The 115,343-nt window shown below is 43.5% G+C and carries 109 protein-coding genes, 1 tRNA gene and 2 pseudogenes (1 of these 112 running past the window's edge); 57 read left to right on the top strand and 55 right to left on the bottom strand.

Translation table 11 applies throughout. The features are described from left to right. Positions 1-306: 306 nt before the first annotated feature. From BDD43_RS21835 to BDD43_RS21810, 6 genes are all read right to left on the bottom strand, one after another. Positions 307-1,107, bottom strand: a complete 801-nt coding sequence (locus BDD43_RS21835) for a universal stress protein (protein ID WP_162847141.1) — start codon at positions 1,105-1,107, stop codon at positions 307-309. Between the two features lie 17 nt (positions 1,108-1,124). After that, complete coding sequence (locus BDD43_RS21830) at positions 1,125-2,549, bottom strand: inorganic phosphate transporter (RefSeq protein ID WP_121199771.1); 1,425 nt, start codon at positions 2,547-2,549, stop codon at positions 1,125-1,127. 332 nt (positions 2,550-2,881) lie between these two features. Continuing rightward, positions 2,882-3,970, bottom strand: a complete 1,089-nt coding sequence (locus tag BDD43_RS21825) for an alkaline phosphatase family protein (RefSeq protein ID WP_121199769.1) — start codon at positions 3,968-3,970, stop codon at positions 2,882-2,884. A gap of 9 nt (positions 3,971-3,979) precedes the next feature. Then, positions 3,980-5,215 (bottom strand): alkaline phosphatase family protein, encoded by a 1,236-nt coding sequence (locus tag BDD43_RS21820; protein WP_121199767.1) that lies wholly within the window; start codon positions 5,213-5,215, stop codon positions 3,980-3,982. 60 nt (positions 5,216-5,275) lie between these two features. Next, positions 5,276-6,856 carry a SusD/RagB family nutrient-binding outer membrane lipoprotein gene (locus BDD43_RS21815; RefSeq protein ID WP_121199766.1) on the bottom strand — a complete coding sequence of 527 codons (1,581 nt, stop codon included), beginning with the start codon at positions 6,854-6,856 and terminating at the stop codon, positions 5,276-5,278. A 20-nt stretch (positions 6,857-6,876) separates the two neighbouring features. Beyond that, entirely contained in the window at positions 6,877-7,125 is a 249-nt protein-coding gene (locus BDD43_RS21810; RefSeq protein ID WP_121199764.1) for a hypothetical protein, read from the bottom strand. A 112-nt stretch (positions 7,126-7,237) separates the two neighbouring features. Between BDD43_RS21810 and BDD43_RS21805 the strand changes: the two genes are divergently transcribed. Further along, positions 7,238-8,119 carry an IS982 family transposase gene (locus tag BDD43_RS21805; protein ID WP_121196630.1) on the top strand — a complete coding sequence of 294 codons (882 nt, stop codon included), beginning with the start codon at positions 7,238-7,240 and terminating at the stop codon, positions 8,117-8,119. Here the strand turns inward: BDD43_RS21805 and BDD43_RS21800 are convergent. After that, entirely contained in the window at positions 8,095-11,175 is a 3,081-nt protein-coding gene (locus BDD43_RS21800) for a carboxypeptidase-like regulatory domain-containing protein (RefSeq protein ID WP_246001713.1), read from the bottom strand. The two genes, BDD43_RS21805 and BDD43_RS21800, sit on opposite strands and share 25 nt — an antisense overlap. A 175-nt stretch (positions 11,176-11,350) precedes the next feature. Further along, entirely contained in the window at positions 11,351-11,929 is a 579-nt protein-coding gene (locus BDD43_RS21795; RefSeq protein WP_121199762.1) for a phosphonate degradation HD-domain oxygenase, read from the bottom strand. 207 nt (positions 11,930-12,136) lie between these two features. Here BDD43_RS21795 and BDD43_RS21790 point away from each other — a divergent pair, with 207 nt between their 5' ends. The 3 genes from BDD43_RS21790 to BDD43_RS30880 all read left to right on the top strand — a co-directional run bounded on the left by BDD43_RS21790 (position 12,137) and on the right by BDD43_RS30880 (position 13,677). Further along, positions 12,137-12,718: a helix-turn-helix domain-containing protein gene (locus BDD43_RS21790; RefSeq protein WP_121199760.1), complete on the top strand. Its 582-nt coding sequence runs from the start codon at positions 12,137-12,139 to the stop codon at positions 12,716-12,718. A gap of 181 nt (positions 12,719-12,899) precedes the next feature. Next, positions 12,900-13,463: a C40 family peptidase gene (locus tag BDD43_RS21785; RefSeq protein WP_121199758.1), complete on the top strand. Its 564-nt coding sequence runs from the start codon at positions 12,900-12,902 to the stop codon at positions 13,461-13,463. Positions 13,464-13,542: 79 nt separating this feature from the next. Beyond that, positions 13,543-13,677, top strand: coding sequence for a hypothetical protein (locus BDD43_RS30880; RefSeq protein ID WP_262707428.1), 135 nt, complete (start codon positions 13,543-13,545; stop codon positions 13,675-13,677). Between the two features lies 1 nt (position 13,678). Here BDD43_RS30880 and BDD43_RS21780 read toward each other — a convergent pair whose 3' ends face one another. Both BDD43_RS21780 and BDD43_RS21775 read right to left on the bottom strand, forming a co-directional pair. Beyond that, positions 13,679-15,580: a DUF3857 domain-containing protein gene (locus BDD43_RS21780; RefSeq protein WP_121199756.1), complete on the bottom strand. Its 1,902-nt coding sequence runs from the start codon at positions 15,578-15,580 to the stop codon at positions 13,679-13,681. After that, on the bottom strand, positions 15,577-17,544 hold the full coding sequence (locus BDD43_RS21775; protein WP_121199754.1) for a DUF3857 domain-containing protein: 1,968 nt from the start codon (positions 17,542-17,544) through the stop codon (positions 15,577-15,579). The genes BDD43_RS21780 and BDD43_RS21775 overlap by 4 nt, the downstream gene beginning before the upstream one ends. 145 nt (positions 17,545-17,689) lie before the next feature. Between BDD43_RS21775 and BDD43_RS21770 the strand changes: the two genes are divergently transcribed. Then, positions 17,690-18,760, top strand: a complete 1,071-nt coding sequence (locus tag BDD43_RS21770; RefSeq protein ID WP_121199752.1) for a 3'-5' exonuclease — start codon at positions 17,690-17,692, stop codon at positions 18,758-18,760. A 199-nt stretch (positions 18,761-18,959) separates the two neighbouring features. Here the strand turns inward: BDD43_RS21770 and queG are convergent, their stop codons facing one another. After that, on the bottom strand, positions 18,960-19,901 hold the full coding sequence (queG, locus tag BDD43_RS21765) for a tRNA epoxyqueuosine(34) reductase QueG (protein WP_121202073.1): 942 nt from the start codon (positions 19,899-19,901) through the stop codon (positions 18,960-18,962). Positions 19,902-19,999: 98 nt separating this feature from the next. Beyond that, positions 20,000-20,686 (bottom strand): hypothetical protein, encoded by a 687-nt coding sequence (locus BDD43_RS21760; RefSeq protein ID WP_121199750.1) that lies wholly within the window; start codon positions 20,684-20,686, stop codon positions 20,000-20,002. A gap of 247 nt (positions 20,687-20,933) precedes the next feature. On the opposite strand from BDD43_RS21760, the gene BDD43_RS21755 reads away from it, so the two are divergent. Continuing rightward, on the top strand, positions 20,934-21,947 hold the full coding sequence (locus BDD43_RS21755) for a threonine aldolase family protein (protein WP_317128810.1): 1,014 nt from the start codon (positions 20,934-20,936) through the stop codon (positions 21,945-21,947). Positions 21,948-22,070: 123 nt separating this feature from the next. Here the strand turns inward: BDD43_RS21755 and BDD43_RS21750 are convergent, their stop codons facing one another. Both BDD43_RS21750 and BDD43_RS21745 read right to left on the bottom strand, forming a co-directional pair. Further along, on the bottom strand, positions 22,071-23,090 hold the full coding sequence (locus BDD43_RS21750) for an aldo/keto reductase (protein ID WP_121199748.1): 1,020 nt from the start codon (positions 23,088-23,090) through the stop codon (positions 22,071-22,073). A 106-nt stretch (positions 23,091-23,196) separates the two neighbouring features. Continuing rightward, a complete protein-coding gene (locus tag BDD43_RS21745) occupies positions 23,197-24,192 on the bottom strand; it encodes an ion channel (RefSeq protein WP_121199746.1) in 996 nt (331 codons plus the stop codon). 211 nt (positions 24,193-24,403) lie between these two features. Between BDD43_RS21745 and trpD the strand changes: the two genes are divergently transcribed. The 5 genes from trpD to BDD43_RS21720 all read left to right on the top strand — a co-directional run bounded on the left by trpD (position 24,404) and on the right by BDD43_RS21720 (position 29,327). Then, the gene (gene trpD, locus BDD43_RS21740; protein ID WP_121199744.1) at positions 24,404-25,393 is read left to right on the top strand and encodes an anthranilate phosphoribosyltransferase; all 990 of its coding nucleotides are present in this window, start codon (positions 24,404-24,406) and stop codon (positions 25,391-25,393) included. A 5-nt stretch (positions 25,394-25,398) separates the two neighbouring features. Continuing rightward, on the top strand, positions 25,399-26,016 hold the full coding sequence (locus tag BDD43_RS21735) for a phosphoribosylanthranilate isomerase (protein WP_121199742.1): 618 nt from the start codon (positions 25,399-25,401) through the stop codon (positions 26,014-26,016). A 2-nt stretch (positions 26,017-26,018) separates the two neighbouring features. Then, a complete protein-coding gene (gene trpB / locus BDD43_RS21730; protein WP_121199740.1) occupies positions 26,019-27,200 on the top strand; it encodes a tryptophan synthase subunit beta in 1,182 nt (393 codons plus the stop codon). A gap of 77 nt (positions 27,201-27,277) precedes the next feature. Then, the gene (trpA, locus tag BDD43_RS21725; RefSeq protein WP_121199738.1) at positions 27,278-28,066 is read left to right on the top strand and encodes a tryptophan synthase subunit alpha; all 789 of its coding nucleotides are present in this window, start codon (positions 27,278-27,280) and stop codon (positions 28,064-28,066) included. 286 nt (positions 28,067-28,352) lie between these two features. Then, positions 28,353-29,327: a hypothetical protein gene (locus tag BDD43_RS21720; RefSeq protein WP_121199736.1), complete on the top strand. Its 975-nt coding sequence runs from the start codon at positions 28,353-28,355 to the stop codon at positions 29,325-29,327. A 63-nt stretch (positions 29,328-29,390) separates the two neighbouring features. Here the strand turns inward: BDD43_RS21720 and BDD43_RS21715 are convergent, their stop codons facing one another. The 3 genes from BDD43_RS21715 to BDD43_RS21705 all read right to left on the bottom strand — a co-directional run bounded on the left by BDD43_RS21715 (position 29,391) and on the right by BDD43_RS21705 (position 33,441). Beyond that, on the bottom strand, positions 29,391-30,782 hold the full coding sequence (locus tag BDD43_RS21715) for an arginine decarboxylase (protein WP_121199734.1): 1,392 nt from the start codon (positions 30,780-30,782) through the stop codon (positions 29,391-29,393). Between the two features lie 200 nt (positions 30,783-30,982). Then, complete coding sequence (gene ctlX / locus BDD43_RS21710; protein WP_121199732.1) at positions 30,983-31,909, bottom strand: citrulline utilization hydrolase CtlX; 927 nt, start codon at positions 31,907-31,909, stop codon at positions 30,983-30,985. Positions 31,910-31,980: 71 nt separating this feature from the next. Further along, a complete protein-coding gene (locus BDD43_RS21705) occupies positions 31,981-33,441 on the bottom strand; it encodes an arginine deiminase family protein (protein ID WP_121199730.1) in 1,461 nt (486 codons plus the stop codon). Positions 33,442-33,771: 330 nt separating this feature from the next. Here BDD43_RS21705 and argS point away from each other — a divergent pair, with 330 nt between their 5' ends. Beyond that, positions 33,772-35,541: an arginine--tRNA ligase gene (gene argS, locus BDD43_RS21700; RefSeq protein ID WP_121199728.1), complete on the top strand. Its 1,770-nt coding sequence runs from the start codon at positions 33,772-33,774 to the stop codon at positions 35,539-35,541. A 20-nt stretch (positions 35,542-35,561) separates the two neighbouring features. On the opposite strand, the gene BDD43_RS21695 is transcribed toward argS, so the two are convergent. The 5 genes from BDD43_RS21695 to BDD43_RS21675 form a co-directional block, all read right to left on the bottom strand. Continuing rightward, the gene (locus tag BDD43_RS21695) at positions 35,562-36,263 is read right to left on the bottom strand and encodes a hypothetical protein (RefSeq protein ID WP_121199726.1); all 702 of its coding nucleotides are present in this window, start codon (positions 36,261-36,263) and stop codon (positions 35,562-35,564) included. Beyond that, positions 36,256-37,050 carry an urease accessory protein UreD gene (locus tag BDD43_RS21690; RefSeq protein ID WP_121199724.1) on the bottom strand — a complete coding sequence of 265 codons (795 nt, stop codon included), beginning with the start codon at positions 37,048-37,050 and terminating at the stop codon, positions 36,256-36,258. Before BDD43_RS21690 ends, BDD43_RS21695 begins: the two co-directional genes overlap by 8 nt. Continuing rightward, a complete protein-coding gene (gene ureG / locus BDD43_RS21685) occupies positions 37,047-37,685 on the bottom strand; it encodes an urease accessory protein UreG (RefSeq protein ID WP_121199722.1) in 639 nt (212 codons plus the stop codon). The genes BDD43_RS21690 and ureG overlap by 4 nt, the downstream gene beginning before the upstream one ends. Positions 37,686-37,787: 102 nt before the next feature. After that, complete coding sequence (locus tag BDD43_RS21680; protein ID WP_121199721.1) at positions 37,788-38,057, bottom strand: hypothetical protein; 270 nt, start codon at positions 38,055-38,057, stop codon at positions 37,788-37,790. Positions 38,058-38,149: 92 nt separating this feature from the next. Next, on the bottom strand, positions 38,150-39,496 hold the full coding sequence (locus BDD43_RS21675; RefSeq protein ID WP_317128809.1) for a DEAD/DEAH box helicase: 1,347 nt from the start codon (positions 39,494-39,496) through the stop codon (positions 38,150-38,152). Positions 39,497-39,675: 179 nt separating this feature from the next. Here BDD43_RS21675 and BDD43_RS21670 point away from each other — a divergent pair, with 179 nt between their 5' ends. Together BDD43_RS21670 and BDD43_RS30200 are read left to right on the top strand one after the other, a co-directional pair. Next, positions 39,676-40,923: a DEAD/DEAH box helicase gene (locus tag BDD43_RS21670; protein WP_121199719.1), complete on the top strand. Its 1,248-nt coding sequence runs from the start codon at positions 39,676-39,678 to the stop codon at positions 40,921-40,923. A gap of 440 nt (positions 40,924-41,363) precedes the next feature. Next, the gene (locus tag BDD43_RS30200; RefSeq protein ID WP_162847140.1) at positions 41,364-41,534 is read left to right on the top strand and encodes a hypothetical protein; all 171 of its coding nucleotides are present in this window, start codon (positions 41,364-41,366) and stop codon (positions 41,532-41,534) included. Between the two features lie 115 nt (positions 41,535-41,649). On the opposite strand, the gene BDD43_RS21665 is transcribed toward BDD43_RS30200, so the two are convergent. The 3 genes from BDD43_RS21665 to BDD43_RS21655 all read right to left on the bottom strand — a co-directional run bounded on the left by BDD43_RS21665 (position 41,650) and on the right by BDD43_RS21655 (position 45,355). Continuing rightward, positions 41,650-41,985 (bottom strand): hypothetical protein, encoded by a 336-nt coding sequence (locus tag BDD43_RS21665; protein ID WP_121199717.1) that lies wholly within the window; start codon positions 41,983-41,985, stop codon positions 41,650-41,652. A gap of 72 nt (positions 41,986-42,057) precedes the next feature. Beyond that, a complete protein-coding gene (locus tag BDD43_RS21660) occupies positions 42,058-44,526 on the bottom strand; it encodes a DUF5686 and carboxypeptidase-like regulatory domain-containing protein (RefSeq protein ID WP_147425712.1) in 2,469 nt (822 codons plus the stop codon). Between the two features lie 565 nt (positions 44,527-45,091). Continuing rightward, positions 45,092-45,355 carry a YtxH domain-containing protein gene (locus BDD43_RS21655; protein ID WP_121199713.1) on the bottom strand — a complete coding sequence of 88 codons (264 nt, stop codon included), beginning with the start codon at positions 45,353-45,355 and terminating at the stop codon, positions 45,092-45,094. A gap of 195 nt (positions 45,356-45,550) precedes the next feature. Between BDD43_RS21655 and BDD43_RS21650 the strand changes: the two genes are divergently transcribed. Beyond that, on the top strand, positions 45,551-46,438 hold the full coding sequence (locus BDD43_RS21650) for a glycosyltransferase family 8 protein (protein ID WP_121199711.1): 888 nt from the start codon (positions 45,551-45,553) through the stop codon (positions 46,436-46,438). Here the strand turns inward: BDD43_RS21650 and BDD43_RS21645 are convergent. Both BDD43_RS21645 and BDD43_RS21640 read right to left on the bottom strand, forming a co-directional pair. Next, a complete protein-coding gene (locus BDD43_RS21645) occupies positions 46,435-47,067 on the bottom strand; it encodes an HAD family hydrolase (protein WP_121199709.1) in 633 nt (210 codons plus the stop codon). The genes BDD43_RS21650 and BDD43_RS21645 overlap by 4 nt on opposite strands. An 18-nt stretch (positions 47,068-47,085) precedes the next feature. After that, complete coding sequence (locus tag BDD43_RS21640) at positions 47,086-48,093, bottom strand: fatty acid desaturase (RefSeq protein WP_121199707.1); 1,008 nt, start codon at positions 48,091-48,093, stop codon at positions 47,086-47,088. A gap of 264 nt (positions 48,094-48,357) precedes the next feature. Between BDD43_RS21640 and BDD43_RS21635 the strand changes: the two genes are divergently transcribed. From BDD43_RS21635 to BDD43_RS31120, 3 genes and pseudogenes are all read left to right on the top strand, one after another. After that, positions 48,358-48,431 (top strand) — tRNA-Ile (locus BDD43_RS21635). A 164-nt stretch (positions 48,432-48,595) separates the two neighbouring features. Continuing rightward, a complete protein-coding gene (locus BDD43_RS21630; protein ID WP_121199705.1) occupies positions 48,596-49,030 on the top strand; it encodes a hypothetical protein in 435 nt (144 codons plus the stop codon). A gap of 150 nt (positions 49,031-49,180) precedes the next feature. Beyond that, positions 49,181-50,274, top strand: a pseudogene (locus tag BDD43_RS31120) (ISAs1 family transposase). 107 nt (positions 50,275-50,381) lie between these two features. Here the strand turns inward: BDD43_RS31120 and BDD43_RS21615 are convergent. The 4 genes from BDD43_RS21615 to BDD43_RS21600 all read right to left on the bottom strand — a co-directional run bounded on the left by BDD43_RS21615 (position 50,382) and on the right by BDD43_RS21600 (position 52,881). Beyond that, positions 50,382-50,621 (bottom strand): hypothetical protein, encoded by a 240-nt coding sequence (locus BDD43_RS21615; protein WP_121199703.1) that lies wholly within the window; start codon positions 50,619-50,621, stop codon positions 50,382-50,384. A 43-nt stretch (positions 50,622-50,664) separates the two neighbouring features. Further along, entirely contained in the window at positions 50,665-51,126 is a 462-nt protein-coding gene (locus tag BDD43_RS21610) for a hypothetical protein (RefSeq protein ID WP_121199701.1), read from the bottom strand. After that, complete coding sequence (locus BDD43_RS21605) at positions 51,123-51,779, bottom strand: recombinase family protein (protein ID WP_121199699.1); 657 nt, start codon at positions 51,777-51,779, stop codon at positions 51,123-51,125. The genes BDD43_RS21610 and BDD43_RS21605 overlap by 4 nt, the downstream gene beginning before the upstream one ends. A gap of 292 nt (positions 51,780-52,071) precedes the next feature. Further along, on the bottom strand, positions 52,072-52,881 hold the full coding sequence (locus tag BDD43_RS21600) for a hypothetical protein (RefSeq protein ID WP_121199697.1): 810 nt from the start codon (positions 52,879-52,881) through the stop codon (positions 52,072-52,074). A gap of 130 nt (positions 52,882-53,011) precedes the next feature. On the opposite strand from BDD43_RS21600, the gene BDD43_RS21595 reads away from it, so the two are divergent. The 4 genes from BDD43_RS21595 (at position 53,012) to BDD43_RS29775 (ending at position 55,265) form a co-directional block, all read left to right on the top strand. Further along, positions 53,012-53,272 (top strand): helix-turn-helix domain-containing protein, encoded by a 261-nt coding sequence (locus BDD43_RS21595; protein WP_121199695.1) that lies wholly within the window; start codon positions 53,012-53,014, stop codon positions 53,270-53,272. A gap of 12 nt (positions 53,273-53,284) precedes the next feature. Beyond that, positions 53,285-53,518: a hypothetical protein gene (locus BDD43_RS21590; RefSeq protein ID WP_121199693.1), complete on the top strand. Its 234-nt coding sequence runs from the start codon at positions 53,285-53,287 to the stop codon at positions 53,516-53,518. 121 nt (positions 53,519-53,639) lie between these two features. Beyond that, positions 53,640-54,812, top strand: a complete 1,173-nt coding sequence (locus BDD43_RS21585) for a Fic family protein (RefSeq protein WP_121199691.1) — start codon at positions 53,640-53,642, stop codon at positions 54,810-54,812. A 243-nt stretch (positions 54,813-55,055) separates the two neighbouring features. After that, positions 55,056-55,265: a hypothetical protein gene (locus BDD43_RS29775; protein ID WP_147425710.1), complete on the top strand. Its 210-nt coding sequence runs from the start codon at positions 55,056-55,058 to the stop codon at positions 55,263-55,265. Positions 55,266-55,281: 16 nt separating this feature from the next. On the opposite strand, the gene BDD43_RS21580 is transcribed toward BDD43_RS29775, so the two are convergent. Beyond that, positions 55,282-56,496: a tyrosine-type recombinase/integrase gene (locus BDD43_RS21580; protein WP_121199689.1), complete on the bottom strand. Its 1,215-nt coding sequence runs from the start codon at positions 56,494-56,496 to the stop codon at positions 55,282-55,284. A gap of 377 nt (positions 56,497-56,873) precedes the next feature. On the opposite strand from BDD43_RS21580, the gene BDD43_RS31115 reads away from it, so the two are divergent. Both BDD43_RS31115 and BDD43_RS21570 read left to right on the top strand, forming a co-directional pair. Continuing rightward, on the top strand, positions 56,874-57,068 hold the full coding sequence (locus tag BDD43_RS31115) for a helix-turn-helix transcriptional regulator (protein WP_121199687.1): 195 nt from the start codon (positions 56,874-56,876) through the stop codon (positions 57,066-57,068). Continuing rightward, positions 57,068-57,256, top strand: coding sequence for a hypothetical protein (locus tag BDD43_RS21570; protein ID WP_121199685.1), 189 nt, complete (start codon positions 57,068-57,070; stop codon positions 57,254-57,256). Before BDD43_RS31115 ends, BDD43_RS21570 begins: the two co-directional genes overlap by 1 nt. 228 nt (positions 57,257-57,484) lie before the next feature. Here the strand turns inward: BDD43_RS21570 and BDD43_RS21565 are convergent, their stop codons facing one another. The 3 genes from BDD43_RS21565 to BDD43_RS30415 all read right to left on the bottom strand — a co-directional run bounded on the left by BDD43_RS21565 (position 57,485) and on the right by BDD43_RS30415 (position 58,772). Then, a complete protein-coding gene (locus BDD43_RS21565; protein WP_121199683.1) occupies positions 57,485-57,976 on the bottom strand; it encodes a J domain-containing protein in 492 nt (163 codons plus the stop codon). Between the two features lie 3 nt (positions 57,977-57,979). Next, positions 57,980-58,108, bottom strand: coding sequence for a hypothetical protein (locus tag BDD43_RS30875; protein ID WP_262707427.1), 129 nt, complete (start codon positions 58,106-58,108; stop codon positions 57,980-57,982). A gap of 64 nt (positions 58,109-58,172) precedes the next feature. Further along, a complete protein-coding gene (locus BDD43_RS30415; protein WP_211339711.1) occupies positions 58,173-58,772 on the bottom strand; it encodes a hypothetical protein in 600 nt (199 codons plus the stop codon). Between the two features lie 73 nt (positions 58,773-58,845). On the opposite strand from BDD43_RS30415, the gene BDD43_RS30870 reads away from it, so the two are divergent. Further along, positions 58,846-58,980, top strand: a complete 135-nt coding sequence (locus tag BDD43_RS30870; protein ID WP_262707426.1) for a hypothetical protein — start codon at positions 58,846-58,848, stop codon at positions 58,978-58,980. Positions 58,981-59,641: 661 nt separating this feature from the next. Here the strand turns inward: BDD43_RS30870 and BDD43_RS21545 are convergent. The 3 genes and pseudogenes from BDD43_RS21545 to BDD43_RS21535 form a co-directional block, all read right to left on the bottom strand. Then, positions 59,642-60,707: pseudogene (locus BDD43_RS21545) on the bottom strand (IS481 family transposase). A 71-nt stretch (positions 60,708-60,778) separates the two neighbouring features. Then, positions 60,779-61,660 (bottom strand): hypothetical protein, encoded by an 882-nt coding sequence (locus BDD43_RS21540; protein WP_121199677.1) that lies wholly within the window; start codon positions 61,658-61,660, stop codon positions 60,779-60,781. 11 nt (positions 61,661-61,671) lie between these two features. After that, positions 61,672-62,136, bottom strand: coding sequence for a hypothetical protein (locus BDD43_RS21535; protein WP_121199675.1), 465 nt, complete (start codon positions 62,134-62,136; stop codon positions 61,672-61,674). Positions 62,137-62,252: 116 nt separating this feature from the next. Here BDD43_RS21535 and BDD43_RS21530 point away from each other — a divergent pair, with 116 nt between their 5' ends. After that, positions 62,253-64,004: a hypothetical protein gene (locus BDD43_RS21530; protein ID WP_147425709.1), complete on the top strand. Its 1,752-nt coding sequence runs from the start codon at positions 62,253-62,255 to the stop codon at positions 64,002-64,004. Between the two features lie 131 nt (positions 64,005-64,135). Here BDD43_RS21530 and BDD43_RS21525 read toward each other — a convergent pair whose 3' ends face one another. Continuing rightward, positions 64,136-65,716, bottom strand: coding sequence for a TIR domain-containing protein (locus BDD43_RS21525; protein WP_121199671.1), 1,581 nt, complete (start codon positions 65,714-65,716; stop codon positions 64,136-64,138). Positions 65,717-65,831: 115 nt separating this feature from the next. Here BDD43_RS21525 and BDD43_RS21520 point away from each other — a divergent pair, with 115 nt between their 5' ends. Continuing rightward, positions 65,832-66,227 (top strand): hypothetical protein, encoded by a 396-nt coding sequence (locus BDD43_RS21520; protein WP_121199669.1) that lies wholly within the window; start codon positions 65,832-65,834, stop codon positions 66,225-66,227. A 176-nt stretch (positions 66,228-66,403) separates the two neighbouring features. On the opposite strand, the gene BDD43_RS21515 is transcribed toward BDD43_RS21520, so the two are convergent. Next, entirely contained in the window at positions 66,404-66,601 is a 198-nt protein-coding gene (locus BDD43_RS21515) for a hypothetical protein (protein ID WP_121199667.1), read from the bottom strand. A 501-nt stretch (positions 66,602-67,102) separates the two neighbouring features. On the opposite strand from BDD43_RS21515, the gene mobF reads away from it, so the two are divergent. Both mobF and BDD43_RS21505 read left to right on the top strand, forming a co-directional pair. Next, positions 67,103-69,877, top strand: coding sequence for a MobF family relaxase (mobF, locus tag BDD43_RS21510; RefSeq protein ID WP_121199665.1), 2,775 nt, complete (start codon positions 67,103-67,105; stop codon positions 69,875-69,877). Beyond that, positions 69,828-70,205: a hypothetical protein gene (locus tag BDD43_RS21505; RefSeq protein ID WP_147425708.1), complete on the top strand. Its 378-nt coding sequence runs from the start codon at positions 69,828-69,830 to the stop codon at positions 70,203-70,205. Before mobF ends, BDD43_RS21505 begins: the two co-directional genes overlap by 50 nt. Here BDD43_RS21505 and BDD43_RS21500 read toward each other — a convergent pair. Both BDD43_RS21500 and BDD43_RS21495 read right to left on the bottom strand, forming a co-directional pair. Continuing rightward, positions 70,188-71,228, bottom strand: coding sequence for a hypothetical protein (locus BDD43_RS21500; protein WP_121199661.1), 1,041 nt, complete (start codon positions 71,226-71,228; stop codon positions 70,188-70,190). The two genes, BDD43_RS21505 and BDD43_RS21500, sit on opposite strands and share 18 nt — an antisense overlap. Beyond that, a complete protein-coding gene (locus BDD43_RS21495; protein ID WP_121199659.1) occupies positions 71,218-72,645 on the bottom strand; it encodes a type IV secretory system conjugative DNA transfer family protein in 1,428 nt (475 codons plus the stop codon). Before BDD43_RS21495 ends, BDD43_RS21500 begins: the two co-directional genes overlap by 11 nt. Before the next feature lie 200 nt (positions 72,646-72,845). Between BDD43_RS21495 and BDD43_RS21490 the strand changes: the two genes are divergently transcribed. Beyond that, positions 72,846-73,103: a hypothetical protein gene (locus BDD43_RS21490; protein WP_121199657.1), complete on the top strand. Its 258-nt coding sequence runs from the start codon at positions 72,846-72,848 to the stop codon at positions 73,101-73,103. An 18-nt stretch (positions 73,104-73,121) separates the two neighbouring features. On the opposite strand, the gene BDD43_RS21485 is transcribed toward BDD43_RS21490, so the two are convergent. Further along, a complete protein-coding gene (locus tag BDD43_RS21485; RefSeq protein ID WP_121199655.1) occupies positions 73,122-73,550 on the bottom strand; it encodes a hypothetical protein in 429 nt (142 codons plus the stop codon). Between the two features lie 114 nt (positions 73,551-73,664). Then, positions 73,665-74,849 carry an ATP-binding protein gene (locus tag BDD43_RS21480; protein WP_121199653.1) on the bottom strand — a complete coding sequence of 395 codons (1,185 nt, stop codon included), beginning with the start codon at positions 74,847-74,849 and terminating at the stop codon, positions 73,665-73,667. An 85-nt stretch (positions 74,850-74,934) separates the two neighbouring features. Between BDD43_RS21480 and BDD43_RS21475 the strand changes: the two genes are divergently transcribed. Continuing rightward, entirely contained in the window at positions 74,935-75,192 is a 258-nt protein-coding gene (locus BDD43_RS21475; RefSeq protein ID WP_147425706.1) for a hypothetical protein, read from the top strand. Between the two features lie 203 nt (positions 75,193-75,395). On the opposite strand, the gene BDD43_RS21470 is transcribed toward BDD43_RS21475, so the two are convergent. The 11 genes from BDD43_RS21470 to BDD43_RS21420 form a co-directional block, all read right to left on the bottom strand. Then, the gene (locus BDD43_RS21470) at positions 75,396-75,656 is read right to left on the bottom strand and encodes a hypothetical protein (RefSeq protein WP_121199650.1); all 261 of its coding nucleotides are present in this window, start codon (positions 75,654-75,656) and stop codon (positions 75,396-75,398) included. A 284-nt stretch (positions 75,657-75,940) separates the two neighbouring features. Then, complete coding sequence (locus BDD43_RS21465) at positions 75,941-76,336, bottom strand: hypothetical protein (protein WP_121199648.1); 396 nt, start codon at positions 76,334-76,336, stop codon at positions 75,941-75,943. A 352-nt stretch (positions 76,337-76,688) separates the two neighbouring features. Next, complete coding sequence (locus tag BDD43_RS21460) at positions 76,689-77,168, bottom strand: pentapeptide repeat-containing protein (protein ID WP_121199646.1); 480 nt, start codon at positions 77,166-77,168, stop codon at positions 76,689-76,691. An 8-nt stretch (positions 77,169-77,176) separates the two neighbouring features. Then, a complete protein-coding gene (locus BDD43_RS21455; protein WP_121199644.1) occupies positions 77,177-78,508 on the bottom strand; it encodes an RHS repeat domain-containing protein in 1,332 nt (443 codons plus the stop codon). A 118-nt stretch (positions 78,509-78,626) separates the two neighbouring features. Further along, positions 78,627-79,187, bottom strand: coding sequence for a hypothetical protein (locus BDD43_RS21450; RefSeq protein ID WP_121199642.1), 561 nt, complete (start codon positions 79,185-79,187; stop codon positions 78,627-78,629). 5 nt (positions 79,188-79,192) lie between these two features. Further along, the gene (locus BDD43_RS21445; protein ID WP_121199640.1) at positions 79,193-82,291 is read right to left on the bottom strand and encodes a DUF6443 domain-containing protein; all 3,099 of its coding nucleotides are present in this window, start codon (positions 82,289-82,291) and stop codon (positions 79,193-79,195) included. A 182-nt stretch (positions 82,292-82,473) separates the two neighbouring features. Beyond that, complete coding sequence (locus tag BDD43_RS21440) at positions 82,474-82,902, bottom strand: DUF4265 domain-containing protein (RefSeq protein ID WP_121199638.1); 429 nt, start codon at positions 82,900-82,902, stop codon at positions 82,474-82,476. 9 nt (positions 82,903-82,911) lie between these two features. Next, entirely contained in the window at positions 82,912-88,155 is a 5,244-nt protein-coding gene (locus tag BDD43_RS21435; RefSeq protein ID WP_121199636.1) for a DUF6443 domain-containing protein, read from the bottom strand. A 36-nt stretch (positions 88,156-88,191) separates the two neighbouring features. Next, positions 88,192-88,563: a hypothetical protein gene (locus BDD43_RS21430; RefSeq protein WP_147425705.1), complete on the bottom strand. Its 372-nt coding sequence runs from the start codon at positions 88,561-88,563 to the stop codon at positions 88,192-88,194. A 79-nt stretch (positions 88,564-88,642) separates the two neighbouring features. After that, positions 88,643-92,650, bottom strand: a complete 4,008-nt coding sequence (locus BDD43_RS21425; RefSeq protein ID WP_147425704.1) for a DUF5977 domain-containing protein — start codon at positions 92,648-92,650, stop codon at positions 88,643-88,645. Positions 92,651-93,283: 633 nt separating this feature from the next. After that, positions 93,284-94,552, bottom strand: coding sequence for a site-specific integrase (locus BDD43_RS21420; RefSeq protein WP_121199631.1), 1,269 nt, complete (start codon positions 94,550-94,552; stop codon positions 93,284-93,286). A gap of 484 nt (positions 94,553-95,036) precedes the next feature. On the opposite strand from BDD43_RS21420, the gene BDD43_RS21415 reads away from it, so the two are divergent. The 26 genes from BDD43_RS21415 to BDD43_RS21290 form a co-directional block, all read left to right on the top strand. Beyond that, entirely contained in the window at positions 95,037-96,290 is a 1,254-nt protein-coding gene (locus BDD43_RS21415; protein WP_121199629.1) for a site-specific integrase, read from the top strand. A 142-nt stretch (positions 96,291-96,432) separates the two neighbouring features. Then, positions 96,433-97,416, top strand: a complete 984-nt coding sequence (gene rhuM, locus BDD43_RS21410) for a virulence protein RhuM/Fic/DOC family protein (protein WP_121199627.1) — start codon at positions 96,433-96,435, stop codon at positions 97,414-97,416. An 83-nt stretch (positions 97,417-97,499) separates the two neighbouring features. Next, positions 97,500-97,865: an ORF6N domain-containing protein gene (locus BDD43_RS21405; protein ID WP_121199625.1), complete on the top strand. Its 366-nt coding sequence runs from the start codon at positions 97,500-97,502 to the stop codon at positions 97,863-97,865. Positions 97,866-97,941: 76 nt separating this feature from the next. After that, the gene (locus BDD43_RS21400) at positions 97,942-98,253 is read left to right on the top strand and encodes a type II toxin-antitoxin system RelE/ParE family toxin (protein WP_246001710.1); all 312 of its coding nucleotides are present in this window, start codon (positions 97,942-97,944) and stop codon (positions 98,251-98,253) included. Continuing rightward, entirely contained in the window at positions 98,222-98,524 is a 303-nt protein-coding gene (locus tag BDD43_RS21395) for a helix-turn-helix domain-containing protein (RefSeq protein WP_121199621.1), read from the top strand. Before BDD43_RS21400 ends, BDD43_RS21395 begins: the two co-directional genes overlap by 32 nt. Before the next feature lie 65 nt (positions 98,525-98,589). Next, entirely contained in the window at positions 98,590-98,979 is a 390-nt protein-coding gene (locus tag BDD43_RS21390; RefSeq protein ID WP_121199619.1) for a helix-turn-helix domain-containing protein, read from the top strand. Positions 98,980-99,204: 225 nt separating this feature from the next. After that, on the top strand, positions 99,205-99,522 hold the full coding sequence (locus BDD43_RS21385; RefSeq protein WP_246001708.1) for a helix-turn-helix domain-containing protein: 318 nt from the start codon (positions 99,205-99,207) through the stop codon (positions 99,520-99,522). A 51-nt stretch (positions 99,523-99,573) separates the two neighbouring features. Next, a complete protein-coding gene (locus tag BDD43_RS21380) occupies positions 99,574-99,891 on the top strand; it encodes a hypothetical protein (protein WP_121199617.1) in 318 nt (105 codons plus the stop codon). A gap of 21 nt (positions 99,892-99,912) precedes the next feature. Next, positions 99,913-100,530, top strand: a complete 618-nt coding sequence (locus BDD43_RS21375) for a ParA family protein (protein WP_121199615.1) — start codon at positions 99,913-99,915, stop codon at positions 100,528-100,530. Between the two features lie 149 nt (positions 100,531-100,679). Continuing rightward, positions 100,680-100,958 carry a hypothetical protein gene (locus BDD43_RS21370; protein ID WP_121199613.1) on the top strand — a complete coding sequence of 93 codons (279 nt, stop codon included), beginning with the start codon at positions 100,680-100,682 and terminating at the stop codon, positions 100,956-100,958. Positions 100,959-101,104: 146 nt separating this feature from the next. Further along, on the top strand, positions 101,105-101,515 hold the full coding sequence (locus tag BDD43_RS21365) for a plasmid mobilization protein (protein ID WP_121199611.1): 411 nt from the start codon (positions 101,105-101,107) through the stop codon (positions 101,513-101,515). After that, complete coding sequence (locus tag BDD43_RS21360; protein ID WP_121199609.1) at positions 101,482-102,702, top strand: relaxase/mobilization nuclease domain-containing protein; 1,221 nt, start codon at positions 101,482-101,484, stop codon at positions 102,700-102,702. The genes BDD43_RS21365 and BDD43_RS21360 overlap by 34 nt, the downstream gene beginning before the upstream one ends. A 4-nt stretch (positions 102,703-102,706) precedes the next feature. Then, the gene (gene mobC / locus BDD43_RS21355; protein WP_121199607.1) at positions 102,707-104,629 is read left to right on the top strand and encodes a conjugal transfer protein MobC; all 1,923 of its coding nucleotides are present in this window, start codon (positions 102,707-102,709) and stop codon (positions 104,627-104,629) included. A 126-nt stretch (positions 104,630-104,755) separates the two neighbouring features. After that, positions 104,756-105,193 carry a hypothetical protein gene (locus tag BDD43_RS21350; protein ID WP_246001706.1) on the top strand — a complete coding sequence of 146 codons (438 nt, stop codon included), beginning with the start codon at positions 104,756-104,758 and terminating at the stop codon, positions 105,191-105,193. A gap of 191 nt (positions 105,194-105,384) precedes the next feature. After that, positions 105,385-106,164, top strand: a complete 780-nt coding sequence (locus BDD43_RS21345; protein ID WP_246001705.1) for an MbnP family protein — start codon at positions 105,385-105,387, stop codon at positions 106,162-106,164. A gap of 5 nt (positions 106,165-106,169) precedes the next feature. After that, the gene (locus tag BDD43_RS21340) at positions 106,170-107,267 is read left to right on the top strand and encodes a cytochrome-c peroxidase (RefSeq protein WP_121199606.1); all 1,098 of its coding nucleotides are present in this window, start codon (positions 106,170-106,172) and stop codon (positions 107,265-107,267) included. Continuing rightward, positions 107,264-108,112 (top strand): MbnP family protein, encoded by an 849-nt coding sequence (locus BDD43_RS21335; protein WP_121199604.1) that lies wholly within the window; start codon positions 107,264-107,266, stop codon positions 108,110-108,112. Before BDD43_RS21340 ends, BDD43_RS21335 begins: the two co-directional genes overlap by 4 nt. A 5-nt stretch (positions 108,113-108,117) precedes the next feature. Then, positions 108,118-109,167: a cytochrome-c peroxidase gene (locus tag BDD43_RS21330; RefSeq protein WP_121199602.1), complete on the top strand. Its 1,050-nt coding sequence runs from the start codon at positions 108,118-108,120 to the stop codon at positions 109,165-109,167. Between the two features lie 5 nt (positions 109,168-109,172). Beyond that, positions 109,173-110,093, top strand: a complete 921-nt coding sequence (locus BDD43_RS21325; RefSeq protein ID WP_121199600.1) for a transporter family protein — start codon at positions 109,173-109,175, stop codon at positions 110,091-110,093. Positions 110,094-110,130: 37 nt separating this feature from the next. Next, positions 110,131-110,619 carry a hypothetical protein gene (locus tag BDD43_RS21320; protein ID WP_121199598.1) on the top strand — a complete coding sequence of 163 codons (489 nt, stop codon included), beginning with the start codon at positions 110,131-110,133 and terminating at the stop codon, positions 110,617-110,619. 4 nt (positions 110,620-110,623) lie between these two features. Beyond that, on the top strand, positions 110,624-111,262 hold the full coding sequence (locus BDD43_RS21315; RefSeq protein WP_121199596.1) for an SCO family protein: 639 nt from the start codon (positions 110,624-110,626) through the stop codon (positions 111,260-111,262). A gap of 17 nt (positions 111,263-111,279) precedes the next feature. Continuing rightward, positions 111,280-111,963: an SCO family protein gene (locus tag BDD43_RS21310; RefSeq protein WP_121199594.1), complete on the top strand. Its 684-nt coding sequence runs from the start codon at positions 111,280-111,282 to the stop codon at positions 111,961-111,963. Between the two features lie 17 nt (positions 111,964-111,980). Continuing rightward, on the top strand, positions 111,981-112,373 hold the full coding sequence (locus BDD43_RS21305) for a hypothetical protein (RefSeq protein ID WP_147425702.1): 393 nt from the start codon (positions 111,981-111,983) through the stop codon (positions 112,371-112,373). Between the two features lie 44 nt (positions 112,374-112,417). Next, the gene (locus tag BDD43_RS21300) at positions 112,418-113,281 is read left to right on the top strand and encodes a helix-turn-helix domain-containing protein (protein WP_121199590.1); all 864 of its coding nucleotides are present in this window, start codon (positions 112,418-112,420) and stop codon (positions 113,279-113,281) included. Positions 113,282-113,773: 492 nt separating this feature from the next. Then, positions 113,774-115,261, top strand: a complete 1,488-nt coding sequence (locus BDD43_RS21295; protein ID WP_121199588.1) for a c-type cytochrome — start codon at positions 113,774-113,776, stop codon at positions 115,259-115,261. Between the two features lie 2 nt (positions 115,262-115,263). Continuing rightward, a protein-coding gene (locus BDD43_RS21290) for a c-type cytochrome (protein WP_121199587.1) crosses the window boundary here: on the top strand, positions 115,264-115,343 show its 5' end (the start). 1,258 nt of this gene lie beyond the right edge of the window; 80 of the gene's 1,338 nt are visible here — the first part of the coding sequence; the start codon lies at positions 115,264-115,266; the stop codon falls past the right edge of the window.

Raw genomic sequence — 115,343 nt, 5'->3', positions numbered from 1 at the left:
TTTTAAGCCTTTGGGCGTGGGGTATCCTACATTGCCACTTAGGCATTGCCGGTGTTTACGGCTCGGATAAAAAGATTATAGGGTACCAAGGTCTTATAAAAAGGGGTTGATATGGTACCGATGACCTGGATAAGCACTTGGATCTATTAGCGCAATACCTGCTGAGCGCTTGCATATTCCCCATATTCTCAGCCGTCGCCGGGAAACCGGCCTTGGCGGAGCGGACCTTTAACCGACTATTCGGCCGTGATATGGCTGTTCCGCAAAATACAAATCATGGCCAGCGTTTATTCGTTAATATTTCTATTATTCATGCAGTACCAAAATAGCTTTAACCGAGCGGTTCATTACCTGGTTAATGGTACTACGATTAAACAACCGGTAAATAATATTATGATGATGTTTAACCAAACAAAGCATATCGGTGTCGTGTTGCTCAATAAATTCGGTAATACCATTAAGCGCGCTACTGTTTTGAATATAATTGAACTCCAGGCTAGGTATACTGATCAATTCCTGCAACTTTTTTTCGCCGGATTCAATATGTTTTGATCCTTCCTTTTCATCAACATATAAAACCTGCATTTTTTTTAATTTAAATGCAAGCACTATCTCGTTCAATGCGCTTACATCTTCGGCAGATAACTCGGTTTGATAATCGGTAGCCAAAGTAATTACGGGCACATCCGGGAAGCTGCTGGTTAAAGGTATAATAAGCGTAGGTATCTTTACTTTCGAAACCATCATACTGGCATTACTTCCAACAATACCGCTGATGCCTGTAGCGCCTGTAATACCCATTACCAATAATTCTACCTCATGGTGCTCTATGTATTTGGTAATTACGTTTTTTAAGAATCCTACATCACACAATGTTTCTATATTTTCTCCGTAAGGGCTTACCCATTCTTTTAATGCCCTTCGTTTATTATTATAGTAATCCTCAATAAAAATGGCATTATAAGTACTGTTATTAATGCCTTCGGTAGGGTGTATGGCATGTATAACACATATTTCCCGACCTAGAATTTTGGACAGCGCAGCTGCATAGGCCAGGGCATTAGCAGCACTTTCAGAAAAATCGGTAGCAACCAGGATCTGTTTCATATGGTATGAATAAAGTACTATATAAATAAATGAAAAAACATGAATAACAATACCGCTAATATAATAGCAACAGGTAAAGTAAGTACCCATGCCAGTGCTATACTTTTTAAGGTTTTATTGTTGAGGTTACCTTTACCGCCAGAGGCAACCATTGCACCGGCAATACCGCTGGATAACACATGGGTTGTACTCACTGGCAGTCCGAATGCTGTACTGAGCCCTATAGTAGAGGCCGCCACAATTTCGGATGTAGCACCCTGAGCGTAATTAAGGTGTTCGTTACCTATTTTTTCGCCTATGGTAACTGCAATTCTTTTCCAGCCTATCATGGTACCCATGCCAAGCGATAACGAAATAATGGCAATTACCCATACCGGCGCAAAGTTTGTTACCTGTTCTAATTCGTTAGCGGCAGTTGTAAAGGTGCTCTTGTCCTTATCGCTTAAAGTTACCTTTTTATCTTTCAGTAAACTCCGCACGTTAGTAATTACACTTTCTACCTGCTTGCGGTAACGATAGGTTTTGGCAACTTCTTTTTCATTTTTTTCGGCTAATGAGCTTTTAGTACGGGCAATATTGGCCTTCAAATCCATCAATACCGATTTGCTATTTGTAGCATAGTTAAGTTTTGCAGTAATAACTTGTTCGCTTTGGTTAAGTGCTTTTAAAACCCTGTCGTTTGAAATAGCATGATTAACAGCAAATCTGGCTGGCATAAAGGCAATTAATATCAGCATAAATAAACCAACGCCCTTTTGCCCGTCGTTACTGCCATGAAAAAAGCTAACCAAAGTACATGTTGTGATGAGCAAAAGGCGGATATGAATAGGAGGCCGGTCGTTTTCACCGGAAGGGATATGAAACAAAGCATGAGATTTAGTTACATGCTTTAAAAATAGCATAAGTAATGCAGCGGCACCGAAGCCTACAATGGGGGACAGGATAAGTGAAGAACCAATTTCGCCTGCTTTGTCCCAATTAACACCCGGGCCGTTATAATACCAGGTAAAAGCTAAGCCGGCGCCAATCATAGCCCCAATCATGGTGTGAGAACTGGAGCAGGGTATGCCCAAGTACCAGGTACCCAAATTCCAGATAATAGAAGCTAATAAAACGGATAAAACCAGGCATGCGCCAACGCTAACGGGCAGGGTCATTAGTTTATCTAAGGGTACTAATTTTAAAATACCCATAGCAACGGTTACGCCTCCTAAAGCTACACCCAAAAAGTTCCAGACCCCAGACCATGGTATAGCATAAACAGGTTTTAGTGCTTTGGTATAGATTACTGTGGCTACTGCATTTGCAGTATCATGAAACCCGTTTACGAATTCAAAACCTATTACCGCCAGGATACAAAAGAAAAAAACGATCAATAAAGATCCGTTCATATCTAAATGGCCCAGAAAAGGCAAAATTATCGTGATACTTGATGGATACATAGCTATCAAATTACAGGTTATTATATTGCTTTAAGGTGTTTTAAATGTTAATATATTGTTACTATGATTTTAAAAAACAGGCATTTACACGTAATTAAGCATTTGTTAGGTATGTTGTTGATAATCAAAATCTAAAATATCGGGGGAGATGAATGTGATTCTTCGGTAATTGTTCAATCTGGAAAAAGGCGGGTAATTTATGGCCGCTAAACCATTAGTAATACTGTGTTAATATGTAGCATCAAGCAAACTGGCCAACGCAACACCAAGGGTAGTGGGTCGGCCAGTTTAAACAACTCCACAATTAAATGGCACCAAAAACTGTCAGACGATTATTTTGTAACAGATGGTATAGCATCTCCAACTTCGTGTCCCGCTTTCACTTTAAAATCAAACCCCAGCAATTTGGATATGGTTTGAGCCAGTTGTTTATGCGAGGTGCTTATGTCTTTCATTTCTCCGGTTGGCGGGGTATCGGGGCCAATTACTGCAAACCAGGTTTGTTCAGAATTAGGAACGTCTTTTCCATGGCTTCGCCATCCGTCAAGCGTATCTCCTCTTCCGTGGTCGCAGGTAATAATTAGGGTGGTTTTATCCTTATAAATAGGGTCTGATTGTATTATTGCCCATAGTTGTTTAATAAAACCATCTTCCTGATGAGCGCGATCAAGATAAAACTTGTAGTTACCGGCATGTGCCATATCATCTGTTTCGTCAAAGGCAATATATAGGGCGCGTGGTTTAAATTGCTTAAAGTACTGCTTTCCAAATTCAAAGGTTAAAAAGTCTATCCGTGTTGAATCGCCCAGATATTGAGGTGCTTCATGTTGCAGTTCGTTTAAATACTTTAACGAGCTGTTCATGCCTGGTACATCCAGGTCGGCGTAGCCTGAGTTAACCAACAGGCCCGACCTTTTAACATTCAATATTTGCGGAAAGCGCTCCCATGACGAAAAAGCAGCTACCTTATTTTCAAACCCTTTTTGCCTGTTTAAAAATTCCAGCAAATTAACGTTAGGGTTAGTAATAGGGTCATTGGTATTCATGCGTTTATCTGGGAAGCCTGTAAATATTTCATTGTAACCAGGATAAGAAAAGTGATACGGGTTTGATACTTCATCTTTGCTGCCCAGGTCCCGATTGCCATAAAGTTGCCCTTGCTGAACAATAGTTGACCAAAAGAAGGGGAACAGCATTTTACGGCGCTGCTGTGGTGTAGCGGCGTTAAAGCTTTTACGCACCAATTCCTGATCGCTGGTGTATTTTGAATTAACCAGAGACGAATCGGCACCACGGTAAAGTTCCTGCCATCTCAGGCCATCAAGCGTAACTATGATTACGTTTTTTGTTTTATTAGTTTGCGCAAAAAGCGATTGCGCTGCCAGGGTAATGGCTGCCATCAATAAGGCTATTTTTTTCATAGGTAGTTTCTATTTAATTGGTTTAATAAACCACCGGTTTAAGGTGTTACTCTTGGTTTGCAATTCAATTTTGTATAAGTCCGAGGGTTTGCTCTTTACATCTACGTCCACATATTGCTGTCCGGCTGGAACCGTAACCTGTGTAGCATAACTATCAAACCCGCCGGTTTTAAAATTATTTGTAGTAGTTATACCAATGGTTACTTTCTGGTTATTATTCCAAGCTTTCCAGCTAATGTGCAGGCTGCCGTTTTTTAATATCACCTGCGCGTTGCTTATCGCAATATTGCCGATAAAGGAAACACCATCCAGTTCGCGTTGGGTTTCACCAGGCAAATTGATATGCATAAAGCCGGCTATAGAAGGCAAAATATCAACAATGGCCAATTGGCCCGAGGTAAAGTAGGCGTTTGGTTTTTGATTGGTTGCTATCCAGGTTGTACGTTCGCGGTCGGATTGACCGCCATGGTTTCTGCCTGTTTTAGCATCGCGCCCATGATCGGTTGTTAACACAATCATCCAGTCTTCTTTATTATGTTCTTTTCGGTAACGCAAAGCTTCCATAATTTGGCCCACCTGCTCATCTACATAAGCTACAGCTTTCATTTGCTGCTCACTATCGCCAAATCGGTGGCCGATGTCATCGGTATGTTCCAGATATACCCACGAAAGATCGGGGCCATTCATTTTAATGCAATTGGCGGCTTCGGCCACAACCTTGTTATCTATCAGATGGGTGTATTTGCTCAGTTTATCATGCGGAAACGCCACCGTATCCAGTTCATAACCATCGTACTTGTAATCAAATTTGATGTTACCTGCCGCTTGTAGCGCCTCGCCGATAAGTTTGGTGCGGTTATCTAGCCAGGTAGAAAAAATAGCTATCTTTTTATCCGGCTGTTGCTCTTTAAGTAACCTGAAAATGTTTTTGTAGTGATAATTTGGCGCGCTGATATCATTATCCCACACATTATGCTTATTGCCCCATGTACCGGTAAGCAAATCATTATACCCTGGTGCAGATATGGTTGGTGTTTGGTTGTAAGCACCTTTATCACCGCCAACATGCGCACGGGAGTAGGCTCCCTCGGCTATCATTTTTTTAATATTGGGGGTATTGGCTTTCTCCAAAACATCAGCAGGAATACCATCGGCAATAATGAACACTACTTTTTTATGCGCTGTTTGGGCAACACATAAGCCAAGGTTTAATAGGCCGGCAAGCATCAATACGTATTTTTTCATCTATTCATCAAAATTAAAAAGAGGCATAACTTTGGGTTATGCCTCTTAACATTCTTTTATTTATTTAAGTATCCACATGGTACCGTTAATATCATCGGTAGTACCGTATTGGCTGCTCACTGCTGCGTTGTAATTAGCGGTGTTGGCAGTACGTTCTGACGATGGATATTGAAAACGTAGTGCAATATGCCCGCTGTTACCCGTGCCTGTTCCGGTAGTAAAGTTAGGTACTGCTGTGCGGCGATAGGTGTAGTAAGATTCTAAACCGTTATGACGAAAGCCTGCAAGGTATTTTTGTTGCAGTATTTGCGTTAAGCCTGTTGTACCGCCAGCATATTTAACCGCCGGCTGGTTGTAAAACGTATCCCAATTTGTAGTGATGGTATAATTATCATAATTGGAAGCAAGTGCCGGATTAGTAGAACCCGGACGGTAAAAAGATGCGGTAAATGTGCCCGTTACCGGTATATTATACCATTGGAATGATGCCTGAATACCTTTAATGTAATAGTCTTCGGCGTTACCGGTAACCCAACCGCGGTTAATGCCTTCGGCTATGTTAAGCATTTGCTCCATGTAACCTACTTGTATGCTTGGCTCACCGGTAAATGTTGAATAATAGCGTTTGCGGCCAATAAATGAGTATTGGCCCTGTATGGCGTTATTATACATAATACCTAAATCCAAACCAGGGTCGGCACCAACAAAAGAGGCAAAATCGGTAGCGCTTTGCCCTTGGTTATCAACCAGGTAACGTGCCGGATCTGCGGTGATAAACACCCTCGGATCTTTTGATGCAGTAAGCAAGCTTACATAAGTGCTGCTCATGTTTTTACGACCTGCGTTTTGCCCAAAGTTGCTTGGTGTTTCAGGATAGTAATTTGTTGGATTAAGAAACACGTATTGTAAGTTATCGCTTAACGAAGTCATCAACGGATACTTGGCTGGGTTGTTAACTATTGACGCAAATTGTGCGGCAACATTTAAATCGGTATCCGATGTTTTTTTGCTCAACTCCAACAGCATTCTTAATCTAAAAGCATTTACTACCTTTCTCCATTGGGTTAAATCTCCGCTTGTGAAAAATATGTCACCATCAACCGTTGTAATACCCGAGTTAATGAGCGTAGTAAGGTCGGTATTTGCATCTTCCAGCCACTTGAAAATTTGTATAAATACTGCTTTCTGGGTGTCATATGCAGGGGTTAAGTTATCAAGTCCCTGTAAAGCCTGTGTCATGGGTATATCACCCATTTGCAAGGTCATTTTCGAAAAAAAGTAGGCCCTAAAAAATTTACCTAATGCACTATAAGGTTTTGTCGACGGGATATTCGCTTTTGCTGCCGCTTGCTCCATTAAAATTACGTTTTTTAACGTGGTGTAATTAAATGTACCTGCACCAAAATCGTAACGGTTATTACCGTAATAATCATAATTGTACAAATGATACTGGCTCCATATTTCGTATTGGCCATCCGGACCGTCGGGTAGGCTGTTAACCACGCCCTGTAAAAGTAACGACGCAGGGACATCGGTAGGTACGTTGTTATTCGTCGTTAGCTTATCAAAGTTTTTTTGGCAGCTTGTTGATGTAATTGTTACAATGCCTAAGGCCAAAAATGTTTTGTATATCGTTTTCATAACTATTTACTGATTATAAATTAAAAGGTAACGTTTACATTAAAGCCATAACTTTTTACCGTTGGCGATTGCAGTACGGTACTTGTTGAATTACCATTGTATTGATCCATGTCCACATCTTTAAACATGCTATTGCCATAAAAATAAAGCAGGTTACGGCCTACTGCCGACACTGATAATTTTTCGATAGCTATTTTTGATAACCATTTTTTAGGCAAATCGTAACCTATGGTTACTTCGCGCAGTTTGGCAAAAGTTTTACTGGCCAAATTGGTTGATGTAATGTTGTAATATTTACTTACACCCGTAGTGCATTATAAAGAAAGTTGTTCATTTCGCCAATAAATGGTATATTGTATTGACTGACAATCAATTACAAACATGAACAACTTGATTCAAAATTACACTTTTATTTTAGAAGAGTTTAGGAAACTGTCAATAAAAGAGGACTTTTATTACAAACCAGTAAGGCCAAGACTGTCTGATTTAGAGTTAATTACGTTAAATTTGACCGCTGAATATTGTGGAATAGATTCTGAATATCAGTTATTTAGAAACCTGAAAGGTACCCCGCTTGATATCTTGATCGAACGAAGTGTTTACAATAAGAGAAAAAGAAAATTGTTCCCGCACATAAATGAGGTGAGAAAAAAGCTTGTTCAGAAACTGAACGCTGTCCAGGACTGTTTCATTGTCGATTCAATGCCTTTAGAGGTATGTAAAAATGCCCGTGCAGCAAGAAGTAAAATCTGCAAAGAACAGGAATACGCTTTTCCAAACCATGGTTTTTGTGCTGCGCAAAGTTCGAGGTATTATGGATACAAACTGCATGCAGTTTGTTCAGTAGATGGTGTTTTTGAGAACTTTGACCTAAGCCCTGCTTCCGTACATGACATACATTACCTGAAAGATATACAACAACAAATGACTGATTGCGTGCTACTTGGAGACAAAGGCTATTTGTCCGCAGAGGTACAGGTCAATCTTTTTGAATCTGTAAACATTAGATTGGAAACCCCGATGAGAAACAATCAAAAGAAATTCAAACCGTATCCATACCTATTCAAAAAATCAAGGAAAAGGATTGAAACGCTATTTTCGCAACTGTGCGATCAGTTTATGATCAGAAGAAATTATGCCAAAACTTTTGAGGGGTTTAAGACAAGGACGTTAAGTAAAATAACTGCCCTGACCACCATTCAATACCTCAACAAATTTATCTTTAAAAGGAACATGAATCACATTAAAATAAATTTAGTCTGATAATGCACTACGGGTTTACTTACATAATCCTGTACCAGCGCAGGTGTGGTGTTAGTAGCAAATTGCAATGCCGAGTAGTTGGTAACGGCACCTGTATTAGGGTCAAACGTTGGTGTTACACCATTTGATATCACTACCCCCTGGCCCACGTAACTTCCTTTATAGCTTGGATTGGCACCAGCAATACCGTTAGGTATATAGTTTTTCCAGTCCTGGTAACGGGCATTTCCCAAAGCACCTTCGGCTGTAATAATGTTACGGCCACCGCGAACGGTTTTGTTAAACATATAGTCGGCAATAACACCACCAACAGAACCATCAAACTGGAAACCTAAGCTTAACGATTTATAGTGGAACTTATTGATTAAACTCCAGGAAAAATCAGCTCCTGCATGGCCCAGTAGTTGAGCATGACGGGTTGGCGTAATCGGTTTACCGGCAGCGTCGAATATTATAGCTCCGGTAGGCGATCTCACAAAGTCTGTTCCATACAAATCATCAATTCTTTCGTTTACAGTGTAATTTGTTAAATAATAAGTTTGGCCCGGTGGCAGTTCTTTATAAATCGTTTTATTGGTTGACCAGTTAACAACAACATCCCAGCCAAAACCTTTCTTAGTTTTTATTGGCGTGCCACTTAGGCTTGCTTCTAAACCTGTTGTTTGCGTTTTTAAAGCGTTAAGGTATAAAGTAGAATAGCCCGAAGCAGATGATATGGCGTTTTGTAATATCTGCGGACCATCAATGTATCTAAATGCTGTACCGCTAAAGCCTAAACGATTATTTAAAAATTTAATATCGAAACCACCCTCGTAGTTTGTACGATCTGACGTTACAATTCCTTGCTGATAAAGCGCATCAGAACCATAACCGGCAGCTTGGTTGTTATAAGGCTTAGATGTTGTGTAGGATGATAATAAGCTGTAACCCGGGCCGTTGTATGGCGAGGCATAAGCCTGCCCATAATCTAAAGGATTAGAGAATAGTGGATTGCTTTTGTTTGCACCACCACCCAAAGCCGTAATATTGCTAAAAGGTGCAGGGCCAATGGTTGCAGGTGAATCGGCACCCCTAACTTCTGCATAAGAACCTCTCAATTTCAAAAATGAAATAGCTTTAGGTATCGATAAATAATCGGTTAATACTGTTGATAATGAGTAGCTTGGGTATGAGTAAGATGTTGTTGTTTGAAATGCCGAACTCTTTTCGTTTCTGATGGTGTATGAAAAGGTAGCATATCGGCCAAAACCGGCATCTAACGATAAATACTCGCTCAAGGTTAATAAACCCGCATTAAAGCTCGACGCCTGTAACGGATTTTTTGAATTACTGAATGAGTATACAGCCGGAACATTCAAATAATCGGTAGAGGTCCAGTTTGACGAATATGAAAAATTACGCAAGTTGGTACCAACTAATCCCGATAGATTTAAAAACTTTTTAATGGTGTAGTTATAGTTCAGAAACAACTCCGTATTGTTATCAAACAAGTTTCTACGGTCTTCCCTGTAGTCACCCTCATTGTTTTCACGACCGTAGGGGTGTGCCGAATACGGCATTTTTTCGGTACGTAACAAATCATAAGTATTAACCTGTGAGCGTAAAGTTGCGTTAAGGTTGTTATTGATTTTGTAATTACCGGATAGGTAACCTGTAGTATTGGTTTTGTAATGGCCTCGAGTCCACTCGTTTACCTGAAACCATGGGTTATGGTAACGTTGGTATTCGGCAAATACCGACTGAATATTGGTTTTACCGGTTTGCCATTCGCCTTTAATATCGGGCGCATTAATATCCCAATCGGCACCTGTCCATATCGCTATGTTGTAAATTAAACTGTTAGGGCCATAATCCACATCCGGAAAATTGTCGGTATACTGCCTGTTAAAATCTAAGTTACCCTCAATTTTTATGCGCGATGTTGGGTTAAAGCTCGCATACATATTAAAGTTAACTATGTTTAAATAGTTATTAGGGATGTAGCTTTGCTGGTGCTGATCAGACAGGGAAAATCTTGTAGTATAATTATCACCATTAGCTGTTAACGATATATTGTTATTAGTTTGATACCCGGTTTGCAAAAAACGATCTAAGTTATTGGCACCGCGCGCAACCCATGGCGTACCCTGCCTAACACCACTAATAACAGGGCTATCGTACTGTGGTATCAATTGGCCGTTAAAGTAGGGCCCCCAAACATCATAATCACCATCTACACCGCCTGGTGCACCACCTTTTCCGTCAACAAATTTGTAATAGGTGCTTTCGCCAGGGCCGTAGCTATCCTGTAATCTGGGGAACGTTAAAAATCCTTTGTTGAGTACAGTGCTGCTGTTTACATTAACCGTGAAACCTTTTTTACTTTTGTCTCCCTTTTTGGTGGTAATTAAAATAGCACCGGCCTGGGCACGGCTACCATACAAAGCAGCTGCGGTTGGGCCTTTTAATACGGTGTAAGTTTCAATATCATCGGGGCTGATATCAAAAGTATCTGTGTTGATAGGGAAACCATCAACTACATAAAGTGATATAGAGCTACCGCGTAATAAAACATTTGGTGAGCGTAATAACTCTGCATTTGGCGCTACAGATAAACCGGCCACTTTACCGGTTAAGCCTGATATTGGATTAGGATCGCGGGCTTTAATTAAATCGTCGCCATTAACCTCCTGAACCGAATATCCAATGGTACGGGCTTCTTTTTTTACGCCCAGAGCGGTTACCACAACCTCATTTAATGTTTTTGAATCTGTTAAAAGTGTTACCTCAATAACTTTTTGATTTGTAACCTCAACCTCTTTTTGTTGTGATCCAATAAATTTAAACACAAGGACGTCGCCAGGATTGGCGCTGATGATGAACTTACCTTCGATGTCGGTAGCTACACCTTTGGTGCTACCTTTAACGAGCACAGAAACACCAGGCAATGGTGCCCTGTCTCCGTCGAGCACGATACCCGATAGTTGTTGCTTACTTTGGGCAAAAAGTAAGTTGGGAAGAACTGCCAGTAACAGTAGTGTTACCAGCAACTTCAGTTTGATGTAGAATTGCTGCATAAAATTGAAATTTAGTTTGATTTAACATTTCGTTTAATTGCAGCAATACTAAACTTTGTTTATAAATATTAAACCAAGTTTAAGTTAAGAATAGTTTAAGGTTGAGGAGTTTTTTTGTTAAAAATCTGTTTTCACTAACACCAATGTCACGGTTTAGTTACAGTAAATTAATTGTTTACTGTCGTTTGATATGAGTTAAGTGGTTGATGGCCTTTTGCTTGATATGATCAATATTATTAACCGGAATTGAGGTTTCTTTAGCCATATCATCCCACTGCCTTAATTTAATAATCAACTCCGCATCAGCATTCAACTCAAATTCGGCGGCTTCTGCTGCCGTCATAACGCCACCCTGAAATTGAAGTGTAGCTTTACTGGCTTCAGAAAGTTGCTGATAATATTGGGGAAACTTGTAGGTTAAGTAACGCTTGGCCACCACATGGCTCTCCACCAAAGCGGCCACTCTTTCCGAAAAACCTTGTTTGCGCAAATAATCGGCGCCTATTTTTTCGTGATCAACATTGCCAAACCCGTCCATACTAAGCGTTTCGCCGCCTGCTGCACAAAGGTGCCCAATGTCGTGAAAAAAAGCAGCTAAGATCACCTCATCTTCAAAACCTTCGGCTTCTGCCAAAGCAGCAGCCTGAGACATGTGCTCCAATTGCGAAACTGGTTCACCGATGTAGTCATCATCACCATGTAATTCATATAATGCAAATACATGGTTAACTATAGCTGTAGCGTGTAAAGTCATAATTATATTGATTTTGTCAAATTAAGGCAAGTATTATTACTTTACCGTTAATATAAAATGTGTTTTATTGTTATTTTAATAAGTTTTAGGCATGTTAAAATGGAAAACGATTATCTAAAAATAACATTTAACAGATTTTAACAAAATGTTTACTTGTGCTGCCATATCAAAAATCATACTTTCACACACCTAATTGCACTCCACAGTATGGAAGAAGATATATTGCTTCAGATCAGTAACAAAATTAAAGAGCGCAGACGCGAAAAGAATATAACCGTACAGGAATTAGCTGTTAAGGCTAACGTGAGTAAAGGATTGATCTCGCAGATAGAGAATAGCCGAACCATACCTTCGTTAATTGTTTTAATTGATATTATACGTTCGTTGGATATCGACCTTAATGAGTTTTTTAAGGATATTCATAGCAGATCGGGGAACACCCCAATCATCATCAGGCGTAAAGAAGAATATGAATATTTTGAGAAAGAAGACGCCTACGGGTTCCATTATCAGCGAATTTTTACTCAATATATTAAACATTCAACTGTTGATTTTGTACTGCTGGAGCTGGACACAGATGCCTCAAGACCATTTGTTGAAACGCAGGCTTTTGAATTTAAATATTTTTTATCGGGCGAAATAGCCTATCATTTTAGCAACGAAACAATAATGTTTAAGGCAGGTGATTCCATGTTATTTGACGGGCGCATTCCGCATACACCACAAAATATTGGAACCGTAAAAGCCATTATGCTGGTTATTTACTTTTTTGAAGAAAACAAAGTTTAATAAACAACCAAACCGGAAACTTACCTTGCACGGCAGTGATAAAATTAGCCACACAAAAAATTGTAAATGGGTTGGGCTTGTTTTTTGTGCCCCGCGTTGATTTTCGCTTCCTTCCTGCACAATGTTGATATGTTAACAAAATCAGTTATTACCGTTTAACTATAACCGCTACTTTTAATGTATGAATATAAAAAGCTGTAGGTATTTTATTATTCTGGGCTTTGCTGCGGTTATTGGCTTAACAGGTTGCCACTCGCGGAAGGCCGTATTAAAGGGTAACCCCGGCGAAATGGTGAAAGCCGATAAATCAATAGCGGCAAAATACTCGGTAATAATGGGTGTTGATAAAGGTAGCATCAGCAATGGCCGTTTATATGCTTTTATCGACGAATGGTTAAATACGCCCTATCGTTTTGGCGGGCAGGATAAAAGTGGTATTGATTGCTCGGGCTTTGTGCAGCTATTGCAAAGGCAAGTTTACGGCCTGGCGTTGCCAAGGGTAACCAGCCAGCAGGTGGGCGTTATTAAACGCAAGTACGAGGATCAGTTGCAAGAAGGCGACCTTGTATTTTGGGATTACGATGGCAAAAAATTTAGCCACGTTGGCGTGTATTTGCAAAACGACTATGTGGTGCATGCAAGTACGAGTAAGGGCGTTATTATTATAAAACTGCACGACCCTTATACTTACAAATATTTTTCGAGATGTGGTTCCGTTATAGCTTCGGCAACAACGCCCCAATAGTTTTGTGCCCAATGTAAATTTTATGGACACTCTTTATAAAAACAATTGAGCCTGCGTGCTAATTGCCTATATTTGCGGTATGGCAGACCAAAAACCCGATTACTCTTTCTGGACCAAGTACAAAAAATTTGCCGGTAACGAAATTTTGCTTTACGTTATCATGGTAGTAGGCATAGTGCTTGGCATTATCATTGTAAGCTATTTTAAAGGTTAAATTACATTTTCTCCATAGTTAGCGTGGCATTATCTGTATCGTAAATAGATTGATAAAAATCAACCATATCCGGGTAAACATCTTTGCTGTAAGTACCATCGTTTAATTGTAACAAACGTTTGTAAATTAGTTTATTGCCCTCAACTTTAGTGCTTACGGTGTATCTGCCAAAGGGCTTGTCAATATTAACGGCCATGTTTATTGTTGATACTTTAAACCCGGCGGGCAGCGTATAAATAATTTCATCTTCATCACGGTAACCGCGGTTTACATATACCGGGTTGGCCCTGTTTAATATATCTTTAACAGGTTTAATATTGCGGCTGGCGGTGTTAGGCGTAATAAAAAACCGCGTTCCGTTTTGCGCCATGTAATCGCGCGCGCTTAGTTTTATGGTTTCGGTAGTAACGGGCTTAATTGCCTTGTCCTGTTTTAGTTCAAGGCCTTTAATATCAAGGTTTTCTATGGGGTAAATCTCTTTAAGTGCTTTCACCTGGTCTGAGTATGATTCATTCACCAGCTCGTCGCGCTCGTCGTACAACGTGCCTTCAAATTTAGTTGTCATTTCGCCGCTTAACTCGCCGCTGGGGCTTAAAATAAATGTGGCTTTGCGGGTTTTTTTATTGTCGTTTGTTTTGTAAACAGGCGTGTGCAGTAGTTTGCCGCCTTCTGGGGTGCAGGCTACAACGTTACGGTCGTCTGTAAAGTCTCCCAGATAACCAAAGGGGATATGTTTTTCTGTACACTCTAACCATGTGGTGTCGTTTTTAAAAGGCAGGCATAGTATTACGTGGTCAAACTGGTTCATGCTTGCAAAATCGGGCAGGGCACTCGCTTTAAAGTTGCCCGACTTTACCAATATATAGTACGATTCAATTCCGGCAACACTAAGCAAACTTTGCGTGTAATTTACAAGCGCCTTGCAATCGCCATAGCTCGATTGGTCAACATCCGTTGCCGAAAATGGCTGATAGCCGCCAATGCCTATCTGCACACTAATATATCGCGTTTTTTGCTGCATATACTCGTAAATAAGCTTTGCCTTCTGTTTGCTATCGGTAACGTTAGCGGTTAAATCCTTAATGTGTTGGATGGTTTCGGGCGGTAGTTGCCTGCGGTCTTTCAAAAGCTTGTCGTAAATCCATTTACCATACTCGTTCCAGTTGGTAAATGAGCCCGACACGCCATCATAAAAAAACTTTTCGGGAGCCATTTTAACCGATGTTATCAGTTTATCTTCATCCGGGCTAAAAGGTTCGTAACGTAAAGCCTTTAGGTTATCAATGGCCCAGGTGTAAGTTTGAAAGCCTTGCGCTTCGGTAGTAACAACCTTTCCGGGATAATTAAACTCTTTGTAACGGATATTAAAATCGGGCTTGCAGGTTAATTTGTAGCTGCTATGCATTACCGAAGTGCCTATGGATTGCCCCGTATGCCAATCGTTTAAAAATAACGATTGTTTTGAATTTCTTTCGCAATCGTATTCAATTGTATAAGGATAGGTGGCTATGGCCGGTTTATAATGCTTTATCATGTCGCCATTAAAAAGCGAAAAACCGTCGGCGGCATTTTGATCCTCAAAATCGCGTTCAGCAATTTTACCTATTAATCTGCCGGCGTCATCATAAACAGTGCCTTTAATGTATTTGATCTGGTCAATTTTATCGTGCTCTACAACCAACCGGGCCTTTTCGTCGCCGTTTTTATTGAGTACAGTAATCGCTTTTTTATAATGGGTTACCACACTTCTAACGTCCCTAACATCAACAATGGTTTCGTCGTTTCGTATTACGGCGCTGGCGTGTGCCAGTAACTCTTTAGGTATAAGGTTCACATCGTAATTACTTTGCTGGCCATAGCATAACATCGGCAAAAAAAATAGTATCGTATAAAAATATCTCATGGTTTTTTGCTTAATACAATGGTTGCCTTTTGGTTTTGTATAATTTTGTTGTACAATTCTTTAATATAAGGATACTCTTCGGGCTGGTAAATGGCCTTGCTAAGTTGGTGTACCTCCGAGTAATTAAAAACCTGATCGCCCGCTTCAACAAGGGTTACAAATTTACCACCCTTATTAGGCAAGCCGATAGAAACAGGTTCGGGCTGCCTGGTGATTACGTAGTTAGCCGGATAATGAAGTGCCACAATTACCCGGTGATCTAACGTCGAACCCAAATCAACAGGGTAGGTGCGCTCCTTTAACTTAAACGGATTTTCGGTAAGTTCGTCCCAAAAAGCGGGGTTAAATACAATATTGTCTCCGTTGGTATTGTTGCTATTGTTAATTACAATATCATATTTCTCGCTCAGAGGCGAATTCAAACTATCCAAATTGGTGATCTCCGATTTGGAGATTTTTAATTTAGGATTGTTCTCTGCCAGGTTCTCTACATACTCATCTACCGAGTTAAAACGTTTTATTGATAGCCGTTTTTTGTAGGCCGCATAACCAACGTAATAGGTGCTTACGGTGCCCTTTATTTTGCCATCGCTTTGAATGGTTAAATCCAGGGATGATGTGCGGGTTGATTTATTGGTTTCAACCATATCTATCCAGTACGATGGCTTGCTTAAACTCATTACCCTTCCCTGGTCGTTAATACAGCGCAGGGGCAGCATCCCAAAGGCAAGTAAGGGGTCGGTAGCATCAAGCATATAAACTTTATTGTGTATAATTAGCCTGGCTACAACATAGTCAAAATCACTGGTTTGCGGGAATAATTTGTTGATAGCGCCATTGTCGCGGGTTGATAATATTACAGCATCGGCACTTATGCCGGCGGCGTTTAAAGCCGAAATTAGCGAAAGGTTAATATCGCCTACATGGCCGGTGTGGCTATCCAGGGCTTTTTTTATACCGTCGTCGCTGTACATCGAAAATATATGGTCCCATTTAAACCATTTTTGTAAATGGGTATAAATAGCCTGGGCCTTTGCCAGCGTATCGGGTATAGCCAAAATTGAAGCCGGGATACGGTCTTTAAGCAACTCTTTGCGCTTCATTTGGGTGCCAAAGTAATCGTTACCCTTCAATTCACGGTCAATATCAGTCCATTCCTGCGTTATTTTATTTTTAACGCCATTTTCGTTGGTCATGGCCGCAAGTTCAAAATACATGGCCGATATGTAATTGGATGGGGCAGTCATATCGCTTTCTTCAACAAAAGCGGGTACGTCGCTCATGATATAATTTATTTTAGAGCAATCGGCCTTGGTGCCATAAAAGTCAAAACATTCGCGTTCAAGTTCGGCGTTGCTTTTGGTTAAACTTAAATAACCTCGTAACACAATGTTATATTCGTAAACTGCCGGAATGTGTACCTCATACTCCGAATATATTTTGGGAATATCCGATTGAAAATCCCAGGAATGGAAATTGTAATGGTATGGCGATTCGGTAGAATACGAATATTCAATTACACAACCTTTACGCAGGTTGGGCAATGCAAACTTAACTAAGTCAATATTTTTGCTCTTTTTTTCTTTGTATATTTTAGCCGGGTCAAGGTCGGCCTCGCGCACCAGGCCATTATCGTCTTTATAAAAGGTGTGGGCTTTAATATCCCTTACTGTTTCGTAATTTTCGCCATGGTTATAAAGGCTGATGGCCACATTACCCTCGTTAAAGCCCTTGTCATCAAATATTTTTATCTTAACGTGATATTCGTGAATAATAGGCAGATGGTCGGCAGTGCTTACCCAGGTTTTGCCAAACTCCTTTAACACAACAGCGTGGGCGGTTGGGTCTTTATCATAGCTTGTCATTTCTATATCTGCGCTATTAAATTTCCCTTCGGGGAAATCCTGTGCGTACATTTTTACCGAAAATAAAATAATTACAACAATAAGTACCGCGTTTTTCATAGATAAGGTTTAGTTGGAAATTCTTCCCGAAAAATAATACTCTTTTATAGATATTTCAATAGTTGTTAAAAACAAATTTTAAAGGTGTTTTTAACTGCAAATAGTTTGCAGATTTTTGACACCTTTGTAGCTTCAATACTTGCACATGAAATTAACCCTGAAACGCCCGCTTGCATTTTTTGACCTGGAAACTACCGGAACAAATATTGGCGTTGACCGAATTGTTGAAATATCTGTTATCAAACTGATGCCGGATGCTACCGAAGAAGTAAAGACCTGGAAAATAAACCCGGAAATGCCTATTTCGATAGAATCGTCAATGATACACGGCATATACGAGGAGCATTTAATAGATGCGCCCGTTTTTAAAAATGCCGCTGCCGAAATAGCCGATTTTATTGCCGACAGCGACCTGGCCGGCTACAACTCTAACCGTTTTGATATACCCATGCTAATGGAGGAGTTTTTGCGCGTGGGCCATCCGTTTGATATTGAAGAACGCCATTTTGTGGATGTACAAAACATTTTTCACCAAATGGAGCAACGCACCCTGCGTGCCGCTTACCAGTTTTATTGCGGTAAAGATATTATTAACGCACACTCGGCCGAAGCCGATACCCGTGCAACAATGGAGGTTTTGCTTGCGCAGATAGCCAAATACGAAGGTGTAGAATACGAAGATAAAAAGGGCGTTAAAACCAAACCCGTAGTAGGCGATGTTGAAGCCCTGCATAAATTTACAAACCTGAACAAACCTGTTGATTTTGCCGGAAGAATGGTTTACAGCGACAATGGCGATGAGCTTTTTAACTTTGGAAAGCACAAAGGCAAAAAGGTTGAGGATGTTTTTAAAGCCGAACCAAGCTACTACTCGTGGATGATGAACGGCGATTTTCCGTTGTATACCAAACGCAAATTAGAGCAAATATACAAGCGTTATATCAGCAAACGCGAACCTGCCGTTAAGCCCGAACCAAAACCGGCCCCGGTACAGCAAACGCAACAACAAGGTTTAATTGCCGATCCGTCGCAACCACAGCCGGAAAAAAAGGCCTTTGTGCCCAATAAAAATACAGAGAAAAAGCCTTTTAACCCACAACACAACAACACAGATAGGAAACCATTTATACCGCGTACCGAACAAAAGCCCAAAGAAGAAGCCAAACCTATTGACAACGATATGTTAGCCGCTCTGAAGCAAAAATTTGGAAAGTAGGCCCCCCGGCCCCCTAAAGGGGGAGTTTTTGATGGGTAAGGCCAATTTTTATAGTGAGTTATAAATAGTGGGTTAAGTATTGCGCCTACGGCGCAAGAAAATAATTGATATTAGATTTTACCAGGCTATCGCACCTAACGGTACAGATAAGCCGGTTTATATAGATGTGAGTGCACAACCGTGCAAACTTGCTCCCCCTTTAGGGGGCCGGGGGGCTCAGGAAGCTGATATTCCTTGTCAATCCGGCAAACTTGGTCCGTTTTACTGCCGAGCCTTTAAATACCTTTTTAAAAACGTCTTCGGTAATTTCGTTCCAGTCCTGTTTGGTCATGCCAAGCAAGTCGGGGTGGGGTTCAAAGGCAGGTTGGTTGTGCAAAACCGAAAAGCGGTTCCAGGGGCAAACATCCTGGCAAATATCGCAGCCAAACATCCAGCCATCCAGCTTATCTTTAAATGACGCCGGTATTTCATTTTTAAGCTCAATAGTAAGGTACGATATGCACTTGCTGCCGTCAACTACGGCAGGGCCAACAATGGCTTCGGTAGGGCAGGCATCTATGCAGCGGGTGCAGGTACCGCAGTGGTCGGCGGTGGGTTCAACATCGTAATCGAGTTCCAAATCAATTATCAGTTCGGCTAAAAAAAAGAACGATCCTGTTTTTTTACCTATCAGGTTAGCGTTTTTTCCTATCCAACCCAGCCCCGCTTTTTTAGCCCACGCCCGGTCAAGTACCGGAGCCGAATCAACAAAGCCGCGGCCGCTTACTTCGCCAATATGCTCGTTAATTAATTGTAATAACTGCTTTAGCTTATCTTTTATCACATCATGATAATCGGCACCGTAGGCGTATTTTGATATAAGCGGGGCACTGGCATCAAGTTGCCGGGCATCGGTATAATAATTGAGCCCCAGGCTAATAACGGATTTTGCCCCGTCAACCAGTAAACGCGGGTCCAGCCGTTTATCAAAATGGTTTTCCATGTATTGCATTTCGCCATGAAAACCTTTTTTTAGCCAGGCTTCCAGCCGTGGAGCCTCCTCTTCTAAAAAATCGGCCTGTGCTATACCACAAAACATAAACCCAAGCTCGTGGGCCCAGGTTTTAATTTGTTTGGTATATAGCGCAGCATTTTGCAACATCATACCGCAAAGATAGCTATAAGGTACAACACCTCAATACTGTTGTAACAACACAAAACCCACTGTTTACAGATACGGCGGCTGCAACGTTTTTAAAGTTATTTGTGCGAGGCAACAATTATTTTATAATACTTCACCAGGCCATCAATGTTATCAATATTAAAAGTGCCATCGCGTATTTTTTCAACAACCTGTGGCTCATCGCCCATTACATCGCCCATGGTTTCAACAAAAGTTTCTTTTTTAAATGGAAGCATGGTGCCGGTAGTTTCGCCGTAATAAAAAACGTTATGTGCAGCACCGCGGCCCGAGCCACCGCCACCGCCCAGGTTAATACCAATGCCGCCGCCCATACCCGCGCCGCCAGTACCAATACCTGTTGATACCATTGGCTGTATGCGGCTGCCGCTTGGGCGGCCGCTATCGCCCCCGCTTCCGCCGGCTATCATGTATAAATTTGTAGGGCCACTAACTACTACCTGCACAAAATCGAGTTCGTTTTTTGTCCATGCACCAAAACGGGGCGCGTGGGCAATGGCAAAACTATCGCGGCCAACTACAAACCCGTGTATCATACTGGCGCTTAGGCGTTGCGGGCGCGCTTTATCATCATCTTTAAATTCAATAAAGCCTTCGTCCTTCATAATGCCTTTTCCGGATGGGTACCTGTTAATCAAGCCCGGTACTTTTTCGCCATTAATATCGTAGTAATAACCTGGTGCAAATTGTGCCCTGGCAGTAATGGCCATTACAGAAACCAAAAGTAATATCAGCAAACTTTTCATACCAAAATATAATATCGAATTCCTTTAACGGAAAAATTGGGGTTTATTGTTTAGCAACACGCATATGCCCTATGTAAACATAGTTTAACATTGCCATTTAACAAAAATTAACCTAACCTATCCAATTTACAAAAACACCCCCCTTAACTATAAATACATTTGTTACGAGAGCTTTTTTTTGAAAGATAAAGCTAATAAAATTGTTAATTTGACCGCAAAATAGAATTGTAATAATTGAATGGTATATATGATGACTGTTGATTTGAGAAGCGATACTGTAACCAGGCCTACGCCCGGTATGGTTGAGGCCATGATGAGTGCCAAAGTTGGCGACGATGTTTTTGGTGAAGATGAAACCGTGAACGCGCTTGAACAAAAGCTTGCTGATATTTTTGGGATGGAAGCAGGCATGTTTTGCCCATCGGGCACCATGACTAACCAAATTGCCATTAAATGTTTTACCCAACCCCTTGATGAACTTATTGCAGACCAAACCGCACACGTTTACCGTTACGAGGGTGGGGGCATAGCCTTTAATTCGGCGGTATCAACACGTTTGCTCAATGGCCCTCGCGGCATCATAACCGCCGAAATGATTGAACCCGAAATAAACGCCGAAAACATACATTACCCGCATACCAGCTTGGTTGTTTTAGAAAACACGGTTAATAAAGGCGGCGGCAGTTGTTATAAATTGGATGATATTGCACCCATAGCGGCACTGTGCCAAACACGCGGCCTAAAACTTCACCTTGATGGTGCCCGCATTTTTAATGCCTTAACCTATACAGGCGATAGTGCTAAAGGCTATGGCGAATTATTTGACGGTATTTCGGTTTGCTTATCCAAGGGCCTTGGTGCCCCGGTTGGGTCGGTTTTACTGGCCGATAAGCAAACCCTTAAATATGCAAGGCGGATACGCAAGGTTATGGGCGGCGGTATGCGCCAGGCTGGGTTTTTAGCAGCAGCTGGTATTTACGCGCTCGACCATCATATAGAACGGCTAAAGATAGACCACTCGCATGCACAAATTTTAGCAACCGAATTGGCCACTCTGCCCTGGGTGAGCCAAGTGTTGCCTGTTGAAACTAATATAGTACTGTTTGATACCCTTGAACCTGCCGATATTATCCTCCAAAAACTGGAAGCAAAAGGCATAAAAGCAAACAACACCGATAAGCACCGCATACGTTTTGTGCTGCATTTGGATGTTCATGCCGAGCAGGTAGAATATACCGTGGGAGTTTTGAAGGCATTATAGACGGTTGGAGTTGATAGAACGTTGGTAAAGGGTTCATAGTTGATAGTTGATAGTTCATGAAACAAGATGTTTGTTTTTTTTTCTTACTATGAACCATCAACTATGAACCATTAACCATGCCCCCTACAACTGCCTGTCTGCCGATTGCCTTTCTACCATCCAGCCAGGGTATTCGCGCGGAAGGGCACTTACTTCGTCAATCTTTTTAAGGTCTTCGGGGGTTAAATTAATCTCGGTGGATTTGATGTTATCCTGTAACTGACCTGCATTTTTTGCGCCGATAATTGTACTGGTAACGGCTTTTTGCTGGCGCACCCATGCCAAAGCTATCTGCGCTGCCGATACATTGTATTGGGTGCCAATTTCGGCAATAACATCAATAATATCATAAGCCTTTGCTTTGTTGATGGGTGGAAAATCAAAGGAAGCGCGGCGCGAACCTTCAGCTTTTTCGTTATTGCGGGTAAACTTTCCCGAAAGGAAACCGCCGGCCAGCGGGCTCCAGGGCATAACGGCCAGGTTTTGGTCTTCGGCCATCGGAAGCACTTCGCGTTCAATATCACGGCCCGATAACGAATAGAAATATTGCAGACCTTCAAATTTGCTCCAGCCGTTTAAAGCCGCTATGCCTTGTGCCTTCATTACCATCCAGGCGGGCCAGTTGCAAACGGCTATGTAACGCACTTTTCCGCTTTGCACAATATCATTTAAGGCGCGCATGGTTTCTTCAACCGGTGTTTTGGGGTCAACGCCGTGTACGTATAGCACATCAATATGATCTAACTGTAAACGCTTTAAACTTTCGTTTACCGATTGAAAGATATGATAGCGCGAAAGGCCAACATTGTTTTTGCCCTCGCCCATACGGCCGCGTACTTTGGTAGCTATCACCAGTTCGTCGCGGTTTAAACCAAGGTCTAATATTGATTGTCCCAATAATTTTTCCGATTCGCCAAACGAATAAACGTTGGCAGTATCAATAAAATTAATGCCCGAGTCAACAACAACCTTCATCAGGTCGTTTACTTCGGTTTGCTGTATTTTGCCTATAGCCTCCCATATTCCCTTGCCACCAAAGGTCATGGTGCCAAAACATATTTCGGAAACGATTAGGCCTGTATTGCCAAAAAAATTGTATTTCATAACAAGTATAGTTTTTGTAGATGCGAATGTAACCCCGATAAACCGTTTTTGTTTATTTACGGCAGGGGTATTTAATTAACAAATGTGTAAATAGTAGGCTCGCTTATCATACCACTTTTTGGGCTGGCTGTTTATCAATGGTTTGTGTTACCGGGCTGTTCTCCAGTCTTTCATGGTCGCTTATCTTAGCCAAATCAAGCACCATACGGCCATCGTAGTCACGGTCAAATGCAGGTTTAAATTTAGCGTTCCAAATCACTTCGTCATACTGGTAAGATGTGCGCGAATGTACCGTTTGCGAAAATGTATCGTCAAACGCTTTTAAAAGCACGGCAATGTTTGCTTCTGTTTTTTCTAAATCCTCATTCGTAATATCCCGCAACGGGCTATCATCGTTAAGCTCATGCACAACGGTCCAGTTTAGGGTTAATATGCTTACATGTTTACGCTCTAATTCGAGCGGAATAAATTTGCGAACCGTTTTGCCGTTCACCTCTTCGTTGTACGAAAATATTACCTCAATTTCCAAATCAATTAACGTACTGCGCCGTTGGTTGGCTAACCTAAACATTAAGGCTTTGCCTTTTTCCAGGTAGGGTGCCACCAGTACATGCCTGCTGTAGGTTATTTTAGCCGATGGCCGCGAAAAACGCCCGTAAAGCAAACCGGTAGCCAATGCAAAAGCCAATAAACCTATCATTGATTCGATTGCCGAAACGCTGCTTGTTGGTATACCGTGCGGGTAAATATGCCCGTAACCAACCGTGGTAATGGTTTGTGCCGAGAAAAAGAAGGCATCAAAAAAGTGTTCGTAAGGTGTACTACCTTGCGCACCTACCAGGTTATCAATACCCAGCGCGAGATAAAGAAACGAGAAAATAAGATTTACAATTAAATAGCCACTCAATATTAACAGCCAGAAATGGTGCCATTTCATGGTGATAAGCCGGTGGTAATTGTTGGCTGTATTAAAGTACGAAAGCCCTTTGCGCTTAACATTAATAGAGCCATCCTGGTTAAATATGCGTTGGTTTTTGGCTATTGCCTGGGTACCCAAACCCATGTCACTCTCCGGATTAGCTTTTACCTTCCTGATACCCATGTTTAAATATAGATAAATTATAAGCGTAAATTTATACTTATGCTTGCTTTTAGAAAAAACAATTTACATATTTGCCCACGAAATGATAAAAACCGGATTAAATAACAATTGGTGGTGGCTTAACGAGTAATCGTAAGGCTTCCCTGTGTTTAACCGTAAATATATAGTAAAGGGGTGCCAATGGCAGCCCTTTTTTATTTTATAGCAAATAATGAAAACTATTTTAAACCATCTTTTTGAACATAAAACCTTTAGCAAGCAAGAGTCGAAAGTTATTTTGACCAATATTGCACAAGGCAAATATAATAACTCGCAAATGGCAGCCTTCATGACGGCCTATTGTATGCGTAACATTACTGTTGACGAGTTAGAGGGCTTTCGCGATGCCATGCTGGAGCTTTGCTTGCCCGTTAACCTGGAAGCCGATAACCTGATTGACCTTTGCGGCACCGGTGGCGATGGTAAGGATACCTTTAATATATCAACCCTGGCATCGTTTGTAGTGGCCGGGGCGGGGTATAAGGTGGCCAAACATGGCAATTATGGGGTGTCGTCGGGCTGTGGGTCGTCAAACGTAATGGAGTACCTGGGTTACAAGTTTACCAACAACATGAGCACCTTACAAAAGGATGTTGATGAAGCAGGTATTTGCTTTTTACATGCCCCCATGTTTCACCCCGCCATGAAAACCGTTGCGCCTATCCGTAAAGAGCTTGGCGTAAAAACTTTTTTCAATATGTTGGGCCCGTTGGTAAATCCGGCAAGGCCAAAAAACCAAATAGTTGGTGTTTTTAGCTTAGAGCTGGCTCGTTTGTACGCTTATCTGTATCAAAAGTCTAATAAAAATTACACCATTTTGCACGCTTTGGAAGGTTATGACGAGGTATCATTAACCTGCGATTTTAAAACCTTTAGCAAAGCGGGCGAGAAGATAAATACCCTGGAGCAGCTTGGGTTTGATAAGGTGAAACCCGAAGAGATTGCCGGAGGCAATACCGTGCCCGAATCGGCAGATATATTTATTAGTGTTTTGGTAGGCGAGGCAACAGCAGCGCAAAATAACGTAGTATTGGTAAACGCGGCGTTGGCCATACAAACACTGAACCCTGAAAAAAGCTTTGCCGATTGTTTTTATGAAGCCGAAGAATCGCTGTTGAGCAAAAAGGCGTTAATCAGTTTTAAAAAATTAAATAGCAACTAATAGCCATGAAGATAAAGGTTTGTGGTTTAAAAAAACCCGAAAATATTAAAGCGGTTGCTGCTTTGGCGCCCGACTATATGGGTTTTATTTGCTACGGCCTATCGCCGCGCTTTATTGCTCAATTGCCGCCCGATGTTTTAGAAGCATTGCCCGAAGCTATTTATAAAACAGCCGTTTTTGTAAACGAAAGCGATGAAACCATTACGAACCTTATCAATCAGTTTGATTTTAACGCTGTACAATTACATGGCAATGAAAGCCCCGATTTTTGCCAGGCATTGCGCGGTAAGGTAAAAGTATTTAAAGCGTTTGGTTTAGATGATAATTTTGACTTTGAGCAGTTAAAACCTTATCGGGATAAGGTAGACCATTTTATGTTTGACACCAAAACAGAAAAACACGGCGGCTCGGGCCAAACATTTAATTGGACCATATTGGATAATTATAAACTTGATGTTCCCTTTTTTTTATGCGGCGGAATTAGCCTTGATAATTTGGAGAATATTAAAGATATTAAACATCCCGCATTTTATGGTGTCGACCTCAATAGCAGGTTTGAAATTGAGCCTGGTGTAAAGGATGCAGAAAAATTAGAACAAGCGTTTAAAATATTAAGATCATAAAGATGAATTACGGAGTTAACGAGCTGGGCTATTACGGAGATTTTGGCGGGGCATACATTCCCGAAATGCTATATCCTAACATTGAGGAGTTGCGACAGCAATACCTTAATATAACAGCAGATGCCGCATTTATTGCCGAGTATAACCAGTTACTTAAAGATTATGTAGGCCGCCCTTCGCCCTTATACTTTGCCAAGCGGTTTTCGGAAAAATACGGGGCCAACATCTTTTTTAAACGTGAAGATTTGAACCATACCGGTTCGCACAAAATAAATAATGCCATAGGCCAAATATTACTAGCCATCCGTTTAGGCAAAAAACGCATTATTGCCGAAACCGGGGCTGGCCAGCATGGCGTGGCAACCGCCACCGTTTGCGCCTTAAAAGGTATTGAATGCATAGTATACATGGGCGAAATTGATATGGAACGCCAGGCACCAAACGTTGCCCGTATGAAAATGCTTGGCGCAACCGTGGTACCTGCAACATCGGGCAGTAAAACCCTAAAAGATGCCACCAACGAGGCCATGCGCGATTGGATAAACAATCCCGTTGATACACATTATATTATAGGCTCGGTAGTTGGGCCTTATCCATATCCTGATATGGTGGCGCGGTTTCAATCCATCATATCCCAGGAAACTAAAAAACAATTGCTTGAACAAACCGGAAGCGAATTGCCAGACTATGTTATGGCCTGCGTGGGCGGCGGTAGCAATGCCATGGGCATGTTTTATCATTTTTTGGATGATGAGGCCGTTAAGCTGGTTGCCGTTGAAGCAGCAGGCAAGGGTGTTGATAGCGGGCACTCGGCAGCTACCACATTTTTGGGCAAGGAGGGCGTTTTACACGGCAGCCGTACCATTTTAATGCAAACCGACGACGGACAGGTTGTGGAGCCTTATTCCATTTCGGCAGGGTTAGATTATCCCGGTATAGGCCCGCAACACGCGCACTTGTATAAAATAAACCGCGCCCAATATGTTAGCATTACCGATGACGAAGCCTTGCAGGCCGGGTTGTTATGCTCGCAACTGGAGGGTATTATTCCGGCTATAGAAACTGCGCACGCCCTGGCTTATCTGGAGAAAATGACATTTAAACCTACCGATAACGTTGTGATCTGTTTATCCGGAAGGGGAGATAAGGATTTAACAACTTATATTAATTATTTTAACTTCTAAATATTTTGTTGATGGTTCATGGTTCATGGATCATAATAAATAAGTACGAGAATACAGCACCACTTAAATCATGAACTATGATCTATGAACCATCAACCAATAGATTAAATAAGCTTTTTTCGGAAGGAAAAAAGAACCTGCTATCTATTTATTTTACAGCCGGGCATCCTGCTTTAAATACCACAATTGATATTGCCGAAGCCCTGGAAAAAGCCGGCGCAGATTTTTTAGAAATAGGTTTCCCATATTCCGACCCGCTGGCCGATGGCCCCACCATTCAGGAGAGTTCGTTAACGGCACTCAACAACGGCATGAACCTTAATGTGCTGTTTGATGAATTAGCCAATCTGCGTAAGCGTGTAAGCATACCTGTTTTGTTAATGGGTTATGCCAACCCAATGGTACAATATGGTGTAGAAAATTTTTGCAAAAAAGCTGCTGAAGTTGGTGTAGATGGCGTGATAGTTCCGGATTTACCAATGTATGAATACGAAAAGCTTTATAGCAACTATTTTAAAGATAACAACCTGAGTAATATATTTTTGGTTACCCCACAAACAGCCGAGCAACGTATCCGCAAAATTGATGAATTGAGTAACTCGTTCATTTACCTGTTGTCATCGGCGTCCATCACCGGCAAGGCTTTGGATTTAAACGATACTGTTGATACTTATTTTAAGCGGATTGAAGATATGCAGCTTAACAACCCAACCATAGTAGGCTTTGGCATAGCCGGTAAAGCTGCGTTTGATAAGGCCTGCCAGTACAATAGCGGCGCAATTGTAGGTAGCGCCTTTGTAAAGTATTTGAATAACACAAAAAATTACCTGCCGGGCATTGCTGAGTTTATTGGGCTATTTAAATAGAGATATATCTGAAAATATTATTGTATACAGCCGCAGAACGCAATTATAAATCTAAACTAATATATACACATTTATTAAAATAACTTCTTTTTAACAAGCACTCATCTTTAATTGTCTCTTTTTCTAATATTTACGCACGGGTATAATACTTAACGACGTGTAAGTTTTCTATTTATTTTTTTTATTTCAATATATTATTAATAATATTAATATATTTACTTAGGTATTTGATTTAAAGTCATTTATAATATTAATTGTTATTTATCAACCCTAAACATATTGAATCATGAAAAAGTATTTTTTTACCTGTCTTTTACTTATTAGTTATTGTGCTGTATTTGGGCAAACCAGTAGTCAATCCAATAATTTAATTGGCCAATCTTTTATCACCAAAACCGGTATAGTTGTTTTTCCTTACGACCCTGTTTCAGGTTCTTACGATAAAAGCATTCATTTTTTAATTAATGACGATACCAAATTTTATGTTTATAAAGTACATAAAGAAGGCTATATAATATCGGTATGGGATTTTAGCTATACCTATAAAAAGACTATAAGAACCGACAGTTCCAAAGTAGTTAAATATATAAACAAAAATGACTTTTATCAAAGATTGAAACCTGATACTGATTTAAATAAACATCTTCCGGACATGGATGAATATTATAAAATGACAAAAGTTCAAGTAGCATTATTACCTGACACCCCTAAAATTGGTAACAGTCCATTAATTAAATATGATAAATTAGCTTATGTGGATTCCTGGGCGAACAATATGCAATTTTTTATTCCTCTTGAAGATTTTAATGACAATTGTGAATCCATTTATCCTAAAAATAATAGCTTTACTTGGGGTTTTTTATCGCTGCCAATTAAAGTACGCTTTGGTAATGCCAGTGGACCATTCACGGTTGAAGAGAAAGTTAACTTTGGTATATCACTTGGTTATAAACATCAATATGTTTCTAAAATATATCGTGCAAGTAACATTCTTGGTGGAGTATCTATAGGGAGTGTGAAAGTGAATAACCAATCAGATCCAACCATTACTTCCGCTTCTGCCTTATCCTTTTCCGGTGGATATATGTTTCAATATGATAAATTTCAGGCCGGCATATTTACAGGGCTGGATTATGCTTATTCGGCACCTGGCTGGGCATACCAAGGGAAACCCTGGATAGGTTTTGCAATTGGGGTTAGCTTATTTGGCGAGAGTAAAACGTCAGCATCAAACGATCAGTCTCAAGCCGCACAAAAATAAATTATAACCCATAGAAAGGTCATCTCATATAACGAAATGACCTTTTTATAGATTTTATAGTTTTTAACTATATCCCAAAAGTTTTAATACTTGTTTACTGTTTTGTTCCTCGCCAAAAACTTCAAAGTTAAAGGTTTCGTCGCGGTTGCGGCGGATGAGTACGTGTTTGGGCGATGGCAACAGGCAGTGGTGAATGCCGCCATAACCACTTAAAACCTCCTGGTACGCCCCGGTGTGGAAGAAACCGATGTACTGTACTTTACGCGTTTTGGGCATAAATACACTGTTCATGTGGGCTTCCTGGTTGTAATAATCCTGTCCGTCGCAGGTAATGCCGCCCAGGTTTACACGCTCGTATTCCGAATCCCAATTGTTTATCGGTAACAATACGTATTTTTGGTTCAAGGCCCAAACATCGGGCAGGTTGGTAATAAAAGAGCCATCAAGCATTAACCAGCGTTCGCGGTCGTTTTGTTGTTTGCGGCCCAATACCTTATATAAAATACCCGACGCTTCGGCAACGGTATACTTACCAAATTCGGTAATAATATCCGGCTCAATTACGTCGTGCTCGGCGCATATCTCTTTAATCCGACTAACAATCTCGTTAATCATGTATTCGTAATCAAAATCAAACACCAACGAATCTTTAAATGGCATACCGCCACCAATATCCAAAGTATCTAAATCGGGGTTTATTTTTTTGAGCTTGCAATATAAGGTTACGTACTTTTCTAACTCGTTCCAGTAATATGGCGTGTCGGAAATACCCGAGTTGATAAAGAAGTGCAATAGTTTTAACCTAAAATTTGGGTTCTTTTCTATCTTGTTATAATAAAAATCTATCACGTCCTCAATACGTACACCCAAACGCGAGGTGTAAAACTGCGAATCCGGTTGCTCTTCCGCAGCTATGCGGATGCCCAGGTTGCAGGGAGTGTCCATCTCAACCTCGTCGTCGTAAATGTTAAACTCCTCTTTATTATCCAATACCGGGATGATGTTTTTAAAACCATCATGCAGCATATCAATAATATAAGTTTTGTATTGGAAGGTTTTAAAACCGTTACAAATAACGGTCATCTCTTTATTTAAAAGCCCTTTTTTCTCCAGCGCATCAATCATAGGCATATCAAAAGCCGATGATGTTTCAAGGTGAATGTCGTTTTTTAACGCTTCTTCAACAATATGCTTAAAGTGCGAACTTTTGGTACAATAGCAATATTTATAGCTTCCGCGATAGTTGTTTTTAACTATGGCCTGCTGAAACAATAGTTTAGCTTGCTGTATTTTTTTTGAAACGATAGGCAGGTAAGTAAACCTAAGCGGCGTACCATACGTTTCTATCATCTCCATTAAATTAAGGTCGTGAAAATATAATTCATCATCATAAACCTCAAAACCCTCTTGCGGGAAACCCACGCTCAGGTCAATAAATTCCTCGTAACTCTGCATTTATCGAATTAAAATAATTTGCGCAAAAATGTAATTTTTTAATTGAAATAAACCTAATAATTAAGAGTTTTTTATTGTACGCAATGTAATTTAATTGATGCCTTGTAAAGGTTCATGGTTGATGGTTCATAGTTCATGGTTTTGGCAGATGATGGATAATGGTATTTTTTCTATGAACTATGAACCATCAACTACGAATCTTATGAACTCAAAGGCGGCAAATGTACCTCTGCTATCATACAACGGGCACTTCCGCCGCCAATGGTTTCTATGGTTTGCAGGTTTGCGCTAATAATTTTACAATATTTTTCAAGTTTTTGAACCTGTTGGGGATGAAGCGAAGCAAGCGCCCTGGCCGACATAACCAATAACCGTTCGTTTTTTTCGTTTCTTAATTCCAGCATATTGCCCGCAAATTCGTTGAGTTGCTGTTGCGAAATTTCGATAACCTGCTTGTTTGTTTGCTCAAAAGATGCCATTAATAAGTTTTTTTCGGCAGTATCGGTTACGGCATCAAGGCATATTACTACAAATTCGTCGCCCATGCACATCATTACGTTGGTGTGGTAAATTGCTTTACCGTTTTGGTCCGTAGCGTGGAATAGGATGGAGGTGTAGCCGCTTTCTGCACGAAAAGCCCCAATAACATCGGGATGAGTACGTGGCGACAAACAAGCGTAAGCAATTTTGTTTCCGCGATCTAAAACCATACTACCCGTACCTTCTAAATATTGCTCATTATTTTCGTAAGCACTCAGGTCTTTAATATCGCTCACAAAAAAGCTATTCAGGGTTATCTTTTTTAGCATCTTCAAATCCCGCTCCAATCGCCTGTTTTCGGCCTGCATCGGATACATAAATATTTTGCCATCCTCGTGAAACGATACCCAGTTATTTGGGAAAATGGAATCGGGCGTATGCGGCTCTGGCTTGTCGTTAACTATAATAACATCCAAACCATTGGCTTTTAATTTGTCAGCAAAAGCGTCAAATTCGGCCAATGCCTTTTGCTGTATATCCTGCTCATTTTGGCTGCGGTGCTGAAATGCATTACTTTCTGCCGTCTGCTCGTTAAAGCCGAAGCTAACGGGGCGTATCATTAATATGTGGGATGTTAACTGGTTCATTAGTTCAATGGTTCATTGGTCATTAGTGCAAAGTTCAGTCAATTAATGTGCAAATAGTTCATCAGCCTAGACTAATGAACCAATGGCAAATGAACTATTGAACTCCTTAACAACGGCATACTCATACAATGGAAGCCGCCACGTGCACGCGATAACTCGGCGGATGGCATGAGTATTACGGTATCTGTTATGGTTTCGGTCGATGTTTCGCCGCTTTCCAGTTTTTTGAGCAGATCGGCAACCTTAACAATGGCAAAACCGTGTTGTTCAAAAGCTTCAATGGTTTTATCGTTACGGTCGTATGCCAAAACCACACCCTCTTTTAGTGCGAGGAGATTACACGAATCCGTCCATTGCTCGCGCGAATCGTAAGGGAACTGGTTATTGCCCGAGTAGATGAATTGTGTTGGCTCGGCACTGTGCAAATCGTTACGGCTAATATCATCAAGCAAGGCTTCCAGGTTAGCAAAATGCTTTGGCTCGTTTGTTTTGCCTTTGGCAAACTGTATTATTTGAGGGCTATCTTTAGCCATAGTGTCGCCAAAGTGACTAATAGGTTCGTTCAAGTTAACCGCTTCCTCATCAAATAACGATTTTAGCAGCACCCAAACGTTGCGTTTAACCTGTGTAAAAACAGTATCCAGGTGCATAAAGTTACGCTTTTGCGGAATTTTGATGATGGTTACCTTTTCGACAACGCCTTTTTCAAACAGTAATTTAATGGCCGCGTTTGCGCCGCGTGTTGATGTGCGCTCGCTGCAACCAATTAAAATATGGTTCGGGCTAACCACCATTACGTCGCCGCACTCTAAAGTGGTTGGCTCGTGGCTTTCGCCGATGGGTTCTAAAAACGCTTCCATACTTTCGGGTATCTCGATGATATTGTTGCGGTAAGCGGCAAACAACGGATGGTTGAAAAAGATGTAACGCACCAGCAAACTTTCGCGCAGGCGGGCAGCTTTCGCGGGTTTACTAATGAGCAGGTAATTATTAATGGCTACACCAACATCGCGCGAAAAAATAAAATTGGGTATGGGCGCAAATATAAGTTTATGGTTTAAAAAGCCCGATAAAAGTGTTTTTGCCAGTTCTGTTGCGCCGGTATCTACTAAGGTTTGCTGCAAACCATAGGTGAGGTTTTCCATGCCGCAAATGGCGGCAACCAATTTTTCCTTAACGGTTTGTTCGGCCAATATATCGGCCAGCAGCGTTTGAAACTCTATTACTTTGGTTGAGTTATGAAACCCGGCATTGCCCGGTTTAAAAAAGTCGCGGTTGCTTTCGGGGCTGTCTATTGCACTTAATTTCCCTGCTATTTTTTCAGGGTCTAAAAAATAAAGCAGCACTTTAACATAATGGTCGTACTCTTTACGGCGGATGGTATCCAGGTGAACTATATCTTCAAAAAGCCAATCCTGAGCCTTATTGGGCACAACCTTACCCAATCCGGCATCCGGACTGTGGATGAGCAAGCATAACAGGTCGCCAATTTCGGACGTGTTATTGATGTTGAAATTTGTAGTAGTGAGCATGTTTTTAATTCATAATCAAGAAGATAGAAGCAAGATGTAAGAATCAGGAAGCAGGAAAAAAATAAAACAAGTGTCTTGGTTCCTTGCATCTAACGTCTTGCTTCCTGATTCTCAATTCTTGTCTCTTTTCTTCACAAAGCTATCAGAATTTAGCCATATAATCAGTGTCAAGAGGCAAGAATCAAGAGACAAGAACCAGGAGAGAAAAATAAATATGGCATTTTAAATCTTGGTTCCTGATTCTTACATCTTGCTCCTATCTTCTAACTCTTAATTCCTGCTTCTCGCTTCTTGACTCTTATTTTAAATAGATTTGATTAATTTTGCCGGATGGATTTCATAGTTGATGCAACCCTTAAAGCCGTTAAGGCCTTATACCAAACCGATATTACCGCTGCCGATGTTACCTTACAGCAAACCCGTAAGGAATTTGAAGGGCAGGTTACCATAGTTATCTTTCCGTTTGTTAAATTTTCGCGTAAATCACCGGAGCAAACCGGGAACGAGATTGGCGGGTTTATTGAAAACGAGATAGCCCATGTTTCGGGCTTTAACGTGATAAAGGGTTTTTTAAATATCAGCATTAACGACGAGTACTGGATAAAACAACTCTATACCGAAATCGCCGCTCCCACATTCGGCACCTTCCCCGCAAAGGGCGAGCGGGTAATGGTTGAATATTCGTCGCCCAATACCAATAAGCCTTTGCATTTGGGGCATATCCGTAATAATTTATTGGGTTATTCGGTAGCCGAGATATTGAAGGCCAATGGCTACGATGTTATTAAAGCCAATTTAGTTAACGACAGGGGTATCCACATCTGTAAATCGATGCTTGCCTGGCAACTGTTCGGCAATGGCGAAACGCCCGAAAGTAGCGGATTAAAAGGCGACCATTTGGTTGGCAAGTATTATGTTGTTTTTGATAAAGAATATAAAAAGCAAATTGAACAACTGATAGCCGAGGGCCAAACGGAAGACGAGGCCAAAAAGAATGCTCCCTTAATTGTACAGGCCCAACAAATGCTACAGCTATGGGAAGCCGGCGACCCGGATGTTATGAGCCTTTGGGAAACCATGAACAGTTGGGTTTATGCTGGTTTTGATGCCACCTACAAAAAACTTGGTGTTGATTTTGACCAATATTATTACGAATCGAAAACTTACCTGTTGGGTAAGGATATTGTTGAGGAAGGTTTAGCCAAAGGTGTTTTTGTAAAAAAGGAAGACGGTTCGGTTTGGATTGACCTGACTGCCGACGGGTTGGACGAGAAATTGGTGCTACGGTCAAACGGAACATCGGTTTACATTACACAGGATGTTGGCACAGCACAATTGAAATACGACGACTTCCACATGGATAAATCAATTTATGTGGTGGGTAACGAGCAGGATTATCACTTTAAAGTATTGTTTTTAATACTACAAAAGCTGGGTAAGCCCTGGGCAAAGGGGTTGTTCCATTTATCATACGGTATGGTTGACCTGCCATCGGGCAAGATGAAAAGCCGTGAAGGAACCGTTGTTGATGCCGACGATTTAATGGCCGAAATGGAGCAAACCGCTAAAGTACAAACAGAAGCTCTCGGCAAGATTAATGATTTTGACGAAGCCGAAAAACAGCAACTATACTACAACATAGGTATGGGAGCTTTAAAGTACTTTTTACTAAAGGTTGAACCCAAAAAGCGTTTGCTGTTTGATCCTAATGAATCGATTGATTTTCAGGGGCATACCGGGCCATTTATACAATATACCCATGCGCGTATTAAATCGGTATTGAAACGGGCAGGCTTTGTGCCGGGCGATGCAAGTACTCTTATTAACGTATTGGATTCCGTTGAGCGCGATTTAATATTGGCCTTAAACCAGTTCCCCGAAGCAATTATGCAGGGTGCGCGCGATTATAGTCCGGCTGTTATTGCCAACTACGTTTACGAACTGGCCAAAACCTACAATAAATTTTACCAGGAAAAACCAATTTTAAAAGCCGAAGACGAAAATGTGATGCAGTTTAGGTTACAACTGTCATCCGCAACGGCGCAAATTATTAACAGGGCCATGAAATTGCTGGGCATTAATGTTCCCGAAAGGATGTAAGGGTTTGGTGATGAAAAAAATCACCAGCCTAAAAAAACCATCCCGCAACCGCAAATTAGTATGGTTAGGCCGCCCAGGGCATGCACGTAACGCTCTATTTTTCCGGTTTTAAAATACGATATGCCGTATAAGCTTAAAACTACCATAACCACCATGGTTAATACAGTGGCTATAATATATACAATAACCAGTGCGGTAATGGCAAAAACCGAGTTTTTAGCAGCCGGATAAGATAAAAGCGGAATCATGGGCTCGCTTGGGCCCATTGCAAAAATGAAAAACATTACCCAGGGTGTAACCGGGTAGCGGTTATTGGGGGCCACGGTTTGGCCGTGCTTGTGCTCAAAAACGTAAATTGAGCCATCATCGTTAATATCAAAATGTTTGTGCGGCTTGTTTAACCGGGCATGGTAAAAGCCCCAAATGGTATAAGCCAAGCCAAACAGAAGCAGGGCCCAGGCTGCATAACCGCCACGAATATTTTCTAGCCAGCTTAACCGCGATAACGACCAGCCCACGGCAATACCTATCAATCCCAAAATTACCGAACTGCCAACATGCCCAATACCGCAAACTATAGTCCACACCACAGTGCGGCTAACCGACCAGCCCCTTGATCGCGACAAGGCAACAAAAGGCAAATAATGATCGGGCCCGCTAAAGGTGTGAATACAACTGATGGTGATGGCTGTTAATACCAATAAGCCTAATTCGCTATGCATAGGCAGCGTTTTTTGTTGTGTTAATTAAACCTGCTATTTTGTTTAAGCAATCATGTAGCTGCTCGCCTTTGTAGCCTAAAATGCGTATTAACAGTCCGTTTTTTTGTGTTTCGGTAATGCCGTAGTCAATACCGGTTTGTGTTGCTAAAAACGTACTGATGTATGTTTTTAAGTTTTTTACATCAGCATTTTCGTTTAAAAATATCAAACTGGCCTGGTGGGTGTAATTTTCTAACTGCCCAATGGCATTCACATCAATTTGCAAAGGTTTAATTAGCAGGTTTTCTTTAATAACGAGCTTTCCATTCATGTAAATTTGAGTAAGATTATGATATTTTGAAAATAGAAAAATCTCACCGTTCATTTTACGGCCGCAGGTTAAAATTTCGCCCCAAATGAGGCTGCAATTGGCCGATAGGTAAATATTGCTTTTTGATGTAAAATCCGAGTTTTGGTGCGGAACAGTTGGGTGGGGCAGGTAACAAAACGTGGCTCCCGCAGCCATATTAACTTGCAACTGTTGCCCTGCGCTGCCCTGCATGCTGAATAAGCGCTGGTACGATTGCGTTAACAAGGTAAGTGCGCAACCCTCGTCCAGTTCAATTTTAATATCGTATTCGTCCCCATCCAATATTCCCGGTGACGAGCTCATGAGCATCAGGCGCAGGGTTTTGTCTCTTTTATCCTCGCGCACATCGGCAAGTTTAAACGGCGGCGTAAAATATGATTTTTTAAGATACGTTATCCCATCGCGCAATTTGGTTTGTATATGCAAATGTGCTATCATCTGCGCAAAGCAGGTTCGGGGTTCTCTTCCAGTAAGCCGTATTTTTTTATCCAGCCTATAACACTGTCCAGGCCCTGTAAACTCATCAGGTTGGTAAACACAAAGGGCGCTCCCTTGCGCATTAAACGGGCGTCGCGCTCCATCACATTAAGGTCGGCATTCACGTATGGTGCAAGGTCAATTTTATTGATAACCAGTAAATCGCTCCGGGTTATACCGGGGCCGCCCTTGCGGGGAATTTTGTCACCTTCGGCAACATCAATAACAAAGATGGTAATATCGGCCAGATCGGGACTAAAGGTGGCCGAAAGGTTATCGCCACCGCTCTCAATAAAAATAATCTGCACATCGGGTATGCGTGCCGCCATCTCGTCAACAGCTTCCAGGTTCATGCTCGCATCTTCGCGGATGGCCGTATGGGGGCAACCGCCAGTTTCCACACCAATAATACGCTCGGGTGCGAGCAAACTATTTTGGGTTAAAAACTCGGCATCCTCTTTAGTGTAAATATCGTTGGTGATAACGCCCAAACTATATTCACCTGCCATGTGTCGCGATAAACGCTCAATTAAAGCCGTTTTACCCGAGCCAACCGGCCCGGCTACGCCTATTTTGATGTAATTTCTATCGAACATGTTACTTTTTATTTCATTATTGCGAGCGACTCGATGGGTTGATGATTTTATTATTTAATAACTATTTGTGAATGAAATTTAAACAGGCTCATTAAGCTAAGTCTATTCAAACTCCTCCTCGTCTTCATCCTCTTCATCGCCGCCGCCGTTTTCCTGGTAAAGTATAATGGCTTTACCAATATTATTAATTTCCTCGTCGCTGCCAAAGGTTGGCATTTCGGTTTCGGGGTCAAGCTTTAGCCAAATGCCTTCCGTGTCTTTTTGTATTTTTACGTATTCAATACCATCCTTAAAAATGGTATAAATCTCATCCTCTTCCGGAAATACGGCGTAAACTGTTTCGCCTATTTCAATATCAAAAGGTTCTATCATCTGTGGGTAGTTATTGGTTATTAAGTTATTGACTTATAAGTTGGGCGAACAGCATAATGGCATCAAGGTGAATGTCTACCTTTTTTCCAGCCTTACCCGTGCTTCTTCTTTTTGTTCATTTTAGCTTTGGTGCCTGCGCTAAAGTTGTAATCCTTTTTATTGCTATCCTTTTTTTCGTGAAAGGCTTCGCCACGCACTTCGGTAGCGGCGGCTTTGGCTGCTGGTTTTTTCTTTGTCTCTTCCTTATTTTCTTCTTTCGCAACTATCAAGTCTTCGGGCAATTCTGCCGTTGGTATTTTGTGGCCCGTTGCCTGTTCTATTTTTTTAACCATGCTTAACTCAATATCCGTTGCAAAGGTTATGGCAAAAGTTTCCTGGTCGGCGTCGCGTTTTATAATACGGTCAATAAAAGTTTCTTTTTCATCCGGCAACTCCAGGTGAATAATGAAGGGCACGCCCTCCACATCAATAAAGCCCTGTAACTCGTTAGCTACAATCAATATCCGTTTTTCAGTTTGTTCCTTAAAATCATCAATGCGCTCAAAACCGGCGGTTTCAAAAAATAAGGGGTTTAATATGGCAGCCTCTTTTTTAATAACGTGGGTAAGGCTGTTTAATATTTTTTCGGCAGTTAAGCGGGTATTTACAAATATTACGGCCTTGGTAAATACCTCGGTATCGTGCATCAGCAAATTAAGCAGGTTTAACTTGGTACGAAAGTTTGGTACATGGTACAGCAGTTGGTCCAGTATTTCGGCCTCGGCTTCGGCAAGTTCATCAACCTCAATAATGGCAGGTTGGTTCATAAACGGCGCTATCATGTGTTCAAGTTTACCGTGCAATACTTCGGTAAATATTAAGTGCTGGCATTTTAAAATACTGTTTGCCAGTTCGTTAACCGGTAATTGCAGGCCTTGTTTCACAATGGCATCGGCATCGTCTACCACAAACATCATTATTTTGTTGAGGTTTAGGCCAAGTTTAAGATAAATGGAACGGGCACGGTCGGGCGTGGCCACAACAATATCGGCACCATCGGCAAGGGCGTTCATCTGGGCCTCGGTGCCGGGTGCGGCGTACAGGCTTACTATGCGTATGGTATCGTTTTTATTTAAAAGTTCAAATTGCTCGGTAACCGCTATTACGCGTTCCTTATCAGGTACCAATATCAACGCGCGCGGAGCTTCTTCAACACCATATTTAAGGCGCATTAACACGCCCAGTACATAAGTGGTAGTTTTACCGCAGCCTTCGGGGCCAACGCCTATCATGTCCTGGCCGCCAATAATCCGCGACAGCGAGCGCGTTTGCATCTCCTTGGGGGTTAAATATCCCGCATCGGTAAGGGAGCGTACCAATTGTTTGTTTAGCTTTAATTTATCTGACCACATTGCCGCAAAGGTACGGTTTTTTGGCAATGTGGTGAGTTTCGGGTTCATAGTTCATAAATAAGGGCTATGGTTCATAGTTCATGGATGATAGTTCATAGCAAATACACATTTTATAAACGTCAATATGACTATAAACCATCATCTATGATCCATTGACTATGAACTATCATCCATCAACAATCAACTATCATCCATGAACCAAAACCAAACACTACCTTTGCCGCATTATGATTAAACAATCCCTTCAAAATCTAAATATAGCGGCCCTTAACCAAATGCAGCACGCAGCGTTAAACGTGCCGAACCAAAGTGATATGGTTTTACTATCGCCAACAGGCTCGGGCAAAACACTTGGTTTTTTGCTACCGGTATTAAACCTGCTGCAAAAAGATAGGGCAGGGGTACAGGCAATGGTGCTGGTACCATCGCGCGAGTTAGCTTTGCAGATTGAGAAGGTTTTTAAAAGCATGGGCACAGGCTTTAAGGTAAACTGCTGCTACGGAGGCCACCCCACACGCATCGAAAAAAATAGTCTTTCGCAACCGCCCGCGGTTTTAATAGGCACACCGGGCCGCATAGCCTACCATGTGCGCCACGAAAGTTTTGATACCTCAACCGTGCAAACCTTAGTTTTGGACGAGTTTGATAAAGCACTCGAATTTGGTTTTCAGGAAGATATGGCTTATATCATCCGCAGTTTGGGCGCGCTAACCAAGCGGATATTAACATCGGCCACCAAAATGGACGATATACCGGCCTTTACCGGAGTAAAAAATGCGGTTGAACTGGATTTTTTAAAGGATGCCGTTGTAATGCCCGATTTAAAGATTAAAGCCGTAATGGCCGATGCCGAAGATAAGCTTAGTACTTTGTTTGCCCTGATATGTAAAATAGGCAACAAAGCTACCCTTGTATTTTGTAACCACCGCGAAGCGGTAGACCGGATAAGCGAACTGTTGAGTTACATGGGATTGATACATGGTGTTTTTCATGGTGGGATGGAGCAGGAAGACCGCGAACATGCCCTGCTAAAATTTAGGAACGGAAGCAACCGTTTGCTCATTACTACAGACCTGGCTTCGCGCGGACTGGATATACCGGAGATTGAGGCCGTGCTACACTACCAGCTACCGCATAACGAAGAAGCGTTTACCCATCGCAATGGCCGTACGGCACGTATGCACGCCAAGGGCACAGCCTATTTAATACTCTCGCCGGATGAAAGCCTGCCGTATGTTAAAAAACCTGAAATTGAAACATTGCCCGAGAAAAACGTAACCCCGCCCTTAACCGAATGGGATACCATTTATATATCTGCCGGGAAAAAGGATAAGGTAAACAAAGTTGATATTGTTGGCTTGTTGTTACAAAAAGGTGGCTTACAAAAAGATGAATTGGGGCTGATAGAGGTTAGAGATCATGAATCGTATGTAGCCGTTAAACGTAACCGAATACAGCAGGCCGTGCAAAAATAAAGAACGAGAAGATTAAGAACAAGAAGGTTAAAATTGAAGTATCAAAATAAACCGTTCTGTTTGTTTTAACACCCGCAGTTTACACTATTGTGACTATTAAAATATACAGTGTTTTTTTCCCTTTACACTGTTGTATGCGTTAAAATGTATATTGGGCGTTGTTTTGGGGCCTTTTTTTAATCGTGCTTCCGGTGGCATAATATTGGTAATATAGCTAACATCATTAATTAACTTAGCCATGGAAAACATAGACCTGATACTCGAAAAATTAACGCTTAACCGCACTAAATTGATGATTACGCGTTTTGACAAGGAGTTAAAAGAATTATAGAGAACGATTTACAATCGTTTAAATCAAATAGCCAGCAATTGGGCAGCAGAAGCCAAAACAGCCAGGTAGCTTAACAAAAATCACGATATTCAAATTAAACACATCGATTATGGAAAATATGGATTTAATACTCGAAAAATTGATGCTTAACCGCACTAAATTGATAATGACCCGTTTTGACAAACAATTAAAAGAAATTTTAGAAGGTGATTTGCAAGCTTTCAAATCAACACAAAAACAACAATTAGGTAGCAGGTCCGTAAGCCGTAAAGTTGCTTAATTTGTAATTACAAAATACACTATCTACCCTATTTAAAACAAAAAGGAGTTTCGTTAAGAAACTCTTTTTTTATGCCTTTTAATTATCCTCAAGTAGTTTAAAAGCGGCTACAAAATCAATTCCCGGTTGAAGGTTCCAGGTTTTCAATGTTTTCTTTTCCAATAAACGCTATCACAATATCCGTTAGCACGTCTTCCATAGCCAGGCTGTTTGCATCATCGGTATAGTGTTCAGATTTGCTGATGTTCACATCACTTCCATCCACATCAATCTTATAGAGATACTGTTCGTAGGGTAGGGGAAGCCAAATTTCGATGCTGTTACCGCTTTCAACAATGTTTAAATTGGTGCCGCCATACATTTTGTTGTTAAATTTAGCAGGCAGCTTTTGTTGCAGTGCTACACATAAGCCACGTACATTGGGATTTATTTTGGTTTGGTAAGTTTTCATAAAAATAATAACCGGCGTTTTATAGGGCCGGTTATTATTGATAACATGTGGTAAGGTAATCAGTTTTAAAAATTACAACCTAAACTGCAAGCTTACGCGTGGCGCAAATCTGTCGGGCAGTTCGCCGCGGCCATTCAGGTGGTCCATGTGGGTAAGGCGGTATAAAAAGTCTACACGTATTATTTTCAAAATATTTTCAACCCCGTAACCAACTTCCACATAAGGGACTGAGCCTAAACTGCGGTCAACAATGGTACGGCCGCGCCTAAAGGCCTCGTTATTGGTAGTAGATAGGCTGCCTTCTAAAATATCGGCAACTAAAACTGTGCGTATGTTAAGGGCCTTTAATAGCGGTATGCTGTTGGTTATCAGGCCATCCATGTGCTGGGTGTAAGTTAACGATGCATATTTATCGCTGGCAAACTCTAAAAAGCGCATAGTATTAAAGTTAAAACGGTGGTTTTCAACCAGCGTATAAGGCACGTTACTTGGTATAAAGCCACCTGTTAACGAGTATTCGCCTTTGCCAAAAATACCCATATGTACCTTTTGCTGGGCATTAATATATAACTTGTTGTAATTAAAGTCGCCGTCAAGCAGGCCTTTAAAACCATGTACATATCTAAAAGTAACCGTAATATTATCTGCTCCGTTACCAACGGTTATCCGCTTGTTTATCTTGCTCGATTGCAGTAAGCGTGTACCCGGGCGCCATTGCAATTCAAAGGTAGCATCGGCGGTTTGGTAGTTATGTATGGTATCGGAGTTATTAGGGTAAACGTATTCGTAAGGCGTAAGCGGGTCAAAAGTGCTGTGGGTAAAGGTAACCTTGGCCCTTAAATCCGATTTTAAATCACGCTGTACATAAGCCTTAATAACGTTTTGATAAAACGGCCCGCGCGTGCTTATTGCGCCGTTGTTAATAGATGCATTAAAAACATTGTTGCCGTTAAGGGTAAAGCTCTCGTACTGGTAGCCGGTTTGCCCAATATCATGCAGGTAGGATGTTCCTATCTGCGTCCAGGGCTTGCGCGATGCAATGTAGTCAACACTACCGCTGTATTTCAGTTTATCATCTTTAAAGGCATATGCGGCGTAACCACCCAAAATCCATTTATCGCTAAAACGGGTGTTGGTAATGCCGCCAACACGTAATACGGTGCCTTCCAAGTCGTTATGGCTAACCGTGTAGGGGTAGGGGCCAAAGCTAAACCAGCCTACTTTGTAATAGCCGTTTATAAGCATACCGGCAAACTTGGCATAGGTTTTAACAAGGGGCAGGTTTTTAACAGTATCTATCATTTGGTAAACCCGCTTATCAGCCAGTGTAACCGAATCATGACGGTTTTTTTGCCAGTAGCTTTCGTCAACCTTGGCTACATCGGGGCTCATCACAACGGGCTCTTTAAACAAACTTTCGGGATAATCCTGGTTTACTTTGATATTGCTGTTTGATAAGTAAAACTTGCAAATAAAGCCCGACAAATTTTTAGTTATGTTATTGATGTTAAGTGTTATACGTGTTTTTCCCGGTAGCCAGGCCGTTGTACCCTCGGGCTGCACCATCTCTTGCTGAATGCGAACCTTGCTTAAAAAATTAAGGTTAGCATCCGGCGGCACCGAAGCATCAACACGGTAAAGGGCGTAATCGTCTTTAGTAATCCACATTACGCCGTTAAAGGCTAAATCGTGGCCGCGTTTTGGTTTAAATTCTATTTTATAATATTCTTTGCCGTTAATTTTATCGTGCTCGTCAATCAGTTCGTAGTTGTAAAACGTTTTCCAGCTATCTGTTAGGGGCGATATAAAATCTTTCCCGGCAAGGCGCAAAAAGTTTTTATAAAAGTTGTATTGCAAAAAGGTAGAACCAATTAATTGCGAAACCAGTGTTTCGTCTTCAATACCCACGCCTGCGGATTTGGTACGCTTAACGTATTCTGCTTTGCGAAGCGGGTTGTTTTGATAATAATAATCGGATATGGTTTCGGATGCAAATATGGGTAGCACCGGAGTACCTTCTTCGCCGGCAATTTTCTTTAAGCTATCCATCAGCGGCAATATTTGTTTAAAAACTTTGCGCTGTTTTAGTTTCTCGCTAAGGTTAGTGAGCGATAGTTCTATCCGGTTATAGCTTTGATACTCGTAACTTTTTAATTTTTGGGGGTCGTTATCGGGTTTATGTTTAACCATTTTAGCCATAATTTCCCAGGCCGGGTTAACATAGGTTTTAGGCGTAACGGTAACAGCTTTCAGCATTTTTGAATCTATAGCAAGCTGAAAGTTAATTTCTATTTCGATGCCTTTAGGTATCAGCTTGCGCGATGGGGTATAACTTACGTAGCTGGTGTAAATACTATCGGTTGCAATATTGCCCGGTACGGCTAAATGGTAAATACCGTCGAAATTAGTGGCAACGCCTTTGCGGGTGCCGTTTGTTAATTTTACCGATACCGTTACGTAGGGTAGGGGTTCGCCGGTTTGTGCGTCGGTTATTTTACCTGTAACGTTTTTTAATTGCTGGGCGCAGACGTTTTGGGGCATATCAATACAGCCAAATAAACAAAATGCGGTAACCCAAAATTTAAAACTGTGTAAATGTTTTCCTGAAAAAAGTAAAATTTTGCTCAACTTATATCTGTATTTTAATATCAACCATGTACCAATCCTTTTAATTGGGTATTCATAATGCCATAATTTAGTTAATTAATAAGCAAACATGCTTTTTAATTATAACCAAACGGCAACTACATTACTTATGTGGCAATTACTATACCTTTTATTTGCCGGATGGCAGGCTCGCTAAACTTACAGTAGTTTTTGGGCGGGGCATAAATTATCCATAGCAAAAATTAATAAGGGTAATTTGTTATTTGCAACAAATTTATTACAAATATAAACTAATAGATAACAAATGCAATTGGCTAAAACGCCATTAATAGGTGTTAAAACACTTATTTGATGGAAATTGGTTGATACCCTAAAAAATGTTTGGCCAGTATGTGGGGGCGTAAACGGGAGCAACCACGCTTACCTGTAACCAGGTATAAAAAAGGCTTCCAGTAAACCTGAAAGCCCTTTTTATTGATTTTAAATATCAAAAATTAAATTAATTGCCTACAATATCGGCTGCATCATTAATTTTGCTTTTAATTGCCGATCGTGCGTTTTTAACAGCGTCGTTTTTAATGCTATTGAGGTTGTCGGCAGTTTCTTGAGCCTTGCTTTTTACCGAATTAACCAGATCAGCTAAGTAATCGGTTATTTCTTCTCTAACTTCGGTTCCTTTATCTGTAGAAAATAATAAGCCAACAGCAGCAATTGCTGCGGCACCGGCAAGTAAGCCTACTACTAATTTTGTTTGATTGTTCATGATGGTATCTGTTTACTGTGAAATAAATCTATTCAATAACTATATAACGCAAAAAGCTATCTTGTGTTTAAAATAAATGCAAAAATTAAAAGCTGCACCGTTTTAGATGTTTTGAGCTGTATTGCTGATTTAGAATTTTAATTTGCACTTTTACTCTAAATAAGTGTCGATTAAATTTGACCTCTACCGTTTAACATGACATCTCCCAACGTGATCCCTATAGTTGTTGTTACCGACGAGCACTATGTAATAATGCTGGCGGCTTTACTTAAATCTATCGAGGTTAATCATAAAACGGGCGAAAAAATTGCGGTTTATGTTATAGCCGATGGGGTTAAGCAAAAAAGCCAGCGCCGGATAAAAGCATCTGTTGATGCCGCTATGTTTACCATTAATTGGATAAAGATGGAAAACACCATACCGGCAGGGGTGAAGCTTCCGCTCGATCATACATCCTATCCGGTAACTATTTATCTGCGTTTGTTTATCCCGTACATTGTGCCCAAAGAAACTACCAAGGCTTTGTTTTTAGATGTGGACATGATTGTTTTAGATGATGTAAGCAAACTTTACAACCAGGATTTGGGCGACAATATTATAGGTGCCGTGCAAGACCCACGCCTGCTTACTTTTGACAATGCCTGGGGCGGAATAATGAATTATAAAGAACTTGGCTTTGCAGCCGATACAAAATATTTTAATACCGGCTTGTTGCTCATCAACACCCAAAAATGGGCCGAGCAAAACCTGGCGCAAAAAGTAATTGATTGCATTAATGCCAATATCAAGCACGCAAACTATCCCGATCAATATGGCTACAACGTGGTTTTAGCTAACCAATGGCTGGAGTTAGACACGCGTTGGAATTATTTTTCGTCGGGCAATTTGGAGACACCTTTCATCATCCATTTTATATCGCGCAAGCCATTTTACACAACGTATGAGTATAATCCAAAATATAAGAGCCTATTTTACCAATACCTTAAGTTAACCGAATGGCGAAACGCCAAACCCATAGGCGAACTTAACCGCTACCTAAAAAAGCTCAAAAACATCTGGATTAAAATTAAAAAGAAGGTTTAAACTAACCTTTCGCGCTCAAAAAATGCCTGTATGGTGTCGGGCGCCTTCATCAGGTAAACCTGTAAGCCTAACTTTTCGGCAGTGGCCAAATGTTGCGGACTATCATCAATAAAAAGCGTTTCGGCAGGATTAAGGTTATTTTCGGCTAAAACCTGCTCAAAAATATCGGCATTGGGTTTACGCTTGCCCATTAAGTGCGAGTAATAAACCTTGTTAAATAAGTGGTCGTTACCATTAAAGCCAAACTCACGCTTCAAGTAATCCATAATAAAATCGTAATGGATTGCATTAATATTACTCAGTAAAAAGGTGTTGTATTTGGCCTTAACTTTTAACAACAAATCGTGGTTGCCATCGGCAATGCCTAATAGCATGGCGTTCCAGGCTTTGTCAATCTGCTCGTCGGTTAAGCTGGCATTGTTGGCTTTAATGCGTATTTGTTTTCTAAACTCTTCGGATGTTATTTCGCCTTTTTCAAAAGCGCTAAATACCTCGTCTTGCTGTCGGTGCCCAAAAAATTGCTCTACATTGTTAACGCCCAACTTGGTCCAGGCTTTCTGCGCAAGCAAAAAATCAATACCGAATATCACGTTACCATAATCAAAAATTATGTTTTTTATATTAGTCATAAAGCAATTGTAAACAGGTTATAAGGGTTGTTTTACTATCGGTTTTTCAATCGGTATACCGGCAACTTTAAGCTTGCCACCCCGGTTTGAACGTTTTGTACGCGAAAATAACGACAGGTCCCGATTAAATAAAAATTGAAACAATAAAGCCGTGTACGATGTGTGGTAGCCCAGGGTTTCGTAATGCTCGTCGGCTATTTTTTTAATCTTGGGTAAGTTGTTCCAGGGCACCGACGGAAAATCGTGATGCTCATTATGGTACCCAACATTCAAATTTACCACGTTTAATATGCCATAATAGCTTTTGGTTTCCTGCTCGTCGCCATGTGTGAGGTAATGCTCCTGCACCCAGCGCGCCCCAAGCGGATGCAAGCCAACCGAAAAGAAAAAGCTGAATATCATATACATTACAGCTTTAACGCCAAAAAAGTAAACAATGGCGGCCATAAAAATTATTTCGACAAGCCAGTTAACCAATGTCCATGCATCCCATAAATCAATCTCTTTTAACCTGAAAGGGCGCAGCAATTGAAATACCGGGAAAAATAATAACCATAACGATTTGCCAAACCACGAATTGTTGATTAACCTCGCCTCCCAGCCAAAAGGCATATCGGCATCCAATTCGGATACTCCCTGAAAGGAGTGGTGTTTTAAATGATACTTTTGAAAAGAAACCGAACTTGGAAAACCTTGCGGCAGATTTGCAAATATGCCCGAAAGCGTATTTAACGTGCGGTTTTTAAATACCAGGTTGTGCGCGCACTCGTGTATGCAGATAAACAACGTGTGGCTTGCAAAAGCACCAATAACATACGACATGAGTACAACAAGCCACCACGACGCATCTTTTAGCCAAACGGATAAGCCAATTTGCACGGCAACACACAGGAAAATTACTACAATTGTGTAGGGATTTCGGCCTATAAGTTCTCTAATATCGGGATGTTCGGCAATTATTCTTTTAGTTCTCTTTTTATGCGGCTCACTTTCATCCGACCAGTTAAAATCTTTTCTCTTCGCCATTATTATAATTGTATAACGCTATCCTAAATACAATGTTAAATTTAAAAAACGTTATAAGCAAACTTATGCAGTCAAAATAGCCAGATAAAACCATAGCCGGTACAGGCTATGGTGCCACAATTTGCCATTTTAACAATGGTCTTAGTAAAATATAAGCCTGATTTGCAGTCTATTTGTTAATAAAAGAAGAAAAAAATAAATGAGTTTTGTATTTCGGCACTATTTTCCGTAAAATTGCACCCGAATTAAAAATAAAACAAACCCGCGCCTATAGCTCAGTTGGTTAGAGTAGAAGACTCATAATCTTTTGGTCCCTGGTTCGAGCCCAGGTGGGCGCACTGATAATCAAGCACTTACGATGAAAATCTAAGTGCTTTTTTATTTTGGTACGAAATAGGTACGGAAATTGGAGTATGTCTTTCTGTGTGATTCGCTCCCAATAATTTTTCAATTATTTGAACTATACTCTTAAAAACGGTACTTTTAAGACAAGTATAATTTCATGAGCAAGCATCTCGAAAAATTGAAACACCAATTGAATGACATCGCAGACGCGATGAATGCCTTTCAGTCAGAGGCGGTACAAATCAAAATAATTGACCGATTACTTCAGCAGTTCGACCACTGGAACGTCACACCCGAACGCAAGGCCGTCGATGTGCCACCCGCAGTAGGCAGCGTGACTAAAAAATTACGCAAACCAGACAGACCATTGGGGGCGACCAGAATAATACAGAAGCTTCTTGTTACAACCGACTATTTCGAAACACCACGAAGTCTTTCCGAAATCACAGCCTATTGCACAGAACACCATGAGGGTATTTATTATACGTACACTGTCTCGGGTGTGCTGCTCAAGTTAGCTAAGCAAAAAAAGCTTATTCGTAGTGTTAGCGAGGCAACAAAACTATATACCTATCGAAAGCCAGCCCCATAGCGAATGATACGAAGATCAGGGTTGCAACTGCCGATATATGCGCCGCAGTTCAGGTACTTATACATTTTAAGCGGCAGCCCAAATTAAAGATTTTGCCCCTATAGGGGGCAGGGCTGTTGCATTCTAAAAAATAAGGAGTTAACTTTAAATATGAATCAAGGCATTATATCTTATTTGGCGGAACTCCCGGACGGTCGTCGTCGTGCAGGACAACGACACGACCAGACCTTTGTACTCTTACTTGTTTTGATGAGTACGATGAGTGGTTATCATGGTTATCGAGCTATTGGAGACTTTATAACCCGCAATGAAGTAGATCTTTTAGCTTCCCTGAAGCCGAAAAAGAACAGATTGCCAAGTTTTTACACGGTTCGGCGAGTAATACAAGACCTGGATTTTGACAAGTTGAGTAAAAGCTTTTATAAATGGGTGCGGCAGCACACCGATATCACTGAACAAGAGTGGCTACACGTGGATGGGAAAGCGATGAAAGGAACCATGAGCGACTATTCGATAGAAAAGCAGCGGTTCATCAACCTGGTGAGTATTTACAGTAGCCGTAAAAAGCTTGTTATCGGCAACGCACTTGTTGACAACTCTAAGGAAAGCGAGATACCTGTTGTACAGAAACTTATAGCAGATCTGGGATTGAGCGGAACAACTTTAACTTTAGATGCACTTCATTGTCAAAAAAAACTGTAAGGGTGATCATAGATACAAAGAATGATTATGTCATTGGCGTAAAAATGAATCAAAGAACGCTATGCCAACACATCCAATCGATGACCGCAGATATGATGACGGTCACCAGCCGGTTCTCTGAATGGGAATATAGCAAGGGGCGTACAGAACGCCGTGAAGTAGTTGTAAGCGATGCGGTTGGTCACATGGATAAACATTGGGCCGGCTTAAAACAGATCATCAAAGTAAAACGTATGGTAAGAGACAAAGGTAAAACGAGGGAGGAAGACGCATACTACATCAGCAGCCGTAAAGTTACTGCTCAGGCGTTCTGTAGCGGGATCCGGAACCATTGGAGTATAGAGAACGGCCTGCATTGGGTAAAAGATATGACTTTCAAAGAAGATGCTTCACGAATAAGAACAGCGAACGCCCCACAAAACACATCTATATTCAGGAATATCGCCATTAACTTATTCAGAACAAATGACTATAAAAATATGGCACAAGCACAAAGGCTCGTCGCCAATGATATAACGAAACTAAATCAACTAATAAATTAGAATGCAACAGCCCTGCTATAGGGGGGGCGTGTGAGTTTCCGTATCAGGCATAAAAAAATCCTTTCGCGGTGACCGGAAAGGATTAGGGGAAATCAATGAAAAGTAATTTAATGGTTTACGTAAGCCCATTTACCGTCAGGCCCGATATAGAATGAAACAAAGCCGCCCTGATGCTGCAATTGACTTTGGTGGCTTGCATTCTGATCTGTGTGAGCAATCTGCTTTTTTTGAAGGTGATTTTTAAGCCAGATGTAGGCATCTGCTCCGGCCGCACCTGCTGCAGCATTGCGCATAAGTATCAGCACTTCTTCGCCATGTTTTTTGGCAACTGTAATGAATCGTTTCATAATGATAAAATTTAAATTGTGAATGAATAAATGAATGCGGTTTTTATTGAATAATTCTGAATGAGCTTCCGGCTGAAATAGTCTTTTGAGTCGCCTGGATAACAGCATTTGCAAACGCTTTCACGCCGCCATGCTCGCGGTAATAGTCAGGTAATAACTGCTCCAACACATCGTAGCGATTGTGCTGCGCGGCGCGTTGAAGAAAAGTAAGAATGGGCGGCGCTTCTTTTTTCATAATCGTTAAATCATCCGGTTCCCATCTTTTATAAGACTTAACCCATACCGTACGCTGGCCGTCCGTGAGATAATCCTGATCTTCACAGTAGTAGGCTTCTTTAATTGAGTTTATCGCCGCTTGAATTTTGGTATTATGCTGCGCCGATACCGTTCTGGCCGATAGCATCGTTATGACGAGTAAAATTGCGCCGGTAAGAGCAAAAGGCTTCGTTTTCAGACGGTTAAAAACATTGGGTAACGATGCATAATTTCGGTTTTTTGTTTTCATATTTTTTTATTTATCTGTGTCATTACTTTGTGAACCGTGCCCACATGCCATTTGCTGCCGTTATTCCGATAGGTCGGAATCTTCAGCCGGTTCAGTTCATCGGTGATCGCGCGCACCGTTTCAAAACCATCCTTCAATAAGCCGGTGATCGTTGGCCGCATCGCCAATGCAAAGCGATGCGACAGTTCACGGTTTTCCTTCGATAAAACATATCTTCCATAGGTTCCAAGCTCGACACCTTTAGCCTTTGCGGCCTGTAATGCGAGTGATGTACGTTTGCTGATCTGGTCGCGCTCATGCTCGGCCACCGCCGCCATGATATGCATGACGAATTTCTCGCCCGTCGGCACATCAATCGCCTTAAAATCGACGCCCAACTCAAGCAGACCGGTAATAAAATTCAGATTCCGGCTCATTCGGTCAAGTTTTGCCACCATCAACGTAGCTTGCCTACGCTTGCATTGAAGCAGCGCGCTTTTTAAGACGGGCCGGTGGTTATTCTTACCGGATTCGATTTCGATATATTCCTTTTCCAGGGAATAATCATTGTTCGTTGCGAAATCCCTTACCGCCTTGACCTGCGCTTCTATTCCTAAGCCGCTTTCCGCCTGCCGCCCGGTTGACACTCGGTAATACGCGATTGCCTTTTTCACATTTCTTGTTTTTCGCAAAGGTTAAAAACACCACTGCGCCAGACAATCCGTTATGAAGTAAACCAACGTTTACCTTTGAACAGAGCTATCGTCCAATTCAGTAATATTGAGAAAATCGCTATCGCGGAAGTTGATGTGTTACAACGGATTATAGCTTTAAGGAAAAAATAAAAACGTCCGCTTATGGTTGGGTTTTGTTCGGAAGCATACGTTGGTTTACATATGAACAAATTTTTCATGAAATATTTTTTGCTTCGTTTAAAGCGCAGGCTTCGAGCATTTTATTCTCTGCTCAACCCAGGTGCTTTGATGCCGGTTTCGGCTTCTGACCAACAGATTGTGAAGCTACATCGTTCATGGTGAGTTTATCATGCGGTGTTTGCGTCTCGTCGTCAAATGCGCTCACGATTTCATTCGTTTTAGCAAAGCCCTTATTGATCGCGGCCAATGCCTTATCCACCGCCTCATGCCGGTCTTCACTTTTCTTCTTCGCATCGTCGAATAACGATTTAGCATCAGGGTGATGAGCAATTTGCGGCTCTGCCTGCAACAACATCGCGTCATCGACCGCATCGAGTTCTTTCTGTTTTGCAATATCACGCGGATGCTTTTGCAGGTATTCCATCAACTCTTTGTGCTTGTTCCACAGGCCGTCATTAAAGTGAATGCCTGCTTTACGCATCTTTACGAAATCGTCGTCGATATCTTTGTTATCCGCCTCGACCTGCTGCCACAACTGATCCGCCTTTTGTTGTGCGCTCATTCCTTTGTCGGCGATACTGCTGAGAGCAGTGTTGGCTTCGGATAGTGCCGCGGCAAGCGCCATTCGAGATACCTTGCCGTTATCCAGTGCGCCACGGAGTTTGGTAAGGGCCGTTGATAATTTGAGTGCCGTGCTGCTATCCACGTTGCCTCCATCGAGCATCTGCTGGATATTTTCGACAACAGATTCGGCTTGCTGCTTCAGGTCTTCAAGGCCAATTTTCTCGGATGGAGTTTTGTGATCGAAGGCCACATGTTTGAGATTTCCCAACGCACCCGAAGCCATGACGGCTGATTTGGCTTCTTCCGTTAATGCATCTTTGTCATCGGAGCCGCTCATAACCTGACCTATTCATCCCTTTTCTATAGATTTTATCGCACAATCGTTAATATTTGATGAATTATTATTTACCATTTTTCATAAGGCAGATAAATTATTATTTTTAAAGGATATTTTAACCATCAATCCAATGGAAGTCATTTGCTTACATGACGAAGCGTTTTACTCGCTCATTGAGCGCGTCGTCGAGCGCATCAAAGAAAAACAGAACAATATGCCGGTAAAATGGATCAGCGGGGAGGAAACGATGAAAATACTACGGATCACCAGCAAGACCACCCTGCAAAAGCTTCGTGATGAAGGGAAAATCAAATTCTCCCAACCGGAGAAAAAGATCATTCTCTATGATATGGAGTCGATCAACGCTTATTTAAATAAACACACCTATTAAAATTCATGCCTCATGGACGAACAGGAACAAAAATATATTGATGGGTTTAATAGCGGCTATTTGCTGGCAAAACATGAGCCCACACTGGCCGCACAAATCACCGCCAGCCCTAACGATCACAATCCTTTTTTCAGCGGATTGGTGAACGGTAAAAGCGAATACGAAAGAGAAGTGCGCGAGTGGGCCAAAAGTTTTTCGCGTGGCGCGCCCGCTCAGGATGACCGGGATATCAACCGGGATCGGTAACAGCGTTGTGGGAAAATGCGGAGAATTGTCCCTTTATTCTCCGCATATTGTACGGAGATATTTATTGACCGTGCGAAGATAAACTCCTATATTTACCGCACTATATGCGGAGATAAAACCAATGTATATCCATCAGCTAAAGAATTGGCCCAAGTTTCAATGGGATGAACCGGCAATTTTGCCGCAGCTTGCGGCTGCGCGTCATCAACAGGGCCGTCTGCTCGGAAAGATGGAAGGCATCGGATTCAGTTTACAGGAAGAAGCGACCCTGCAAACCCTGACGCAGGATGTAGTCAAATCCAGTGAGATCGAAGGAGAAATTCTGGATGCCGCCCAGGTGCGGTCTTCCATTGCAAGACGGCTCGGAATGGAGATTGCGGGTTTGACACCATCCGACAGGAATGTCGATGGGGTGGTCGAGATGATGTTGGATGCAACGCAAAGTTATCAGGATCCGTTGAGCGAAGACCGGCTGTTTGGGTGGCACGCGGCCTTATTTCCAACAGGAAGGAGCGGCATGCATAAGATCGCTGTCGGCCATTGGCGCAACAACAGCAAAGAAGACCCCATGCAAGTAGTTTCCGGGCCGATGGGCCGGGAAATAGTCCATTACCAGGCACCCGACGCGGAATTGCTGGCCTCCGAAATGGGGCGCTTTATCGAATGGTTCAATAGCAACCTCTCACTCGATCCCGTTTTAAAAGCGGGCATCGCGCATTTGTGGTTTGTTACCATCCACCCGTTCGATGATGGCAATGGCCGCATTGCCCGTGCCATTGCCGACATGCAGCTCGCCCGTGCCGACCAGACCGCACAACGCTTTTACAGCATGTCCGCGCAAATCCGGATAGAACGCAACCGGTATTACGACATGCTCGAATACACCCAAAAAGGGACGCTCGACATAACGGAATGGCTCACCTGGTTCCTCGACTGCTACGGGCGGGCATTGCAGAGTACCGACCAGACGCTTGCCAAGGTTATGGCCAAGGCCAGATTCTGGGATAATCCTGCCACGCGGGCAATCAATGAGCGGCAACGACTGATGCTCAATAAATTACTGGAGAGCTTTGAAGGCAAATTGACCTCTTCCAAATGGGCCAAGATTGCCAAATGCTCTCAGGATACCGCTGGCCGCGATATACAACAGCTCATCAAGCTTGGTATTTTAGCCAAAGAAGAAGGCGGCGGGCGAAACACAAGCTACACGCTAAGAGAAGTACGTGAATGGGCAAAAAGTTTTTCGCGTGGCGCGCCCGCTAAGGATGACTGGGATATCAACCGGGATCGGTAAATCGCTTCCAAAATTATCAGCGTGTAAAAATTTCGACACATCGCCAAAATCAACGGCACAATTGTGCTGAAATTCATCGTGCAACTTTGCCGCGCAATCCTAAGCTGTATATCCGCACTCCGAACAACTTAGGAGGGTATTGTGGAATTTTCTAAATCAGTCTGCCAGAGCAGCCAGGCAAATGCAGATCGTGAATGGCTGCCTGAAAACATGGTCGAAGTTGAGCGGGTCTATCTAGGCGCCGTGGTCAAACAAATTTGCGATACCAAAGAATGCCGGTATCCCTTGCTGTCACTGCGCTTACTCATACACATCATGACCAGCATGGATAATGATGGCAGGACGCATATTTCAGCGCGGCACTTATCCAAAGCTTTAGACGTACATTACGACACCGTGACCAAATGCCTGAAATACTTGCGGCAGATCGACGCCATTCAGATAGATAGGTAGAGGCCATGCGTATGATTTACGCCGCTTGTTTCGTGATACTGGTATTGATTTTGTTCTTGCCTGCCGTTTCGAGATAGTCGCTCCACCACTGCATCATCTGGCGACGCTGGCCAAGGAATTTTGCATGGTCATAGGAAGCCCTAACCTTATTGCGTGGAGCGTGGGCAAGCTGCCGTTCAACCACGTCCTGGGTATAGTCGTTCTCGTACAGAATGGTTGAAGCCGTCGCCCGTAAGCCGTGAATAGTGGTGCGCCCGCGATAGCCCATCCGATATAAGGCAAAAAGCATCGTGTTTTCGCTCATGAAACCAAATCCCGGTTTGATGCTGTTCGGAAAGATATATTTCCACTGGCCTGTAAGACGTTGTAACGATTGTAATACAGCAATCGCCTGCTTCGATAGCGGGACGATATGCGGTTCTTTCATTTTCATACGGGCCGCAGGGATGCGCCATTCCGCCTTTTCAAAGTCAATCTCTGTCCACTCCGCACCACGCAATTCCGTCGTCCGCACAAAGGTCATCAAAATAAGCTTTAAGGCCAGCCTGGTTTGCGCATCGCCATCATAATTTTCAAGCCGGGTTATAAAATCAGGCAATTCGTCGGCTTTGAGGTAGGCATGATTTTTTTTCACAACGGGCTTTAAAGCGCCACGCAACTCTGTTGCAGGGCTATGGGTGATTATTCCAGTTTGTACAGCGTAGGTAAATATCTGCCCGCAATATTGGATCGCCCGGTGCGCCAGGTCGTTTGCTCCCCGCCCCTCGATTGCCCGCCCCACGCGTACCAGATCGGGGGTCGTTATATCTGCAATGGGGTAACTGCCGATTTCAGGAAAAACGTCTGCTTCGAGACGGGTGATGATCTGGCGGGCATATTTTGGTGTCCACCTGCTAATCGAGTAGTCATGCCATTTCCGGGCAATGGTTTCAAAAGTGTTCTGATGCTTGGCTGTAATAGTCCTTTTTCCCTCCTGTCGCGCGAAAGAAGGGTCTTTCCCTGCCTGGAGTAGCGCACGGGCCTCCATCAACCTGTTCCTGGCCTCTGCAAGGCTTATCTCGGGATATACCCCTAAGGAGAGTGATTTCTCCTTACCGGCAAAGCGGTATTTGAACCGCCACCATTTACCCCCGGAAGGCTGGACGAGCAGGAAAAGCCCTTTTTCGTCACTCAATTTGTAAGACTTAGCCTGGGGTTTGGCGTTCCTTAGTTTCGCATCTGTGAGTGCCATTGGGGGTAACTTTCAAATAGGGGTTGGTACTTACCCCCATTTCTACCCCTACCTACCCCCGGCTGTCAATAGACGCCCTGAGAGCCCGAAGGCACCCGATCTTTTAAAAAATGGCTCATTTGCTGTGCTTTCGGGGATCTTTTGGGCCATCTCTGGAAGAGAAAATGGCGGGAGTGACGGGACCCAAACTGTAGACACAACATGCTGCAATCAAACAATTAATTGTTTGATAAATTCGCGGAAACCCCCAAACCTGCCCCCAAATGCTGTGAGATACTATAAGACAATGTACCGCACTGTTGTGCAACTTTTACGGTTGCCTGTTCCATTGCGCCGCGCGCGTCTTATTTTTTGTGCGTCAGCAAGAAGGGAATAACATGTACAAAATTATCCGTCTCAGCGAAGTTAAAGCACTCACTGGTTTACCCAGGAGCACACTCTATAAAAAAATATCCGAAAAGACCTTTCCCGGTCAAATCTCTATTGGCGTCAGGTCGGTCGGCTGGTTAGAGAGCGATGTTCAAAACTGGATACATGAACAAATTTCACAAACGCAATCGAGAGCAAAATAATGACAACCGAAAAAGGCATTGAACAAGAGAGTAACACGGTCAACTATTACGGTAAGAAAGTTTACCGCATCAATCCTATGCTCGCCCGTGTAAAACTTCCACAGGCAAAAATGCCGGATTTCCGGGATGACAATATTTCTGAGAAAAAAGTAAATTCAGCTATGGGCCACCTCGCTAAACGCTCCTGATAGTCAATCCGAACCATTTTTGGCCCCGTCAGCAGGTCCCCCAACAGGGGATTTGACAAAATCGCGGGTTTCAAACCAATGGGCCACCCTAAAAAAAGCAGTGGACAGGCGTTTTCTTTTGCTACTTTTCTTTGCAGCCGGAGCAAAGAAAAGTAGTCCGCCCATGCAAAAGCACGGACTTTTCCGTCCATGCTTAAAAAACCAATAAAGCTTTTAGTGTCTTCCGTTTCAGCGGTCGAGTTGATTACCGCTTTTACGTTTCAGGTTTTCATCGCCTATGGTTTCGCTGCCGTACTTGTTTCGGATGGCGTCGAGGGATTTGCCGCTCGACCGCGCGGTTTTGTATTCGGCGGTGCGGAAATACCAAGCCTGTTTTTTAGCAGCAAAAAAGAATCCCGCCTTTTTTAAACTATCCCGTACCGGGTAGGTATTACCGGTCACCCATATCCAGTGGCCGACAATTTCAATGGTGAGGCCGATCAGGTGGGCAATGCTTTCGATGGCTTGCCTGTACGCTTCCGAAGATAGAATCTCGTGTTCGGTTTCCTCATCGGTAAGCCCTGCGCCGCTCATGATCTTGGCGGTGGCGAGCGCATATTCCCGGTTTATTTCCTGCATAGTCGCGGTATCGCCGCCCAAATCGGGATGATGTTGGCGTGCCAGTTTCTTGTAAGTTGCTTTGACCTCCTGGAGGGTCCGGCAGTCCTGAAACCATTGCATCGGTCAGGCATTATAATTGTCGTAAAAATCCTTGTAGGCGTTCTGGAACTCTTGCGGGTTTTCAGCCGCTAACTGGCTGGCATATCCCTCCCAAAAAATCTGATCGAGGAACTCTATAAATATTTCGTACATGGTGGTGCTGTTTTGTGGTGAAGAAAAAGCAAGCCCCGCCGTATAGCAGGGCTTGCATCGATTTTTAGGCTACAGGTAAAACAATATGCGCCTCAATCTCGGCCAGCTTTTCATGGCAGGCATTAAAAATAAATTGCGATACCAACCGAATGAGGCCGGGGGTGGTGGTGATAAAACGCCTGCCTTTATCATCCTCAATAATCAGTTTGCAGCCCTGATAAGGGTTGTCTTCCAGCTCGTCGCGCTCGGCAGCCAAGTCTACTTCAAAAGTTTCGAGTTGCTTAATCCGGGCTATCAGGTTCATGCGCTGGATGCTCCGGCGGTGTAAATCTTCCACCACCTTTAACGTGCCTTCAAGGTTCAGCACCATTTTTAGGGGTTTCACCTCTTCTTTCAACGGTGGTGCTTTTTCCGGTGCGGGTTGCGCAGACTCGGCTTTTTCCGCTTCTTGCTTGGCTGGTTCAACCTTGCCGTTGCCTCCTAAATCTGCGCCGCTGGCAACCGCCTTGTCTTTGTTAATGTCGGCCTTGCCGTTCGTCTTGACACCATTGGCCGTCAATGACGTTTCCTTTTTGGCATCATTGGTTTTTGCCACGCCGTTACCTGCCTCTTTGGCGCTCATGCTTCCCTGAAACTCCGCGCCATTTTGATTTTTTAAATCCATTTTCTGATGGTTTTTAGTGATTAAAAAAAATGTTAATTCTCAAAGTCATTTCGGCATACGCCTCAATTGGCCTTTGATAGAGGCAGAATATTTGCGCGGGGGGCTGGCAGACAAGGCTGCCGCAAAAAAATACTACCCGGAGAGTAGCGCAGGGATGGAGATTTTTTTAAGCGGCACTTGCATGGCCTTGTCTGCCGAAGAGGTATAAATTTGCCTCGTCAAAGGTCAAATGAAACCCAACCAACAAAAAATGCCATATAAAATGCAGCTACTGGCAACGCCATAAAACAAAAATTAAATGCCGATTTCGGTTAAAGAGGAACTGCCTTCACGGTTACAGTTACCGTGCATAGCACCCGAAGGGCTTGGTTCACCCTTTAAACCGCCTTCTTCAAATGGGGTGGGGAGTGCATGTGCCTTGCTGCCGGTAAGCGGGAAATTTGTGGGTTAAGCGAAGCGTACGATCAAATTTGGGATCGCGGGGTTGGCACCGGCAGCAAGGCTCTTGCAGCGCGGCCGGAAAAATTGCTGAACGAATGAGCGGAGTAAACGCAGCGATGGAGTTAAGCGGTTTTGACGGCGAGGGAAATGCATTAGCGGATTGGAGTGTCATCCTTCGAAGAAGATACAGCGGAAAGCCCGACCCGGATTGCGATTTTCTCGCGGATCGGGTAATGCCCGGAATTAAAAAAAATCTAAATCGCGAAATGTTCTTGCTCTCCAAAAATCTTATGAGTCTATAAGGTATAATTTTCAGCATGCCAACATTTCCTGCTGAGAGTATAGGATTTAAAAATTAACAAAATATTCAAATCATAGCCTTTCCTATATTGTAAAACACGCGACTTGATCTGACGGAAAATTATTTATCAGGCAGCGATATTACTGTCAGATAAATCTGGTTGGGAGAGCTTCTTCTCCTTTGCTATTTTCAACGACTCACGGAAGGTCTGCATGGGTGTTTTGCCGTAGCAGTATTTCCCGCTGTGAGGACGCTGGTTGTTATATTTGTACAAGTAAGCGTCCAAGTCAACCTGTAGCTCTTCCATCGTCATGTAGAGCTTCTTGCGGAAGGTGATGTCGTAGAACTCCTCCTTGAGGGTACGGTGGAAGCGTTTGCAGATGCCATTGGTTTGCGGGCTGGATGCCTTCGTTGGCGTATGGTTTATGTTCTCCACGGCGAGATAGAGCTGATACACATGATGCTCGATCTTGCCGCAATACTCCGTTCCCCGATCCGTCAACACGCGCAGCAACGGGATCTCGTACTCGGCAAAGAACGGTAGCACACCGTCGTTCAGTGCGTCGGCGGCGGTGATGGCGGTCTTCTCGGTATAGAGTTTACAGATTGCCACGCGGCTGTACGTATCGACGAAGGTCTGCTGATAGATGCGTCCGACGCCTTTCATGGTGCCGGCATAGTAGGTATCCTTGGCTGCCCAGATAACCCGGATGCTGGCTCTCGATCTGCCCGAACGCCTCGCGTTTCTCCTTGGCCTTCTCCAGCGCGGCAAGCTGTTCCTCGGTGAGCAGGATGCCCTCTTGCGCCGACTTCGCTTCCAGTGCCTTGAGCCGCTTCTTCAACGTCTCCAGATCATGGCGCACCCACACTGAACGCACGCCGCTGGACGATACCATCACTCCACGTTGCTGCAACTCCTGGCTGGCACGCAGCTGACCTAACGCCAGGTTCTCCACCGCTAAGTCCACCACCGCTTTCTCCAAATGCTCCGGCACGCGGTTCTTCAGGATTGGCTTCTTCTTACTGATGTCCATCAGCGCCTGCTCGCCGCCGGTCTCGTACAGTTCCTTAAAACTGTAAAAGTTATCCCGTGAATAGCCCATCACCTTGCAAGCTTGGCTGACACTTCCCAGCTGCCGCGCCAGTTCCAATACACCCAGCTTCGGCTTGATTACTTTCTGTTCAATACTCATCTTACTTCTCCTCTTGGTTGGTTGTGTATCTTTTACAACCGTCCTGTCAGATCAAGTCTGGAGTTTTACACCTATATGCAATTACGGCACGATTCTTTATAACCTGGATTGATTACATACCCCGTTGTCGAGGTATCATACGGCTGAATTGGAACAAGATTATTGTATTCCTGAACGGCTAAATCATGCCCCCACCAAATTTTAGTTATTATAGGGTTCCTAAACGGGTTATTATCTGGCGTGTCCGAATATATAAATCTTTGAGTTTTAAAAGTTTTATTCTTTACAAATCTATGTACTGTATTTGTGTCGTAGATTGATTGCGCCAACTCGGGCGACATTGTATGAATCTGGGGATTTTCCATTGGTAAGCCGTTATAAAAATAAAGGGGATTGTATAAAATATAATCCAATTCGAGTTCGACCCAATAAATATTTTCATACGGATTATATTTCGTTAAAGGCGTAATCCATAGACAGTCCTCTTCTTCAAATATTTGCTTTTGATGAGGATCGCAATATCTTGACCGATCAAATGCCGCAGAAGATTGATCTGGAAATTGATGTGTATGAACCAATGTAGATGCGCTCCCTAATTTCGAATCTTTAAAACGTTGGATATTACCTTTTGGGCCTACACCATTAAGAGCTGCCTTGTTTATAATAGGCTTGACAACATACTCTTGAAACATACTATTTTTTTTTGCCTCAACATTGTTAGTTCGCGCGGCCAACTTAATATGCTGTTCGACGAGTTCCTTTGCCGTGTGCGCACTTCCCGCATTGGGAATCCTAAAGCCTTCATGCAGCTTTTGAGTATATAGATTTAAATATGCATCCATGAAAAGTTCCGGCCTATTTGGACTATTTAATTTCGCCAAACTGTTGAATGGTTTAACAAGAGGGATTGTCGCTAAAACGGCCGCTTTTCGTAAAAATTCTTTGCGCTGCATAATTCATGGATTTAACAGTGAAGGGAAAAATTATATTTAATATTTAAGGCTATCTTAAGCTTATCAAACTCGTTAAGAAGATTATGATACTCGGTTTTTAGACCCTGTATCATTTTTAGTTTTTCTGATTTCTCTATGCCATCGCTATTGCGAATTCCCTGAGCCGATTTGAAATAACCACGCACCCTGATTACGTAATCCAATAATTCGCTATCGACTCCCTTGGGGTCTATTTTTTGTAATTCTTCAAGTTCCTTGTTAAACCTTTCGTCACCCTTTTCTAACTTGGTAACTGATTCCATAAATTGCATAACTTGACCGACTTGGCATGCCACTATTTTAGTCTTTTCTATCATTTCGGCTCGATCTTTATCCTCAGCATTAGAGCACGATCTCCACGCTATCATCATACCAATAACACTGACGATAAAAGTAAGTACAGCAATCCATTTGGTATAATTAAGCGTCCCATTCATGCCATTAAATTAGTGTTTTTATGTTAAAAAACAAAATTTTCGAATATACTTTTCTACTGTTTTATTTACCTGAACTCGGCTAATGTATTCCTATAATGTTGGATCGAAGGCCATTTATGGATAAAGACTATTGGCTAAAGCTTTTAGAGTCGGGTGACGCTTTAGAAATACTCCAGCGTTATTCGGAGTTTAAAAACCAAGTATTTGCAGATGAAATAATTGAGAAGACCGTTCGCTATGCTGCGGAAAAGGAACCGGGCACAGCACTTTATTTTGCTGACATATATAAAAAACAATTTTATGCCAATAAGGTCATTGAGAGAGCTGTTCGTAACCAGGTAAAAGAATACCCTGAAGGGGTTCTTCTTGGGGGCGATTTGTATATCGATAAGCCCTACGCCAAAGAAATATTATTTGCCGCGTGTGAGAAGGGTTCTTTGGCCGTTCTTCAGCATACGGAACTTTACATAGATAAACCCTACGCTAAAGAGTTAATATCAAAAGCCAGCTATAACGTTTTTAGCGATAAGAACCAAGTTCTTGAATTGCTTCAAAACATCAATTCCTTACATGACAGCCCCGAAAATGTTCGATTTGCTATTCTCCCTTTCTTAACACCGGGTCAAAAATACGATTTGATTACCAAGGGACGTGAGGAAATCTATACTTCGAGCTATCTTACTATTGTCGACAGCCTCTTCGTTGATGTTAAGAAAAAACATCAGTCTCTCGACAAATTGCTAAGCCCAGAACAGATGCAAAGCATGGGGATATTCCTGGAAGCTGCCGCGAGTTACAATCGCATTGATCCGGCGTTGCGTTGTATCTCTAACGCCGCATTCCCAGGAATAATGCAAAGCATTATAACGCAGTGTGCCGACCACACAAAAGGAATGGAATCTGCCGCAACACTTGCAACTATTATCAGTTCCCAATCGCAAAATATCACACTCCGTAAGACTCTGGAGGAGGGGTTTCATAAAGGGTATGACCAAGCAATCGTCGATAAAGAATCACGTCATCAATATGGGCTATTAGCGTCTCTTTACACCTGCACTTATAGGGATACCGTAATACCCGGGCAAAAAGCATTCTTTGATAAGATAATGGGTATCGCTCTTTATCACATTCCTGCTCTTGATACCCTGAACCAGTCAAAACTCACTGATAAAAATGGTGTTTGCAATCAACTTATGGTCTTTGCCTCAGACGATGACAGCAAAAAAAGTTACGAAAATTGGAAGAAAGAGTATCATGGCCTACCTGGATGGGAAACAGTTGAATATAATCAATACACTGTCATCAAAAAAACAGACGGTAAGGTACCGGTATCTATCTATGCCAATAAACCAGAGGCGGGCACGGATGGAATAAAGGATATCGAACAAGTTGTGAGAAAACAGCAAGATTCAGTTCAAGCTTCTTTCCAGGTTTTCATCGGACGCGGCCATAGCTATCATGCAAATGAATATTTGAGCCATCTTAGCAATAAAACGAGCTTAGTTTACCTTGGGTCATGTGGCGGGTACAATAATTTAAGCAGAGTTTTGCAGGTCGATCCCACAGCGCAAGTAATTGCAACGCGCGAGCGTGGTTCAATGTATGTAAATGATCCACTTCTATTAAATCTTAATCGTTCGATCAACGAGGCGGGTAAAATTAATTGGCATGAAGAAGACCAAAAACTGCAGAAAATTCCCTCGGCAGATAAAACAGGATATTTAATGCCCAATAAAAATATGGGGTTGGAATTACTACAATATTATGATCGGATAAAAGATGAGCCGACCATTTCGTTTGATGCGGCTCCTTCTGCCTCGAAGCCGCCTTCGCCACACGTTAATCGGCACAAATCTATATCGCATTAATGATGAAATAAACTGCTCTTGAACAAAATATATATTTTAATTACGAGGTTTGGTGGCACTGAAAATCCTTATAGCTCGATAAGGGAAGATGTCTGTTGGTAATTCTTTTGACTATTCTAAATTCCAATGCGCTAAAATACTGATGTGCTATTTCCGTATTTTTTCTCGATTATCTTGTTCATCTCTTCTTTTATCTCATTAATATAGTGCTCATAACTCTTTCCTCTAAAGTCTTTGTTACTTATGGTTCCCTTATGGTAGGCTTCTTCAAGCCGGGAAATATAGCTATTTACAGCGTAAATGGCCATTTCATCCGTTAATGTTCTATGTAGCAGTATAAACCGGCGCAAAAGTTGATAATAATCAATTTCAATTTTCTTTGTTAATGTGAATCGTCCCAAATCTTGCAAATCTGTCGCTACCGAATAGTTATTTTCCGACATAATTAATGTACGTGAGTAATCACTATAGGGCTCATATTTTTCCAAATGCTTTTTTAAATACCCAAATTCAAAATAAAGATTAGGTCGTGAATAACTTTTGCTGCCGCCCTCTTCTTTAATAGTAATATCCTTTGTAAAGATGATTAATCCTATCGTAGATGAATTCATCTTTCCAATTAACTCGCTGTATAGAGGTTCTTTAGCATCCGCTAAATCGACAATATTAACTTTTAACCAACCTTGAAAATCGTGTTCAATGAATTTTTGTATTTTTAAGGCAAAGCCTCTTCCGTTATTCCAAGAAAAGCCGATAAATACTACCTCTTCGTCATTAGTAGGCCTAACGAATCTCACCATGTTCGCGAACATTTGTTCGACACGTACCCTCCATTTATTCACGTCCTTAGCGCTGGCGTTTAATTCCGTTCTTAGAATTTTGGCTTTAATTTCAAAATTAACCTTATCTGGACGTTTTATTTTATCAAGATTCTGAATTCGCCCCCCGTCGCTTCTTTTGGAATCGGCTTCTGTGGCATCTTCATATACCATGGTAGTAGGATGATTCCAAATATATCTAAAATGGTCTTCTAATACTGAGAAATGCTTACTATCGTTCTCCACATAGCTTAACGGAGTTTTATAGTATAAGCTGGAAGAATTTATTCGTTCTTTAGCATATGTATATGGATCAGTGAACGTTTCATTATTTATTGTAAGCAAGCAAAAATTTAAGGGAAGGCAGGTAAACCGAATATTTGTAATTGGGCTTTTGGATTTGTTTTTTGAAAAATGTCTATTATGTATCTCCTGTATTTTGCGAAGCGCATGAGTTTGATGCATATAAATAGACGAACTTTCGATATCGCCAGCTGAAAGAATCGATAAGTCTAAGTGTCTACTATCGTATTTAGGATCTTTTATAGTCGCCCGATATTGCGTTCGCTCAGCTTCAATTTGAGCAAATGCAAAATCGGAATAAACGTATAGGAAAATAAATCTAATTTGCAGTTTGATTTTGATCTTTTCTAAGATGTCAATTTTATCAAATAATTCAAGAAAATGCGTGTGAATTTTATCTTGTTCCTCTCCTTCTGGGCCTAATAAAGTGCTGCCTGAAATGCCACAAAAATCAATTCTGATAACTTTTTCATAATTTGGATCATTTTCTATTTTCAAAGCGTTACTGACCAGGTTGTTAAAAGTAAGGCGGTCAAAAAGCAAAGACAAGTAATCTGCAGAACCGCGGTCGATATTATTTGATTGTATCACAATAAGATTTTAAATAAAATACATGAAAGAGTAAGGTAAGGTTTTTTGTGAAATAAAGAGCGAGAAAATAAATAATTTTTCAAACTTATATTATAATAATAATTGGAGTAATCAAATGACGCAGTACGATGGCGACGACCAAATCAGCACACACCTCCGTAAGAAAGGGCGTCCATTTGATATTAATAAAATGTATGTTGATTTAGGAAAATGTATACAAAAGCTACATCCAACAATTGACGTTCCAGAGGATATGCGAGAATTAACGGGTTACAATCCAATCAATGGTTCAATAATTGATGACTACAAAAGCGTTTTACACTTGAAAATACTTCGAAGAAATAAAGATCTTGGAGTGGTCAGCAATGGCTCAGACATCATCTTAGATATTTTTGATAAATACGGGCTGGGACGCAACGTTATTTTAGCCGAGCAAACTAATGTTGAAATTAATAAAATCATGGAAAAATGGCTCGGCCCTGAAGTGAAAAAAAATGCCTTTAATCGATGATTGATAATTCTGTTATTGCGAGCGTGTTTTATAATGAGCTCAACAGCACAAGAAGTAAGTAAGATAGACTGCTTCCGTTTTGTTAAGGTTGTTTGTTTAAATTCACAGTGCTCGCGTTTTTCATCCTATTGTTTAGAGATGGACAGGCGAGCAATGAGCCCGCCCGCCCGTGGCGGCTATTTGTCCTCCGCAACAACCCGCAGGATCACCGCGCCGTCGAGTGACAGGGAATCAAGCTGGATATTGAAGCCGTTGCCATCCCGGTGGGCCCATGCCGCCCCGATGCGTGTCCAATAAGGTTTTTCGCCGTCGCGCACCTGGTAGGCGATGTAGGTAGGCCCTTTGCCGGTGGTTTGTGTTTCGGTAGTGCTCATATAGGTCTCCTTTTGAAGGCGACTGAATTGCCGTCCTTATGAGAGCGACCCGAAGCAACCCAGGCGCGGCGAAGCATACAGGTCAACCGAAACACGGAGGGTACACGCAGTGGAAACCGTGCTGGCAGGTTTACCGGCGCGGCGGCAGCTTCAGCTTCTCATGAAAAGGACGGAATCAGCCGATCCATAGCGGGGAAGGGTCTGAAGCGGTGTACCCAATACCCACCAGCTATCCCCTTATAAAAATCGCTAATCCAGCGTTTAAGATTCAGGCTTCACCTGCACTCCATCAGCGCGGTGGTGACCGCATCACCGTGATTGTCCCGGACAATAGTTCTGAATTCCGCAATGGCAGTTTCGCCGGTCGTACCGGGAGCCTACCCACTCAACGGACACAAAACAGCACGTGCCAAAAAACCATATCGAACCACGTTAAACCACGTCAGACCAAAATTTTGCAGTGTCAAAACCGCACCGTAATATGCAGGAAATCAGTCAGAAATGTTGCGAATCACCATGAATAAATCCGCTTCCGGCGCGAAGAAATATTACTGCGAACAGACCTATAAAGAAGGCCATTCGGCAGAGTTCGACTATTACGGGGAAGGCAGCGAACTAATCGGAAAATGGGGCGGAAGAGCCGCCAAACGCCTTGACCTGACGGGCAGTATCGAAAAAAAGGCATTCGCGCAATTATGCGATAACATCAACCCGCTCACGCGCAAAACGCTGACCGGGCGTAATGACATCGACCGCACGGTCGGGTACGATTTCACGTTCAACGCCAGCAAATCGGTAAGCCTTGCCTACGCGTTTGCGGACGTTACCGATAAAAGGATTATCCTCGATGCATTCCAATCCGCCGTGCGGGATACCATGACGGATATTGAAACCGGTATGCAGACCCGCGTCCGCGCTAAGGGTAAGAATGAAAACCGCATGACGGGTAATATCGCCTACGGCGAGTTCACCCATTTTACCACGCGACCAATCGACGGGGTGCCCGACCCGCATTTGCATAGCCATTGTTTTGTATTCAATGCCACCTTTGATGGCGAAGACAATAAATGGAAGGCCGGGCAATTTCAGCAGGTCAAGCAGGACGCGCCGTATTATGAGGCCATCTTTCATGCAAAACTGGCACAGCGCCTGCAAGGGGCCGGTTACCAGGTCACCCGGACGAAGAACGGGTTTGAGCTGGCCGGGATTGATAAGCGCACGTTGGATAAATTTTCGCGCCGTACCCAGGAGATCGAAGACTACACCCGCGAACACGGTATTACCGATGAAGTACAAAAATCGAAGATCGGTGCCAAAACGCGCGAAGCCAAACGTACGCTGCTTACTGCCGAACAGCAGGAAAGCGCCTGGCTATCACGACTGACGCCGGATGAACAAACCGCCCTCCTCAGCCTCAAACAAAAATCTAACGTGACTACAGACGATCAAGCAGCAAAGCGCGCGCTGCAATTTTCCTTAAGTCACCACCTTGAACGCAAATCGGTTGCCAGTGATAAAGAAATACTGGCGACCGCCATTAAGGCGGCAATCGGCGAAGCCTCGCCGGAACAGGTTCGGCAGGCATTTAAACAAGAGGGCAATATCCTGTCCGTGACGGAAAAGCTGCGCACCTTCATCACCACGAAAGAAGCGCTTAAAGAAGAAAAGCAACTCATTCAGCATTGTATTGCTGCTCGAAACAAGTTTCGGCCAATCTATGAACAATACGAACCCCAAAACTCGCTCCTCAACGACCAGCAAAAAGCGGCGGTGAAACACGCGCTTTCCTCCACCGATGGGATTGTCCTGATTACCGGCAAAGCCGGAACCGGAAAGACCACGCTCATGAAAGAAGTGCAGCTTGGCATTATCGAGAGCGGGAAACAAATCTTTTCGTTCGCGCCATCGAGCGAAGCCAGCCGGGGCGTGCAGCGCAGCGAAGGCTTCGATAATGCCGATACGGTGGCGAGACTGGTACAGCAAACCAACCTGCACCCAAACTTCAAAAACCAAGTGATCTGGATCGACGAAGCAGGCATGTTATCCAACAAGGACATGAACCGCGTGCTGGCAATTGCCCAGGCGCAAAGTGCAAGGGTCATCCTTTCCGGCGATACGAAGCAGCATACCAGCGTGGAACGCGGTGATGCCATGCGCATCATCCAGCAGGAAACGGGTATTAAGCCGGTTACGGTGAATAAAATTCAGCGGCAAAAGAATATGGCCTATAAAGAAGCCGTACAGCAGCTTTCCGACGGCAAAGTGGAGCAAGGATTTAAAAAGCTCGACCGGATGGGGGCCATCCAGGAAATAGCGGATAGCGCACAGCGGGTAAATGCTGTTGCCGATGAATATTGCAAGGCGACCTATAACGTCAACGGCCCGGCCAAAGAAGTGCTGGTCATTGCGCCTACCCATGCGGAGGGAGAAATCGTCACCGATAAAATACGCGAAAAACTTAAAGAAGATCACCGTATCGGCCAGGAAGACCGGACATTCGAGGTACTTAAAAACCGCCAACTCACCGAAGCAGAAAAGCAACAGCCGGAAAGTTACAGGCTCGGGGATGTGGTGATCTTTCACCAAAACAGCAAAGGCGTGAAGGCCGGAGAAAAATTGCAAGTGTCGGAAGCGGATGAGGCTGGTGTACAGACGACAAACTCAGCCGGAGAAAATTACAGCCTCGCACTCGCCGAGGCGATAAAATTTACGGTCTTTGAACCGCGCCCATTAGCCATTACCGAGGGCGATAAACTGCGTATGACCGCCAATGTCAAAAGCAACGAAGGCAAGCATTTGTTCAACGGCTCTGTCTTCCAGGTCGAGGGATTTGATCCCGAAGGTCAAATTGAGCTCTCCAACGGCTCGACCATCGCGCCGGATTTCGGGCATTTCAACCTGGGCTATGTGTCTACATCCCATGCTTCACAAGGCAAAACCGCGGATCAGGTCATTATTTCGCAAAGTTCGGCGACGTTTAAAGCCTCGTCGCTCGAACAATTTTACGTGTCTGTATCACGTGGGCGTGAAGCCGTATCCATTTATACCGATGACAAGGACCAGCTATTGGATGCGGTCAGCCAGTCATCGGAGCGCATTTCAGCCACGGAACTGATGGCGAAGCGTCAGGAACAAGCGCAGGAAATTAACCGGCTTTCCAATAATCGCCCGAGGATAGAGAGAACCCCGACGCAACAAGATCACATTAACACACAAAACACATCCTATGGACTTCAGACAGCGACTCGAACAGAGCAGAGTGCAGTTGGCCGGTAATATTCCGGCCACAGAACCGGACGAAGATTGGACCTGCGCCTATTATGGGATAGAACGCGGCAATAGCCCTGTTTGTCTCGATTTACGGCTACCGGATGGCAGCCGCAAGGCATTTCCGTATTCTTATTTTACGGCAATGCATTTTGATGTGGATACGGGTATCGAAATTCAGACCAACCAAAAAAGGATCGTCATTACCGGACGGAATCTCACCAAACTGTTTGAACAACTGATTACGTACCGGGTGCGGTATGTACAGGCGGATGTCGGTAACGACACGCAGGATGACGGGTTGTTCGTTGCAGCGATCCTAATTGACGGATTTTGATTGGGCCAAACCTCCCAGGATATTTGCTATCGCCTGCTTTTTACCGTCACCCGTTACCCTGGAATTTCTGACATGCTCCCGCTGCCTGTTCATTTCCTCGATAATGGCGCTTAACTTAGGATATTTGACTTCCGGCTGCGGCACAGGCTGGGGAGCCTTTTGGGGGTTTTCCGTTAGCTTTTTATCTGTCACCCCTTTATTGGCAATACCCTGTCTTAATTCCCGCATCAATTCCGCTTCCACCCGGCTATCCTGGAAATCGAGCATTTTATTCTTACGGGCCATTTCCTTCCAGTGGGCATGGATAATCAGCGCGAACCCCGAAATAAAAAGCCACAGGCTTTCGACACTGGTTGAAATGAAAGCAAAAAAGAATACGACGGTAGGCTCTACAAAGGTAGAAGTGAAAGCAGCTTTATTCGTAATGAGTTTTGGAAAGGGCTTATCTTTGCGCTGCGCTTTGGGAACTAATGCGAAGTATGTCGATAATATGGGCAGGGCAAGGACATTCAGAGCCCTTGCCAGTAATTCTGCAGGCCATTCCAGATGAGATGTGCCGTCGTCAAAGGAATGAAGTGGGATCCCTGCCTGGTTTCGCCATTTGATCTTGAATAAATGATAGGAACCTATCAAAAGATAAGCAATAACGAAAAGAAGCATATCACCCGCCTTCGTTCCTGCCACGCTTTCCGAATCACTGTAGGCGTCAAAAGCATGACCAATGTTCATGAGCATAAAGAGACGGCCCTCTAACCCAGGCCAAACGCTATAGATAATCCATTGCAAGGCAGACACTACACCGATGAGAAACAAGCCTGCATAAAAATTAATCGCCGTGAACCAGCGCTGGCCGAAGTCCTTGCGTAAAAATACTTCCATCGGGATGGTAAACCATCCCAGGAATAGCATGATAAAACCGATGGTGCGTGATGATCGCGCCCATTTCTGTATGCCGGTGACCTTCCGGGATTTATCTATTTCTTCCTCGTTATCGAAGGGTTTGATGATGAGCTTATGGTCCATATTGCTTGAACTGTGCTAAAAGATGCGTTTGGTTGTTATTCCAGATACGGCCATTCTGAAATACGATGGCCTCCACTATTTTATCATTCAGGGTTCCGCCCTTGCGCAGCTTGGTAAAGGCTTGCGGCGGGACGTCGTAATCAAAGCTTTCATTTTTACCGCTACTCATATTGAAGAAATCCGCGCCATAGCTTTCCCCCGATGTTTGCCGGAACTGCCAGCTCCGGCCGATCGTTTCCGCTGCCTGCTCATTCGTTGTCGGGTCGCTGTTGGCATGCCATATCTTGGTTTGCAGGTTTCCTAAAAGCGAATCCACCCGGTATTTGCTTTGGCTGCCGCCCATGATGGCGTAATAGTTCGGCAGGTTCTGTGTCAGGTACACGGTGCAGGCACGGGTACTTCGGGCCGTGGCCTGAAACTGCATATCATATTCCGTCACGAAATTTTGCGCCTCATCCACCCAAAGAAAAACCGGGACGGTTTTGTTTGTTGTCGCCCGGCGCTCCACCGCTTGCTGCCAAAGATATTTATACACCACCTGTGCCGCCCTGCCCGCCTCGCCGAATTCCTTTACCGGCAGGTTCAGCACGATTATGACACCCTTATGGGTCAATTCAGGGTAGGCGATCTTACGCCTGTCGTCGGGCATTTCCGAAAACAGCATGCGGAAGGGCCTGCGCAGAAATATGTCCATCATCGTGGTTAGTGTCGATAAGATGCTGCTGCGGGTTTTTTCGGCGAGGTTGGGGTATTCCTCTAACCAGAACGATGCCGTGCTATCGAAATCATGCCTTGCCCATTTATCGAGGTCCCTTCCGTAGCCTTCCAATAGCAGCTTCCAGCAAAGGCTTTTATTTTTCCATTCATCCGTATCGATCTGGGCAACGCTGACCGGTGCCGATAGGATCACATCACGAATGAGGGGCACCGAAACGATACCGCGTGCAATCATGCAAAGGTCGATGGTGTTCCTTAGTAACTGCTGCATGGCGCGTTCCCAATAAGGGTCGCTGCCTTCGCTTTTGACACTTCGGTCAATGGCTTCGTAAATGGTGGTAAATAGCCGCACCAAATTATCGGTATACCCGGCCCCCTCACCTTCCCGCTCAATCTCGTATTGCAGGAAGGGAAAAACGAAATTGCCGGAACCATCGAATACCAGGAGCTGGTCGGCTCGTCCGGTTTCCTGGGCGTAGCGTTTCCAGTCGTCCAGCACGTCCTTTTTGGCGCAAAGCACCAATCCGCCAAAGCCGGACTTCAAAAAGGCGCGGGCAAGCGCCTCACCGCTGCCGCTGGTTTTACCGGAGCCGATACCGCCAAAAATTTGCACGCCTTCGCAGGCGTTGCCTATCGTAAAATGCTCTTCGTTATTAAACGAATAAATAATATGGTCCAGGTTGAAATCCGGTGAAGTCATATAAAGGATTTTGCAATCCTAAGCTAAAATATCATTTTGAAAATTCAAAATATTTTTTAATATTATTTATTTTGTGACAGATCGTAGTCCGCTGCTGTTCGTGTTGCCCTGCTCCCTGCGATGGTCTTTCCATCGCAGGGTCTACGGCATTTTAAAAAAACGTCATATCAATCCATCACCCTGTATGCTATTATTTCGCTATGATAAATACATCAAAGCAGGGTCAGGTCATCGCATCACCGTACCGGTTAGCTTCAGCGCAGGAACTGCAAGGCTGTGATGATATCGGTGCGCTATCTTTCCAGTTGCGGTTATTTGGTGTCGAGCAGATTCGTTTGATCCAGGCAGGAAAACTCGATCCTCATACGGCAGCACAAAATCTAAAAGATATTAACCAGTTGCTTAAAGAATTTGGAAGGCCCGAGTTGTCATTGGATTTTTTAAGTAGCCGTCCCTGACGGCTTCGTTGTGAGCAATCATCGCTCCATAGACTGTTGTTGGTCATGGCTTTGACTTTCCTGTGGCGTTCTGGTCATTGCCCGGTCAACGGCATTTTGATTGAGGTAATTATTGCCGCTGCCTTGCTCTATACTTTCAATAGTAGATCTGAAAGTAGGGTTAAGTTCTACCGGTTCGGAATTGACAATTCCGTGCATCGGCGGTGTGTTCATTGGAGCGGACACGCTATCAACGCTTTGCATGGTTTCGACAGGGATCGAGCGTTGAGCCTCATCAATGATTTGTTCGTTACGCGATTTGATAACTGCAAAATCTCCCGATGGGGAGTTCGCCATTTGTATATCAGCATTGAGGATATTGCGGCGGGCTTCCTCAATCGTAGCCATCGCCCGTTCGCGCTGTTCGGCGTTTGCCCGGTTCAGGGCGTCTTCTACTGCATTTGCCATCGCTTTGAGAATTTGCTTTGGCTAAATATACGGTTTTTATAAAAAAATAAAAATACGCGCGATTATTGCCTACAAATAATATGCAGGGCTTTTGCTTCTATATTGATGCACTGCCTACTTATTGATAGAGCGTAATTCTTCCATCATATCAAGCAATGGCATCGCGGTAATATTTTTACCTATCGTGAACTTTTCCTTGCCGGGATAAACAACATATTGGTGCGTGGCACCTATATCTTCGCAACCGAGATAGAAACCTTTAGATACAGTCGGCGCTAACGAACGTTTGATCTCGATGGCGTATTTTCTTTTTGCATTTTTTTCGATGACCAGATCGATTTCTGCCCCGGCGGCTGTCCTGTAAAACCAGGGCGTAACGCCAATGGGAAGACAGGAGATCAGGTTTTCAACGATAAAAGCCTCCCAACTCGCCCCGACGACCGGGTGCCCTAATATATCGTCCACGGTGGTGAGATTCAGCAAGGCATGAACAATGCCGCTATCCCGGATATATATTTTCGGAGCTTTGACGAGCCGTTTACCGATATTGCCAAACCACGGACGGATGGCGCGGATAAGCAGTAAATCCTCAAGCAATTCGAGGTATCTTTTGGTAGTCGGTATCGTCACATCAAGATTGGCTCCCAATTGGGCCATGTTAAGCTGACCGCCCTGATTATGCGCCAGCATCGTCCACAAGCGGCGTAAGGTAACGGCCGGTATGCGCCCACCAAATTGAGGCACGTCCCTCTCCAGATAGGTACTGATGAAATTTAAACGCCAGCGTAAGCTTGCCTCATCGGTCTTCGCCAAAAAACTATCCGGGAAACCGCCGCGCAGCCACAGTAGGTCCTGCTGATTGCTGTCCTTCGGTGCTACTTCCGTAGCATTGAACCCTGATAACTCTTTATAGGCAATCCGTCCGGCAAGTGTTTCGGATGATTGTTTTAAGAGGTCAAGCGAGGCGGAACCCAGGATTAGAAACTGCCCATGTTTAAGCCCCTGACGGCGGCGACGGTCAATGACGCCCCGCAATACCTGGAACAATTCCGGCACACGCTGGATTTCATCAAGAATGATGAGCGTCCCCTTGTTGCGCTCAAAATAATCTTCGGGGTCGCTTAATTTGGCTTGATCGGAAGGATTCTCTAAATCAAGATAAATGGGTTCAGGGCTAAACAGTGCGGCAATGGTTTCAGCCAATGTGGTTTTACCCACCTGACGAGGCCCTAAAAGGCCGACCGCAGGAAATTCCTGCATCAGCGTTACGATTTCGGCTTGTGCTTCTCTATTAATCATCCTTGCAATTATAATACTTAATGTTATAATTACAAGGATAAATTTCGATAAAGTTTAAATGTGTGGACATGCTACGAGGGTTTCTATGACAAAATCACAGCAATCAAATATCATCGACCTGCCCTATCAATTAGCGTCTACTGAAGAACTCCAAAACTGCGACGATATCGGTGTTCTGAGTTTTCAGTTGCGCATGTACGGTGTCGAGCAAATCCGCTTAATCCAGGCGGGGCAATTGACACCGACCCCGGATGTCATGAGGAATTTAAACTCCATAAACGAACAATTAAGAGACTTCGGAAAGCCGGAATTGTCGTTAGCGTTCCTGGCGGATCAATCGTGACGTTTACCGGGATGACCACTTAGTAGGATGATGACCTGCACCAGGGGCATACGGATTTGATCTTGGATCTATTTTTATAGACCTTAGTATAGTTTATATCATTTCGATAAACTATACTAAGGCTTATATGTTGGAAAGATATAAACTTGTACGCGCCAAGCGCCGATAGCCTTTCGAGTCGGAGACATTGGAACAGCGGTAGATTAAGGACGACTGGAGTTTCCTGAATTTAGAAAATAAAGCAATTTGTGGTCCTTGTCATGAATATAACATTCCACCTTTTTATTTCCAGCAATTATTAATTTAGCGGTATTCAAGGCTTGGATCGCATCCTCAAATATTGTAAAAACCGTTTGATTGTCATTTACAGCATAATTATTTAGCTCATCCAATACGATACCAGTATTAACATCGGCTCTTGACAATGCTACCTGTGTTTCTTTAAGCATGGGGAATCTTTGCATATTAAATCAATTTTGAGGTGTTACAGTTGTTGTTTTAGCACCCGAAACAGTGCCTTTCATCAAAACCTCCGATTCATTTACTTTCACTCCCGGTGATTGCTTAAGGTAAAAGTCCTTCAATACATTTAGCATATCACCGGCACCCGCTTTACCTATATAAAAGCCTATTGCACCACCGACCGACGCCCCAGTGGCAGCCCAAAGGCTCAGCGGTTACAAACTACAGGCATAGCTGTTTTCGCCGGAGCCATTCGAACATCGGTAGATTACGGACAACTGGGGAATTATTCAAATTCCGTTATTATCGACTGCTTTACTTTTTTAAAATCAGCAACGATGTCCGGTACTTCTTCAAACAAGTCATCGTGATAATACTCAAGGTAAAATGAAGAAGGCCAAAGTGTTATATTTCCATCTACTGACTTCCTTAAGTCCCAATAATTTGAAATCCTATTATCAACTATATCAAATAATATTATTGGTACCTGTATTAAATGGTCATAGTCAGACAAAATTTGAGCAAAACATCCGCATCCCCAATCATCAAAACCGAAAATCAGGCCAAATACCACGTACTCTTTTCCGATGGTTATATTAAAGTGGTTCTTTGCGGCAGCATTTTTACCTAAGGTATGAAGATTACTATCACTTATTTTGACTGAATTGCACCTTACTTTCATATTACTAATTATGATTTGGATCTTTTGGATTTAATTCTTCTGTACTTGGCGTTTTAACATCATTTTGTTTTACTTTAATTTACCTTCTCACCAGTAGCTACATTTTCTTCCCAATGTGTTTCAAACGATGTACCGTCGGAGAACAAGTGCATCCTGGGTCATTACCAACTTGTCAAACTTATTATAAAACATGTATTGCGCAAGGATCTGTAGTTAAAGGCTACGGACAACTGTTGACTGCACTTTGCCTATTAACCACCAGCCGTGGACGCTGGCGGCAGCCAATCACTTGCGGAAGCATCGGGATTGGACTTTAAAATACACTGCGAACTAAATACATTATCCTAATTAATTAAATAACCATTAAACAGCCTGCTGTAGATGGGTCAAAATTTAAAGGCCATTTAGTCTGTTTATCGTAAGTAGCATTTTTAAAAGTGGCTGCTTCGATGCGTTTAGCTAATATAACTGCACCCTGTAAATTGCACCTACTAAAATCAGCCGCATATACGTCGGCGTCTGTTAAATTTGCTTCGCTTAAATCAGCTCCTGTAAAATTGCATCCAATAGCTCTACAATTCTTCAAATCTGCCCTGTTTAAAACGGCGTTCATCAAGTATGCGTTTATTAAGCTGGCCCCTGAAAGATTACAGCTTGTCAAATTAGAGTTTGCCATGAACGCTCCTCTAAGATCTGCATTTAAAAAGGTTGTAGCGCTCATATTCATAGTTTCCAAAATGGCTCTATGTAAGCTTAATCCATCCAGGTTCGCTGCAATTAAGTTATCGAATGGGATTTCTAAAACCTCATCCGTTTCAAATATTATTTTCATTTTATGTCTTAATGATTTCCGTGATCTACAGGGTCAACAACTGTTTCTTGAACTGGTTTAACAAGTGGTGCCTGACTTGGCGACAGATTACCTGGCACCGTAGCTGGTTCTTGGCCAAAGACTCTGCCTGCCACATATCGATGGTTACCTTCGATTATAACACCATCAGCGACCTTAATAGCGGGTGGTGTACTACCTGCTTCGAGCATATTTACAAATCTCTGAATAACTGGCAATGACACGACTCCTTGAGTTGTTTTCATAGTAGATCCTTCGAGTGCTTTACTAATAGTTTCCGCCGTAACAGGTGTAGGTGGCTTTGCACCACTACCACCTGTGTTATGTGCTACAACCCCAACAGCAATAACTGCGGCGAGTTGTCCCATTGCATTCGCGTTACCTTTAGAGGCGGCTACTGTTGTTTTTACTATAGCTGGCACCCCTGTTACGTTCGCCAAATGCATCGCAGCACCCGACACATCTTTATGTATCAAGCTTGTCACTACGTTTTTTACCAGCTTGACATTTGAAATAATCATGTTTTCAGGTCGAGCGCTCTCCGCCATCCCAACTACGCCAGAAACAAAACCCTTCGCAAAATTTTTAACATCACCCCAATCCGGCCACATTCCATCTGGATCGGTAAACCTCATTGGATTATCAAACGCGTAACCATATGGTGACCATCTTCTGCCTTTCTCAGCCAACGGATCACTCGTAGTCCATCGTGCAATCACCGGATCATAAAACCGCGCGCCATAATCGTATTGGCTAACTAAATCTGTCTGTATCTCCTTTCCATTGTAAAGATAACGATTGTTGTTGGAGTTATCATACTTCGGATTCCGAAGGCCGAATGCATAATATTCATCTTCCTGCAAAACACCGTTCTTGTCCAAACTCACCCGGTCATTACCTAAATGGTCTTTTAAGTTGTATTGATAGCTGTAGTCATTCCCGTTGGGGATGGCCCTGCCTTCTTCTGTTTGTATGAAGGCTATTGCAGGAGTTGTGCCAGCCAAAGGAGTTTTGTACACGATGCCGCTTACATAATCCCAAGTGCCATCACTTCCCGTGTTCCTGATCTTGGTACCAGATGCTTCGTAAGTGTAAGTGGCTAAAGTAGTTCCGCTCTGCGTTACAGTCGCAGGTAAGTTGAGCATATTGTAATTGATGCTTTTGGTGCCTCCATCCGTCGTCGCATTCCCGTTGCCATCGTAAGTATAGGTTCTAAAAGTGGTTCCGCCTTTCGAAACGGTGGTTAGTTGATTGCCGTTATAATTATAACTTAACGCCGCTAAACTTGCCTCCGTACGGTTGAGGGTCATGATATTGCCCATCTTATCGTACGTAATGCTATTTTCGGTCAGCAGGGCATATTAACCACCAGCGGGGACGCTGGCGGCAGCCAATCACTTGCGGCAGCACGGGGCTTTGTTTCAGTGTCTTGTTAGATGCTTATAATATTGTAGCCCAATCGAAACCATCCATTTCTACAAACTCAAGGATACCTGCTTTAACTTGTTCTATCGTATTAATACCGATCCAATAGTTTTTTTTTCCTATCTTAACTTTGGTTGATTTTTTACGGATATAAGAAATTAATAAGTTATAGGTTTGCTTTAATTCATTTCCCGGAATAATTTTTTCATTATAGTGATAGTAAAATGGATAGATACTTATCAAACCAGGTCCAATTTTATTAGACTCCATTTCTGCAAATATTGGCGTATAAAAATCCACTGAAGGACCTCCATATCTTTGCCGAATATAATAGTTTAACTTACCATCCTTTTCAAAGGATCTCATTTCTAATGGAAATTGTTTGTATTTATCGCTAACGATAAAAAACCCAACACATTCCTTCATATAACCATGATATTGATTTATGTTTTTAATTAGATAATATGAATTATCTTCATAATTAGAATCTGGTATAATGACACAATCGTTATCGAAACAATAATTTATAAAACCTTCACGTTCTTTTAAATTAAAGAAAAAATTCATCTCTGCCATATATTTTATTTGCCTCCAACCGGGTGGGTTTCATGATCAACTTTTAATTTATCATATTCTGCTTCGCGTTTCTTATTTCTAGAACTATTCGGTTTCCTTTCAGCCTCATGAACTTTAACTGTTTTACCATCCTTATCTACAACTTGAACATCTGGTCTTCTGTTAGAACCAGGCACTTGAATTTTCTTTTCTGTTAATACTTTTTCTCCTGGCTTCGCTTCTGCTCTAGCCTTATCTGCAAGTTGTCCGACTTTCTCTTGATGGTCTGCTTTACCTTTAGCTCCATTAGGATTGGGTGGACTTTTGTCTTTTTCAGGTGCTGCAGTTTGCGGTGATGGTTCTGCGCTTTCAGAATTATGAGAAGTTGCTTTTTCGTAAAGCCAAACCGTTCCAGCTCCTATTAGCCCTCCTATAATTATTCCTCCACCCACTACAACACCCGCTGGAAGACCAATTCCTGTTGATGAAAGTCCAGCGAAAGTAGCCCCACCCGCAACTAAAGAACCAGTCAGAATACCTCCTGCGGCTCCACCGGCAGTTGCTCCCACAATTACTTTACAACAACCTTCAGGTGCTCTTCCATCAGGGTCGGTCAATTTTATAGGATCGTCATAAACATAACCATACGGTGTAGCCGTTTCCTGCCCATCTTCAACCAATGGGTCAATGCTAGTCCACCTACCTATTACTGGATCATAGAATCGCGCGCCATAATCGTATTGGTTAGTTAAATCTGTCTGTATCTCCTTTCCATTGTAAAGATAACGATTGTTATTAGAATTATCGTACTTTGGATTCCGCAAGCCGAATGCATAATATTCATCCTCCTGCAAAACGCCGTTCTTGTCCAAACTTACCCGGTCATTACCTAAATGATCTTTTAGGTTGTACTGATAGCTGTAGTCATTCCCATTAGGGATGGCCCTTCCTTCCTCTGTTTGTATAAAGGCTATGGCAGGGGTTGTCCCGCCCAAAGGCGTTTTATAAACAATCCCGCTTACATAATCCCACGTGCCATCACTGCCCGTGTTCCTGATTTTAGTGCCTGATGCTTCGTAGGTGTAAGTGGCTAAAGTACTACCGCCCTGCGTTACGCTTGCAGGTAAGTTAAGCATATTGTAATTGATGCTTTTGGTTCCTCCGTCGGTGGTCGCATTACCGTTGCCATCGTAAGTATAAGTTCTAAACGTGGCTCCGCCTTTCCAAACGGTAGTTAGTTGATTGCCGTTATAATTATAACTTAATGCCGCTAAACTTGCCTCCGTACGGTTGAGGGTCATGATATTGCCCATCTTATCGTACGTAATGCCGTTCTCTGTCAGCAGGCCATTCGAATGATCCGCCGCGATCAGGCGGTTTAAGGCATCGTAGCTGTACTTCATCTTGCTGTTGGCAGCGGTATTGTCGGATGTGGTATACATCTCGGCGATATTGCCGTTAAACTGCGGCGCGGCTCCCGTGCTGATGTTGGTGTTATAAGCCAGGTTCAACGTAAACTTCGTGCTGTTTGCGCCGGTCATCCAGCCGCGTTCGTTATAAGTATAGGCTATATTTTGCAGATAACTTGACCCGCTATTCTCACTGTGCAGGTGCTTGGTTTTAGACTGACTGAGTTCGTTATAATCTGTTTGGCTCAGTAATATATTCGCGCCATTATTGATCTTAGACCAGCTTTGCAGCTTACGCCCCATATGATCGTAAACCATGCTGTCTATTACCGTTACGGCAAGGCCCGCCGCTCCGCTGCTATTTTTATAATGTTGCCTCGTCGTACTGGTAACCTCGTTGGAGAAATCATAAGTATTACTAATATGATCGTAATTGTTGTTGCTTAAGTTAGCGCTTCCACCTAAATAATGCTGCGCATAGGTATGGGTCATCCTTCCTTTATCGTCATAATAATGCACCGTCCATAACATGTCGCCCGTGCCCAATACATTCACTTTTGTTGCCGTTTGCAATCCATTGGTCATGGTGCTATTTTCGGTATGGTGGTCGTAAGGCAGCCCGGTGATGTTATAGTCATCATAGTAGTTCACCGATAATATGGTATTCAGGCTATTGGGATACGTGTTTGTTAAAGTGTACCCATTGGTTTGTGCATTATCCTTAACTTCCCATTGGACGGCTTGCGCATATACCAGTGTTTTCAAACCTGCTGGGCTAATAGCCGTATTGCCATTGTTCCATATCCCGGTGATTACAGCTCTTCCCAATTCATCATATTTGGTGATGATCCACTGATTTTGTGCGCGTTGATTGGCATCCTGGGTGGCAACCTCCTGATCCAGGATATTGTAAACCGTATACTCCCACCCAGATCCCGGTATCTTCTTGGCTACCTCCCTGTTCCTTTCGTCGTATTGATACTGGTAACAAAGATTATCCAGAGTAGTCTGGCCTATCGGGTTGCTTGCGCTGATATTATCAGCTTCGGCTTTGGGTGTCAGTACAAAGCAAAGATTCTCGAAATCATCATAAACATAGTAGGTACTTAATATATCGGTTCCGTTAAAAGTGCGCTTCAAAACAACATGCCCGTCCTTATCTTTGTATTCTTCAGTGGTATGATCTTTTCCGCTTGTCCAGTTCTCATCTTTGGTCACGGTTACGTGGAGTTGGTTCGTTCCGTAAACCCCCTGGTCTGTAAGCGTCCTGGCTCCCGTTACCGCATCAATACTCACGCGGAATAGTTTTGCCCAATACCCCGTACCGGTGGTTAGGGAAGTGGCATCATTCGTGCCATAGTCTGTTTTATTGGTATGCGCGCCAAGCTGCCAGTCCGTTCCCGGTGCGCCCTGCTCCAATACCCTGTTCAATGGCGACGGCTCGAATGCCGTACCTGCCGATGGTATACTGATCGGGTTAAAGTCCTGACCTGTATGAGGCTGGTAAAAACTATTCTGAGCACCCGTTAACGCATCCGGCTTGTAGCTGCCCGGCATGCCGGATGTTGTGGTATAAGGCAGATATTTGCTTACTTCCCTGTCAAACCTGTCATACACAGTGGACTGAACCATATCGTTTCGGCCAGGGCTGCCTTTCACCTGTACCGTTTGTAAAGATCTGCCCAGGCCATTAAAGTATTGAACGTGTAGTTGCAAACTACATGCATAATATTAACCACCAGCGGGGACGCTGGCGGCAGCCAATCACTTGCGGCAGCATCGGGGCTTTCTTCTTTATTTGCTCGTACTCGAGCGATTCTTCTTGTTTCATTCTAAACTATGTTAAAGGTAATTAATTACACTTTGACACAGTTTATTTTACACCCTCCTTAGTTTAGTTATGTATCTAATTCATGAGCCAAACAAGCCTCTTCATAGCTCCAAACCTCATTCATCTCACCCTCATCAAGAAACAATTTGATAGGCCTATAATCTACATCTTGAGGAACATCAACTGATATCAATGTTGCAATGTTACTTCCTTCGTAACTGCATCCCATAGTGATTAATTGCTCCGCCGTATCTTTCGCAATTTCAACATCGTAAAATATCACCCTTATGGTTGTGTGGCCCGACTCTTCAATAAGATCTACAACATATAACTCTCCATTCCTATTTTCGACACTTACAGTATCACCCCACGAATAGCCCCTCGCATAAAAAAGAATGTTGCGTAATACATAGTACTCTCCTTTCTTATCTGCCCATGCACTCTCAATAGCATATTGGTCTTCTAAATCTGTGTATTCAAAAAATATTTTTTCCATAATTGATTCTTATTGTGTTGGCGGTGGGGACTGGGGCGGTGGAGATTGTTGCGGAGGTGTATTAGGTTTATTGCTTTTATCTAAGTTACATCCCCTGCATAATACTTGTCCATTTTCCTCTGTACCACTACCGCCATTAGATTGTGCATCAATATGATCAACATTTGTTTCAGTTGTTGGTGGTGTCACGCCTTTTTGTGATTTTTCCGGTTTTGTTGTTTCTACTCCACAATGCTCACAAATAGTCTTTCCATTATTCTTCGCTTTGTTTTTATTAATAACTTCTTTTTTTCCTCTAGTAGTGAACTCTTTACCAGGCCGACTTCCTGGTGCTGCAGGTTTTCTTCCTTGAACTATAGTAGGTGCTTGATGAACTTGAGCGGTAGTTGTATGAACTGGAGAAGGAGAAGGAGTATTTTTATGGAAATGCTCATATACCAAATCTCCAAGAGCCACCAAACCGCCTACAACGACGGTTGCCACCGCTACTGGGGTTCCTATACCCACAGTCGCCGCTTCTTCTCCGCCTGCTGTAGCTAGTGCGAGTTCAAATATGCATCCTGCACATTTTCCATCTGGATCATTGTATCTAATTGAATTGTCCTTGGCATAAGCGTATGGTGATTTATCAATTTGAGTAGGTTCTTCCGCTTTTTCATCAATACTCGTCCACCTCGCAATAACCGGATCATAAAACCGCGCGCCATAATCGTATTGGTTAACTAAATCGGTTTGTATCTCCTTTCCATTGTAAAGATAACGATTGTTATTAGAATTATCGTACTTTGGATTCCGCAAGCCGAATGCATAATATTCATCCTCCTGCAAAACGCCGTTCTTGTCCAAACTTACCCGGTCATTACCTAAATGGTCCTTTAAGTTGTATTGATAGCTGTAATCAGTGCCGTCGGGTATCGCCCTGCCTTCTTCTGTTTGTATGAAGGCTATTGCAGGAGTTGTGCCAGCCAAAGGAGTTTTGTACACGATGCCGCTAACATAATCCCACGTGCCATCACTGCCCGTGTTCCTGATTTTAGTGCCTGATGCTTCGTAGGTGTAAGTGGCTAAAGTACTACCGCCCTGCGTTACGCTTGCAGGTAAGTTAAGCATATTGTAATTGATGCTTTTGGTACCTCCGTCGGTGGTCGCATTACCGTTGCCATCGTAAGTATAAGTTCTAAACGTGGCTCCGCCTTTCCAAACGGTAGTTAGTTGATTGCCGTTATAATTATAACTTAACGCCGCTAAACTTGCCTCCGTACGGTTGAGGGTCATGATATTGCCCATCTTATCGTAGGTTATGCCATTTTCAGTCAGCATATTATTCGAATGATCTGCCGCGATCAGGCGGTTTAAGGCATCATAGCTGTACTTCATTTTACTGTTGGCAGATGTATTGTCGGATGTGGTATACATCTCGGCGATATTGCCGTTAAACTGCGGCGCTGCTCCTGTGCTGATGTTGGTGTTATAAGCCAGGTTCAACGTAAACTTCGTGCTGTTTGCGCCGGTCATCCAGCCGCGTTCGTTATAAGTATAGGCTATATTTTGCAGATAACTTGACCCGCTATTCTCACTGTGCAGGTGCTTGGTTTTAGACTGACTGAGTTCGTTATAATCTGTTTGGCTCAGTAATATATTCGCGCCATTATTGATCTTAGACCAGCTTTGCAGCTTACGCCCCATATGATCGTAAACCATGCTGTCTATTACCGTTACGGCAAGGCCCGCCGCTCCGCTGCTATTTTTATAATGTTGCCTCGTCGTACTGGTAACCTCGTTGGAGAAATCATAAGTATTACTAATATGATCGTAATTGTTGTTGCTTAAGTTAGCGCTTCCACCTAAATAATGCTGCGCATAGGTATGGGTCATCCTTCCTTTATCGTCATAATAATGCACCGTCCATAACATGTCGCCCGTGCCCAATACATTCACTTTGGTTGCCGTTTGCAATCCATTGGTCATGGTGCTATTTTCGGTATGGTGGTCGTAAGGCAGCCCGGTGATGTTATAGTCATCATAGTAGTTCACCGATAATATGGTATTCAGGCTATTGGGATACGTGTTTGTTAAAGTGTACCCATTGGTTTGTGCATTATCCTTAACTTCCCATTGGACGGCTTGCGCATATACCAGTGTTTTCAAACCTGCTGGGCTAATAGCCGTATTGCCATTGTTCCATATCCCGGTAATAACCACTCTTCCCAATTCATCATATTTGGTGATGATCCACTGATTTTGTGCGCGTTGATTGGCATCCTGGGTGGCAACCTCCTGATCCAGGATATTGTAAACCGTATACTCCCACCCAGATCCCGGTATCTTCTTGGCTACCTCCCTGTTCCTTTCGTCGTATTGATACTGGTAACAAAGATTATCCAGAGTAGTCTGGCCTATCGGGTTGCTTGCGCTGATATTATCAGCTTCGGCTTTGGGTGTCAGTACAAAGCAAAGATTCTCGAAATCATCATAAACATAGTAGGTACTTAATATATCGGTTCCGTTAAAAGTGCGCTTCAAAACAACATGCCCGTCCTTATCTTTGTATTCTTCAGTGGTATGATCTTTTCCGCTTGTCCAGTTCTCATCTTTGGTCACGGTTACGTGGAGTTGGTTTGTTCCGTAAACTCCCTGGTCTGTAAGCGTCCTGGCTCCCGTTACCGCATCAATACTCACGCCGAATAGTTTTGCCCAATACCCCGTACCGGTGGTTAGGGAAGTGGCATCATTCGTGCCATAGTCTGTTTTATTGGTATGCGCGCCAAGCTGCCAGTCCGTTCCCGGTGCGCCCTGCTCCAATACCCTGTTCAATGGCGACGGCTCGAATGCCGTACCTGCCGATGGTATACTGATCGGGTTAAAGTCCTGACCTGTATGAGGCTGGTAAAAACTATTCTGAGCACCCGTTAACGCATCCGGCTTGTAGCTGCCCGGCATGCCGGATGTTGTGGTATAAGGCAGATATTTGCTTACTTCCCTGTCAAACCTGTCATACACAGTGGGCTGAACCATATCGTTGCGGCCAGGGCTACCTTTAACCTGTACCGTTTGTAAAGATCTGCCCAGGCCATCGAGGTATTGAACGGTTTGCATTACATCGCATGCATTAACCGACAGGTCCGTTATGTTAAGGAGTTCTTTTCGTGGCGTATAAGTCGCAACATAATTCTGATCGCTGCTGGGCACTGCTGCCATGGAAGAGCAGCCGGTGGCTGATACCGTTATGCTCAGGGTGGTCGTGCTGCTGCCGATATTGTTATTGGCCGTGATGGTATAGGTAGTTGCCGTGGATGCTGCGGTTGGTGTTCCGCTGATTGTTCCGGTCGTGCTATCAAAGTTCAGCCCCGCCGGTAAGGCAGGCGTAATGGTATAACCGAGATAATTGAGCTTACGCACCTGTGCATTGCTATCATCATCCACGTATAAATATCCGGCAGTCTTATCTGCCGCTATACCGAAGGGATTGTAAAAGCTGGATGCGTTAGCGGCCCCGTTGGCCGATCCGATACTGCCGCTCCCTGAAAAAGTGCTGACATTGCCCGATCCATCAATCTTACGCACCCGCTGGTTATTCTCGTCCGTCACGTACAGGTTACCGGCCTGGTCGAGCGTCAGCCCTGTAGGGGCGTTGAAACTCGCCGCCGTTCCGCTGCCGTCGGCAAAAGCTGCCGTGCCGCTGCCTGCTACTGTACTCACCACACCCGTGGGTGTAATCTTCCGGATCCGATGGTTACTCCTGTCGGTTACAAAAAGGTTACCCGATGCATCAACCACGATACTGAACGGCTGGCTGAATTTAGCTGTACTTCCGCTGCCGTCCAGCCATCCTGCCGTGCCCGTACCTGCCAGTGTGGTTACGTTGCCCGAAACAGCGTCTATCTTACGGATGAGGTTGTTATAGGTATCCGCTACATAAACATTTCCCGAAGCGTCTACAGCAACACCGCAGGGGTAGTAAAAGCTTGAATAGGTACGGTAACCGTTAGTGCTACCCTGGGAGCCTGTTCCGGCAAAAGTGGTCACATTTCCCGACGGGTCGATCTTGCGGATCGCATGATTGTCTTCGTCGGCCACATACACATTGCCCGAGGCATCAACGGCCATCCCTACCGGGTGATAGAAAGATGCGGCACTGCCGTTCCCGTTAGTAAAGCCTGTATAACCGCTTCCCGCCAGCAGTGTTTTTGTGCCCGCAGGCGTTATTTTATAAATCTGGTGATTTCCTGCATCAGCCACATAAACATTCCCTGTAGCGTCTATTGCTGCACCCAGCGGCTGGCTATAGCCGGTAGAAAAAGTAGAAGTACCACCAACGCTTACCGCCCCGCAGGCGTTAGCCGGTACCAGTGCTGTGATGGCTGTCCCGGTATAAAAGGTTTCGGGCGTGGTATAAGTGATGCAGGGGGCTTGTAAACCAGCACCCACCGTGATTGTCGTGGTAATTGAACCCTGGGCAGTACTATAGCCCTCGCTCACCACATAATAGGTACCCGCCCCAAGTGGTGCCGTGATAGCCGAGGTGAAGTTGCCACAACCGCCGTCATCATCCGCTGCGATCTCGGTATTGGTGGCGGCGTTTATCAGGTGCAGATAGGTATCTATACCGCTGCCGCAGGTGCTGATATTGACCGTTGCTGCACTGCTTAGCGTTAACCTGTAAAAAATATCATTGCTCGGCTGGCCTACAAAATTACCCAGGCAGGGGTCGTTATTACTCCTTGTATCGGTATAGACACCTCCTGCCGATGTAAAAGTACCGGCTGAGATCGCATTGGCGGTTCCTGAACCGGGGCCTGCGCTGCCTGTGCCTGTTACGTCCAGTTCCAGGGAAACATTACCTGTATTGGATCCGTAACCGCCGGTTGCGATGTAATAGGTTCCGGCTGAAAGGTTTGTCTCACTGATAAACGAGGATGCACTGCTGCAAGCAGTATAATTGTCGTCGTTAGCGTCAACAACGCTGCCGGATTGATTAACCAGGTACAGGTAGGTATCCCAGCCCGATCCGCATAACGATACAGTTACGTTGGCCGTTTGTGTCAAAGTAAACTTATGCCAGATAACCTTGTAAGCATTGTTATAGCTTTCAACGGCATAATTTGTATTGTTTAAATCCGAGAAGCTTCCCGAACCGCAGGCGAAAGTGCCTGCATCGAGGGCGGTAGAAATATGTAAACCGTCCTGCGCCGAGGCCGTAAGCGCCCGCATACCTAATAACACGAAGGCCGTTAGTGTAATGATCCTTTTCATCAAGATTGTTATTGTGAAGGTTTTATGACTGGGTGCTTAGGGTTTCTGATTGCCTTGCAATCCTTTTTTTTGACGCTCGGTAGAAGGAATGATCTTTTCCTGCTGTTCCGGGGTCAGGATCGCCGAAAGGCTGTTGTTCTTTTTAATAACCAGCGAATCTATCGCCCGGTGTTTCTGCGTTTCAGTCAGGCTTCCGTTGCTAATCACCTGTTTCATACCCGCTTTGTAGCTGTCCTGGATCGCCACAATCTGCGCCGCTTTAACCGAGTCCAAGTTCAGGCGCTGGCTGATGAACCGGGTCATCCGGTGATGGTCGCTTTCTTTATGTTTGGTCGTGTCTATTTGTTGGCTGTAACCTCTTACTGAAATCAACAGAATGAGGCTTAATATCGTGAATATCTTTTTCATATGATGGCGGTTTATTGTCCCTGGTAAGGGTAATTGATGTGTTTTATTATCCGGCTGTTTCCTTTTCATTTTCCCGTTTTTAAAGTGCGCTACCTACTGTTATTGCCCATGAACCTGCCGTTGTTAAATCGGCATTGCTGATGGTGTATATATTTCCGGCAGCATTGGTATTGTTAACGATAAAATTATTAATGGATAGTATTGACCAGCCCAGGTGAGTGGTCAGGTTATAGGTTGACCCGTAAGTTTGCAGCTCCAGGTTATACAGGCCTACCGGGACATCTATTCCGACCATCAGTTGGCTTTCGGTAAAAGTATAGAGTACGTTGCCCGAAGCATCCTTAAATTTCAGGGAAGTGATACCACCGGATGGCGTGCTTGAACCGCCCGCTATATTGCAGTCGTTTTCATAACTAAAATGCCGGGTACCGGTAAAGCATTGGCCGTTATTATTGGCATTTGCTTGTCCGGCAATGTTCATTTCGGCTATTGCCTGGGCGTCTGCATCAGCCTGGCTGGTGATAGAACTGTATGTACCCGCGTAGACGGTATAGCTTACCAAACTTCCAAAACCGCCGGGGCAATTTTTGCGGTAAGATTGGGTTTGTGCATTATTGTAATAAACAGTTGCCGGCGGACTGCTGTTAAAATGGTACTGATAGCTTTTAAGAATATTGCCCGTTAAATCCCGTACATTGGTTAATCTTTGGTAGTTATCGTACTCATAAGATGTTGTTGAGCCTCTGGCATCTATCCCGGCCGTTTGACCAATATAAGGGTCGTAAGCGTAAACTGACATTTGTGCCCGTTCCGGATAAACGCAAATATCGTCGATGTAATCTGATGCCGAAAATGCCTTGCTTCCGGTATAAGCTTCCTTGTGGTAGTCCCATATGCTGCCGTTCTTCTGGAACCAACTGATTACATAGTTTTTACCCGCCGGAGGGCTGAAATTTATCGTTAGCGCACCATGATTACTCCTGCTGCCGGTATGACTGTAAGCGGTACTTGCGCCCGAAGTATACTCAAAGCCTTCGTAAAATATTTCGTTTTCGTTCGCGGTTTTTATTTCTGCAACCGGTAACAAATTGCCGTACCCCCAAAGGTAACTTGTTTTTGAACCATGTGTTTTGGATTGAGCGAGCAAGCCGCCATTGGTATTGTAACTATATAAGCGAATGCGCGACTCGTAATTTCCCGTCCCGGTTTTAGTCTCAATGCTGTCAGGTTCATAAATGTTGTTCCCAAAACTGCCGTAGTTTGTTTTTAAACCTTGTTTGAGTAAGCCATCTTTGTAATACAATTGCTCTATGGGATGGGTAATCAGGTTATTGTCGATCATGGCCTGATAAGGTACCGTGGTACCGCCCAGCACCATATCGTGCGGGTATTTGTACAATACGGTTTTGACCGATCCATCACTGCTGATCGTTTTGCGCTGGGTCAGTTGCTGGTGAGTCTGGTCCGCATAGGTATCATACTGGCTTGTAACAACCGGGTTGTTACCTGCAAGATCATAGTTGGTGGTGACCGTCGTATCCGCGTATATCCATTGGCACACAATGTTGTACCTCGCTTCATCATAAGAAGCGAACACGCGATTATCGGGTGGATCAGGAATGGCGTACGGCATCCAATTCTGCCGCACGACATAATTGGCGAATACCTTGTAATAGGTATTATCCGTTTTATAGTGAGTACCAGTACTGCTGACGACTTTGAAGGTATAAGCTCCGGGTGTTCCGCCCGTGGTAAAGAAGGTACGGCTCATGTCCTCCAGCCCACGTGTAAAGCCTGAATTGCTGATTGGAACCCCAGGTATCAATGTTCCCTGAATTGCTAAGGATGCACCTCCGAACAGGGGTGGTTGCGTACCGTTCCGTACTACTAAGGGTGCAGTTTCAGCGTCAATCAGGTACCGGTGTTCTATGCCACCGTTCTCCCAGTGCTCTCCTTTGAGCTCAATAACTTTATAATAATAGATGTGGCTGCCGGCAGCATACTCGTAGGGGACCAGCGATGAACTGCTGCCGTTGTAAAAGTACCAAACGAACGTCCCAGCATCACACTGTCGCGACGTGTAGACGTAAGAATAATAATCCTGCGGATGGGGCCTTGCCCTCAGCAGGCCCGAAGAGATGCCTTGCGTTTCCAATGCGGCATAGACGTACTTCTTAGTCGTTACGCTACCCGTAAGCGGCGTGGTCACGGTCTTGGAAACCCTTAATCCTCCGGTCTCGAAGTTGCCCGTGACACTGTTTCCCTGCGCTGTCCAGGTCATGGTGGCATGCGCCACAGCAGCCTGTCCATCAGCCCTGATCCTGAGGACGTAGCTACCGCCGGAGCTCAATGGCATCGATTTGTAGTAGGTGCTGTCGATATTAAGTATATCGCTCCAGAGCGGATTATACAAATCTCCGCTGGAAAATACCTCGACGAACATGTGCTGGTGTATAAAGTCATTAACGCCTGTGCCACTGTAGGTGCACCAGGCATGGATGCTGGCAACCTGCGAGGGTCCAACGGTGAAGTTGTAGGTATCCGCAACCTCATCATGTATCCCGGTACCGGTTACCGTCCTGTCCACGGTGGTAGGTTGAGGATATACAGAACGGGTGTCGTACACCGTATGGGGTTCGTAAATGATGCTGTCTGTTCCCGCTGTCGGGTAGGTGATCTTACTGAGCAGCCCGGAATAGACAAATGACGCGTTCGGCTCGCGGTTGGCCATATCGACCGGGAACTTGAGCACTTCGTCGGGGTCGGTACTCTGAGGGATCAGGTGGGTATTGTTGGCACCGTTGGCATAGCCCCAGTAATCCTGAGCGAACGAAAGCCGCGAAGGCAGGCCATTGATATCGTAATAGGCCATCTTATGCGTTTCAGCCTGCAAACCTGTTCCCGTGCGTTGCACCTGCACAAGGAAGGGCCTGTGGGTGAGTGGAGTGGAGGTGCCGTTTGGATTGTAATAAAATGCATTATTGGAGTACACGTAATTCATGCCGAAACTGCTTTTAAGCGTAACCTGCGTGGTATCTATAAGATCGCGGCTATAAAAATCAACACCGGTCAATAGCGAATCGCCCACAACATCCAGCCTGGTACTGTAATTGAACTTTACACTTTGGAACCGGGAGTTGATGGACTTGAGGATTACCCCATTGCTTCGCAGGTCGCTGGGGCATAACTGGTATTCGGTTCTGATGGGGTCAGTGAAGGCACAAGTGTTATTTCCTAATCCTGGGTGCAACGGCGTACGGACCATGCTTTCCGACTCATCGGCAAGATAGTCAAAGGTACATGGCGCATAAGTAAGCCAGATATACTCACCCGTATAATGCTGTATGCTTTTTAAATACCAGGCGTTCGGAACGTAACTGGCGAAAGTTTTACCGCAGGAGCCTTCGGGAACGGTTTTGGATTGTTCCGTGGCTCCCGTGCCACCGAAGAGGTATTTCGTTCCGGTCGGGTCGGTCACCCGGAACGTCCAGTCACCGCTGAACTCACCATGAAAATTGGTTTCTATCTTCAGCGTGCTTGCCGAAACCATTACTATCTGTGTTTTGTTCGCCGGGTTCAGGATGAACCTTCCCGAATAGCCATTGAAGTCGAAGTTGAAGATGTCAGATTGAGAATCGCCCAGTTCCCCAGCCACGCTCTTATAATAGTCGTAATATTCATATGGGTAGGAACTCGAAGTAGAGTCGGCTGGTGGATGCACGTAGGGATAACTCTCATCCGGTTTGTCATACATTGACCTCGTAATAACTCCGCCGGCGTTTAAAACCCAGCTCATACCCGAACGGGATGCGATCTGGTTAACTTTTACCCCGCTTCCGGAGTTGTAGGCGAGCGAAATGGGAACCCGTACCTTTCCCGAACTGACCTGGCCGAGCGGGATATTCGCCGAGACCGATCCCGTCGAGAGATTTACCGGGAGTGCGCTGTATTTGGTGATCTCATAGGCGTTCGGCGCGGGAGGCAAAACGGTGGTTAGCAATGGTGAATTGATAGACTGATCCTGCGCCCGGGCACATAACGCCCCAATAAACAAAGCAACAGATAGAAGTATTCCTTTCTTTGACATAAAGAAGATAGTGATTTTTTAGGTATTTAGGTTGATTGCTGTGACGGAACTATTACTTTTTTGTATTGAAGGCCCATAGAGAAAGGTCATTTTTTTTCATGATAGCTATTTAATAACTTTCAAATTGGTGTTTTTGAAAATGGCTTTGCAGGAAATTTTATTTTGATTTAAATATTAAAACTTACCGGAGCAAAGCACCGGTAAATAACTCATGTTAAATATTAAAACACCCGCTTCGGGGAAAAGCATCGTTTTAACATCAATAGTTTAATAGGTAAATATTAGCAATTATTGATAAATAAAAAAATATTTTGAATGATTAATTGCACTATTTTTCAATAATGATCGACTTATGATTTCCTGTAACTAATCGTTAAAATATTTTCATAAGGGAATATTAAATAAACTAATTTTTTATCTGAATGCTAATACAACCAAGCTTAAAGACTGGTATTTGAATACAAAACGGATACCACATCTTCTTTTAGATGCCTGCTTATGCACCAATAAACCGGATTTTTAAAACCCAACTACTGCATCCAAAGCATTATCGGCTTCTTCGTGAATGAAATTCGACTGGTAACCGCTCAGTTTCTAGCGGATTGAGCGCCGCAACAAAATCCGCAACACCGCCTATACAACCTTTGCTTTTCGCCCCCGCCCGGTTGTTTTGTTATCATTTACACCCTTGAAATTGATAACCCTATCTAAGGCATCGTCTTCATCTTTATGGATAAAATTGTTCATGTACCCCATCGTTGTGGAAATGTCGGAATGTCGGAATAATTTTTGGGCAGTGGTTAATGCAATCGTGTCCCCTGCGATTCTTCCAAAGGTATGCCGGGCAATATGCATCGTAATCCGGCCATTGATTTTTGCTTTTGCCGCTACTTTGTCGGTGAGTATCTTATCGAGACGGCAAAGGCTTAGGGCAATCTGTTTTTGAACTTTGAAATTATCGTCCAGGTTGTCAAAAACTTTTAATTCGGGAAATACAAGATCGTCCTCACTACGTTGGTCAGGTTTATACATCTTCAAAATAGCCACTGCTTTTTCAGGCACTTTTAATGAAACGGGTTTAAGGTTTTTACCCATCGTGTAGTATAGGCGGCCATCCTTAAAATCCGACCAGCGCAAACGAAGAACGTCCGCGCCCCGCATGCCGCCAAAATAAAAAGCAAATAACCAAAGGTTACGTACATGGTTTTGAATAGGATAGGGGAGGTCTATGCGTTCGAGCTTTTGTACATCCTCGGCAGAAATCCCCACTTTTTTCGTTTCGGGGAATTTAATGACAATTTTCCCCCGGCCAAAAGGGTAGTGCCGTATATCGGCAATTTCGCTTTTGATCGCCTGGCTAAAAACAGTGCGGACAACCACCCAATGATTGATGGCCGTGCGTTCGCATACTTTCCTTTCTGTAAGGCAGTAATGTTTAAACTTTTCCAGTAAAGGCACGGTAATATCCGAGAATGCGATATCGGACGTTCCGCAAAAGGCTTTGAAACAAGCGATCTTCGATTTATCACTGTTGTAACGATTGTATTTTCCGGCCTCTTTCAACGTTTGGATATAAAGGTCAGCTTGCGTAAAAAAATTCTTGCCCCCTTTGGGCCTTACTTTCTGCTTCATGGCCATTGATGAAACATGTTCGCGGGCAGCTTCCAATTCTAATGTTTTGTCCATTGCCTCCGACAATTTTTTAGCAATTAGATTGTTCATCCGCGCAGAATTGGGGTGGGATTTTTTAACGCGCTGTTTCTCGGCATCCCAGAACTCGCTGGATAGGTAATACCCGAGATAGATATAATTTTCTTTGCCATCTTTGTAGAGGCGTATCGCTAAAGGCAGGGTTCCGTCCGCCTTTGGTTTTTTTCTTAAAACGACTTTAATCACCGACATATTGGTACGAAATAGGTACGACAATATACGGTTTTACCTGTTTCGAACCAAATTTATCTGTTTTAAAAATAATTGATAATCAGATGTTTAAGTTCATATTGAACCATATTAAACCACTAAAAACTGGCCTCATAATCTTTTGGTCCCTGGTTCGAGCCCAGGTGGGCGCACAAAATGGCTTTTTTGCCAATCTAAAAACCCTCTAAATCGCTGATTTAGAGGGTTTTCTATTTTATTCGAATCCTTTTCAGTCCTTACGAATGCACATGGTAAAACACCAATCCGGCACCCTGAAATTAAATTTTAATTTTAGGCGCATTTATGGGTTAATGGACTGTTAAACAGCTATTTAAGTCTTGAAACATAGATCAAAAAAGACTTAAAAAGACTGCTATTCAAATCTTTCCTGCGCCCTTTCTGCGCCCTGAAAAATGACGGTTTCAGGCGGTAATTAATCATTTATTCACTTAAAAACTGTAAAAAGATGAAAACATCGCAGTCATTTGGTGTGCATTTCACCATCAAAAAAGAAAAGGCAAAGGATGGCGTGACCAACGTTTACGTATCCGTAACGGTCAACAAAGAGCGGATCCATTTTGCGCTAAAGCACTACGTCAAAGTGGACAACTGGGACAAAGGACGGGGCGGCCTGAAGATCAAAGTTCCCGAAGCCAAAGAAACCAATGCTTACCTGGAGCAGGTCAAATTTACGATCACCACTTATTATCAGCAATTACAGATCGCAGGTAAAGAAGTAACGCCGCAATTACTAAAATCCATGTTCTTGGGAGAAGAAATTGAAGAAACCTATTCGCTCAGTAAACTGATGGACTATCATTATGAGACGGCCGCTGCTGCCCTCACCTGGAGTACGCTGAAACATTATGCCGTTACCCGCCGGTACCTGGAGAAATTCCTGAAGGAAAAACGCCATACAACCGATATCAGGATCAATGATATTGACTACAAGTTCATTATTGATTTTGAGACCTATCTCCGGAACCATAAGCCCAAAGACCACCAAAGGCCGATGAACAATAACGGCGTGATGAAACACCTCATCCGTCTGCGTAAAATGACGACCCTGGCGCTGAAACTTACCTGGTTATCACGTGATCCATTCAAGAATTACAAATTCCGCTACAAAAAGGTGGAAACCGCTTTTCTCAATCAAAAAGAACTTAATTCCATTCAGGGAAAGGATTTTGCAGTAGACCGGCTGAACATCGTACGGGACCTTTTTGTATTCAGTTGCTATACCGGGCTCTCCTATGTAGACCTGATGAATCTGAAAGAGTCCAATATCACGGCCGGCGAAGATGGTGCCCAGTGGATCAAGCTATTCCGCCAGAAAAGCAACGAGCCGACTAATATCCCCATACTTCCTGTCGCACAGCAAATGCTGGAGCGTTACCTCCGTTCGGGCCGTGCGGAGATCACCGGTACGCTCTTCCCCAATCTTTCCAATCAAAAAGTGAACAGTTACCTGAAAGAGATCGGTTTCATGAATGGCATCAAGAAGGTGCTCACCTTCGGTGTTGCGCGTCACACATTCGCAACCACGGTCACCTTGTCCAACAACGTTCCTATTGAAACGGTGAGCAAGATGATGGGACACACCAAGATCGCTACCACACAGATCTATGCCAGAGTACTCCTCAAAAAGATCGGTGATGATATGAGCGTACTCCGGGAAAAGCTGGAGCCCGGGCCTAAACGACCTACGTCCCACAAATAATCTTCAAATACTGTAAAAAAGGCCAGGTAAAGTATTTGGCCATTTAACGCAATTCTGCAAAAGGCTTTTGCGCATTTGAAAAATAGTAACGGGGCAAATTTACCAGTGATTTCAAAATCGATAACAATAAAAAACAAACATCATGAATCAAGATCAAATTATCATATATCAAGCAGTTGACGGCAGTCTAACTGTAGACGTCATGCTTGAAAACGACACCTTATGGTTATCTCTTCACCAATTGACCAATCTTTTTGAAAGAGATAAATCCGTCATATCAAGACACCTTAGTAACATTTTTAAGGAAGGCGAATTAGTACGGGATTCAGTTGTTGCAAAAAATGCAACAACTGCCAGTGACGGGAAAACTTATCTCGTTGAGTATTTCAATCTTGACGCTGTAATCTCAGTCGGTTACCGTGTGAATTCCAAAAGAGGAACACAGTTTCGTATTTGGGCTAACCAGATACTAAAAGATTATTTGATTAAGGGATATACCCTAAACGAGCGGAAATTAAAAGAGCAGTCCGAGCAATTCAATTCTTTAAAGCAAGCCGTAAATCTATTAGGCAACGTGCTTAAAAATAAAGAATTGACATCTGATGAAGCTACCGGCTTGTTAAAAGTAGTGACGGATTATAGTTACGCACTTGAAATACTTGATAAGTATGACCATCAGGAACTTGTGCTCGAAGGTACTGATGACCATCAGCTTTTTGTTGCAACCTATGAAGAAGCTATGCAGGCCATCAATGATTTAAAAATCGTTTTTGGTGCCAGTAGTTTGTTTGCTAATGAAAAAGACGATTCGTTCAAAGGTTCGATAGGTACCATATACCAATCATTCAGCGGAGTAGAGTTCTATCCGACAATAGAGGAGAAAGCGGCTAACCTTTTGTATTTCGTTGTGAAAAATCATTCCTTTTCAGATGGCAACAAGCGCATAGCCGCTTACCTTTTTGTCTGGTTCCTTGAAAAGAACCGCCACCTCTATCGTCCTAATGGATCGAAGCGTATCGAAAATAATGCGCTGGTGGCCTTAACATTGATGATCGCAGAGAGTAAACCGGATGAAAAGGATATCATGGTAAAGGTCGTAGTAAACCTGATCAACGCCAATAACTAATGTGGGCAACGCTCAAAAGATCATAAAAAGCCCGGCAGTGCCCGGAGCGGAATCATTCATAATAAAAATATAAAATTTCAATCATGGCAACTCCAGATAAATTGATAGAATTATTAACCGGCAAAGTTTTCAAAGTTCGTAACCAAACGGTAGTATTTGATTTCGATGCAGCTGCATTGTATGAAGTAAAAATTTCGGTACTGCATAAAGCGGTTACCAAGTACTCGAAACGCTTCCCGCCCGACTTCATGTTTTGGCTGACACCGGAAGAATGGCAACAGGTTGCTGAACAAATATCTCCTGGCCTTTCCGAGCTGAAGAAACTCCCTCCATTGGCATTTACAAATGGAGGACTATTTATGTTATCCAGTGTCTTGAAAGGCCCGCGTGCAGCTCAGGTAAGTGTGCTGATCATTGAACAACTTTTTTCTTATAAAAATATAATGTAACAAGTTGCCCAATTGGGCAACTTTATGTAAACTTGTATGCAAGTTCGAAAAGTAAAATATTATAAAGCGGTACGCGTTGGATTTTATAACAGCGCAAAAACCCAAAGTGAAAGCCAAAATTTATTGGACGATCAAACTAATTGAAAATATCCAAAAAGTCCCTTCGACTTATCTTAAACATTTAGAGGGAACGAATGGTCTTTATGAAATAAGAGTACAACATAGTAGTGATATCTTCCGGATATTTTGCTGTTTTGACGAGGGTACGTTGGTGGTCCTGTTCAATGGGTTTCAGAAAAAAACTCAAAAAACATCGGCAGATGAAATAACTAAAGCTTTAACTATAAAAAAAGAATATGAGCAAGAACAAAAATCTCATCTCCTCTGATGAGGTGATAGAAAAAGAATATGGTCCCGTAGGTACCCCTACCCGTGATCAATTTGAAAGGGATGCAGAAGCATTTATTATCGGGGCAATGTTAAAAGAAGCCCGGCTGTCAAAAGGCATGACTCAAGAAGCATTGGCTGAAAAATGTGGTACGACCAAAGCTTATATTTCCAAAGTGGAAAATAACCTGAAAGACGTCCGAATCTCCTCGCTTCGGAATATCATAGAGAATGGACTGAACGGCCATTTGCAAATATCGGTGCAGTGGTAATATATACCAGTTAATGCGGTACAAAAAGTTCACAAAATGTGAACTTTTTGTATTTTTGGCCAATCATGAAAACGTCCGGTTTGAAGTATAAGGTCATTAAAGGCAAAGATCAATATGATGCCTATTGCAAGTTATTAGAACAACTGGTAGATAATAAGGTCTCTTCAGACATTCAGGATGAGATCGATCTGTTAACCCTGCTGATCGAAACGTATGACGCATCCCACCATACCTCGGCTGATAGCGACCCTATTAAATTGCTTCGTTCTTTTATGACTGATCATCATTTAAAATCACAACACATTGTAAAATTACTTGGTGTGAGCAAGGGGTATGTTTCTGATATTTTGAATTATAAAAAAGGCTTATCCAAAGAAGTCATCCGTAAATTGGCCGAGCACTTTAAAGTCCGGCAGGAGGCATTTAACATACCTTATCCGTTGATTCAAAAATAACACCAGGAGCATTTTGAGCTCAAAGTGCCATTAAGCTAGTATTATAGCAAACTATCATTATAGCATAACAGGATTAAAATCCCAATCGGTGATTCGATTTTTTGTTTTCGGTCCGTTTTAGTCTATTCCGTTCCTTTTCTACCTAAAAATGACGCCACCCTTTCCAAAGTTGTCATTTTCTGATTTTTCTGCTTCCGAATTTTGAAGTCCTTAAAATTCAAAGTTATGGACAAAGCAACTGAACAGAGATCAAGAATGGGGATGGTTCCGACGCGGAACCAGATATTAACCCTGGGTGACCTGGAGGATTTCAAAAACGATATACTTCAGGAAGTTAAACGTATCGTTAAAGAATGCGCCAGCGGGGTGCCCGGAAAAAAATGGCTTAAATCGGCCGAAGTTAAAAAGCTGCTGGGTATCTCACACGGCTTTTTGCAATCATTAAGAGATAGCGGGGTTCTGCCTTTTACCAAGATCGGAGGCTCTATCTACTATGATTACGACGACATCACTTTCATGATGTCCGCCAACAAAAGCGCCTGATGTTTAACCGGCCGGGCCTTCCTGCCAGCGTCCGGCCACTATTTTACTCTTATGTTATTCCAAACACCCAAACGTAAAGCCAGGCGGGTGCCTGCGGAGCGCAGGAAACCCGAACACATTTTGCAAAAAGGATTCGGCACCGAGATGCCGCCGCAAAAGATATTGGTGGAAATCTATTTTGACCAGAAAGGACTTGCCACGCAGGCGAGTGTATTTTATAGCTTCTACGAAAAAGCCAACTGGAGTAGTTCCAAAGGCACGCCCTACCGTAACTGGAAGCTGTTAGCCGGAGAATGGATCTTCAATTATGAGCAGGAACAAAAGCTCAGAAAACGGCAGCGGGAAAATGCGCTGCTATCATACCAGTAAACTATAAAAATATCAAAAATTATGGCAAAGATCATCACCATAGCCCACCAGAAAGGTGGCGTAGGCAAAAGCACTTTAGCGATCAACCTGGCGCTATGTTTCCAGGATCAATTATCAGTCGCCCTTGTAGACACCGATTTGCAGGGCATTTTGTACCATATCCGTGAGGATTTTCCTGAACTGGCCGTTATCGGCGCTGATCAATTAGCGGATATCGAAAAACTGGCCTATGACCTTATCATCGTCGATACGCCGCCGTATCTGTCCGGCAAACTGCCGGAATTATTTCAGCACTCGGATTTTATCCTGATACCGACTAAAGCCGGGTTCTTCGATGTCATGGCCATTCGTTCCACGTTGGCGCTGATCAAGGAAGCGCAACGGAAAACTCCGCACATTAAAGCAGGTATTGTATTGAATATGGTTAAACCAAGATCGGGGATTACCAAAGACGTAGCGGAGTTATTACAAAGCATGGATACGCCATTATTAAAAACAAGGGTGCATGACCGGGTGAGTATCGCACGGTCGTCTATGACCGCAGGGATTTTAAAAGGCAACGACCCCAAAGCCAAAGAGGAACTCATGATGTTGGCAGAGGAAGTTGTCGAACAAATCAGTACCGAAATAGCAATGTAGCATGATAGCTTTTTATTTCTGTAGTAAGCTAGCATCATCGCAAAATACATTGATAGCAAGTTAGCAGAATAGCATCATAGCAAAGTTTGATAGCATTATAGTATGATAGCAATGCTGCATGGATTAATAGCAAACTATTTTGATAGCAAATGGAAAATTATAAAAACAAACTCGGCAACCTGGCCGACAAACTCAAACAGGAACGGCCTAAGACACCCATTCAGGAAGTCATGCCGGTCAAAGCCGAACCCGTTCCGAATGAACCTGAAGTACAGTTCAATAACCGCATACCTAAAGGCCTTTTAAAGCGGCTCAAAACTTTTGGATTAGAGTATGATGAATCCCTTAAAGACATCAACATCCAGGCGCTTGAACTTTATCTCAGCCATAAGGCGAAGCCAGAACAAACAATCAAAAATGCCGAATAAAACACTGATAGCAGGATAAGACCGCCCGCTTCGCAGCAGTCAGCAAGATGTACAATTGTGTCACAATTGAATCTTGCCCCGGCCTCCGCAGTCGGCCATGGTCCAGGCAAAAATCCTCCGAAGTCGGATTTTTAAAGAATAACAATATGAGTGTACAGGAAGATAACAGGTCAAGGTGGTACAATATCCGGTTGAAACCTGACGAGTACCGGTTGCTGAACGGCAGGTTCCAAAAGACCCAGTTCAGGAAGTTGAGCGAGTATATGCGCAGCCTGCTTTTGGATAAGCCCATAACGGTCACCTATCGCGATAAAGCAATGGATGATGTGCTGGAAGAAATGATCCTGCTCAGGCAGGAACTCAACGCTATCGGCAACAATCTTAACCAGGCCATGCGGAGCATCAATAGCGCTCACGGAAATGCTGATACTCGGCTATGGATGAATTTGCTCAGTGTGATCAATACCAAACTGGAGCCGTCCATTAGCCAGATCAAAGAACGGATGAACCAATACGCGGATATATGGTCGCAAAAATTAAGAGCGGCAAAAGCCTGATCGGCGCGCTCAATTACAACGAGAACAAAGTGAAACAGGATAAAGCGGTATTGATAGCGGCGGTCGGCTACCCCAAAGACGCGGAGTGCCTGTCATTCTATGACAAACTTTTCCGGCTCACAGACCTGGCGGCGATGAACCAGCGCTCAAAAACAAACGCGGTTCATATCTCCCTGAATTTCCCAAACGGGGAATACCTGGCAGATGAAACTTTACGCGGGATTGCGGGAGATTACCTCCGTGGTATTGGTTTTGCAACGCAGCCGTATTTAGTTTACCGGCACGAAGATGCCGGGCATCCGCATATCCATATCGTGACCACCAATATCAAACGTAACGGTGAGCGCATCAATCTGCATTACCTCGGCCAAAACGAATCGGAAAAAATACGTAAGGTTATCGAAATTAAATATGGCCTGACTAAAGCCGAAGAACAAACGCAACAAAAGCCCGATCTTAAAGCGGCCATAGCCGTAGCATCGTATGGCAAAGCCGAAACCAAGCGCACCATCACCAATATCCTGAGTTTTACGCTGAGGAGCTACAAATTCACCAGTGTTCCGGAACTCAACGCGGTTTTACAACAATACCATATCCAGGCTGACCGTGGAGCTAAAGATTCCCGCATGTATGCCCGTGAAGGATTGATTTACTGGGTACTTGATCAGCAGGGTAACAAAATTGGGGTGCCGATCAAGGCCAGTACCATCTATGGTAAACCGACATTAAAAAGCCTGGAAGAAAAATTCAGGCTTAATACACAATTACGCAAGCCCTTTAAAGAAGGACTTATCAAAATATTGGACCTGGTACTGGCAAAGCCGCAAACCAAAAACACCTTTCAAGGGGAATTGCTGAAAAAAGATATTCAGGTAATCCTTCGCCAGAATGATGAAGGGCGCATTTACGGTGTGACTTTCATCGATCAAAAAAACAAGGTAGTATTTAACGGCAGTGACCTGGGCAAGGCTTATAGCGCCAATCAGCTTAGTGCTCAGTTACTGCCCGATCTACCCGGTAAAATCAACAGGCAACGGCAAAGCGATGATGAAATTGCGGGCAACGTATTGCGACAAACCGCTACTGGCGGAAATGAATTGATGGATGTCTTATTTGCGGCAGAGCGTGAAGACCTGGCCGCCCTGAATAAATTCAAACGCAAAAAACGTAAAGGACTTAAACTTTAATAGTATGCAAACGGGAGAAAACGAACAGGCTTTGCGTAAGATCATCGATTTTACCAGGCTGCTGAGTATCGCTACACTGATCATTCATTTCTATCTATGCTGTTACCCGGGATTCCGGGAAATGAATCTGACGCATAAAGTCGTTGATCATATCTTATTCCCGCTTTCTAAAATGGCGATCTTCAAAACCGTGCTGGTTGCGAAGTTGAGTGCCTTGGTTTTACTGGTGGTTTCGCTGGTCGGCAGTAAAGGTAAGCGGGATGAGAAGATCAGGCCGAAGACTATTTTCACGTACTGTCTGACAGGATTGTTCTTGTATTTTATTAGCGGTTTATTTTTAGCATTGCCATTTACCGTTGAAGCAAAAACAGCGGTCTACATAGCAACTACCGCATTTGGCTACCTATTATTCATGACAGGTGGCAGTCTGCTGTTCAGAATGCTGAAACTCAAACTGGGCAGCGATATTTTCAACAAAGAAAATGAAACCTTTCCTCAGGAAGAACGGCTGCTTGAAAATGAATACTCTATCAATCTGCCTGCCAAATACCAATTGAAAGGCAAAGAGCGGAATAGCTGGATCAATATCATCAATCCGTTTCGTGGCACGCTCGTCGGTGGCAGCCCCGGTGCCGGTAAATCCTATTTTGTCATTCGCCACATCATTACACAGCATATCGCCAAGGGCTTCAGTATGCTCATTTATGATTTTAAATACGATGACCTTTCCAGGATTGCCTACAACGCATTACTTGAACATGGCGGCAGGTCATTTTTTGTCATCAATTTCGAAAATATTATGCACCGCAGTAATCCGCTGGAGCCGGAAACCATGCTGGATATTACCGATGCTATGGAATCAGCCCGCACCATCATGCTGGGGTTAAACCGCGAGTGGATCAAAAAACAGGGGGACTTCTTCGTCGAATCACCTATTAATTTTGTTACTGCATTGATCTGGTTCCTTAAAAAGTACGCGGGAGGCAAATATTGCACACTGCCGCATGTGATTGAGTTGTCATTAGTAGACTATAAGGATTTGTTCGCAGTGCTGGGCAGCGAACCGGAAATTGAAGTACTGATCAATCCTTTTATATCTGCCTGGAAAAATGAAGCCTATGAGCAGTTAGAAGGACAGATCGCCAGTGCCAAGATCAGTCTGGCCCGGTTGTCTTCGCCGCAGCTTTATTATGTATTGAGCGGCAATGACTTTTCGTTGGATATTAATAATCCGGATGAGCCTAAAGTAGTTTGCCTGGCGAATAATCCTCAGAAATCACAGGTCTATGGTGCGGTGCTGTCTCTCTATGTAAACCGGATTAATAAACTAGTGAACCGTAAGCATCAGCAGCAATGCAGCCTGATATTCGATGAGTTCCCAACCATTTATTTTAACGGCATTGATAACCTGATTGCTACCGCGCGGTCAAATAAAGTCGCAGTAACTTTAGCCGTTCAGGATTACAGCCAGCTCAAAAAAGATTACGGCCGGGAACAGGCAGAAGTTATTATGAATATTGTCGGTAACATCGTTTGTGGCCAGGTAACCGGAGATACAGCCAAACAACTCTCCGAACGCTTTGGTAAGATCAATCAGCAAAAGGAAAGTGTATCCATTAATAGCAGTGATACTTCCGTTAGCCGTTCTACGCAATTAGATTGTGCGATACCCGCATCCAAAATAGCAGGTTTGTCTTCGGGAGAGTTTGTAGGTATGGTCGCCGACGATCCTGGCAATAAGATCGATCTGAAAACATTTCACTGCCAAATACAGAACGACCATGACGCGATCCGGGAGGAAGAAGAAAATTATAAACTCATGCCCGACGTAAGGGACATATCCCAATCAGAAATACAAATGAATTATCAGCGGATTAAGGAGGACATCAAAAAGATAGTTGAAAAAGTAATAACTACATTTTTATAATCTATAAATGCCTGTATAATGGAGCGGTTTTTAACCGGCAATTTTAGTGGTATATCAAGGCTCAGACTACACATTTTTATGATGTGCCACTTTATAATGAGCAGTTGCCATCTGTTATTCAGTAAAATGCTTAACTTTTTATACTGCATTTTCAACTTGCGCCATGCTTTAGAATCTGCTACCTTTGCGCCAGATATGCCCAACCGGTTAATAGCCTTATTCCTGCTCGTTGCGCTGATCAGTTCCAACTGCTCACGTTTCTTCGTTTATGCGGGTTTTGAGGTTAACCAGAAGTACATCGCCGACAATCTTTGTATCAATAAAAGTAAGCCCTGGCTGCATTGTAACGGGCATTGTTACCTCATGAATAAATTGAGGCAAACAGAAGAAAAAGAAAAAAAGCAGGAGCGCGAAGAGCAGAAAAGCCGCTACCAGGAAGCTTTACCCACCAATCCAATAACCATTGTTTTTATAGAACCAACTGTAAAAGTTGAATATCCCCCAAGCACAATCCCAGGTATCATGGGCCGTGCCTCCTCTATTTTCCAGCCGCCGCGCGTGTAGTCTGATGAGCAGGCTATTCAAGTACTTTGTTGATTAACAGAGGCATTTCGCCTGCGTTATCATTTACCCTGCATTTTTATTTCTAATACTATTCATTAACAATGATGAGTGGCAAGCCCCTGTGCATGCCACCCAGCTTACTTATTAATTTATGGAGCAGGCCGTGCCATGCTTCCTCAACACTTATAAAAATGAAAAAAATTCTATCGATACTATCCTTATCTGCTATACTGTTCGCTGCTTGTACCAAAAACAACGATGTTCAACCCGTGGAAACGGCGGGTAAAGCGACCATCACTTTTGATGCTGTAGTCGGCACCTCCGATTTTGCGTTAAATAAAGATTTTACTGCAAACGGCAAGACCTGGAACTTTACCCAGTTAAGGTACTGGGTAAGCAATGTGGTATTGGTTAAAGCTAGCGGCGAAGAATATGCCGTACCTAATTCTTACTATTTGTTAGAAGAGAACAATGCCGCCGAAACCAATAGCGCCTATACTTATCCGGCTAACAAACGCGAAGACGTGAAACTGACTGATATTCCGGCGGGTGATTACAAATCTATTAAATTTTCAGTGGGTGTTGACACCAAATACAACAGCAACCTGAGCCTTCAGGCGGGTGAACTGTCCCAACTGAACGGTATGACCAATGTTTCCTGGATGTGGGCCACTACTTATATTTTCTCTTCCCTGAAGGGTAAAGTAACTGACGGCGCAACTTCAAAAACAATGGTTGTTGAAACCGGTCTGGATGCCAATTACAAAACGGTTACGTTGGCTTTACCGTCTACCTTGCATATCGGTTCAACCAAATCGTCAACCATTTTGTTAAACGCGGATGTAACCAAAGTAACCGACGGTGTAGATGTAATAGCCACGCCGACAGTTGGCGCATCTCAGGCAACAGCAATGGCTGCTGTCGCAACCAACTATGGCACTAAAGTATTTACAGTAAAGTCTGTTAACTAATACCTATGGCAGGCTTAAACGCATATCCGCGTTTTGCCGCTATGCTTTTTTTAACCGGATGGCTGGCATCCTCGTCTTGTAAAAAAGACGGGGCTGCCGGTACCGTTCCGGTAGTTGTGCTGCATCCGGCTGAACTCTCCGTTCCTGCTAATTTCCCGGCGGTGAAGAGTGACCCGGATAACCCGTTAACGCAAGAAGGCATCGCCCTGGGCAGAATGTTATTTTATGATACCCGTCTTTCGGGCCTCAACAGGCTTTCCTGTGCATCGTGCCACCGGCAGGATATCGCTTTTAGCGATGGTGTAGCGCTCAACAATATCGGCGAGTCAGGGAATACCCTGCCGCGCCATGCACCGGCACTCATTAACCTGGCCTGGGCTAATAACGGCCTGTTTTGGGACGGTGGTTCAACCAACCTGGAATCGCAGGCCTTCGGCCCCCTGACCAGCGCCGATGAAATGCACCAGAACCTGAGCGAGCTGGAAGCGGAATTGAAGCAGGTGCCCGAATATGTGCAGCAATTTAAAACGGTATTTAATGGCGAGGTGAAGTCGGCGTCCATCGTCAAAGCCCTGGCGCAATTTGAACGTACGCTCATTTCCGGCAATAGCAGGTATGACCGGTTTATACGCAAAGAAAACGGTGTGCAATTATCAGATCAGGAACAACAGGGGCTGGCACTGGTCAACAGTAAATGTAGGAGCTGCCACGCGGGTGAATTTTTCACCGATAACGGCTATCATAACAATGGGATCGACAACGATTTCAGCAATGATGCGCTGGAGCGGATCTATATGGGGCGCTTCCGTATAACCAATAACCAGGCAGATCTGGGCAAATTTAAAACGCCTACGCTACGTAATATCCTGCTGACCGCGCCTTATATGCACGATGGCCGCTTTAAAACTATCGATGAGGTGCTGGCGCATTATCATAACGATATCAGGATTTCAGCCACCACCGATCCGCTGCTTTATCAAAACGGCGGCCAGGCAGGCATCCCCATGACTGATCAGGAAATGAAAGCCATTAAAGCATTCCTGGCGACACTGACGGACACAGACTTTGTCCAAAACCCGAAACTTAGTAAACCCAATTTATGAAGACATTTAAATTTCTAACTCCATATTTAGCGGCAGGCAGCTTAGCCTTGCTGCTGCTTTCCGGCTGCTCTAAAAAGGCCGATGTAGCACCAAATTACAACGAAGATGATCTCGCTCCGTTCTCGGTGGAGTTTGATAACATTGTCGGGGAAAAAACGCTGGCCTTTAATAATACAACCAGCCCATACACCAATGCGGCGGGCGAAAAATTCACCGTTTCCCTCGTTCAGTATTTTATCAGCAACATCAAGGTAAGTAAAGCCGATGGTACTACCTATACCGTTAAACAGGATAGCAGTTACTTTCTGATTAAAGGCGCTGACCGCGCCACCCGATTTGCCAAAGTGAAAGTGCCGGAAGGCGATTACACCAAATTAACTTTCACTTTAGGCGTGGACAGCCTGCGCAGCACGATGGATGTTAGCAAGCGCACCGGAGTATTAGACCCTGCTGCTGGCATGGACGACGGAATGTACTGGGGCTGGAATGCCGGGTATATCTTCTTTAAACTGGAAGGTAATTCCAATGTAATTTCTGATGACGTTAACGGCGACCCAACCGGTAAAAAGCAATTTAAATACCATATCGGCGGCTTCGGGGGATATTCCGCCCCAACGATCAATAATATCAAAACGGTCACCCTCGACCTGACCACGGGCGGCATCGCCAAAGTCCGCAAGGACCGCCAGAGCAATGTGCACCTGTTTGTCGATCTGATGAAAGTTTTTAACGGTAAAAACAGCTTCAGTATTGCTGCGCACCCCAACGTCATGTTTAGCGATTACAGCGTTAATATTGCCGGCAACCTGACAGAATTGTTCCGTCATGATCATACCGAAAACTAAACACCATGAAAAAAAGAGCATTTTGGGTGGTGATAGGAGGCTTTTGCCTATTGATGTATGCCTGTAAAAAGGAAGATCAGATTAAGGAGGCGGTGAGTACATTCCTGGGTTTTCAAAAACCGGCCAACTTTTCCGAACCTGTCTACAAACTGGAGAACAATAAAGTAACCGAAGCAGGTTTCCTTTTGGGGCGTTCCTTGTTTTATGAGCCCCGGCTGTCGCGCAATAACACCATTTCCTGTGGTTCCTGCCATATCCAGTCCTCGGGCTTTACGCAACACGGGCATGATGTGAGCCACGGGATTGATGACCTTTTGGGAACGCGCAACTCGCCGCCCATCATGAACCTGGCCTGGAACAGTGCCTTTATGTGGGGAGGCGGTATTTATGATCTGGATTTGCAACCTATAGCACCCATCACTACGCATGTGGAGATGGATGAGACCCTCGATAATGTAATGGCTAAACTCCGGCTGGTAGCCAAGTACCCGACGATGTTCAAAGCCGCCTTCGGTACGGAGGAGATCAATACAGCTCGTTTCATGAAAGCACTTTCACAATTTATGGTGATGTGTATCAGCGCTAATTCCAAATACGACAAAGTAATGCGCAAGGAAGCCGGGCAAAGCTTTACGGCAGATGAGCAGGCAGGATACGCGCTGTTTCAGGCTAAATGTAGTAACTGCCACAAAGAGCCCCTGTTCACGGATGGCTCATTCCGTAATAACGGATTGGCGCCTTCGCCTATCAACGACATGGGTTTGTACACCGCTACCTTGCAGGAGACGGATCGTTATAAGTTTAAAGTACCAAGTTTGCGCAACTTAACTTATACCGCGCCTTATATGCATGATGGCCGATTCCTGACGCTTAACGGCGTATTTGATCATTATAACGGCGAAGTACAGCAAACGGCTAACCTCGACCCTTTATTACAACAGAACGGCAAGCGCGGCATCAGCCTGACCGCCGATGACCGCGTTAAGCTGACTGCCTTTCTTAAAACCCTGGATGATGCGGATTTTGTTACCCGCAAAGATCTGGCTGAACAATAAACACGATGAAAAAATACATTATCCTTCTTTTCTTTTCGGCCATCACCTTCCCGGCGCTGGCTTGCGATATTTGCGGATGCGGCGTAGGCAGTTATTACCTCGGTATCCTGCCCGAGTACCAGAAACGTTTTATCGGCATACGGTACCAGCATAAAACGCTGACGACTCACCTCGGCCCGTTCGGAGAACGCACGCCGATCACTTCTGACGAAACTTACCAGAGCATGGAGGTTTGGGGCGGCTGGAATATCGGGAAAAAGTTCCGGGTGCTGGCTTTTTTACCTTATAATTTCAACGACCGGGTAGCACAGACGGGGAACGGCTCCAAAACCGGTTTGGGTGATGTTGCGTTGATGGGTTATTACAACCTGTTCAGCCACCGCTCCGTGATCAGCGACAAACTGCTGGTACAGTCGCTTTGGGTGGGTGCCGGAATCAAATTGCCTACCGGCAAATACGAACCCGGTGAACGCTTGCGCGTATCTGAATCGCCCAATAACTTTCAGCTGGGTACGGCCAGTACCGATTTTACGCTGAACGCGGCTTATGATGTACGGTTAATGGATTTTGGCATCAATGTGAACGCCAACTATAAGATCAATACCAATAACAAATATGATTATCGCTACGGCAACAAGTTGACGGCAAATGCGCTGGCCTACTACAAGATCCGGATTTTTAACAAGGTAACGGTAGCGCCTAATGCAGGGGTGCTTTACGAAACCTCGCAACAGGATGTGGAGCGTAACAAGTATGCTGTAGATGTTTCAGGTGGCCATGTGGTATCGCTCGTCGGCGGCCTGGAAGCAAACTTCAGCCGCTTTTCAGCGGGTGCCAACTACCAGGACATTGCTTCCCAGCAACTGGCCAATAACCGCGTTAAAGCAGGTAACCGCCTGATGGTGCATTTCGCGGTAGCCTTTTAAGTTTTTTATTAAACAGTACTCCTAAAAAATCAAAAAGATGAAAAAAATCAAAACAACACTGTTAACCATCACGACTATACTATGCATGGCTGCCTGCCAGAATGAAGGCGATTATAAGGTAATCCGCAAACAGGTACTTGACCGGCATGACCAGATCATGATGGATGGCGAAAAAGCGATGAACGACAAAATGATGCTTGATACGCTCGCGCTGTCGGGTCTGGCCAAACTGAAAGCGCAACAACCCTCATTGGATACTGCCGCCGAGCATCAGGAAATAAAACGGCTAACCAAAAAGCTCGATGATGCGGATGAACGCATGAACGACTGGATGCACAATTTTAAGACCGATGTGGACGGTAAGTCTAATCAACAGGCCGTGGATTATTTTAATGGTCAGAAAACAAAGATAGCCCAACTCGACAGCCTGTATAAAGCATTACTAAAAGAAGCAGCCGTATATCTTCAAAAATTCAATTTGAAAGCTGATACGACTATGAAAAGCATGGATCACATGAAAATGTAACCTAATGAAAAAACAATATGCTTACCTACTCGCCGCTTTAGTTTTGGTAGCCTGCCGTCCTTCGCAAAAGCAACTTCCGATTTTAGGCAGTCGGCATCTTATACAAAAAACCGTTGGTGGTAAAGTCATTACCGATACGGTCTACCAGACTATTCCGGCCTTCCGGTTCCTGAATCAGGACAGCACTATGATCGATAACCATACTTTTGATGGTAAGATCTACGTGGCTGACTTTTTCTTTACTTCCTGCCCGACGATCTGCCCGGTAATGCACCGAAACCTGCTGAAGGTTTACGATAAATATAAAGGTAACAGGGAGGTGATGCTGTTATCCCATAGTATCGATTTTAAGTATGATGTGCCGCATGTATTAAAAAGCTATGCGGTTAAACTGGGAATTACCGGCACGCAATGGGAATTTGTGCATGGTAGTAAGGAAGCGATTTACACTTTGGCGGAAAAGAGCTACCTTGTATCCGTTGCCGAAGCTGCCGGACAAAACGGCGGTTATGTGCATCAGGGCTATCTGGTATTGGTTGACAAGGAGAAACGTATTCGTGGTGCTTATGACGGAACTGATGAAAAACAGGTTGTCCGGTTGATGGAAGATATGGATTTGCTTTTGGCATCTTACACACGCTAAGCTGATTAAACAAAGTTATGAAACCGAAAAAAAGCAAAAGGAAAAGCGAAAGGAAACTGCTGATCGCAGCAGGGGCATTCCTTTTAATCGCCGTGATCGTTATCATATGGGTGAGCGGTGGTGCAAAACCTGATAAATTGCCTTTGCTGGGCGATCCGGTGTATAAAAAAGTGAATACAGCAAAGGGTGTGAAGACAGATACCATTTACCCGGTTATTCCGCCCTTTTCTTTTGTCGATCAGAGTAACCGGCCTGTCGGCAATCAAACATATAAAGACCATATCTACATCGCCGACTTTTTCTTCACTTCCTGCCCGACGATTTGCCCGGTGATGAGCCGTAACCTTAAAAAAGTTTATGATCAATATGCCAACGCCCCCGGGCTGATGTTTCTGTCCTATAGCATTGATCCGAAATACGATACCCCCGAGGTGTTGAGCCGGTATGCAGATAAACTGGGTGTCAATGCATCAAGATGGCATTTTGTGACAGGTAACAAGGATGCCATCTATACATTGGCAGAGAAGGGCTATTATTCGCCCGCCCGTAAGGACGATGGCGCAAATGGTGGCTATGTCCACAGCGGCGGCCTTTTCCTTGTTGACCGGAACGGCCACATGCGCGGCGTATATGACGGCACCAGCGACGAAGAGGTTGCCCAGCTGCTCCGCGATGTCAAAACCCTGATGACTGAAAAATAAAGTATATACGATCTGAAATGAAACCGTTATACCCTATCAAAAGAATGCTGACTTTGCTCTTTCTGGGACTCTTCCTGGTATATAGTAACAGCGCCTTATTGATTATGGGTTCATTCTACCTGCAACGTGATTATATCGCGCGGAACTTATGCGTTAACCGTTTTGCCTCGATACCCGTTTGTCTCGGTCGCTGCTTTCTGAATAAAGAGCTGAAGGAAGACCAGAAAAAAGAACAAAGCGTGCCGAACGCCAAACAAAAAGAATTACAGGTACTCATGCCCGGTGCTATTGATGATATGCGGGCAAAACCCGGCATAAAGACACCGCTCACTTTATATCTGCCCGAAATTACGCCTTGCCTGATAGCCGGTATCGCTTACGGAGTATTCCACCCGCCCCGAGCCTGCTGAAAGCAAACTCATTTCCTTTCTGAACATTTTTAATCCCACAGTTTATGCAGACAACCGATTTTGCTGTTTGCCATATGGACCTGTTCGGTGTTAATGTCAGGCATTTTTGGGCCGGAGAGCTGTCAGCCATACTCGAAAAATTTCCCGAACTGGAATTTCCTCACAAGCATGATTTTTATATGCTGCTCTATGTGGAAAATGCCGAAGGTGAAGTGATCGTCGATCAGCAGCGCATCCGCCTGGATAAGGCCAAAGTCATTGTCATCAGGCCCCAGTGCGTAACCAGTATAGATATTAACCGGCAGGCCGGCGGTAAGATCATTTGTTTTACCGAAGCCTTTTTTTCTTTGCGATACAATAACAATGTGTTGTATCAGTTTTCTTTTTTACAGCGCGATGCGCACACTTTTATGCGGTTAAGTTCCCTACAACAAGAACGCCTTGGCGTACTGCTGCGCCTGTTGGATGAAGAGTACCGCCTTCAGCGCAAGGAAGGCCTCAAGGTATTGCGTTCCTATGTTAATATTATTCTATTCGAGCTGGAACGGTTCTATAATCCGGTCGGGTTTATCAAAACCAAAAATTATAAGTATCAAAAGCTGCAGCTTTTTGAAGCCTTGATTGACAAACATTTTGCAACACATAAGCTGCCCTCTGCCTATGCAGACCTGCTGCATATCAGCGCGAATTACCTGAATAAGATATGTAAAGAAGAAACCGGCCAGACGGCAGGTGACCTGATCCGTAAAAGGATCGTGATCGAAGCGGAACGCCTGTTGCACTACACGTACCATGCCGTCAGCGAGATTGCTGATCAGCTGGGTTTTGAGAGCAGCTCCTATTTTGTTACCTTTTTTAAAAAGAATACCGGTTTAACACCGGAACAATTCCGGAAAGGAGATAATTAATCGGGGGTTCAGGCTTTCCGGGGAGAAGACAAAGGAGCTTGGCCAAAGACATACCGGATCGTTCCTTTTCTAAACATCCGAAACACGAATGCTATAAGAAATACCGATGAAAGTGTGATGAAAACGGAAGCGATTTGATCTGTAATGTCAAAAGCGATAAAGGTTTGAATAAGCTCATTCATAACAAAATATTTAAAATGGAACGAAAAAATTAAGCGGGTCACCATCCGGGAAATTTCCCTTAATTCCCGGATGGGCAAGCCTGCCATATTGATTTTATATCCTGAAAATCAGTTAATTGTTTTGATTATTAATCAAATAGTTGAATTTTTAAACGATAGGAATAAAAAGCTAAATCCAAAAGTGTATTTTTTAAAATATTGGCAGGAAAAACAACCCTTCACAGCATGAAAAACTAAATTCCCGGCCTGTTTAATTCTTACGGAAATTCCCGGCCATGCTGACCTTTGCAGCTTAAGATATTTTGCTGATATGGATTTCCCGATGTTTCATTTGGACTGGCTGAACGACCGGTTCCTGATCGCCGCCATTGCTATTTTGCATGTGTGCATCAATCATGGCCTGGCGGTCGGTTTCATTCCCTACATTACCTGGCTGGAACAAAAGGGCGTAGCCAATGCGCCCAAAGACCGGGTCACAGACCCCGAATGGGATCACCTCATTTACAAAAAGATGAAGGTGGCCTTTATTATCACCACCACACTTGGTGCCATGACTGGTGTAGGCATCTGGTTCTCCGTCGTGCTGGTGAGCCCGGCATCCATCGGAAGTCTGATCCGGGTGTTTTACTGGGCATGGTTTGTAGAATGGCTGGTTTTCTGCACCGAGGTGATTTTGATTCTGATTTATTTTCTGACCTGGAAATCCGCCAATAAATCCTTTAAATCCAAGATCAGGCATATCCGCTTCGGCTGGTTCCTTTCTGTATTTTCCTGGATCACGATGGCAATCATCGTGTCTATCCTGGGTTTTATGATGGATCCGGGGAACTGGAACAGCAACCATTCCTTACTGAACGGTTTTTCCAACCCGATCTATATCCCGCAACTGATGTTCAGAACACCTACGGCCATGCTTTTGGGCGGTGTTTTCGGCATGACGCTCACGACTATTTTTTCCCGGAACGAGCCGGAATTGCGCCAGAGAGCCGTCAGGTACGCCGGGCAATGGATACTGGCATGGACACCGCTGGTTGTGGCTGGTGCCGTTTTCTACTGGAACGTAATGCCGGCGGCTATGAAAGATAACCTGAGTACGGCGGTCGGCACCCTGGAATTTCAAAGCTATTACGATATCCTCAAATATTTCATTATCGGTACCGCCTCGCTGTCTGTTGTTCTGGCTGCCTTCGCCGTCTGGAAACCGCAGCGTATCGGTTTTAAATATGTTATTATTCCATGCCTGCTGGTATTCGGTTTCTTGGGCATATTTGAGCGCGTACGGGAGTTCATCCGCAAGCCCTACGTGATCGGTGGTTACATGTATTCCAACCTGTTACGGAAACAGGATTACCCGCTCTATAAACGGGATGGCATCCTGAAATACGCAACTTATACCAGCGTTACCGAGGTTACCGAAGAGAATAAACTGGAGGCTGGTAAAATGGTATTCATTAACACCTGCAGCCGTTGTCATACCACCAACGGGATCAATTCTATCGTCAATGTGTTTGAAAATATTTACGGCAAAGGCAAGCCGCTGGAAGACAAATCCATGGAAAGCTATATCCCCAATATGCACAACGGGCGAACCTTTATGCCGCCTTATCCGGGTAATCAAAAGGAACTGAAGGCCCTCGTTGCTTACATCAAGCACCTCCAGCAAACCGGTGACCACCTGGAAGGGGCGCAAACGGAAGGCGTAAGCATCAACCCGCTGTGGGACGATGAACACGTGGCGGCATCCGCCGAAAAGAAACAAGCGCAGCAGCAACAAAGCAAACAAATGTCCAACAACTAAATATGACCCTACTACAGATCCATACCCCCGTACCCAAAGACATTCCCTTACCGCTGCCTTTACCTGAATGGGCACTGGTTGT

The sequence above is a fragment of the Mucilaginibacter gracilis genome (assembly GCF_003633615.1).
GTDB classification, from domain to species: Bacteria; Bacteroidota; Bacteroidia; order Sphingobacteriales; family Sphingobacteriaceae; genus Mucilaginibacter; species Mucilaginibacter gracilis.
Note: the sequence above shows the minus strand (reverse complement) of the source record. Positions and strands in the feature narration are given on the sequence as shown.

What these genes read in the sequence shown, in the direction of transcription:
- BDD43_RS21380 (WP_121199617.1), top strand. Translation starts at nt 99,574, where the DNA reads ATGTTATTCCAAACACCCAAACGTAAAGCCAGGCGGGTGCCTGCGGAG.
- BDD43_RS21670 (WP_121199719.1), top strand. Translation starts at nt 39,676, where the DNA reads ATGATTAAACAATCCCTTCAAAATCTAAATATAGCGGCCCTTAACCAA.
- mobC (WP_121199607.1), top strand. Translation starts at nt 102,707, where the DNA reads ATGCAAACGGGAGAAAACGAACAGGCTTTGCGTAAGATCATCGATTTT.
- BDD43_RS21790 (WP_121199760.1), top strand. Translation starts at nt 12,137, where the DNA reads ATGGAAGAAGATATATTGCTTCAGATCAGTAACAAAATTAAAGAGCGC.
- BDD43_RS21335 (WP_121199604.1), top strand. Translation starts at nt 107,264, where the DNA reads ATGAAGACATTTAAATTTCTAACTCCATATTTAGCGGCAGGCAGCTTA.
- trpD (WP_121199744.1), top strand. Translation starts at nt 24,404, where the DNA reads ATGAAAACTATTTTAAACCATCTTTTTGAACATAAAACCTTTAGCAAG.
- BDD43_RS21480 (WP_121199653.1), bottom strand. Translation starts at nt 74,849, where the DNA reads ATGATTAATAGAGAAGCACAAGCCGAAATCGTAACGCTGATGCAGGAA.
- BDD43_RS21760 (WP_121199750.1), bottom strand. Translation starts at nt 20,686, where the DNA reads ATGAAAAGTTTGCTGATATTACTTTTGGTTTCTGTAATGGCCATTACT.
- BDD43_RS21535 (WP_121199675.1), bottom strand. Translation starts at nt 62,136, where the DNA reads ATGAATGGGACGCTTAATTATACCAAATGGATTGCTGTACTTACTTTT.
- BDD43_RS21785 (WP_121199758.1), top strand. Translation starts at nt 12,900, where the DNA reads ATGAATATAAAAAGCTGTAGGTATTTTATTATTCTGGGCTTTGCTGCG.
- BDD43_RS21415 (WP_121199629.1), top strand. Translation starts at nt 95,037, where the DNA reads ATGAAAACATCGCAGTCATTTGGTGTGCATTTCACCATCAAAAAAGAA.
- BDD43_RS21395 (WP_121199621.1), top strand. Translation starts at nt 98,222, where the DNA reads ATGAGCAAGAACAAAAATCTCATCTCCTCTGATGAGGTGATAGAAAAA.
- BDD43_RS21435 (WP_121199636.1), bottom strand. Translation starts at nt 88,155, where the DNA reads ATGAAAAGGATCATTACACTAACGGCCTTCGTGTTATTAGGTATGCGG.
- BDD43_RS21450 (WP_121199642.1), bottom strand. Translation starts at nt 79,187, where the DNA reads ATGGCAGAGATGAATTTTTTCTTTAATTTAAAAGAACGTGAAGGTTTT.
- BDD43_RS21610 (WP_121199701.1), bottom strand. Translation starts at nt 51,126, where the DNA reads ATGAAAACAAAAAACCGAAATTATGCATCGTTACCCAATGTTTTTAAC.
- BDD43_RS21320 (WP_121199598.1), top strand. Translation starts at nt 110,131, where the DNA reads ATGAAAAAAATCAAAACAACACTGTTAACCATCACGACTATACTATGC.
- BDD43_RS21515 (WP_121199667.1), bottom strand. Translation starts at nt 66,601, where the DNA reads ATGAGCACTACCGAAACACAAACCACCGGCAAAGGGCCTACCTACATC.
- BDD43_RS30200 (WP_162847140.1), top strand. Translation starts at nt 41,364, where the DNA reads ATGGAAAATATGGATTTAATACTCGAAAAATTGATGCTTAACCGCACT.
- BDD43_RS21815 (WP_121199766.1), bottom strand. Translation starts at nt 6,856, where the DNA reads ATGAAAACGATATACAAAACATTTTTGGCCTTAGGCATTGTAACAATT.
- BDD43_RS21430 (WP_147425705.1), bottom strand. Translation starts at nt 88,563, where the DNA reads ATGAAAAAGATATTCACGATATTAAGCCTCATTCTGTTGATTTCAGTA.
- BDD43_RS21800 (WP_246001713.1), bottom strand. Translation starts at nt 11,175, where the DNA reads ATGCAGCAATTCTACATCAAACTGAAGTTGCTGGTAACACTACTGTTA.
- BDD43_RS21690 (WP_121199724.1), bottom strand. Translation starts at nt 37,050, where the DNA reads ATGATAGCACATTTGCATATACAAACCAAATTGCGCGATGGGATAACG.
- BDD43_RS21755 (WP_317128810.1), top strand. Translation starts at nt 20,934, where the DNA reads ATGATGACTGTTGATTTGAGAAGCGATACTGTAACCAGGCCTACGCCC.
- BDD43_RS21540 (WP_121199677.1), bottom strand. Translation starts at nt 61,660, where the DNA reads ATGCAGCGCAAAGAATTTTTACGAAAAGCGGCCGTTTTAGCGACAATC.
- BDD43_RS30880 (WP_262707428.1), top strand. Translation starts at nt 13,543, where the DNA reads ATGGCAGACCAAAAACCCGATTACTCTTTCTGGACCAAGTACAAAAAA.
- ctlX (WP_121199732.1), bottom strand. Translation starts at nt 31,909, where the DNA reads ATGAACCAGTTAACATCCCACATATTAATGATACGCCCCGTTAGCTTC.
- BDD43_RS21655 (WP_121199713.1), bottom strand. Translation starts at nt 45,355, where the DNA reads ATGAACAATCAAACAAAATTAGTAGTAGGCTTACTTGCCGGTGCCGCA.
- BDD43_RS21630 (WP_121199705.1), top strand. Translation starts at nt 48,596, where the DNA reads ATGAGCAAGCATCTCGAAAAATTGAAACACCAATTGAATGACATCGCA.
- trpB (WP_121199740.1), top strand. Translation starts at nt 26,019, where the DNA reads ATGAATTACGGAGTTAACGAGCTGGGCTATTACGGAGATTTTGGCGGG.
- BDD43_RS21390 (WP_121199619.1), top strand. Translation starts at nt 98,590, where the DNA reads ATGAAAACGTCCGGTTTGAAGTATAAGGTCATTAAAGGCAAAGATCAA.
- BDD43_RS21360 (WP_121199609.1), top strand. Translation starts at nt 101,482, where the DNA reads ATGGTCGCAAAAATTAAGAGCGGCAAAAGCCTGATCGGCGCGCTCAAT.
- BDD43_RS21405 (WP_121199625.1), top strand. Translation starts at nt 97,500, where the DNA reads ATGGCAACTCCAGATAAATTGATAGAATTATTAACCGGCAAAGTTTTC.
- queG (WP_121202073.1), bottom strand. Translation starts at nt 19,901, where the DNA reads ATGTTGCAAAATGCTGCGCTATATACCAAACAAATTAAAACCTGGGCC.
- BDD43_RS21645 (WP_121199709.1), bottom strand. Translation starts at nt 47,067, where the DNA reads ATGACTAATATAAAAAACATAATTTTTGATTATGGTAACGTGATATTC.
- BDD43_RS21830 (WP_121199771.1), bottom strand. Translation starts at nt 2,549, where the DNA reads ATGTATCCATCAAGTATCACGATAATTTTGCCTTTTCTGGGCCATTTA.
- BDD43_RS21770 (WP_121199752.1), top strand. Translation starts at nt 17,690, where the DNA reads ATGAAATTAACCCTGAAACGCCCGCTTGCATTTTTTGACCTGGAAACT.
- BDD43_RS21660 (WP_147425712.1), bottom strand. Translation starts at nt 44,526, where the DNA reads ATGCCCCAAAACGTCTGCGCCCAGCAATTAAAAAACGTTACAGGTAAA.
- BDD43_RS21720 (WP_121199736.1), top strand. Translation starts at nt 28,353, where the DNA reads ATGAAAAAGTATTTTTTTACCTGTCTTTTACTTATTAGTTATTGTGCT.
- trpA (WP_121199738.1), top strand. Translation starts at nt 27,278, where the DNA reads ATGATCTATGAACCATCAACCAATAGATTAAATAAGCTTTTTTCGGAA.
- BDD43_RS21745 (WP_121199746.1), bottom strand. Translation starts at nt 24,192, where the DNA reads ATGGGTATCAGGAAGGTAAAAGCTAATCCGGAGAGTGACATGGGTTTG.
- BDD43_RS21775 (WP_121199754.1), bottom strand. Translation starts at nt 17,544, where the DNA reads ATGAAAAACGCGGTACTTATTGTTGTAATTATTTTATTTTCGGTAAAA.
- BDD43_RS30875 (WP_262707427.1), bottom strand. Translation starts at nt 58,108, where the DNA reads ATGTACGAAATATTTATAGAGTTCCTCGATCAGATTTTTTGGGAGGGA.
- BDD43_RS21835 (WP_162847141.1), bottom strand. Translation starts at nt 1,107, where the DNA reads ATGAAACAGATCCTGGTTGCTACCGATTTTTCTGAAAGTGCTGCTAAT.
- BDD43_RS21300 (WP_121199590.1), top strand. Translation starts at nt 112,418, where the DNA reads ATGCAGACAACCGATTTTGCTGTTTGCCATATGGACCTGTTCGGTGTT.
- BDD43_RS21735 (WP_121199742.1), top strand. Translation starts at nt 25,399, where the DNA reads ATGAAGATAAAGGTTTGTGGTTTAAAAAAACCCGAAAATATTAAAGCG.
- BDD43_RS21750 (WP_121199748.1), bottom strand. Translation starts at nt 23,090, where the DNA reads ATGAAATACAATTTTTTTGGCAATACAGGCCTAATCGTTTCCGAAATA.
- BDD43_RS21580 (WP_121199689.1), bottom strand. Translation starts at nt 56,496, where the DNA reads ATGGCACTCACAGATGCGAAACTAAGGAACGCCAAACCCCAGGCTAAG.
- BDD43_RS21780 (WP_121199756.1), bottom strand. Translation starts at nt 15,580, where the DNA reads ATGAGATATTTTTATACGATACTATTTTTTTTGCCGATGTTATGCTAT.
- BDD43_RS21680 (WP_121199721.1), bottom strand. Translation starts at nt 38,057, where the DNA reads ATGATAGAACCTTTTGATATTGAAATAGGCGAAACAGTTTACGCCGTA.
- BDD43_RS21325 (WP_121199600.1), top strand. Translation starts at nt 109,173, where the DNA reads ATGAAAAAATACATTATCCTTCTTTTCTTTTCGGCCATCACCTTCCCG.
- BDD43_RS21475 (WP_147425706.1), top strand. Translation starts at nt 74,935, where the DNA reads ATGACAAAATCACAGCAATCAAATATCATCGACCTGCCCTATCAATTA.
- BDD43_RS21295 (WP_121199588.1), top strand. Translation starts at nt 113,774, where the DNA reads ATGGATTTCCCGATGTTTCATTTGGACTGGCTGAACGACCGGTTCCTG.
- argS (WP_121199728.1), top strand. Translation starts at nt 33,772, where the DNA reads ATGGATTTCATAGTTGATGCAACCCTTAAAGCCGTTAAGGCCTTATAC.
- BDD43_RS21825 (WP_121199769.1), bottom strand. Translation starts at nt 3,970, where the DNA reads ATGAAAAAAATAGCCTTATTGATGGCAGCCATTACCCTGGCAGCGCAA.
- BDD43_RS21675 (WP_317128809.1), bottom strand. Translation starts at nt 39,496, where the DNA reads ATGAACCCGAAACTCACCACATTGCCAAAAAACCGTACCTTTGCGGCA.
- BDD43_RS21505 (WP_147425708.1), top strand. Translation starts at nt 69,828, where the DNA reads ATGGACTTCAGACAGCGACTCGAACAGAGCAGAGTGCAGTTGGCCGGT.
- BDD43_RS21425 (WP_147425704.1), bottom strand. Translation starts at nt 92,650, where the DNA reads ATGTCAAAGAAAGGAATACTTCTATCTGTTGCTTTGTTTATTGGGGCG.
- BDD43_RS30415 (WP_211339711.1), bottom strand. Translation starts at nt 58,772, where the DNA reads ATGGATTTAAAAAATCAAAATGGCGCGGAGTTTCAGGGAAGCATGAGC.
- BDD43_RS21375 (WP_121199615.1), top strand. Translation starts at nt 99,913, where the DNA reads ATGGCAAAGATCATCACCATAGCCCACCAGAAAGGTGGCGTAGGCAAA.
- BDD43_RS21460 (WP_121199646.1), bottom strand. Translation starts at nt 77,168, where the DNA reads ATGAAAATAATATTTGAAACGGATGAGGTTTTAGAAATCCCATTCGAT.
- BDD43_RS21330 (WP_121199602.1), top strand. Translation starts at nt 108,118, where the DNA reads ATGAAAAAAAGAGCATTTTGGGTGGTGATAGGAGGCTTTTGCCTATTG.
- BDD43_RS21455 (WP_121199644.1), bottom strand. Translation starts at nt 78,508, where the DNA reads ATGGGCAATATCATGACCCTCAACCGTACGGAGGCAAGTTTAGCGGCG.
- BDD43_RS31115 (WP_121199687.1), top strand. Translation starts at nt 56,874, where the DNA reads ATGTACAAAATTATCCGTCTCAGCGAAGTTAAAGCACTCACTGGTTTA.
- BDD43_RS21365 (WP_121199611.1), top strand. Translation starts at nt 101,105, where the DNA reads ATGAGTGTACAGGAAGATAACAGGTCAAGGTGGTACAATATCCGGTTG.
- BDD43_RS21795 (WP_121199762.1), bottom strand. Translation starts at nt 11,929, where the DNA reads ATGACTTTACACGCTACAGCTATAGTTAACCATGTATTTGCATTATAT.
- BDD43_RS21370 (WP_121199613.1), top strand. Translation starts at nt 100,680, where the DNA reads ATGGAAAATTATAAAAACAAACTCGGCAACCTGGCCGACAAACTCAAA.
- BDD43_RS21440 (WP_121199638.1), bottom strand. Translation starts at nt 82,902, where the DNA reads ATGGAAAAAATATTTTTTGAATACACAGATTTAGAAGACCAATATGCT.
- BDD43_RS21590 (WP_121199693.1), top strand. Translation starts at nt 53,285, where the DNA reads ATGGACGAACAGGAACAAAAATATATTGATGGGTTTAATAGCGGCTAT.
- BDD43_RS21595 (WP_121199695.1), top strand. Translation starts at nt 53,012, where the DNA reads ATGGAAGTCATTTGCTTACATGACGAAGCGTTTTACTCGCTCATTGAG.
- ureG (WP_121199722.1), bottom strand. Translation starts at nt 37,685, where the DNA reads ATGTTCGATAGAAATTACATCAAAATAGGCGTAGCCGGGCCGGTTGGC.
- BDD43_RS21695 (WP_121199726.1), bottom strand. Translation starts at nt 36,263, where the DNA reads ATGCATAGCGAATTAGGCTTATTGGTATTAACAGCCATCACCATCAGT.
- BDD43_RS21805 (WP_121196630.1), top strand. Translation starts at nt 7,238, where the DNA reads ATGAACAACTTGATTCAAAATTACACTTTTATTTTAGAAGAGTTTAGG.
- BDD43_RS21350 (WP_246001706.1), top strand. Translation starts at nt 104,756, where the DNA reads ATGCTTAACTTTTTATACTGCATTTTCAACTTGCGCCATGCTTTAGAA.
- BDD43_RS21465 (WP_121199648.1), bottom strand. Translation starts at nt 76,336, where the DNA reads ATGAAAGTAAGGTGCAATTCAGTCAAAATAAGTGATAGTAATCTTCAT.
- mobF (WP_121199665.1), top strand. Translation starts at nt 67,103, where the DNA reads ATGTTGCGAATCACCATGAATAAATCCGCTTCCGGCGCGAAGAAATAT.
- BDD43_RS21640 (WP_121199707.1), bottom strand. Translation starts at nt 48,093, where the DNA reads ATGGCGAAGAGAAAAGATTTTAACTGGTCGGATGAAAGTGAGCCGCAT.
- BDD43_RS21820 (WP_121199767.1), bottom strand. Translation starts at nt 5,215, where the DNA reads ATGAAAAAATACGTATTGATGCTTGCCGGCCTATTAAACCTTGGCTTA.
- BDD43_RS21715 (WP_121199734.1), bottom strand. Translation starts at nt 30,782, where the DNA reads ATGCAGAGTTACGAGGAATTTATTGACCTGAGCGTGGGTTTCCCGCAA.
- BDD43_RS21500 (WP_121199661.1), bottom strand. Translation starts at nt 71,228, where the DNA reads ATGGACCATAAGCTCATCATCAAACCCTTCGATAACGAGGAAGAAATA.
- BDD43_RS21305 (WP_147425702.1), top strand. Translation starts at nt 111,981, where the DNA reads ATGAAACCGTTATACCCTATCAAAAGAATGCTGACTTTGCTCTTTCTG.
- BDD43_RS21315 (WP_121199596.1), top strand. Translation starts at nt 110,624, where the DNA reads ATGAAAAAACAATATGCTTACCTACTCGCCGCTTTAGTTTTGGTAGCC.
- BDD43_RS21495 (WP_121199659.1), bottom strand. Translation starts at nt 72,645, where the DNA reads ATGACTTCACCGGATTTCAACCTGGACCATATTATTTATTCGTTTAAT.
- BDD43_RS21345 (WP_246001705.1), top strand. Translation starts at nt 105,385, where the DNA reads ATGAAAAAAATTCTATCGATACTATCCTTATCTGCTATACTGTTCGCT.
- BDD43_RS21470 (WP_121199650.1), bottom strand. Translation starts at nt 75,656, where the DNA reads ATGCAAAGATTCCCCATGCTTAAAGAAACACAGGTAGCATTGTCAAGA.
- BDD43_RS21520 (WP_121199669.1), top strand. Translation starts at nt 65,832, where the DNA reads ATGACGCAGTACGATGGCGACGACCAAATCAGCACACACCTCCGTAAG.
- BDD43_RS21340 (WP_121199606.1), top strand. Translation starts at nt 106,170, where the DNA reads ATGGCAGGCTTAAACGCATATCCGCGTTTTGCCGCTATGCTTTTTTTA.
- BDD43_RS21490 (WP_121199657.1), top strand. Translation starts at nt 72,846, where the DNA reads ATGATAAATACATCAAAGCAGGGTCAGGTCATCGCATCACCGTACCGG.
- BDD43_RS21420 (WP_121199631.1), bottom strand. Translation starts at nt 94,552, where the DNA reads ATGTCGGTGATTAAAGTCGTTTTAAGAAAAAAACCAAAGGCGGACGGA.
- rhuM (WP_121199627.1), top strand. Translation starts at nt 96,433, where the DNA reads ATGAATCAAGATCAAATTATCATATATCAAGCAGTTGACGGCAGTCTA.
- BDD43_RS21615 (WP_121199703.1), bottom strand. Translation starts at nt 50,621, where the DNA reads ATGAAACGATTCATTACAGTTGCCAAAAAACATGGCGAAGAAGTGCTG.
- BDD43_RS21385 (WP_246001708.1), top strand. Translation starts at nt 99,205, where the DNA reads ATGGACAAAGCAACTGAACAGAGATCAAGAATGGGGATGGTTCCGACG.
- BDD43_RS21570 (WP_121199685.1), top strand. Translation starts at nt 57,068, where the DNA reads ATGACAACCGAAAAAGGCATTGAACAAGAGAGTAACACGGTCAACTAT.
- BDD43_RS21585 (WP_121199691.1), top strand. Translation starts at nt 53,640, where the DNA reads ATGTATATCCATCAGCTAAAGAATTGGCCCAAGTTTCAATGGGATGAA.
- BDD43_RS21565 (WP_121199683.1), bottom strand. Translation starts at nt 57,976, where the DNA reads ATGCAATGGTTTCAGGACTGCCGGACCCTCCAGGAGGTCAAAGCAACT.
- BDD43_RS21650 (WP_121199711.1), top strand. Translation starts at nt 45,551, where the DNA reads ATGACATCTCCCAACGTGATCCCTATAGTTGTTGTTACCGACGAGCAC.
- BDD43_RS21705 (WP_121199730.1), bottom strand. Translation starts at nt 33,441, where the DNA reads ATGCTCACTACTACAAATTTCAACATCAATAACACGTCCGAAATTGGC.
- BDD43_RS21485 (WP_121199655.1), bottom strand. Translation starts at nt 73,550, where the DNA reads ATGGCAAATGCAGTAGAAGACGCCCTGAACCGGGCAAACGCCGAACAG.
- BDD43_RS21530 (WP_147425709.1), top strand. Translation starts at nt 62,253, where the DNA reads ATGGATAAAGACTATTGGCTAAAGCTTTTAGAGTCGGGTGACGCTTTA.
- BDD43_RS21600 (WP_121199697.1), bottom strand. Translation starts at nt 52,881, where the DNA reads ATGAGCGGCTCCGATGACAAAGATGCATTAACGGAAGAAGCCAAATCA.
- BDD43_RS21310 (WP_121199594.1), top strand. Translation starts at nt 111,280, where the DNA reads ATGAAACCGAAAAAAAGCAAAAGGAAAAGCGAAAGGAAACTGCTGATC.
- BDD43_RS21665 (WP_121199717.1), bottom strand. Translation starts at nt 41,985, where the DNA reads ATGAAAACTTACCAAACCAAAATAAATCCCAATGTACGTGGCTTATGT.